At 66.2% G+C, this 114,626-nt stretch carries 99 protein-coding genes, 1 pseudogene and 2 riboswitches (1 of these 102 running past the window's edge); of the genes and pseudogenes, 48 read left to right on the top strand and 52 right to left on the bottom strand.

Annotation, left to right across the window (positions count from 1 at the left end; genetic code table 11):
* The first annotated feature begins 60 nt into the window (after window positions 1–60).
* From rpe to PCA_RS13390, 5 genes are all read left to right on the top strand, one after another.
* Window positions 61–729: a ribulose-phosphate 3-epimerase gene (gene rpe, locus PCA_RS13410; protein WP_181303111.1), complete on the top strand. Its 669-nt coding sequence runs from the start codon at window positions 61–63 to the stop codon at window positions 727–729.
* Between the two features lie 90 nt (window positions 730–819).
* The gene (locus tag PCA_RS13405) at window positions 820–1,617 is read left to right on the top strand and encodes an SEL1-like repeat protein (RefSeq protein ID WP_181303110.1); all 798 of its coding nucleotides are present in this window, start codon (window positions 820–822) and stop codon (window positions 1,615–1,617) included.
* Between the two features lie 735 nt (window positions 1,618–2,352).
* Window positions 2,353–3,042 carry a proteobacterial dedicated sortase system response regulator gene (gene pdsR, locus PCA_RS13400; protein WP_181303109.1) on the top strand — a complete coding sequence of 230 codons (690 nt, stop codon included), beginning with the start codon at window positions 2,353–2,355 and terminating at the stop codon, window positions 3,040–3,042.
* Entirely contained in the window at window positions 3,039–3,635 is a 597-nt protein-coding gene (locus PCA_RS13395; RefSeq protein WP_343204455.1) for a hypothetical protein, read from the top strand. Before pdsR ends, PCA_RS13395 begins: the two co-directional genes overlap by 4 nt.
* A gap of 7 nt (window positions 3,636–3,642) precedes the next feature.
* A complete protein-coding gene (locus PCA_RS13390; RefSeq protein ID WP_181303108.1) occupies window positions 3,643–5,655 on the top strand; it encodes an ATP-binding protein in 2,013 nt (670 codons plus the stop codon).
* 120 nt (window positions 5,656–5,775) lie between these two features.
* Here PCA_RS13390 and PCA_RS13385 read toward each other — a convergent pair whose 3' ends face one another.
* On the bottom strand, window positions 5,776–8,685 hold the full coding sequence (locus PCA_RS13385; protein WP_181303107.1) for a TonB-dependent receptor: 2,910 nt from the start codon (window positions 8,683–8,685) through the stop codon (window positions 5,776–5,778).
* Window positions 8,686–9,340: 655 nt separating this feature from the next.
* Window positions 9,341–11,368: an alpha/beta fold hydrolase gene (locus tag PCA_RS13380; RefSeq protein ID WP_255436854.1), complete on the bottom strand. Its 2,028-nt coding sequence runs from the start codon at window positions 11,366–11,368 to the stop codon at window positions 9,341–9,343.
* A gap of 366 nt (window positions 11,369–11,734) precedes the next feature.
* Between PCA_RS13380 and trpE the strand changes: the two genes are divergently transcribed.
* The 5 genes from trpE to PCA_RS13355 all read left to right on the top strand — a co-directional run bounded on the left by trpE (window position 11,735) and on the right by PCA_RS13355 (window position 19,282).
* Window positions 11,735–13,210: an anthranilate synthase component I gene (trpE, locus tag PCA_RS13375; RefSeq protein ID WP_181303106.1), complete on the top strand. Its 1,476-nt coding sequence runs from the start codon at window positions 11,735–11,737 to the stop codon at window positions 13,208–13,210.
* Between the two features lie 315 nt (window positions 13,211–13,525).
* Window positions 13,526–14,761, top strand: a complete 1,236-nt coding sequence (locus PCA_RS13370) for an integrase arm-type DNA-binding domain-containing protein (RefSeq protein ID WP_181303105.1) — start codon at window positions 13,526–13,528, stop codon at window positions 14,759–14,761.
* 307 nt (window positions 14,762–15,068) lie between these two features.
* A complete protein-coding gene (locus PCA_RS13365; RefSeq protein WP_181303104.1) occupies window positions 15,069–15,560 on the top strand; it encodes a hypothetical protein in 492 nt (163 codons plus the stop codon).
* Window positions 15,541–18,537 (top strand): N-6 DNA methylase, encoded by a 2,997-nt coding sequence (locus PCA_RS13360; protein WP_181303103.1) that lies wholly within the window; start codon window positions 15,541–15,543, stop codon window positions 18,535–18,537. Before PCA_RS13365 ends, PCA_RS13360 begins: the two co-directional genes overlap by 20 nt.
* A gap of 13 nt (window positions 18,538–18,550) precedes the next feature.
* Entirely contained in the window at window positions 18,551–19,282 is a 732-nt protein-coding gene (locus tag PCA_RS13355; protein ID WP_181303102.1) for a hypothetical protein, read from the top strand.
* A gap of 426 nt (window positions 19,283–19,708) precedes the next feature.
* On the opposite strand, the gene PCA_RS13350 is transcribed toward PCA_RS13355, so the two are convergent.
* The 10 genes from PCA_RS13350 to PCA_RS13305 all read right to left on the bottom strand — a co-directional run bounded on the left by PCA_RS13350 (window position 19,709) and on the right by PCA_RS13305 (window position 29,388).
* Window positions 19,709–20,635, bottom strand: coding sequence for a cation diffusion facilitator family transporter (locus PCA_RS13350; RefSeq protein WP_181303101.1), 927 nt, complete (start codon window positions 20,633–20,635; stop codon window positions 19,709–19,711).
* 294 nt (window positions 20,636–20,929) lie between these two features.
* Window positions 20,930–21,253: a P-II family nitrogen regulator gene (locus PCA_RS13345; protein WP_181303100.1), complete on the bottom strand. Its 324-nt coding sequence runs from the start codon at window positions 21,251–21,253 to the stop codon at window positions 20,930–20,932.
* Window positions 21,250–24,384: a CusA/CzcA family heavy metal efflux RND transporter gene (locus PCA_RS13340; protein WP_181303099.1), complete on the bottom strand. Its 3,135-nt coding sequence runs from the start codon at window positions 24,382–24,384 to the stop codon at window positions 21,250–21,252. The genes PCA_RS13345 and PCA_RS13340 overlap by 4 nt, the downstream gene beginning before the upstream one ends.
* Window positions 24,384–25,481, bottom strand: coding sequence for an efflux RND transporter periplasmic adaptor subunit (locus PCA_RS13335; protein WP_126536253.1), 1,098 nt, complete (start codon window positions 25,479–25,481; stop codon window positions 24,384–24,386). The genes PCA_RS13340 and PCA_RS13335 overlap by 1 nt, the downstream gene beginning before the upstream one ends.
* Window positions 25,478–26,791 carry a TolC family protein gene (locus PCA_RS13330; protein WP_255436853.1) on the bottom strand — a complete coding sequence of 438 codons (1,314 nt, stop codon included), beginning with the start codon at window positions 26,789–26,791 and terminating at the stop codon, window positions 25,478–25,480. The genes PCA_RS13335 and PCA_RS13330 overlap by 4 nt, the downstream gene beginning before the upstream one ends.
* Window positions 26,792–26,862: 71 nt before the next feature.
* Complete coding sequence (locus PCA_RS13325; RefSeq protein WP_343204454.1) at window positions 26,863–27,177, bottom strand: hypothetical protein; 315 nt, start codon at window positions 27,175–27,177, stop codon at window positions 26,863–26,865.
* A 281-nt stretch (window positions 27,178–27,458) separates the two neighbouring features.
* Window positions 27,459–28,172: a ZIP family metal transporter gene (locus PCA_RS13320; protein WP_181303097.1), complete on the bottom strand. Its 714-nt coding sequence runs from the start codon at window positions 28,170–28,172 to the stop codon at window positions 27,459–27,461.
* Between the two features lie 188 nt (window positions 28,173–28,360).
* On the bottom strand, window positions 28,361–28,735 hold the full coding sequence (locus PCA_RS13315; RefSeq protein WP_181303096.1) for a carboxymuconolactone decarboxylase family protein: 375 nt from the start codon (window positions 28,733–28,735) through the stop codon (window positions 28,361–28,363).
* A 13-nt stretch (window positions 28,736–28,748) separates the two neighbouring features.
* Window positions 28,749–29,027 (bottom strand): mercury resistance system periplasmic binding protein MerP, encoded by a 279-nt coding sequence (merP, locus tag PCA_RS13310; RefSeq protein WP_181303095.1) that lies wholly within the window; start codon window positions 29,025–29,027, stop codon window positions 28,749–28,751.
* Between the two features lie 10 nt (window positions 29,028–29,037).
* Complete coding sequence (locus PCA_RS13305) at window positions 29,038–29,388, bottom strand: mercuric ion transporter MerT (protein ID WP_181303094.1); 351 nt, start codon at window positions 29,386–29,388, stop codon at window positions 29,038–29,040.
* A 67-nt stretch (window positions 29,389–29,455) separates the two neighbouring features.
* Between PCA_RS13305 and PCA_RS13300 the strand changes: the two genes are divergently transcribed.
* Window positions 29,456–29,887: a MerR family transcriptional regulator gene (locus PCA_RS13300; protein ID WP_181303093.1), complete on the top strand. Its 432-nt coding sequence runs from the start codon at window positions 29,456–29,458 to the stop codon at window positions 29,885–29,887.
* 16 nt (window positions 29,888–29,903) lie between these two features.
* Here PCA_RS13300 and PCA_RS13295 read toward each other — a convergent pair whose 3' ends face one another.
* Genes PCA_RS13295 through PCA_RS13280 form a run of 4 tightly spaced genes read right to left on the bottom strand, consistent with a single transcriptional unit; the run spans window position 29,904 to window position 36,025 of the window.
* Entirely contained in the window at window positions 29,904–30,248 is a 345-nt protein-coding gene (locus PCA_RS13295) for a copper-binding protein (protein ID WP_181303092.1), read from the bottom strand.
* 4 nt (window positions 30,249–30,252) lie between these two features.
* Window positions 30,253–33,426: a CusA/CzcA family heavy metal efflux RND transporter gene (locus tag PCA_RS13290; protein WP_181303091.1), complete on the bottom strand. Its 3,174-nt coding sequence runs from the start codon at window positions 33,424–33,426 to the stop codon at window positions 30,253–30,255.
* Window positions 33,423–34,751, bottom strand: coding sequence for an efflux RND transporter periplasmic adaptor subunit (locus PCA_RS13285; protein WP_255436851.1), 1,329 nt, complete (start codon window positions 34,749–34,751; stop codon window positions 33,423–33,425). Before PCA_RS13285 ends, PCA_RS13290 begins: the two co-directional genes overlap by 4 nt.
* A complete protein-coding gene (locus PCA_RS13280) occupies window positions 34,748–36,025 on the bottom strand; it encodes a TolC family protein (protein WP_181303090.1) in 1,278 nt (425 codons plus the stop codon). Before PCA_RS13280 ends, PCA_RS13285 begins: the two co-directional genes overlap by 4 nt.
* Before the next feature lie 546 nt (window positions 36,026–36,571).
* Between PCA_RS13280 and PCA_RS17640 the strand changes: the two are divergent.
* Window positions 36,572–36,944 (top strand): annotated as a pseudogene (locus PCA_RS17640) (hypothetical protein); the annotation flags it as partial.
* 83 nt (window positions 36,945–37,027) lie between these two features.
* Here PCA_RS17640 and PCA_RS13270 read toward each other — a convergent pair.
* The 14 genes from PCA_RS13270 to PCA_RS13205 all read right to left on the bottom strand — a co-directional run bounded on the left by PCA_RS13270 (window position 37,028) and on the right by PCA_RS13205 (window position 54,158).
* Window positions 37,028–37,645: a cation transporter gene (locus PCA_RS13270; RefSeq protein WP_181303088.1), complete on the bottom strand. Its 618-nt coding sequence runs from the start codon at window positions 37,643–37,645 to the stop codon at window positions 37,028–37,030.
* Window positions 37,642–39,501 carry a cytochrome c/FTR1 family iron permease gene (locus PCA_RS13265; protein WP_181303087.1) on the bottom strand — a complete coding sequence of 620 codons (1,860 nt, stop codon included), beginning with the start codon at window positions 39,499–39,501 and terminating at the stop codon, window positions 37,642–37,644. The genes PCA_RS13270 and PCA_RS13265 overlap by 4 nt, the downstream gene beginning before the upstream one ends.
* A gap of 358 nt (window positions 39,502–39,859) precedes the next feature.
* Window positions 39,860–41,269 carry an NADH-quinone oxidoreductase subunit N gene (locus PCA_RS13260; RefSeq protein WP_181303086.1) on the bottom strand — a complete coding sequence of 470 codons (1,410 nt, stop codon included), beginning with the start codon at window positions 41,267–41,269 and terminating at the stop codon, window positions 39,860–39,862.
* Window positions 41,270–41,271: 2 nt separating this feature from the next.
* On the bottom strand, window positions 41,272–42,759 hold the full coding sequence (locus tag PCA_RS13255) for an NADH-quinone oxidoreductase subunit M (protein WP_181303085.1): 1,488 nt from the start codon (window positions 42,757–42,759) through the stop codon (window positions 41,272–41,274).
* A 1-nt stretch (window position 42,760) separates the two neighbouring features.
* A complete protein-coding gene (locus PCA_RS13250; RefSeq protein WP_181303084.1) occupies window positions 42,761–44,665 on the bottom strand; it encodes a proton-conducting transporter membrane subunit in 1,905 nt (634 codons plus the stop codon).
* Complete coding sequence (gene nuoK / locus PCA_RS13245) at window positions 44,665–44,970, bottom strand: NADH-quinone oxidoreductase subunit NuoK (protein WP_181303083.1); 306 nt, start codon at window positions 44,968–44,970, stop codon at window positions 44,665–44,667. Before nuoK ends, PCA_RS13250 begins: the two co-directional genes overlap by 1 nt.
* Entirely contained in the window at window positions 44,967–45,662 is a 696-nt protein-coding gene (locus PCA_RS13240; RefSeq protein ID WP_181303082.1) for an NADH-quinone oxidoreductase subunit J, read from the bottom strand. The genes nuoK and PCA_RS13240 overlap by 4 nt, the downstream gene beginning before the upstream one ends.
* A complete protein-coding gene (locus PCA_RS13235) occupies window positions 45,659–46,588 on the bottom strand; it encodes an NADH-quinone oxidoreductase subunit H (protein WP_219918795.1) in 930 nt (309 codons plus the stop codon). Before PCA_RS13235 ends, PCA_RS13240 begins: the two co-directional genes overlap by 4 nt.
* The gene (locus PCA_RS13230; RefSeq protein ID WP_181303081.1) at window positions 46,585–48,066 is read right to left on the bottom strand and encodes a hypothetical protein; all 1,482 of its coding nucleotides are present in this window, start codon (window positions 48,064–48,066) and stop codon (window positions 46,585–46,587) included. Before PCA_RS13230 ends, PCA_RS13235 begins: the two co-directional genes overlap by 4 nt.
* Window positions 48,063–48,407, bottom strand: coding sequence for an NADH-quinone oxidoreductase subunit A (locus PCA_RS13225; RefSeq protein ID WP_181303080.1), 345 nt, complete (start codon window positions 48,405–48,407; stop codon window positions 48,063–48,065). The genes PCA_RS13230 and PCA_RS13225 overlap by 4 nt, the downstream gene beginning before the upstream one ends.
* 63 nt (window positions 48,408–48,470) lie before the next feature.
* Window positions 48,471–49,760, bottom strand: a complete 1,290-nt coding sequence (locus tag PCA_RS13220; RefSeq protein WP_181303079.1) for an acyltransferase — start codon at window positions 49,758–49,760, stop codon at window positions 48,471–48,473.
* Between the two features lie 153 nt (window positions 49,761–49,913).
* A complete protein-coding gene (locus PCA_RS13215) occupies window positions 49,914–50,942 on the bottom strand; it encodes a c-type cytochrome (protein ID WP_181303078.1) in 1,029 nt (342 codons plus the stop codon).
* Window positions 50,943–50,955: 13 nt separating this feature from the next.
* Window positions 50,956–52,383 carry a copper resistance protein B gene (locus tag PCA_RS13210; protein WP_181303077.1) on the bottom strand — a complete coding sequence of 476 codons (1,428 nt, stop codon included), beginning with the start codon at window positions 52,381–52,383 and terminating at the stop codon, window positions 50,956–50,958.
* The gene (locus tag PCA_RS13205; protein ID WP_181303076.1) at window positions 52,380–54,158 is read right to left on the bottom strand and encodes a copper resistance system multicopper oxidase; all 1,779 of its coding nucleotides are present in this window, start codon (window positions 54,156–54,158) and stop codon (window positions 52,380–52,382) included. The genes PCA_RS13210 and PCA_RS13205 overlap by 4 nt, the downstream gene beginning before the upstream one ends.
* A 621-nt stretch (window positions 54,159–54,779) precedes the next feature.
* On the opposite strand from PCA_RS13205, the gene PCA_RS13200 reads away from it, so the two are divergent.
* Entirely contained in the window at window positions 54,780–55,319 is a 540-nt protein-coding gene (locus PCA_RS13200; RefSeq protein ID WP_255436847.1) for a hypothetical protein, read from the top strand.
* Window positions 55,320–55,512: 193 nt separating this feature from the next.
* On the opposite strand, the gene PCA_RS13195 is transcribed toward PCA_RS13200, so the two are convergent.
* Entirely contained in the window at window positions 55,513–56,952 is a 1,440-nt protein-coding gene (locus PCA_RS13195; RefSeq protein WP_181303166.1) for a DUF6035 family protein, read from the bottom strand.
* Between the two features lie 456 nt (window positions 56,953–57,408).
* On the opposite strand from PCA_RS13195, the gene PCA_RS13190 reads away from it, so the two are divergent.
* The 3 genes from PCA_RS13190 (at window position 57,409) to PCA_RS13180 (ending at window position 59,934) form a co-directional block, all read left to right on the top strand.
* Complete coding sequence (locus tag PCA_RS13190) at window positions 57,409–58,365, top strand: DUF932 domain-containing protein (protein ID WP_181303075.1); 957 nt, start codon at window positions 57,409–57,411, stop codon at window positions 58,363–58,365.
* 29 nt (window positions 58,366–58,394) lie between these two features.
* On the top strand, window positions 58,395–58,868 hold the full coding sequence (locus tag PCA_RS13185) for a JAB domain-containing protein (RefSeq protein WP_343204453.1): 474 nt from the start codon (window positions 58,395–58,397) through the stop codon (window positions 58,866–58,868).
* 88 nt (window positions 58,869–58,956) lie between these two features.
* On the top strand, window positions 58,957–59,934 hold the full coding sequence (locus tag PCA_RS13180) for a lambda-exonuclease family protein (RefSeq protein WP_181303074.1): 978 nt from the start codon (window positions 58,957–58,959) through the stop codon (window positions 59,932–59,934).
* A gap of 78 nt (window positions 59,935–60,012) precedes the next feature.
* Here PCA_RS13180 and PCA_RS13175 read toward each other — a convergent pair whose 3' ends face one another.
* Window positions 60,013–60,360 carry a helix-turn-helix transcriptional regulator gene (locus tag PCA_RS13175; protein ID WP_255436846.1) on the bottom strand — a complete coding sequence of 116 codons (348 nt, stop codon included), beginning with the start codon at window positions 60,358–60,360 and terminating at the stop codon, window positions 60,013–60,015.
* Window positions 60,361–60,655: 295 nt separating this feature from the next.
* Here PCA_RS13175 and PCA_RS13170 point away from each other — a divergent pair, with 295 nt between their 5' ends.
* The 6 genes from PCA_RS13170 to PCA_RS13145 all read left to right on the top strand — a co-directional run bounded on the left by PCA_RS13170 (window position 60,656) and on the right by PCA_RS13145 (window position 65,335).
* Window positions 60,656–61,213 carry a DUF4339 domain-containing protein gene (locus tag PCA_RS13170; RefSeq protein ID WP_181303073.1) on the top strand — a complete coding sequence of 186 codons (558 nt, stop codon included), beginning with the start codon at window positions 60,656–60,658 and terminating at the stop codon, window positions 61,211–61,213.
* 120 nt (window positions 61,214–61,333) lie between these two features.
* Entirely contained in the window at window positions 61,334–61,756 is a 423-nt protein-coding gene (locus PCA_RS13165; RefSeq protein ID WP_181303072.1) for a hypothetical protein, read from the top strand.
* A 213-nt stretch (window positions 61,757–61,969) separates the two neighbouring features.
* A complete protein-coding gene (locus tag PCA_RS13160) occupies window positions 61,970–62,869 on the top strand; it encodes a hydrolase or metal-binding protein (RefSeq protein WP_181303071.1) in 900 nt (299 codons plus the stop codon).
* Window positions 62,870–63,208: 339 nt separating this feature from the next.
* The gene (locus PCA_RS13155; RefSeq protein ID WP_181303070.1) at window positions 63,209–63,556 is read left to right on the top strand and encodes a hypothetical protein; all 348 of its coding nucleotides are present in this window, start codon (window positions 63,209–63,211) and stop codon (window positions 63,554–63,556) included.
* Window positions 63,549–63,890, top strand: a complete 342-nt coding sequence (locus PCA_RS13150; RefSeq protein ID WP_181303069.1) for a hypothetical protein — start codon at window positions 63,549–63,551, stop codon at window positions 63,888–63,890. The genes PCA_RS13155 and PCA_RS13150 overlap by 8 nt, the downstream gene beginning before the upstream one ends.
* Window positions 63,887–65,335 carry a YfjI family protein gene (locus PCA_RS13145; RefSeq protein WP_181303068.1) on the top strand — a complete coding sequence of 483 codons (1,449 nt, stop codon included), beginning with the start codon at window positions 63,887–63,889 and terminating at the stop codon, window positions 65,333–65,335. Before PCA_RS13150 ends, PCA_RS13145 begins: the two co-directional genes overlap by 4 nt.
* Before the next feature lie 99 nt (window positions 65,336–65,434).
* Here PCA_RS13145 and PCA_RS13140 read toward each other — a convergent pair whose 3' ends face one another.
* From PCA_RS13140 to PCA_RS17440, 3 genes are all read right to left on the bottom strand, one after another.
* Window positions 65,435–66,184 (bottom strand): MobA/MobL family protein, encoded by a 750-nt coding sequence (locus PCA_RS13140; protein ID WP_181303067.1) that lies wholly within the window; start codon window positions 66,182–66,184, stop codon window positions 65,435–65,437.
* Window positions 66,185–66,407: 223 nt separating this feature from the next.
* Window positions 66,408–67,850 (bottom strand): hypothetical protein, encoded by a 1,443-nt coding sequence (locus PCA_RS13135; protein ID WP_181303066.1) that lies wholly within the window; start codon window positions 67,848–67,850, stop codon window positions 66,408–66,410.
* Window positions 67,847–68,017 (bottom strand): hypothetical protein, encoded by a 171-nt coding sequence (locus tag PCA_RS17440; RefSeq protein WP_255436859.1) that lies wholly within the window; start codon window positions 68,015–68,017, stop codon window positions 67,847–67,849. Before PCA_RS17440 ends, PCA_RS13135 begins: the two co-directional genes overlap by 4 nt.
* A 309-nt stretch (window positions 68,018–68,326) precedes the next feature.
* Here PCA_RS17440 and PCA_RS13130 point away from each other — a divergent pair, with 309 nt between their 5' ends.
* The 4 genes from PCA_RS13130 (at window position 68,327) to PCA_RS13115 (ending at window position 71,542) form a co-directional block, all read left to right on the top strand.
* Window positions 68,327–68,926: an aminodeoxychorismate/anthranilate synthase component II gene (locus tag PCA_RS13130; RefSeq protein WP_181303065.1), complete on the top strand. Its 600-nt coding sequence runs from the start codon at window positions 68,327–68,329 to the stop codon at window positions 68,924–68,926.
* Window positions 68,923–69,978: an anthranilate phosphoribosyltransferase gene (trpD, locus tag PCA_RS13125; protein ID WP_181303064.1), complete on the top strand. Its 1,056-nt coding sequence runs from the start codon at window positions 68,923–68,925 to the stop codon at window positions 69,976–69,978. Before PCA_RS13130 ends, trpD begins: the two co-directional genes overlap by 4 nt.
* Before the next feature lie 65 nt (window positions 69,979–70,043).
* The gene (gene trpC, locus PCA_RS13120) at window positions 70,044–70,838 is read left to right on the top strand and encodes an indole-3-glycerol phosphate synthase TrpC (protein WP_181303063.1); all 795 of its coding nucleotides are present in this window, start codon (window positions 70,044–70,046) and stop codon (window positions 70,836–70,838) included.
* 20 nt (window positions 70,839–70,858) lie between these two features.
* On the top strand, window positions 70,859–71,542 hold the full coding sequence (locus tag PCA_RS13115) for an HAD family hydrolase (protein WP_255436842.1): 684 nt from the start codon (window positions 70,859–70,861) through the stop codon (window positions 71,540–71,542).
* Between the two features lie 147 nt (window positions 71,543–71,689).
* Here PCA_RS13115 and PCA_RS13110 read toward each other — a convergent pair whose 3' ends face one another.
* From PCA_RS13110 to folE, 5 genes are all read right to left on the bottom strand, one after another.
* Entirely contained in the window at window positions 71,690–73,327 is a 1,638-nt protein-coding gene (locus PCA_RS13110; protein ID WP_181303061.1) for an NAD(P)/FAD-dependent oxidoreductase, read from the bottom strand.
* Between the two features lie 954 nt (window positions 73,328–74,281).
* Window positions 74,282–74,797 (bottom strand): DUF1993 domain-containing protein, encoded by a 516-nt coding sequence (locus PCA_RS13105; protein WP_181303060.1) that lies wholly within the window; start codon window positions 74,795–74,797, stop codon window positions 74,282–74,284.
* Window positions 74,794–76,110 carry a TCR/Tet family MFS transporter gene (locus PCA_RS13100; RefSeq protein ID WP_181303059.1) on the bottom strand — a complete coding sequence of 439 codons (1,317 nt, stop codon included), beginning with the start codon at window positions 76,108–76,110 and terminating at the stop codon, window positions 74,794–74,796. The genes PCA_RS13105 and PCA_RS13100 overlap by 4 nt, the downstream gene beginning before the upstream one ends.
* Before the next feature lie 72 nt (window positions 76,111–76,182).
* Window positions 76,183–76,512 carry a hypothetical protein gene (locus tag PCA_RS13095; RefSeq protein ID WP_181303058.1) on the bottom strand — a complete coding sequence of 110 codons (330 nt, stop codon included), beginning with the start codon at window positions 76,510–76,512 and terminating at the stop codon, window positions 76,183–76,185.
* Entirely contained in the window at window positions 76,509–77,114 is a 606-nt protein-coding gene (gene folE, locus PCA_RS13090; protein ID WP_181303057.1) for a GTP cyclohydrolase I FolE, read from the bottom strand. The genes PCA_RS13095 and folE overlap by 4 nt, the downstream gene beginning before the upstream one ends.
* Window positions 77,115–77,323: 209 nt before the next feature.
* On the opposite strand from folE, the gene PCA_RS13085 reads away from it, so the two are divergent.
* Window positions 77,324–77,968: a DUF2178 domain-containing protein gene (locus PCA_RS13085; RefSeq protein ID WP_181303056.1), complete on the top strand. Its 645-nt coding sequence runs from the start codon at window positions 77,324–77,326 to the stop codon at window positions 77,966–77,968.
* Window positions 77,965–78,174: a helix-turn-helix transcriptional regulator gene (locus PCA_RS13080; protein ID WP_181303055.1), complete on the top strand. Its 210-nt coding sequence runs from the start codon at window positions 77,965–77,967 to the stop codon at window positions 78,172–78,174. The genes PCA_RS13085 and PCA_RS13080 overlap by 4 nt, the downstream gene beginning before the upstream one ends.
* A 10-nt stretch (window positions 78,175–78,184) precedes the next feature.
* Here PCA_RS13080 and rmuC read toward each other — a convergent pair whose 3' ends face one another.
* Window positions 78,185–79,759, bottom strand: a complete 1,575-nt coding sequence (rmuC, locus tag PCA_RS13075; protein WP_181303054.1) for a DNA recombination protein RmuC — start codon at window positions 79,757–79,759, stop codon at window positions 78,185–78,187.
* A 124-nt stretch (window positions 79,760–79,883) separates the two neighbouring features.
* Between rmuC and PCA_RS13070 the strand changes: the two genes are divergently transcribed.
* Window positions 79,884–81,077: an FAD-dependent oxidoreductase gene (locus PCA_RS13070; protein ID WP_181303053.1), complete on the top strand. Its 1,194-nt coding sequence runs from the start codon at window positions 79,884–79,886 to the stop codon at window positions 81,075–81,077.
* A gap of 10 nt (window positions 81,078–81,087) precedes the next feature.
* On the opposite strand, the gene PCA_RS13065 is transcribed toward PCA_RS13070, so the two are convergent.
* From PCA_RS13065 to metF, 4 genes are all read right to left on the bottom strand, one after another.
* Window positions 81,088–82,263: a class I SAM-dependent rRNA methyltransferase gene (locus PCA_RS13065; protein WP_181303052.1), complete on the bottom strand. Its 1,176-nt coding sequence runs from the start codon at window positions 82,261–82,263 to the stop codon at window positions 81,088–81,090.
* A gap of 137 nt (window positions 82,264–82,400) precedes the next feature.
* On the bottom strand, window positions 82,401–83,318 hold the full coding sequence (locus PCA_RS13060; protein ID WP_181303051.1) for a branched-chain amino acid transaminase: 918 nt from the start codon (window positions 83,316–83,318) through the stop codon (window positions 82,401–82,403).
* 90 nt (window positions 83,319–83,408) lie between these two features.
* Complete coding sequence (locus PCA_RS13055) at window positions 83,409–83,975, bottom strand: DUF4124 domain-containing protein (RefSeq protein WP_181303050.1); 567 nt, start codon at window positions 83,973–83,975, stop codon at window positions 83,409–83,411.
* An 85-nt stretch (window positions 83,976–84,060) separates the two neighbouring features.
* Complete coding sequence (metF, locus tag PCA_RS13050) at window positions 84,061–84,885, bottom strand: methylenetetrahydrofolate reductase [NAD(P)H] (RefSeq protein ID WP_181303049.1); 825 nt, start codon at window positions 84,883–84,885, stop codon at window positions 84,061–84,063.
* A gap of 197 nt (window positions 84,886–85,082) precedes the next feature.
* On the opposite strand from metF, the gene PCA_RS13045 reads away from it, so the two are divergent.
* The 11 genes from PCA_RS13045 to PCA_RS12995 all read left to right on the top strand — a co-directional run bounded on the left by PCA_RS13045 (window position 85,083) and on the right by PCA_RS12995 (window position 94,851).
* Window positions 85,083–85,640, top strand: a complete 558-nt coding sequence (locus PCA_RS13045; RefSeq protein ID WP_181303048.1) for a DUF3228 family protein — start codon at window positions 85,083–85,085, stop codon at window positions 85,638–85,640.
* Window positions 85,641–86,043: 403 nt separating this feature from the next.
* Entirely contained in the window at window positions 86,044–87,489 is a 1,446-nt protein-coding gene (gene ccoN, locus PCA_RS13040; RefSeq protein ID WP_181303047.1) for a cytochrome-c oxidase, cbb3-type subunit I, read from the top strand.
* A gap of 9 nt (window positions 87,490–87,498) precedes the next feature.
* Window positions 87,499–88,143, top strand: a complete 645-nt coding sequence (gene ccoO / locus PCA_RS13035; RefSeq protein WP_181303046.1) for a cytochrome-c oxidase, cbb3-type subunit II — start codon at window positions 87,499–87,501, stop codon at window positions 88,141–88,143.
* Window positions 88,140–88,280, top strand: a complete 141-nt coding sequence (locus tag PCA_RS13030; RefSeq protein WP_181303045.1) for a cbb3-type cytochrome c oxidase subunit 3 — start codon at window positions 88,140–88,142, stop codon at window positions 88,278–88,280. The genes ccoO and PCA_RS13030 overlap by 4 nt, the downstream gene beginning before the upstream one ends.
* On the top strand, window positions 88,277–89,209 hold the full coding sequence (ccoP, locus tag PCA_RS13025; protein ID WP_181303044.1) for a cytochrome-c oxidase, cbb3-type subunit III: 933 nt from the start codon (window positions 88,277–88,279) through the stop codon (window positions 89,207–89,209). The genes PCA_RS13030 and ccoP overlap by 4 nt, the downstream gene beginning before the upstream one ends.
* Window positions 89,209–89,514 carry a hypothetical protein gene (locus PCA_RS13020; protein WP_181303043.1) on the top strand — a complete coding sequence of 102 codons (306 nt, stop codon included), beginning with the start codon at window positions 89,209–89,211 and terminating at the stop codon, window positions 89,512–89,514. The genes ccoP and PCA_RS13020 overlap by 1 nt, the downstream gene beginning before the upstream one ends.
* A complete protein-coding gene (locus tag PCA_RS13015; RefSeq protein ID WP_181303042.1) occupies window positions 89,511–91,064 on the top strand; it encodes a 4Fe-4S dicluster domain-containing protein in 1,554 nt (517 codons plus the stop codon). Before PCA_RS13020 ends, PCA_RS13015 begins: the two co-directional genes overlap by 4 nt.
* Window positions 91,061–91,540, top strand: a complete 480-nt coding sequence (locus PCA_RS13010) for a hypothetical protein (protein WP_181303041.1) — start codon at window positions 91,061–91,063, stop codon at window positions 91,538–91,540. Before PCA_RS13015 ends, PCA_RS13010 begins: the two co-directional genes overlap by 4 nt.
* 2 nt (window positions 91,541–91,542) lie before the next feature.
* Window positions 91,543–93,951 (top strand): heavy metal translocating P-type ATPase, encoded by a 2,409-nt coding sequence (locus tag PCA_RS13005; protein ID WP_343204452.1) that lies wholly within the window; start codon window positions 91,543–91,545, stop codon window positions 93,949–93,951.
* The gene (gene ccoS, locus PCA_RS13000; RefSeq protein WP_181303040.1) at window positions 93,948–94,136 is read left to right on the top strand and encodes a cbb3-type cytochrome oxidase assembly protein CcoS; all 189 of its coding nucleotides are present in this window, start codon (window positions 93,948–93,950) and stop codon (window positions 94,134–94,136) included. The genes PCA_RS13005 and ccoS overlap by 4 nt, the downstream gene beginning before the upstream one ends.
* Complete coding sequence (locus PCA_RS12995) at window positions 94,129–94,851, top strand: sulfite exporter TauE/SafE family protein (protein ID WP_181303039.1); 723 nt, start codon at window positions 94,129–94,131, stop codon at window positions 94,849–94,851. Before ccoS ends, PCA_RS12995 begins: the two co-directional genes overlap by 8 nt.
* 307 nt (window positions 94,852–95,158) lie before the next feature.
* Here the strand turns inward: PCA_RS12995 and PCA_RS12990 are convergent, their stop codons facing one another.
* The 4 genes from PCA_RS12990 to ahcY form a co-directional block, all read right to left on the bottom strand.
* On the bottom strand, window positions 95,159–95,764 hold the full coding sequence (locus PCA_RS12990) for a DNA-3-methyladenine glycosylase I (RefSeq protein ID WP_181303038.1): 606 nt from the start codon (window positions 95,762–95,764) through the stop codon (window positions 95,159–95,161).
* Between the two features lie 20 nt (window positions 95,765–95,784).
* Entirely contained in the window at window positions 95,785–96,072 is a 288-nt protein-coding gene (locus PCA_RS12985; protein WP_181303037.1) for a YciI family protein, read from the bottom strand.
* A 17-nt stretch (window positions 96,073–96,089) separates the two neighbouring features.
* Window positions 96,090–96,671, bottom strand: a complete 582-nt coding sequence (locus tag PCA_RS12980; protein ID WP_181303036.1) for a TetR/AcrR family transcriptional regulator — start codon at window positions 96,669–96,671, stop codon at window positions 96,090–96,092.
* 153 nt (window positions 96,672–96,824) lie between these two features.
* Entirely contained in the window at window positions 96,825–98,264 is a 1,440-nt protein-coding gene (gene ahcY, locus PCA_RS12975) for an adenosylhomocysteinase (protein ID WP_181303035.1), read from the bottom strand.
* 23 nt (window positions 98,265–98,287) lie between these two features.
* Window positions 98,288–98,365: riboswitch (S-adenosyl-L-homocysteine riboswitch) on the bottom strand.
* Between the two features lie 145 nt (window positions 98,366–98,510).
* Here ahcY and PCA_RS17635 point away from each other — a divergent pair.
* The 3 genes from PCA_RS17635 (at window position 98,511) to PCA_RS17630 (ending at window position 102,519) form a co-directional block, all read left to right on the top strand.
* Window positions 98,511–101,555 carry a phosphoenolpyruvate carboxylase gene (locus PCA_RS17635; protein ID WP_255436840.1) on the top strand — a complete coding sequence of 1,015 codons (3,045 nt, stop codon included), beginning with the start codon at window positions 98,511–98,513 and terminating at the stop codon, window positions 101,553–101,555.
* A 60-nt stretch (window positions 101,556–101,615) separates the two neighbouring features.
* Window positions 101,616–102,239, top strand: coding sequence for a TIGR00645 family protein (locus PCA_RS12960; RefSeq protein ID WP_181303034.1), 624 nt, complete (start codon window positions 101,616–101,618; stop codon window positions 102,237–102,239).
* Between the two features lie 148 nt (window positions 102,240–102,387).
* A complete protein-coding gene (locus PCA_RS17630) occupies window positions 102,388–102,519 on the top strand; it encodes a hypothetical protein (protein ID WP_255436838.1) in 132 nt (43 codons plus the stop codon).
* Window positions 102,520–102,537: 18 nt separating this feature from the next.
* Here PCA_RS17630 and PCA_RS12955 read toward each other — a convergent pair whose 3' ends face one another.
* Window positions 102,538–104,421 (bottom strand): ATP-binding cassette domain-containing protein, encoded by a 1,884-nt coding sequence (locus PCA_RS12955; RefSeq protein ID WP_181303033.1) that lies wholly within the window; start codon window positions 104,419–104,421, stop codon window positions 102,538–102,540.
* Between the two features lie 185 nt (window positions 104,422–104,606).
* On the opposite strand from PCA_RS12955, the gene PCA_RS12950 reads away from it, so the two are divergent.
* A complete protein-coding gene (locus PCA_RS12950; protein WP_343204451.1) occupies window positions 104,607–105,743 on the top strand; it encodes a D-alanyl-D-alanine carboxypeptidase family protein in 1,137 nt (378 codons plus the stop codon).
* Between the two features lie 131 nt (window positions 105,744–105,874).
* Here the strand turns inward: PCA_RS12950 and metK are convergent, their stop codons facing one another.
* Both metK and metE read right to left on the bottom strand, forming a co-directional pair.
* Window positions 105,875–107,068, bottom strand: coding sequence for a methionine adenosyltransferase (gene metK / locus PCA_RS12945; protein WP_181303032.1), 1,194 nt, complete (start codon window positions 107,066–107,068; stop codon window positions 105,875–105,877).
* A 165-nt stretch (window positions 107,069–107,233) separates the two neighbouring features.
* A complete protein-coding gene (gene metE, locus PCA_RS12940) occupies window positions 107,234–109,531 on the bottom strand; it encodes a 5-methyltetrahydropteroyltriglutamate--homocysteine S-methyltransferase (protein ID WP_181303031.1) in 2,298 nt (765 codons plus the stop codon).
* Between the two features lie 198 nt (window positions 109,532–109,729).
* Window positions 109,730–109,951, bottom strand: a riboswitch (cobalamin riboswitch).
* Between the two features lie 182 nt (window positions 109,952–110,133).
* On the opposite strand from metE, the gene PCA_RS12935 reads away from it, so the two are divergent.
* The 4 genes from PCA_RS12935 to PCA_RS12920 all read left to right on the top strand — a co-directional run.
* Window positions 110,134–111,843, top strand: coding sequence for a GNAT family N-acyltransferase (locus PCA_RS12935; protein ID WP_181303030.1), 1,710 nt, complete (start codon window positions 110,134–110,136; stop codon window positions 111,841–111,843).
* A complete protein-coding gene (locus PCA_RS12930) occupies window positions 111,840–112,670 on the top strand; it encodes a UDP-2,3-diacylglucosamine diphosphatase (RefSeq protein WP_181303029.1) in 831 nt (276 codons plus the stop codon). The genes PCA_RS12935 and PCA_RS12930 overlap by 4 nt, the downstream gene beginning before the upstream one ends.
* 234 nt (window positions 112,671–112,904) lie before the next feature.
* A complete protein-coding gene (gene dusB / locus PCA_RS12925; RefSeq protein WP_181303028.1) occupies window positions 112,905–113,903 on the top strand; it encodes a tRNA dihydrouridine synthase DusB in 999 nt (332 codons plus the stop codon).
* Between the two features lie 211 nt (window positions 113,904–114,114).
* On the top strand, window positions 114,115–114,626 hold the 5' end (the start) of the coding sequence (locus PCA_RS12920; RefSeq protein ID WP_181303027.1) for a GGDEF domain-containing protein. The gene runs 1,267 nt beyond the window's last position; only the first 512 of its 1,779 coding nucleotides appear in the window; it begins with the start codon at window positions 114,115–114,117; the stop codon falls past the right edge of the window.

Genomic DNA, 114,626 nt, shown 5'->3' with positions numbered 1-114,626 from the left:
TTTCGTTCCGTCGAAAAGCGTCGCACTGCATAATCCCACCCAAATCCGGAGCCGAATCCCATGAGCAAGCAGAGCGCCGTCATCGCCCCCTCCATCCTTGCCGCCGACTTCGCGCGGCTGGGCGAGGACACCGCCGCGGCACTGGCAGCCGGCGCCGACTGGGTGCATTTCGACGTGATGGACAACCATTACGTGCCCAACCTCACGATGGGCCCGATGGTGCTGTCCGCACTGCGCAAGTACGGCATCGCCGCGCCGATCGACGTGCACCTGATGGTGAAGCCGGTGGACCGCATCGTGCCCGACTTCGCCAAGGCCGGCGCCACGCTGATCAGCTTCCATCCCGAGGCCAGCGAGCACGTGGACCGCACCATCGGCCTGATCAGGGATTCCGGCTGCCAGGCCGGGCTGGTGTTCAACCCCGCCACGTCGCTGGACTGCCTCGACTACGTGCTGGACAAGCTGGACCTGGTGCTGATCATGTCGGTGAACCCCGGCTTCGGCGGCCAGAAGTTCATTCCCATGGCGCTGGAGAAACTGCGCCGGGTGCGCCGCATGATCGACGAGCGCGGCCTGCCGGTGCGGCTGGAAGTGGACGGCGGCGTCACCGCCGAAAACATCGCCGCGATCGCCGCCGCGGGTGCCGACACCTTCGTGGCCGGTTCCGCGATCTTCCACGCCAAGGACTACCGCGCCGAGATCGCGGCGATGCGCGCGGCGATAGGCTGACCAGCGGGGCTGGCTCCCGTCTCCAGACAGCCGGCTACCGCAAGGTGGCGCGTGGTCGTAAGATTCTGCGAGGATGCCAAGGAGGCAACGATGACCGCGACCGATCGGTTGTTTTGGCGCAAGGCCCGCATGTGGTTTGCGGTGGGAGGGCTTGCCGCCGCTGTTCCGTTGTCGGCCGAGCCCCTCCCCGTGGCTGCACCGGTTCATGCCTCCACGGAAGCCCCCGTCGAGTGCAACGACAGCCTCTACCGCTTCTTGCCGGGCGAGGTGAATTTCTGTCTGGCCGTGCGCGAGCGGCAACGAAACAACGTGGCAGGCACGCTCGAGATGCTCAAGCTGGCGGCGGGATGGGGCAACAAGAAGGCCCAGTACGCGCTCGGCCTCATGTACTTCAACGGTGAACAGGTCGCCCCCAATCGCCCGCTGGGGCTGGCGTGGCTGGGATTGGCAGCCGAGCGTGGCGACGCCACCTACGCCGCGGTGCTGGCATCCGCCTACGGCAAGGCCACGCCGCTGGAACGGCAGCAGGCCCAGGCACGATATGCCGCCTTGCTTCCCACCTACGCGGACGCCATCGCGGCGCGCCGGGCCCAGCGGCGTTTCGACCGCGAGATGCATGAACTCACGCGACAAGAGCCTTATCCCAGTCAGGTCTGCATTGCGGGTCTTACCGGGGGGTATACGGGTCAGGTACCCGTTTGTCCAAGCGCCTCTGCAGCCGTCGCACTGTTGAATCGGTTCGGCGACGCGTACTTCGAAGGTTGGACCGGGCACGTGACGGTAGGTGCGCCGCAACCGGTGCGGGCCGACGATCGCGATCCGTCGAAACAATCGCCGGACGCGGCCCGTCAGGGCCAATCGGCAGAACCGGACTCCACGCGACCTTGAGCGCCGGGTGGTCTCGCAAAAAGCCCCGGCATGATGACGGTCACGCCGGGGCAAACGTCATTGCATGACGTGCGAGGAGACACCATCGACTGGCGCCTTGGCGCGGATGCGACCGTCACGGAGGGAGGTCGACGACCGTATCGGCGCCATCCACGGCAATGGCGAGGCGCCAGTCACGAATTCTGACCGGGCTGCGAAGGAATGGTTCCCCCAAAGTTGCGGAGGCGTCGTCGCAGGGGCGATTGAGCCTGCAAAAAAATCCCCTCGCGCGGAGGGGATGAAGGAACCACCATGCTGGAGGATGGGTGGAGGGTGCCGGCAGTCGCGACCGCCTTGTTCAGCCTAGTACCGCGGATGCGTCGGGCCCCGCGGCCGGGGCGCTTCCCTGCACGCCGGCCGCCCGCTGCCTTCCACGGCTGATTGGATGTGACGGGGCGCCGGTTCAGTGCAGGCCCAGCAGCAGGCCCAGCAGCAGCGCGCCCAGCGCCAGCGTCACGCGCAGCGGCTCGAAGCCGCGCAGTTCGGCATTGGGGTCGCGTTCGGCAGCATCGTTGCGGGTCATGGGGAGATTCCTCGGGCGTTGGGTGCATCTCACCTCCCGCCGCGGCCACGCGGGCGGCAGTGTGCGGGCCACATGCCGCTGGTTTGTGGCAAAACGCGGGCAACGGCGGCGCGCGGCTTGCGCCGATGGCGCGCGCATAGCACGCTGCGCCCCATCGCTACAGGGAGCCGCCCATGGGCCGCAGCATTGCCATCGTCGAAGACGAACCGTTGATCCGCGCCAACTACGTCGAGGCGCTCAACCGCTTCGGCTACGACACCCGGGGCTACGGCTCGCGGCAGGAGGCGTCGAACGCGTTCGCGATCAAGCTGCCCGAGCTGGTGATCATCGACATCGGCCTCGGCGACGAGCCGGAAGGCGGCTTCGACCTGTGCCGCGAGCTGCGCGCAAAGTCGGCCACGCTGCCGATCATCTTCCTCACCGCGCGCGATTCGGATTTCGACGTGATCTCCGGCCTGCGCCTGGGCGCCGACGATTACCTCAGCAAGGACACCAGCCTGCACCAGCTCGCCGCGCGCATCGCCGCGCTGTTCCGCCGCATCGAGTCGCTGAAGGCGCCGGCGGCCAGCGAGACGGTGATCGAGCACGGCCCGCTGAAGATGGAATCCGAGCGCATGCGCATCACCTGGAACGGGGCCGAGGTGCCGCTCACCGTGACCGAGTTCTGGATGGTGCACACGCTGATCCGCTTCCCTGGCCACGTGAAGAACCGCGACCAGCTGATGCGCGAGGCGGAACTGGTGGTGGACGACGCCACCATCACCTCGCACATCAAGCGCATCCGCAAGAAGTTCATCGCGGTGGCGCCGGAATTCGACGCCATCGAGACGGTGCACGGCGTGGGTTACCGGTGGAAGCCGTGAGGCTGGGCGCGGCGGCGCGGGCGCTGCCGGCGTTGCTCCTGCTGCTGTCCTGCGCGGCGATCGCGCTGGCTGCCGCCAGGAACGACGACGTGCTGGCCCACGGCGTGCGCGACGGCAGCGCGCCGGCCTGGGCGGTCGCGGTGGCGAGCCCGGTGGGCTGGACGCGCGACTGCTGCATGTACGCGAAGGCCATCGGCGTCGATGCCGTGCTGTACCAGGGCGAATGGACCGGCAAGCCGGAGCGCGTGATGGTGCTCAACGTGTGGCCGCGCAAGCTCGCCACGCTGGACGACGAAGTGGCCGCGGACCGCAAGCGCTACCTCGAACGCGACGCGGCCGCGAAAGCCACCGACATCGCGATCCGCAATCCGCACATGCCGTGCCGTGGCATCGTGTACGAAGGCGGCGACCGCATCGACGATGCCGTGGTCTTCTGCGATCCGGGCGAAGCGAGCGGCATCCGCCTGAGCTGGTCGATGAGTTTCGCCGACGCCGACGCCACGCGGCGTCCGTTGCTCGATGCCTTCATGCAGGTGGCAACGGGCGCGCGCTACCTGCACTACGTCGCGCCGCCCGTCCCCAAGAAACCCTGACGACGCGATGACCCTGCGCCACAAGCTGCTGCTGGTCGCGCTGTGCACGCTGGCGCTGCCGGTGGCCGGCTGGCTGTACGTGCGGCAGATGGAGGCGCTGCTGCGCGAAGGGCAGGCGCAGGCGCTGATCGCCTCGGCGCGCGCGGTCGCACGCAGCCTGGTGGTGACGCACGCCGCGTTGCCGCAGGGCGATGCGGCCTGGTACGTCGAGCGGGCCATCAATCCGATCACCGTGGACGGCTATGGCGACGACTGGGCGCCGCTGACGCCGTGGAGCCAGCCGTTCGGCGCGCGCGGCAAGCTGCTGCTCGCTGGCGACGCAAACGGGCTGTACCTGTATGCCGAGGTGCGCGATACCCGGCGCACGCGCGCCGACGGGATGGATGGCGTCAACGCGCTGGCGGCCGACCACCTCAACCTCGTGCTCGGCAACGCGGCCGGCCAGCAGCGCTACCTGCTGGAAAGCGACGCACCCGGCGCGGTAGTCGCCAAGGCGCTGGGGCCGCCGGTGGCCGGCCTGCCCGCGGAATTGCCCGCGCAATGGCAGGAGGACGGCAGCGGTTTTCGCGTCGAGCTGCGCCTGTCGCCCAGCCTGCAGCTGCAGACGCTGGGGATTGGCGCCTACGTCGCCGAGGCTGGGGGCGACCGCATGGAGGCGGAAACGCGGCCGTTGCTGGACTATTCACCCGCGCTTTCCGCCGAGCTGGCCAGCCTCGCGCCGGACCGCGTGCAGGCGCGCGTGCTGTCCCCGCAAGGCTGGCTGCTGGCCCGCAGCGGCAGGCTGGACAGCGCGCCTGGCACGCACGGCCAGCCCGGCTGGTTCGCTTCGCTGGTCTACCGTTCGCTGCTGGCCACGCGGCTGGAGGATGCGAACCTGTGGGCGCAGGACGTGCCGCGGCTCGACACGCCCGAGGTATTGCGCGCCCGTGGCGGCCAGCCGGTGAGCGTGTGGCGCAGCGGCGAGGAGCGCGGCAGCGTGGTGCTCTCGGCCGCGGTGCCGATCGAGCGCGAGGGCAAGGCGGCCGGTGTGTTGCTGCTGGAGCAGGCCAGCCGTGCGGTGCCGTTGCTGGCCAACCGCGCCCTGCTCGGCCTGCTGCTCACCAGTTTCGGCGTGCTGCTGGTGGCCGGCGCGATCCTGCTGCTGTTCGCCACGCGCCTGAGCCTGCGTCTCGGCCGTCTGCGCAACGCGGCCGAGCGCGCGCAGCTGTCGGACGGACGTCTGGACGGCCTGTTCGAGCGCGGCCGCTTCCCGATGACCGACGCGCCGGACGAGATCGGCGACCTCGCGCGCAGCTTCGAGCGCCTGTTCGAGGCGGTGGGCGGTTACACCGACTACCTGCGCACGCTGGCGTCCAAGCTCTCGCACGAGCTGAACACGCCGCTGGCGATCGTGAAGTCCTCGCTGGACAACCTCGAACACGCCGAGCTGTCGCCGGACGCCCAGCCCTACCTGGACCGTGCCCGCGACGGCGTGGCGCGGCTGGGCGCGCTGGTGCGCGCGATGAGCGAGGCCAGCCGCATGGAGCGCGCCATCGCCGCCGCCGAACCGGAGGACGTGGACCTGCGCGAAGTGGTGCGCGGTTGCGCCGAGGCCTATCGCCCGCTGGCCGGTGCGCGGCGGCTGGATTGCGTGCTGCCCGACACGCCGCTGCACCTGCACTGCGCGCCCGAACCGATCGCGCAGGCGCTGGACAAGCTGTTCGACAACGCGCTTTCGTTCACGCCACACGACGGCTGGCTGCGGCTCAGCCTGCGCGCCGTCGACGGCGACGCCGAGATCGAGCTGGCCAACCAGGGGCCACCGCTGCCCGCGGCGATGCAGGGCCGGCTGTTCGACTCGCTGGTGAGCCTGCGCGACAAGGCCACGCCCGGCGATGCGCCACACCTGGGCCTGGGCCTGTACGTGGTGCGGCTGGTGGCCGAGCGCCATGGCGGCATCGCCAGCGCGCGCAACCTGGACGACGGCAGCGGCGTGGCGTTCAGCCTGAGCCTGCACGGCATGCCGCGGCAACGGCTCTGAGTTGTCCTTTGCTCCCGAAAGCACAGTTCTTGGGATGAGGCTTGCCGCGATTGATGAAAGCCAAAAAAGAAAAGGGGCGACGTGGTGTCGCCCCTTCGGGTTTCGCAATCTCTCTTGTCGTCAGAACTTGTAGTTCATGCGACCGAAGAATGTGCGGCCATACCAGTCGTACTGCGAGGCATACAGTGGGGTATTGCCAACCCTGGTGCCTGCACTGGACGAGATCAAATCCGGTGCCTTGTCGAACAGGTTGCGAATACCGAACATCAAACTCCAACTGCCGCGCTCCCAAGTGGCAGAGACGCTGTGGCGGAGCTGCCAACCTGCCTTGATGTCTCGCACCGCCCCCGCGTAGCCAAGATAGGTGTAGACGGGGTTCAGATCGCGGTTCTTGGTGGTGCTGACGTACTGACCTTGCCAGTTGTAGGTCCAGTCGCCACGCTTGAAGCCCAGGTTCGCGATACCTACCGTCCTGGGACGACCGATGTAGCCCACTTGATTCGACGTGCTAAAGCCGCTGGCTTCAGCGGAGTCGAACAGCTGATAGGTATCCTCAAGCGTGTAGGTCACCTGCAGGTCGGCGGACAACTTGCCGATGGACAGGTCCTTGTCGTAGTTCACTTGGAGGTCGTAGCCGCGGGTACGCTGCCGGTTGATGTTCGTGTAGACGCTATACACGTCGACGATGTTGAACGCGTTGGCGGGCGCATTGCCGGGGTTGCGCGTGAACATGTCGCAGAACCTGTTCGGGTATACCGTCGACGCGTAGCATCCGGCAAGGATGTCGGCTGCGCTCAGGTCGGTGATTTCGCCCTTGACCAAGTAGTCGAAGTAATCGACTGCGACATTGAGGTTGGCAAAGGTGGGCGTCCAGACGAAACCCAGGGTCTTGGCGCGCGACGTCTCAGGCTTCAGATAGCCCTTGCCGCCACCGGAGTGGATCGTGGCTGACGCACCACCGGGGGCAACGTAATTGTCCGGGATGCCGGCTGCGGCGCAGTTCTTGCGAATGCGATCGTTGGTGCTATCGCCCCAGTTGTAGCAAGGATCCACCGAAGCTTGGTCGTTGAAGCCTGTCTGATCGCCCAGATACAGTTCGTACAGACCCGGAGCACGGAAGGATGTGCCCAGGGTGCTGCGCATGCGGAAGGTGGGGGTGATCTGCCAGTTCAGACCGGCCTTCCACACGTTGTCCCTGCCCTTGACCGAGCCATATTCGAACAAGCGACCTGAGACATTGGCTGTGAGGGACTCGATACCGGTGATGCCTTTCAGCAGCGGCACATCGATCTCGCTAAAGATCTCCTTGACGTTATCCGTGCCCTTGGTGACATTGGCCGAGCTTTGACCCCACAAGCCGCCACTCTTGGAGAGTTCGTCGGGTTGGTCGTTGATCGCGTAGTGGCGGTATTCCGCGCCGAACGCGGCGGCGACATCGCCTGCCGGCAACGTGAACAGGTTGCCGGTGGCTACGGCCGAGACGGTGGCCTGGGTGTAAACCGTGTTGCCCTTGGTGTTGGCACCTACGGCATTGATCAGGTCTCCCATTTTCTGGCCGCTGAGGATGCTTGGGTCAAAATAGCTGACCGAGTCCGGTGGCGGCGTGTCCACATAGAGCAGGTCGCCTGTCTTGTCCAGCACAATCACGTTGCTGCGGTAATCGCCGCTTGAGCGGCTGTAGCCCGCATTGATCTGCCACGACCAACTGTCGGTGGAGGCAAACAGGCCTTCCAGGCTGGTGTTGCCATACAGGTAGCGGACCGTTTGCTTGCTGTCGCTGAGATACGGCATCACCGGGCGATAGATTTTGCCGTCGCCTGGATTGAACACGTACGGGAAAAACTGGCGATAGCCATGAGTCTTGGTTTCGCGTTGGTTGTACAGGAACTGGTTTTTCCAGTTCACGCTGCCAAAGCTGAAATTGCTGGCAGCGTACAAGCTGGCACGGTCACGCTTGTTGATGGCGTAGCTGCTGTTGTTGAACGAAAAGTTGTTGACGTCCTCATAGTATGCTTGGGGCGAATTGGCGTAGTTCTTGGACGGGTAGGGGCGGGGGTGATAGCCCGGGAACGGCCCGATGGTGCTGCCATCTTTCGACGGCACATAGCGAATGTTGGGGTTGCTGTACGACATGATGGTGTTGGCGTACAAATTGTTGCATCCGGCAAGGCTGGTACCTTCCAGAATTGAGCGATCCGCACTGTCGATACGTTCGCCGTTTTTGCCCCACACGCGATCCTGAGGGCAGGCCAGGAAGTCGCGGTCACCCACCTTCAGAGGTTCCAGTCGGTCGACCTGGGCGGCGACGATCACGCTTCCCTTGTTGAGGTTCCAACCATCGCCAAAGGAAAGTGAATATTGGTTGCCACCACCGTGCTCGGTGATGCTGGTGGCAAAGTTGATCTGGGGTCGATCGATGTTCTTTTTGGTGATCAGATTGACCACGCCGGAAACTGCATCGGAGCCGTAGATGGAGGAAGAGCCGTCCTTCACGATCTCGATACGCGAGAGCACTACCTGCGGTATCACGTTGAGGTCAAAGGCGCCGACTTGGCCGCGCGTTCCGGCCGGGCCAGGCCGTTGGCCGTCTAGGAGGACCAAAGTGCGGTTGGCGCCCAAGCCGCGCAGGTCGACGGTCTGCACGCCCGTGCCTCCTTCGATCACGTAACCGCCAAACTGGCCATTGATCTGGGTAGTGGCCGCGGCCGCGGAGGATGTCTGCAGGAAGTCGGCGGTGTCGAACTGACCTGCGGCGATGCTGTTTTTTACCTCGATGACCTGTACCGGTGAGGTAGTTTCATATTCTGGCCGCTTCAGCAGGGAGCCGGTAACGGTGACTGCTTCCAGGCTCTTGGCCTTCTCGGCACTCTTGTCCGTCGATTTGTCTGCCTCGGCGGCTTGAGTGGTTTGGCCGGTGGGCGCGACATTGGACGATTGGTCCTGGGCGAGAGCAGGCGTGACCTGCAGGGCGGCAACAACGGCCATGGCAAGAGGTAGGTGCCTGATCCCCTTATGGGCAAACTTGGACATGCTGGATTCACTCCCCTATGAGTGCAAAGCTCAAAGAAATGCTGCAACCGCATTATGTTGCGGTTAAGCAAATGTAACCGTGCGTGATAACTTGCGCAATCGGCGTGATCGAATTCGTAAGATATTGTTAACTGCAGACGGTCAAGCTTTCGGCAGCGGATGAAACACGCTGAGCTGCATCCCGGTTCGACGCCCCGTTGAGTGAGGACCACTTCGGGCTCGTTCAGAACCTCCTCAAAATGAGGAAGCTGCTCTCAGGGGCAAGCCGCGTGCAGGTGATATCAGCCGGAAGCGGCTTGATGAGTAACGCAGTTGCCGGAAACGCAGACCCACGCATTCGGTCGGATGTGTCGAGTGGGTAGCCTTGTATGCGCTGCTGCGCCAGGTACGTACCGAGCTGTCGGTGGCAGGCATCATCAAGGGGGCTGACTACTCCCTATGGCGTACACACGCACCGCCAGAAAGGCTGGGCGGGCAAGACGATCTCGGGGATTTGCGGGGTATCGCAGTAGATGCCAAGGGCGCCGCATGACATTGCCGTGGTCGTAGCAGAGGTCGTCGATCACGGGAGTGCCCTGCAGAGGTTCGGATGCAGTCCACGCCCTCCCCTTCGTGCCCAGAGGACTTTGACCAAGTCCCCTGGGCTTGCTGGGAGTCAGTGCTTGGCAATACCGCAATCCTTGTCGAGATAGTTTGCGATCAGCGTTAGCGTTTCCCGTTGCTGGCGGGGGTACCACGGCATGCTGTGCGGCATGTCCGCAATCACGTGGTACTGCGCGGGGACTCGATCCTTCACGGCGTTGTAGTAGTCGCGCGGATGGAACGGCGGCACGCGCACGTCGCGATCACCGCCGAACAGCATGATGGGCAGATGGGCCTTTGCAGTGTTTTGCATGGGGTCCATGCCTTTTACCGTCCGCCCCTGCAAGATGCGCTGCAGGCGGTTGTCACTCCAGGATGTGCCCAGCCGCCCCAGGTTGGCCACCGGGGCGCCGGCGATCGCGCATTTGAACGGAGAAGGCGAACGGACGTCGGCAGCGATCGCCGCGAAACCGCCGTAGGAGTAGCCGAAGATAGCGATGCGATCCTTGGCCGCGATGCCTTGTGCGACCAACCAGGCGGCACCGTCGTCGTTGTCGTCGGACATTTTCAGGCCCCACTCCTTGTCGCCGGCAAGCCACAAGTTGCGCCCAAGCCCTGCAGAGCCCCGGTACTGAGGGCGAAGCACCGCGTAGCCGCGTGAGATGAGCAGCGGTACCCAGCCCGCACTATCCCAGCCCGTGTAGTCGCGTGCCCAAGGGCCGCCATGGGGGAGGACAATCGCCGGTGCCGGCGCATCCCCCTGCTTCCAACCGATCGGTAGATCCAGGATCGCAGGAATCTCGAGCCCGTCGCGCGCCTTGTAGGTTATCCAGCTTTCGGTGATGGCGAGATTCTTGTCGATCTCAGGGAGGGCGCTGCCCAGATTCACCATCTGCTTCTTGTCCAGCAGCAGGTGGTAAGCCGGCGGCGTGCTGGCGTTCTCGGTGACGAACAAGACCTTGGACAAGTCGTCGGTATAGCTTGTCAGACTTACATGTCGGCCGGGAAAGGCGTGTTTGATGGCATCCTGGATGGACTTGAGCGCCGGATCGACATAGACCGCCTCGCGGCTAGGACCATCGACGATGAAACCCACCACTTGGTTGAAATTGCTGCGCTTGGTGCTGAACAGTAACGCGCCAATCGAGTAGTTTTTGTCGGTGACAGCGGGTTCCGGGTCATAACGGTGCTGTGCCGGGTCGTACAGGCGTGCTTCGACCTTGTCTGCGAACTGGTCCGTCAGTACGTAATACTTGCCGGTGGCATCGTCGATGCCGGCAACGTGTACCGAGTAGCGGGCGGAAAGCTTGGTAGTCAACGGAGCCTGCGGTTCAAATTGCCCGGTCTTGTCGTTCAACAGCAGCACCCGTTGTTCGTAGTCGTCGCCAGTCGGGACGATTTCCTCCTTGGCCAGCACCTTGCCCGTGCGCGAGTCGAAAAGGGCAGGTGTGGCGCGTGCACCACCGTGGAACAGCAGTTCCGTGTCCTTGGTCTTCAGGTTGTAGAGGAAGTAGTCGGACGCGAAGCTGAGTTCGTCCAACTGTCGAATGATCACCTTGTCTGGATCCAGAGGCAGCATATCGACCAGCGAGGCCGTACCAAGCCGCTCGAAGCAGGTTTGGGTCTGCTTGCTGATGCCCAGTTTGCGGGTGTTGCTGGCGAAGGCCTCGTCGAAGTTCTTCAGGTCGTCTTCTGTCAGATAGACCTTGGTCATGAAGGTCCGGGTTGCCCCCAGGGTATTGCCTTCGCCGCAACCGGCGAGTTCGCCGGTGAATTCCTGGCGGCCGACAGCAAGAACCTTGCCTGCTTTCAGAGCCGAAGCGGCGATGAACTTCATGTAGTCGCCGGAAGGCGTGATCACCTTGGGCCCGGAAGACAAGGCATTCGTATCCCACAGGGCCAAGGCCGTTTCGTCGGGGTTCTTGGGTGAAGGGATGAGAGCAACGAGATGCTTGCCATCCGGGCTCATGGATACCGATTGCAGCGCCGGCAGGCGCGCCAGATTTTCGACAGAAATGGCTTCGGATGCGCTGGCCGGGTTGTGAACCAGCGCCACCGTCAACGCACCGACCAGGAAAGGTCGGTAGAGCATGCTCCACATGTCTTGATCTCCTATGTCCCCATGATCTTTCACCCCGCGCGAAACATGCGAATGAGGTGATGCAGGAATTTACGAAGGTAGCAGAATCCGCGAGACAGGCAAGATTTGGCGAAGCGCTTCGGTCCTCGTAGCGGTAACCGAATGGGTACGGCGATTGCTGGTTCCGCTACCCTGAACCTGGGTGTCAGGGGTAGCGCGGAGGTATGCCGGGCTGAAGATTTCCGGCGAACTGCTACGGTACGATGCCGTACATGCGGTGTGGCGGCGTGGCCGAGTACATAGGCAAACTGCGGATACCGATTTCCGGTTCTCGCTGCTGCTGCCTCTACAATGGCCTCTCCAGTTTGGCCATCCGGACACCCATACGTGATTTCCCGCGACGACTTCGCTGCGCTGGCTGCGCAGGGCCACACCCGCATCCCGCTGGTGCGCGAGGTGTTCTCCGACCTCGACACCCCGCTGTCGGTGTACCTGAAGCTGGCCGACGGCCCGTACACCTTCCTGTTCGAGTCGGTCGAGGGCGGCGCCACCTGGGGGCGTTACTCCATCATCGGCCTGCCGGCGAAGCGCGTGTACCGGCTGCGCGGGCACGAGCTGGAGGTGGAGGATTCTGGCGAAGTGGTCGAGCGCCGCCATCTCGACGATCCGCTGGGCGAGATCGAGAAGTTGCGCCAGCAGTACGACGTGCCGCGCCTGCCGCAGCTGCCGGCGTTCAGCGGTGGCCTGGTCGGCTACTTCGGTTTCGAGACCATCGGCTACATCGAACCGCGACTGGCGCGCTGGGACCGCGCCGACGAGCTGGGCACGCCCGACGTGCTGCTGATGCTGGCCGAGGAAGTCGCGGTGTTCGACAACCTCAAGGGCCGCCTGTACCTGATCGTGCACGCCGACCCGTCGCAGCCCCAGGCGTACGCGCGCGCGCAGCGCCGGCTGGACGCGCTGGTGCACCGCCTGCGCCAGGGCGGCGCGGCGTATCCGCAGCTCACGCAGTCGGTCGCGCTGGACGAGGGCGACTTCAAGTCCTCCTTCACCCGCCCCGAGTTCGAGGCGATGGTGGAGAAGGCGAAGGAATACATCCGCGCCGGCGACATCTTCCAGGTGGTGCCTTCGCAGCGGCTCAGCGTGCGCTTCAACGCGCGGCCGGTGGACGTGTACCGCGCACTGCGTGCGCTGAACCCGTCGCCCTACATGTACTTCGTCGATCTCGGCGGCACGCAGATCGTCGGCTCCTCGCCGGAAATCCTGGCGCGGCTCAAGGACGGCAAGGTGCTGGTGCGTCCGCTGGCCGGCACGCGCAAGCGCGGCGCCACCGAGGAAGAGGACCGGGCGCTGGAGGCCGAGTTGCTGGCCGATCCGAAGGAACGCGCCGAGCACGTGATGCTGATCGACCTCGGCCGCAACGACATCGGCCGCATCAGCGAGACCGGCACGGTGGAGGTGAGCGAATCCTTCGCGATCGAGCGCTACTCGCACGTGATGCACATCGTCTCGCAGGTGCAGGGCACAGCGAAGCCGGGGCTCAGCTACATGGACGTGCTCAAGGCCACCTTCCCGGCCGGTACGCTCAGCGGCGCGCCGAAGATCCGCGCGCTGGAGATCATCCAGGAGCTGGAGCCGTACAAGCGCAACATCTACGCCGGCGCGATCGGCTGGATCGGCTGGTGGGGCGACGCGGACACCGCCATCGCCATTCGCACCGCGGTGATCCAGGACGGCCGCCTGCACGTGCAGGCCGGCGCCGGCATCGTCTACGACTCCGACCCCGCCGCCGAGTGGGAGGAGACGATGAACAAGGGCCGCGCGCTGTTCCGCGCGGTGGCGCAGGCGGCCGAGGGGCTGTAGTTGCGCTTGCCGGTTTCGGTTTGAGGTGTCGGGGTACTTGCCGTCACGCCGCCTCCGCGCAGCCAACGTACTTCGTTTGGGCGGCTATACTGCGGCAATCCCGGCAGCGTTCGTGCTGCCCTGCCTGCGGGTCCGCCATGCTGCTGATGATCGACAACTAGCATCGGCGTCCATGGGGATCCACGGCAGTCCGCGGTTTGCTTCCAATGTGGCTACAGGACTAGTTTTGAAGTCTCTTGGTGTCCACGGGAGTCCGTTGTAAGCCAGAGAAAGTGCGGGTACCTTTGCGGGTACCGAAGACCCGATACCCGCACCATGCCACTCACAGACGCGAAGATCCGCAACACGAAGCCCGGCCCAAAACCGGCGAAGCTGGCTGATGGCGGCGGTCTCTATCTTGAAGTGCGTCCTACGGGGGCGAAGCTGTGGCGCTACCGCTATCGAATCGCGGGCAAGGAGAACCTGTTCGCCATTGGTGAGTACCCCAGCATCGCCCTCGCAGAAGCGCGTGCTGAGCACGGCAAGGCGCGGGCGTTGGTGAGACAGGGAGTCCATCCTTCTCACAATCGGCAGGCCGAACGCCTTTCGAATCAGGCGGCAAGTGCGAACACCTTCGAGGCTGTCGCGAAGGAGTGGATCTCGAAAAAGTCTCCGAGGTGGACCGCGTACTACTCGCGACAAGTGACGCGGTTCATGGAGTCCGACGTGTTTCCTTACGTCGGGAAGCTACCGATCCGTAGCGTGACATCAGCACATTTGCTGGAAATAGTTCGTCGCATCGAGGGACGCGGAGCCGAGACGGTCGCCTTGTTGGTTCGCCAATGGTCTTCGGCCATCTTTAGATATGCGGTCGCAACGCTGCGCGCTGACGGCGATCCTGCTGCTGCGTTGAAGGGAGCTATTCATCGCCCCAAGGTTGAGCACCACAAGCCGCTTTCTCGCTCCGAGATCGTCAACTTCCTGGAAGCAGTGGACAAGTACGGCGGCTATCGCACGACAGTAATCGCACTGCGGTTGATGCTGCTGACGTTCGTTCGCACTGTCGAGCTTCGAAAGGGCGAATGGTCCGAATTCAACCTGCAGGACGCTGAATGGCGGATACCGGCAGAGCGTATGAAGATGCGAGAGCCGCACATAGTGCCGCTATCCGAACAGGCCGTGGTGTTACTGCGAGAGCTGCAAACCTATACGGGCGGCCGTGGGCTTCTATTTCCGAACTATAGAAATCCGAAGGAATGCATGACCGCGACCACCTTGAATCGCGCGCTTGAGCGCATGGGGTTCAACGGAAAGGGCAGTATCGGCTTCTCGGCGCACGGATTTCGCGCGACGGCCTCCACACTCCTCAATGAGATGGGCTATCGATCGGATGTGATTGAGCGTCAGTTGGCACACTCCGAACGTAACAAGGTCCGCGCCAGCTACAACCACGCCGAGTACATGGAAGAGCGGAGGTCCATGATGCAGGATTGGGCCGATTTCCTAGAAGACCCGATGCGTAAAAAGGGTAAGGGTACCGGCGTTACCACGCGGGCACGCCGACCTGGTTAGAGAGGCGGAGTGTCCTGGGCCGCTAGTCGACGGACGGAAGCAAACTTATCGAGCGCGTGGCTTGATGCTCAGCCTGACCCGTGTCCTGGGCGGTGCGCTCTGTTGCTGGCTCCGAACTATCGCCATGGGTGCGTCCAAGCGCATGAGACCAGGGCGGAACACCCTTCGTGCGTGCACCGGCAAGTGCGGCTAAGAGCAAGCCGCTGAAGAGTGCCATTGGAGGGACGTTGTGGATTTTAGACTACGTCTCGACCTCAGCCCAGATCTGCTTCAAATTTGAAGCAGATCTGCCATACTTGGTTCCACGATGGCCGGAATTCACTACACCGCAGTGCATGTGCGTGAGCTGCTCGGGCTCAGTCGCACCGATCTGCAACGGTGGCTGTCTGCCCTACCTCCATTTAATCAAGTCAAAGCCAAACCCCGGACCGCGCGCCAGTTCACGATCGCCGATCTGGCCTTTTTTCGTGCCGTTGCGGAACTGCATCAGCGCTTGGGCCTGTCCCTGCATTCGATTGCCGCATTCTCCGCGCCACTCCGCGCTCGCCTCGACATGCGGGCTGCGCTGACCGGCGGCACCGTCCGCCTGTACATCAACCAAGTTGGCGATGATGCGTGGGCCGTTGGCAGCGAGGCGCAGGGAGCTCTGTCGGTAGCATTGGACCTGGAGCCGATCTGGCTCGCTGTCTATGCGTTCGTTGGTGTGGCCATGCCGGCTCAGCGTGAACTCGCGCTTGGCTTGGTATCCCTGTCGGGGTCTTCACATCAGGAGGGCCGTCGTGGTCGCCAAGCCCGCTGAGATCGCTGACCGGCTTGGCGTGCCGCGTGATGCCTACGTCGACCTGCGCGGAACTCCGACGGCGCGCCATTTGCGCTACATGGACTTGATGGCCCCCGCGCGTCGGCCTGGCGCGGACACGCAGGAACTGCCCGATGGTGTGATCCAGGTGGCGGGCAAGGCCGCCCTTTATGTGCTCCAGGCACCGGCAATTGCAGGCTCTCCGCCTAAGGAGCAGTTGATCCAGCTGATACGCACGCTGGCATGCCGCGCTGATGCGGCCTATCTGGCAGTGTCTAGCCCGGCGTCGACGAGCATCTATCCGATCGGGTTCTACCGGGCCGATGAACTTCCCGCCATCGACAGGGAGATTCTTTCCGACAACGCTGTCGGGCTTCGCACTCTGCTTAATGGGAATACGGAAGGATCCACGCAGAAGCGTGCCGATCAACTTTGGCTAGACGATCTGCTGTTCAAGCTCTTGACGGATGCCGCCGACGGATTGCGAGCGGCGTTTCCGTCGGAGCTGCTCTCTGACGGCGATGTGGTCTCGCTGATCGGTCGGGCGCTCTTCACCCGGTTTTTGGTGGACCGAAACATCGTGGCGGGAGACGACATCACGGCTCTCTTCCCGGGTATCGAGCGGCCCGAGGAACTGTTTGCCACTCCGGCTGCGCTGATAGCGACGTTCCAATGGTTGGATCTCACCTTCAACGGCGATCTGCTCGAGCTGGGAACTAAAGACTATGTCGACTTCATGGCGCGACTGGGTTCCTCAGTGGACCTGCTGTGCACTGTGTTGTCCAACGTCATGTCGCGAGCGCCGGGTGGCCAACTGTCGTTGGACTGGAATGGGTTGCGCTTTCAACACATCCCGGTGGATGTACTAAGCCAGGTCTACGAGCACTTTGCGCACCGCTTCATGCCCGACACGGCGCGCCAGACCAGCATCCATTTCACTCCCCGAAACATCGCCGAATTGCTCGTCGACGGTGCCTTTGGCGCCGTGCCGGCGGAACAGCGTCACTGTGCACGGGTGCTTGATCCAGCCGTAGGGGCCGGGGTTTTCCTGGTTTTAGCCTATCGCCGGCTGGCGGCCGAATACTGGCTGCATCATGGCAAGCGCCCACGTCGGTTGGCCTTGCGTCGCATTCTCACGCAGCAGCTGTGCGGCCTGGACATCAATCCAACATCGATAAAAATGGCCGCCCTGAGCTTGTATCTAGCGGCACTGGAGCTCGATCCACAGCCGCAGCCGCTCAGCGATCTTCGCTTTGAGCGGTTGTTCGATGGAACGCTGCGTTGTGTCGATCAGGCTCATTTGGGAACAAGCGAGGACGCGGCACTCGGAAGTCTGAGCTCGTCATTGCGTAAGTTAGGGCCCTTCGACATCGTGCTGGCCAACCCGCCATGGACGCGCCTGCCGGGACGCTTCAAAAAGCTCCTGGACCAAGTTCCTTGGGATGCGGATGGCGCCTCACCGGTTCGCGCCAAGAGCCTGGTTCCCAATCAGTGGCCGGATCTGGCTTTTCTTTGGCGCGCTCAGCAATGGTGCAAGCCCTCAGGGGTGATTGGCCTGTTAGTGCATGCGCGCTTGCTCTTCAGCGAAGAGGCCGCCGCCGCCCGGACCCATTGGTTCGAGCGCACTCGGGTCACGGGCATCCTCAACGGCGTGTTCCTGCGAAAGGATCGCCGGATATGGCCGTCCAACACACAGCCATTTTGCGCGCTGGTGTCCATAAACGAGCCTCCCGGACCGGAGGACTCGTTTTACTTCCTTGTGCCGCGCCACGAACCGGCACTGGCCCGTCGGCGCGAGTTTCGTCTTGACCCACGGTCGGCGATCCCGGTCCCCGTCGCCATGGCGGCAAGCGTGCCGCACGTATTCAAGACGCTAGCGCGAGGCTCGGCGCTGGATCTGGAATTGATCTCGCGCTTGGGTGCAGAACCGCGCATCTCGATGCGACAGTACTTTTCGCAAGAAAGGCTGGAAATTGCTCAGGGCTTTATTGCTGGGACGCAGAACGCCCTAGATGCCACAACGCTGCGTGGCCTTCCGGTGCTAGAAGGTACCGATAAACCGCTGTTCACCGTCAAGACGCGTGCTCTCAGCCCTATCGAGCACCGTTATCCCGCACTAGCCTTGCAGTGGCCTCGCAACCCTAGCATTTACAAGGGGCCCCATCTCCTGTTTCGCGAAGCGCCCAAACAGGACATCGCGCACCGTGGTGCACTTTGGACGGACGGTGACGTGGCTTTTAGCCGCTCGTTCTATGGCGTGCACATCCCTGAGGGCAGGTCCGCCATCGGTGACTATCTCTACGTACTGTCCTACGCAGACTTGCTGATGTACTGGGTGCTCATGACGAGCTCTAAATTCGGCGTGGAGCGCGACATCTTCAACAAGGATGACTACGGCAACTTCCCCCTTGTTCCTTGGACATCGCTTTCGACATCCATAAAGCGGAACGTGGCAGAGCTGGCAGTGGCGATCCGTGGCGGGAAATCTCCCTGGCGTGACATCAACGCATTAGTGGCCAAGATCTATGGCTTGACCGTTCATGATCAAGCCTTAGTCGCCGACGCGCTGCGTTATGAAAGCCCGTTTCCCAAGAGCCAGTCGCTGAGCGTCGCCGAAATTTCGCGGGACGATCCGCGGATTCCCGCATTCGCATCTTCCTTGGGGGCGCTGCTTTCAGAAGCCGAGGGCGTCGATGTCAAGGTTATGCCCATTACGCTTTCAAAGGACGATGGCCTGTGGCAGTTCTTGCGCATCACGTCTGGAGCGTCATTGGTATTCGATGCTGAGGGCATCCGCGACGTACTCAGGCGCGTAGGCGATCCTTTGATGACTTCGGAGATCCGCCTACAACTGGCGGAAGGCGATTGGTTGATCGGACGTCTCAGGCATGCACGCTATTGGAGCAAGAGCCAAGCGCATCTGTTAGCGCTCGACGTTTTGGAGCGCGGCATGTGCTCTGGTTTGGCCTCGTACTGAGGCCGCGCCGCCCATGTTCCTGCATCTCGGTTCTCCTCCTAAAGGCCCGCCACCGCCCTTTGAGGCCTGGTCCGTCAGGCAGCTAAAGATACTGGACAAGGCAATTGTGCTCGCCTGGGGGCGCTCGATGGCGGCACCGCTCGGACGAGCGTTGCTAGCCAGTGGCACAGAGGTCCAGATCACGGCGATGCTTCAGGATGCCCTCACAGCGTTGCTTAACAGCGGGGCTTTGCCGGGCTTTTCGACATCACTGTACGGCCCACCAATACGGGGCCAAGAGATGGAGGACTATTCGGGCGCTCGGCTGGAGAAGCGCCCAGATTTGACGATCACGCGTCTTTCAGCACGTCCCGTGATGAACCACAACGCCATGTTCTACGAGTGCAAGATTCTGGGAAGGGGGCGCACGATAGATCACTACATCGCCCAAGGCGTTGCGCGTTTCGAAAAAGGACACTACGCATGGGCAATGCCGCATGCAGGCATGATCGGCTATTTGGTAACCGATAGTAACCAGAATGCCAAGTCCACCTTGGTCGAACGCTGGATGCATCCGACGTCTCCAGCCTCCTGCGCTCCTATAGCTAAAGTGCAGGAGGACGGATCCGCTCCAACAATAGCGATCAGCACGCATGCTCGTAATTTCATGCTACGGAACGGGGAGTTGCCGGGCCCAATCGCGTTGCGACATCTGTGGTTGAGCGAGCGCTCGACAATGGCCATTCCGAAGAAAAGATCGGTCTGACACCCGCGTGCTATTCGTGCCATGCCACACGTGGCGTTGTGAATACGACCCTTTTCCAGCTTTGTCCAACATTGCTGCCGATCGCCCGACAGCATGCAGTTGCTGCCTAATTCCTCCCCAGGGTGTGTGAAAACTCTGCCGATACGCAGCACCACCTGATCGTCGACCATCAGGTCGCCAACATCGGCACGATCGCAGCCAACTGGTGACCATGGCGAAGCGTGCGCCCACCGCCATGCAGGCCGAACACTTTGAGGTTGCCGCTGATCGTGGTTACGCGTCAGGCGGCGCATTGGGTCGGCAATGCAGCGCCAATTCGTGTGTGGTCTCAAAGTGGGGGGCAAGGGGTCGATCCATCTCCTTCTGCTGCTTGATCACAGTGCCTTTGTCCGAATGAAGCGTCCTCGTTGATTCGAGCCAGTGTTTCTAAACGGTCGAGACAGGGGCCTGCCCACAAGGGTGTGCCTTATCGCCGAGCTCCAATTGAACGGTGGTGTGGTCGATGCCGAACTGTGCATGCAGGTCGTGCTTGATCTGTGCGAGCAAGGCATCCTCGATCTGCGCATCGGGCTTGACCAGATGAACTGTCAGGGCCACTTCGGTCGTGCTCATGCCCCAGATGTGCAGGTCGTGCACGGCGGAAATACCCGGTAACCCTGCCAGGTAACTCTCGACATTCTGCGGGTCTATGTGCGGAGGCACCGCGTCCATGGCCAAGTCCAGCGAGTGCTTGAGCAGGCCCCAAGTGCCCACCGCAATGACGACAACGATGACCAGGCTGACCGTGGGATCCAGCCAGAGCCAGCCGGTCGTGCGCATGGCCAGGGCGGCCACGACTACGCCGAGCGAGACCGCTGCATCCGCCGCCATGTGAAGGAAGGCCCCCCGAATGTTTACGTCGTTCTTGGAGCCAGCCATGAACAGCCATGCGGTGATGCCGTTGATTACGACACCGATACCGGCCACCGCCATCACGATGCCGCTTGCGACGGGCTGAGGACTACTGAAGCGCCCAATCGCCTCCCAGGCGATGGCCCCGATTGCCACAAGCAGCAGGACTGCATTGAGCAGTGACGCCAGGATCGAGGATCGGCGCAGGCCGTAAGTGCGCCGCCGGGTTGGCTGGCGTTTGACCAGGACTGTCGCACCCCATGCCAGTGCGAGGCCCAACACGTCGCTCAGGTTGTGACCAGCGTCGGCAAGCAAGGCCAGCGAGTGCGCGATGTAGCCGTAGACCGCCTCGGTGGCGACAAAGGCCAGATTGAGCCCGATGCCGACCGCGAAAGCGGTCCCGAAATCCTTCGGGGCGTGGTCATGAGCATGTGCTGAGCCATGGGCGTGGTCGTGTGCCATTGGGTTTCCGTTGAATGAGAAGTTCGCCCATCCGGGCAGCGGCGAGACGCGACGACCGCGTGGCAGAACGCGTTGTGCGCAGGGATGCCGTGCAGGTCTCACTGTCGGCAGCAGCCTTCGGCGGAGGCACCGCCAGTGAAAAGATCATTGCTGGTTAGAGCATGCGCAGGGCGACCCTACGGTATTGGGTGGGTGCTACAAAATCGCACACGTGCAGCACGCACCTAGGTATTGGCCACACGCATATGGTGCGGGCACCCGGCTATGCGCCCGAGCGCCCGCACCATCGTCGACTCAGTCGGTGTGACCGTCGATCGGCCACGCCCGATCCACCGTGCTCTGGTAGACCCATCCGGCCACGCTCTGGCCGGTGCGTCCGTGCAGGCGAATCAGTTGTACAGCTCGATCCACCTGGTCGTCTTCGCAGAACACCTCCAGCTTGATCTGCCGGGTCACGCGTTCGCCCAGTTCCATCGAATAGACCTGTTCTTGCGCACTGAGCGCCGTCAACAAGCCCTTGACGTCACTGACAGACAGGTAGCCGAATCCACCGTCCTCCAGGGCGTGAATGACATCGACGACGCGGCCGCGGTGGATGAATGCCTTCACTTCTTTCATGGGGTGGTCTCCTTGGCCAAGCGCCGTGCGGCGCGTTCTTCGATCCAGTCGTAGAGCACCGGCAGCAGTACCAGGGTCAGCAGGGTCGAGGTGATCAAGCCGCCAACCACCACGGTGGCGAGCGGCCGCTGGGTTTCCGCGCCCACACCGCTGGAGAGCAGCATCGGTACCAGGCCCAGGATCGCCACGCTGGCGGTCATCATCACCGGGCGCATGCGCAACGCCGTGCCGCGAACTACGGCCTCCCGAACCGGAAGCCCTTTCTCGCGTTGCTCGTTCAAGAAGCTCACCAGCACGATGCCGTTCAACATCGCCACGCCGAACACGGCGATAAAGCCGATCGCCGAGGGCACCGATAGGTATTGCCCGGTGATGGCCAGTCCGACGATGCCGCCGATGGTGGCGAACGGTACGTTGGCCAGGATCAGCGCGGCGTACTTCACCGAGTTGAACGCGGTGTAGAGCAGCACGAAGATGAAGAAGATCGTCGCCGGCACGATCAGCGACAACCGCTTCAAGGCCCGCTGCTGGTTTTCGAACGCGCCACCCCATTCGGTGTAGTAGCCGGTGGGCAGATGCACTTTTTTGAAGATCGCGGCATTCGCCTCCTTGACGAAGCCGTCGATGTCGCGACCACGCACGTCCATCTGGATCACGGCATAGCGTTGCAACTGCTCGCGACGGATGAACGAGTAGCCCTCGGCGTCACTGACCTCGGCTACCTGCGACAGCTGCACCAGGGCACCACTGGCTGTGCGGATCGGGATGCGCTCGATCGCCGGCAGGGACGCTTTGTCGGCATCGTCCAGGCGGACTGTGATGTCGAAGCGTTTCACGCCATCCAGCTGCGTGGTCACGGGCTCGCCGCCGATGCCGTTCTTCACCACGGTCAGCACGTCGTCGGCGTTAAGGCCGTAGCGAGCCAGCGCGTCGCGATCCACCTTGATGCGGATCTGCGGCTTGCCGATGTTTGCCTCCAACGCCAGGTCGGCCACACCGGGCACCCCGGCCAGCACGTCCTTCATGCGGGCGCTGAGCCGGTCCAGCTCGCCCAGGTCCTCGCCGTAGATCTTCAAGGCCAGGGTGGCACGCACGCCGGAGATCAGTTCCTCGATACGCATCTGGATCGGTTGGGTATAGCTCACCACGGCGGTGGGCAGGGCAGCGGTCAATGCTTTCTGCATCGCCTCCTCGATGCTTTCCAGCGTCTCGCCCTTGCGCCACTGATCCTTCGGCTTCAGCGGCGTGTAGACCTCCATGTAGTTCACGTCGGCGGTCTCGCCTTTTTCCGCGCGGCCGATCATCGCCAGCGTGGTGTCCACCTCCGGGAATTTCTGCTTGATCAGTGCCGACACCTGCTTGGAGATATTGATCGACTCATCCAGCGAGGCCGAGGGAATCGAGGTGATACGCCACATGATGGCGCCCTCTTTCAGGTTGGGCATGAACTCCTTGCCCAGGAACGGGAACAGCGCGAGGCTGCCGATCAAGGCGCCGGCGGCGATGCCCAGCACCAGCTTGCGCCGTTCCAGTGCCCACGCCAGCACGGTGGCGTAGTGCCGTTTCAGGAACGCGACCAAGCGCGTGTCCTTCTCTTCCTTGGGCTTTAATACCAACGCCGCCAGCACCGGAATCAGCGTCAGGGCCAGGATCAGCGAGCCGGCCATGGCGAAGCTGATGTTGAACGCCATCGGCTTGAACATCTTGCCTTCCAGCCCCTGCAGGCTGAACAGCGGCAGGAACACCACGATGATGATCAGAATCGCGAAGGCCATCGGATTGGCGACCTCGCGGGCAGCGGCCAGCACGGCCGAGGTGCGGTCCACCGGACCGCCATGGGCTTTGCGCTCAGCCATGATGCGGTAGGCGTTCTCCACCATCACCACCGCGCCATCGACCATCATGCCGATGCCGATCGCCAAGCCTGCCAACGACATCAGGTTGGCTGACAGACCGGCCTGGTTCATGCAGATGAAAGCGATCAGCATCGCCAACGGCAACGCCACGACCACCACCAGCGCACTGCGAAATTCGCCCAGAAACAGGAACAGGATAATCGCCACCAGGATCGAGCCTTCGATCAGCGCCCGCACCGCGGTTTCTACGGCCGCGTTGACGAGCTCGGTACGCTCGTACACCGGCTTGACCACCACGCCCGGCGGCAGCGCCTGCTTCACCGTGTCGAGCTTGGCCTTGACCGCATCGACCACGCTCTTGGCGTTCTCACCGATCCGGGCCAGGGCCTGGCCCATGACGACTTCCTTGCCATCCCGGGTTACGGCTCCCGTACGGGGGGCGCCCGCTTCGGTGATCGTGGCTACGTCACGTACGTAGACCGGCGTGCCATCTTCGGTCTTGAGGACGATGTTGCCCAGATCCTTTGCGTTCTGGACCAGCCCCAGGCCGCGCACCAGATACTGCTCGCGTCCCACGTCGACGAAGTTGCCGCCGACCTGCGCATTGTTCGCCTGCAAGGCTTCGATCACCTCTTTGAAGCCGAGCTTGTGTGCGATCAGTTTCATCGGATCGATGCGCACCTGGAACTGCTTTTCCTGGCCGCCCCACGACGTGACATCGTCGACGCCGGGGGCGGTGCGCAGGATCAGGCGGATGGTCCAGTCCTGCAGTGTGCGCAGATCCATGTCGTTCGGGGCAGTGCCCGCCGCGGCCCCCTTCAGTTTGTCGTCGGCGCGTTCGACCGTGTACCAGAACACCTGACCCAGACCCGACGTGTTCGGGCCCATCTCCGGCTTGCCGTAGCCGGCCGGCAGGCGATCGCCCACCTGTTGCAGCCGTTCGTTGACCAGCTGGCGGGCGAAGTAGATGTCCATGCTGTCGTCGAAATACACCGACACATAGGACAAACCGAACAGACTCACCGAGCGGATCTGTTCCACCTTGGGCAGGCCGGCCAGCGCCGATTCCACCGGCGTGGTGAGCAGCTGTTCCACATCTTCGGCGGCCAGTCCCGACGCCTCGGTGTAGACGTTGACCTGCACCGGTGTGACATCAGGGAACGCGTCGATGGGCAACTGGCGTACGGCCTGAAAACCGAGGAAGCCGATCACCACGAAGGCGATCAGCACCAGCACCTTGTAGCGTAGGGAGAATGCAACCAGACGTTCCAGCATCATTCTTCTCCCAACTGCGAGCGCAGCAACCGCGCCTTCAGCGCGAAGGCACCCTTGCGCACGTAAGGGTCGCCGGCCTTGAGACCTTGCGTGATGACTGTCCAGCCGTCGCGCGTGTCGCCGACCATCACCGGTGCCGGCTCGAACGCCCCGTTACCCTTGGCAAGGAATACGGTTGGCTGGTTCTGCAGCAGCACGATCGCGTCGGCCGGTACCGCAAGCGCTTTCACGGCGCTGCCGGCAGCAATACGCGCTTCGACCAGCTCACCGGGATGCAGAAGATCCTTGCGGTTGTCGACCTCGATGCGCACCGGCACGGTGCGGGTGCGCTCATCGGTCTGGTGCGAGCGCTGTACCACTTTGCCGGGTATGGCGGTGTCGTGGACGAGGATGCGGGCGTCCGCGTCGGGTTTGACCCGTTCGGCATCGGCCGGGGACATCTGCGCAACGACCCACACCGAATCTTCCTTGACCAGGGTGAACAGTGTGCGGCCGGGCTCCACCCGCTCACCGACCAGAAATTCATCGGTGGTGACGCGGCCGGCCGCGGGCGCGAGCAGTTCGAAACTGCCATCGGCCGCGGCCGATCCCTTGCGCAGCAGACCCCCGATCTGGCCATCGGACAAGCCGTAGGCACGCAGCTTGGCGCGAGCCTGGTCGCGCTGCACTTTCGCCTCGTTGTAGCGGCGCGCCGACACCGCCTGTGGCCCAAGCGATGCGATCCGTTGCCAATCCTGTTCGGCGACGATCAATGCACCTTGCGTCTCGGCGACCTGCACGCTGGAGAGCACGACCAGCGGCGCACCGGCTTTCACGACATCGCCCAGCCGGGCCTTGCGAGCCAGCACCTGCGATTCCACGCGCGGCGACACCAGCACGGTGGAATACGCATCGGCCTTCACTTCGCCGGGAGCCTTCAATTCATCAGTCAGGTCGCGCGGGGTCACCTTGTCGAGCACGATGCCGGCAGTTTTGATCGCCTTGGCGTCCAGTGCGAGCGGGTTGGCGGGCGGAGCGTCTTGTGCCATCGCCGGTCCGGCCAGGGCGGCCAACAACGCCATGCCCAGCAGGCCGCGCTTCAATAGAGATTCATTCATCGGGAAATGTCCTGATTGGGGCCGTCCTGAGTGCGGCCATCGAGCCAGTCGTTCAGACGGCCAGCGGCGGTGAGGTAATCGAACCAGGCCTGCCAGGCTTGGCTTTCCAGCTCCTGGCCCGACAGCGCGGTATCGAGGCTTTGCTTGAGCTGTACGAGGTAATCGGACGTGCTGATCTCACCGGCACGCCAGAGCTTTTCCAGCAGCGCGGTGCGGTCCTCGAACGCGGCGGCGCGGCCGGTGCGAAACGCCTCGGCGGCACCGCGTAAGGCGGCATAGCGGGCTTGCGCTTCCTGCAGCCCCGCACGCAGGACAAACTGGCGCGAGCGCACGCCTGCGGCGGCCGCATCGGCTTCTGCCCGGGCGGCATCCACTTCGGCACGCCCTGTATTGAGCACGGGCAAGGGAATGGACACGCTTACGCCGATCACCTGATCGGTACGCGGCCCGCTGCGTACCTGTCCACCGGTCAGGCTGAGTGTGGGGTCAGGAATGCGCGCACGACGCGCGACCTGCACGCCAGCGTCGGCGCTTGCCTGCTGAGCGCGGGCCTGACGAAGTTCGGGTAACTCGTCGATGGCCAATGGCGTCACACGGTCAGCCGCGGGTGATAGCCCTTCGGGTAACGGTGGCAAGGTCGTGAGCTGGTCGCCGCTGATGGCCATCAAAGCGGCACGCGCCGCCGCCTCATTGCCGGCGAGCGTGGCCTGCTGCACCTGCGCCTCGCCCAGCGCCAAACCCGCCAAGTCGCGTTCGGGGCTACTGATGTCGCCGACCTTGAGCCGCTGTGCAGCCAAGTCGTCAAAGCGTTGCATGAGGGCGAGTCGACGACGACCCAGTTCACTTTGCCGAGCCGCGAGAGTCGCCGTCGACCACGCCTTCAACCAGCGGGCGGCGACGTCGCGACGCAGGAGGTCATAGGTCGCCTCGGCGGCGAGCACCTCTGCATCACCTTGGCTGGCCCGGGCGCGACGCTTGCCGGATAGATCCAGCGCCAGGCTGAGGCCGGCCGTACGCCGATTGACGTCGGCGTTCTCCGCATCGAGCGACAGCGAGGGGTTGTATAGCGGTTGCGCGGCAGCCCGCGCACGGGCGCGAGCGGCGTCGAGGTCAGCCCGCGCTGCCTGGACTTCGGGGCTGGCTTGCCAGACGCGGCGTACCGCGTCCTGCAATGGAGACGAGAGCAACGAGGGTGCTCGGGTCCCTGCCGCTGGGGGAGGATCGGATAATGGGGGTACGGGGGCAGCACTGAGCAGCGCCGCATACAACAGGCACGCGGCGCCGATAGGCACCGAACGGAACACAGACATGAAGCCATCTCCTGAAATCGATCACGAAGCGATGCATCGCCTAGGCGAATGCGTCGCGAAACGGAGCGGTTTCAGGCGATCGGAGGGCGCAACAGCGAGCCAGTCGTCGCCGGTGTGAATCCGGAACGGATGGTGAAGTTGTCGAAACGAGGCGCCACCCTGGCGACAGCAAGCGGGGCGGTCGTCGGCAAGGTCACCGTGTGCGCACATGCGCAATGGCAATCCGCTTCACCAAGCACGCAGGCGCCCGAATCATCAACCGAGACAGTGGCGATCACTGTATCCGCCGGCATGCTGACGGCGGAGACCGTAGTGGTCGAAACCAATCGCTTCTCTGGCGCATCGGCCAGACAGGCCGTGCCGGCGACTAGCTTGATCAGCAGCACCGCTACTGCCAACAGCCACAGGCCGCGGTGGCGGCGCAGGCGGGTCAGCAGAGGCGGTCGGGGGCGAGTCATCCGAACATGGTAAGCAGTGAGCAATGGGTTAGACAATTACATCGCGGCAAATTTGTTGCCCGCGTAAGGCCAGAAGTGCGAAATGGCAGGGATCGGAATGCTCCGGACACCGGCAGACGCTGGTCGTGAGGGCTTGGTGCGGGCCGAGCCCGCCATGCAACTTTTGCGGTCCCGTTCGTGGCATCCGTTGGTCGCGCACAGTGGACGTTCTAGCCAGCTGGGGCGACCATGTCCAGCAGGAGCAAGCCAATAAAGCCTGCGAAGAACAGCGCCGTCATCCATGGCGCCTCGCGCACTTCGTGGGCCTCCTTCAGCAACTCTTCAGTGACCAGATAGAGGAAGGTCGCCGCGGCGAACGCGAGCACCGCCTCCATCCAGCCGCCTTTCAGTCCACCGAGCAACAGGCTGCCTGCCAGTGCCCCGGCGAAGGGCAGGATGGCAAGGACGAGGATGCTGACGATGATGCGGGTGCGGGATGCGTCCGCACGGGCCAGCGAGGCTGCCGTTGCCAGCCCAAGCGAGAGCATTTCCACGGCCAATGCAATCGTGACAAACAAACCCTCGCGCGTGCCAGCACCGAACGCGACACCGATCAACACGCCGTCGATCAGGACATCCGCACCCACGATGAGTGTCATGCCCCATGGCCGGCTGCTTGTCTTCTCGATGCGGCATCCCGCCTGGCGCAGGCCAAGCATCAGCAACACGCCTGCCGTAAAGCCGGCCAGGGCCGCAAGCGGCGCATCCTGATGCAGGATGTCCGGCAGTATTTCCACCGCAAGGGCCGAGAACACCACGCCTGCCGCAAAGTGCTGCACTGCACTTCCCAACTTGGGCGAAGGAGGCTTGAAGGCGGCAATCAACCCCCCGGTGCCCATGGCAAGCAGGGGTGCCAACGCATACAGCAACACGGTACCTAACATGAGCCCCTCCTTCCCAGTGAGGCTCACAGAGTGGCCGTCTGCGTAACGTCAGCGGCGCGAAAAACAATCTTTCGCCGTAGCGCGCCGGATCCAGGGCGAAGTCGCAAGCAGAGCGAATGTCGCCACGGTTCAAGCGGCGCCTCCAGGTTTCAAGCGAATGCGTTGGTATGGCTGCGCCTCGGCTCGAGTTACGAGCAGCAGCTTGGCTGAGCCTGCGGCATCGACAGGCCGCTGCTGAACTCCTTGTAAGCCTTGTAAGCCTTCAAAGACCACATCTCGCCCACGCACCCACCCATCGTCGTGGCCACCGCAAGTATTTCGCCAAGCTCGCTTTCGGTGGCCCCCAGGGTCGCAGCCTGTTGCACGTAGTAGACGATGCATGGTTCACATCGGGCGGAGATGGACCACAGCATCGCGCCCAGCGCCTTGTGCCGCGCTGGCAACTCTCCTTCGGTAAAGATGGTGGCCTGCCGCATCTGCTGGATATGGCGGGAAACACCGTGCGTGACCTTGGCGAAGTCATCAAGCAAACCAAGCGCGGGGTCGATTGCTTCAAGCGACATGGTTAACCCGCCCTTAGTGGTGAACGGTGGCCGGATAGCCGGCGTCGGCGCTGGCGCGGGCCAGTTGGGCAGGCTCGGTCTTGCTGTCGTCGTACTTCACGGTGACCGTCTTCTGCTTCACATCCCAAGCGACGGCATTGACGCCCGGCACTTTCTCAAGAGACTTCCGGATGGTGATCGGGCAGGTGGGGCAAGTCATGCCGGGCACGTCGAGTGTCGCCGTGCGCGTGGCAGCCATGGAGGCCACCGGCATGGCTGCCAGCAGCAGGGCAAAGGCAAGGTTGGTTTTCATTGGCGAGTCCTCAGTAGAACAACGGGGCCGCGTAAGGGAAGGCGAAGGCGACCGCTATCAGGGCCACCACAAGCAAGAACAGCGCCTTGTACACGCGGCGGATGGCAGGGGAGGCGCACATCTCGCCGGGTAGGCACGCAGGAGGGCGGCGATAGATCCGCCAGTAGGCAGAACCCAGCGCGATAAGCGAGACCAGGAGGAACCATGGTCGCAGCGGTTCAAGACGCGTCAACTGGCCGATCCAGGCGCCGCTCAATCCAATGCTGACCAGGATGAGTGGCCCTAGGCAGCAGGCCGACGCCAGCATGGCCGCCAGACCACCGATGGCCAGGGTGCTCTTCTCGGCGCTGGGTTTCTGCATCGGTCTGATTCCCGACAGAGTGAAGAAGATCTACCTTACGTCCGTAGTCAACTACGGAGTCAACGGCATGGGGTACACGATCGGTAGCCTGTCCAAAGTCACCGGCGTGCATATCGAAACCATCCGCTACTACCAGCGACGTGGCCTGATCGGCGAACCGACCAGGCCCCCGGGTGGCATCCGGCGATACGACGAGGCGCACGCGCGTCGCTTGCGCTTCATCAAGCATGCCCAGGCGCTCGGCTTCAGTCTGGACGAGGTGGCGGAACTGCTCGCCCTGGAGGACGGGCAGCACTGCCGGGAAGCGGCGCGACTGGGCGCAGACAAGCTGGCGTCGGTACGTGCACGCATCACCCGGTTGCGTCAGGTCGAACTGGCGCTTGCGAGCCTGGTCAAGCAGTGCGGATCCCATCGCGGACAGGTGCGTTGTCCGCTGATCGCTTCCCTGGAGCTGGGTAGTGACCTGCCGATCCAGGGCATGGGAGAAGACGCCTCCTAGCGTGGAGGCACCTCTGTTACTGCACTGGCTTCAGTGCAGTCACTTCACTACGCATGCCGTCCGGGTGCAGTGTGAAGTGAACCTTCTGGCCGATCTTGACCTGCTTGAGGATTTTGGAAGAGACGTGGAAGGGCATGGTCATCGCCGGCCAGCCGATCGCCGGAATCGCCTCGTGCTGGAGCGTGATGGTGCTTGCGCGGGCATCGATGGCTTTGACCACGCCAACCGCCTGCGCCTCGGCCGGTTTGCCTGCGTCGTGCTGCATACCGGGCATGTTGGGGTTCATCTGCAATGGACCGGCGAAGGCCGGCGCGATAGCGAACGTGCCCACCAGGCACAGGGTCGTCAGGGTGGTTTTCATGTGTTCAATCTCCTTGCGGGTTGGGTGAAGAGGAGGGCGCGCCTGCCTTCCGGCGCAAGCGGTGCTGGACGAGCAGACGAAAGGCGGCCGGCAGCGCCACCATCGATAGCAGGGGTGCGGTGAGCATGCCGCCGATCATCGGCGCGGCGATGCGTTGCATGACTTCGGATCCCGCGCCGTGGCCGAGCAGGATGGGAAACAGGCCGGCGAGGATCACGGCAACCGTCATGGCCTTGGGCCGCACCCGCTGCACGGCGCCTTCGCGGATGGCGTCGTCCAGGGCCGCGGGGCCTGCCTGTGGATCGAGCGCGAGCTGGCGATCCCATGCCTGGCGCAGGTACAGCAGCATCACTACCCCGAACTCGGCCGCCACGCCGGCCAGCGCGATGAAGCCGATGATGGTCGCCACCGACACGGCATGGCCCAGCAGCCAGATCAGCCACAGGCCGCCGACCAGCGCCAGCGGCACGCTCAGCATGATGAGCGCTGCCTCGCTGGCGCGCCGGAACACCATGTAGATCAGCCCGAAGATGATCGCCAGTGCGATCGGCACCACCAGCTTGAGCCGTTGCAGGGCGCTGGCAAGAAATTCGAACTGGCCCGACCAGGCCACAGTGACGCCCGGCGGCAGCGCGATCTTCTGCGCGACCGCCTGCTGCAGGCGGTCCACCACGGTGCCCAGGTCTGTGCCGTCGGTGTCGACGTAGACGTAGGTTGCCAGCTGGCCATCCTCGCTCTTGAGCATCGAGGGGCCGGGCGTGAGCGTGACATCAGCCACCTGGCCGAGCGTGAGCTGCGCGCCATTGGCCGCCACGATCGGCAGCTGGCGAAGTGCGGCCACTGAATCGCGCTCAGCCCGCGGATAGCGCACGACGATGGGGTAGCGCTCGCGTCCCTCGATCGTCTGGCCGACCGGATCGCCACCGACCACCGTGGCCACCAACTGCTGCACGCGTGCCTGGGTCAGGCCGTAGCGTGCCGCGTCGACGGGTCGCACGTGCACGTTCACATAGCGGCCGCTGGTGGGCCGCTCGGCGATGGCCGAGCTGACGCCTGGCACATCTCCGGCCAGCGTTTCGATCTGGTCGGCCACCTGCTGCAAGGTCGCCAGGTCGGTGCCCAGCACCTTGATGCCGATTGGGCTCTTGATGCCCGTGGAGAGCATGTCGATCCGATTACGGATTGGCGGCACGAACAGGTTGGTCAGGCCGGGCACGCGCACGGCCTTGTTCAGCTCGTCCTTGATCTTCGCCATGGTCATCCCCTGGCGCCATTGGTCCTTCGGTTTGAAGGTGATGGTGGTCTCGAACATTTCCAGTGGCGCCGGGTCGGTGGCCGTCTCGGCGCGGCCGGCCTTACCGAAGACATGCGCCACTTCCGGGACGGTCTTGATCATGCGATCGGTCAGCTGCAGCAACTGCGCCGCCTTGCCCGCCGACAGGCCGGGCAGGGCGGTGGGCATGTAGAGGAGGGTGCCCTCGTCCATCGCCGGCATGAACTCGCTGCCGAGCTGCGTGAGCGGCACGAGCGCACTGATGAGCAGCACCCCCGCCAACGCAAGCGTGGTTTTGGGCCAGCGCAGCACCGCTTCGAGCACCGGCCGGTAGCCGCGGGCGAGCAGACGATTGAGTGGGTTCTCATGCTCCGCGCGGATGCGCCCGCGTACCAGGTAGCCCATCAGCACCGGCACCAGCGTCACCGCCAGGCCGGCGGCGGCTGCCATCGCATAGGTCTTGGTGAAGGCCAGCGGAGAGAACAGCTTGCCTTCCTGGCCCTGCAGGGCGAATACCGGCACGAACGAGAGCGCGATGATCAGCAGGCTCACGAACAGCGCCGGCCCGACCTCGGCGCTGGCCGCGGCGACCAGCGTCCAACGCTCGCCACCCCGCGGTTCGCTCCCTTCATTCGTGGCGCGCCACTGCTCCAGGTGCTTGTGGACGTTCTCGATCATCACGATCGCCGCATCGACCATGGCGCCAATGGCGATGGCAATGCCGCCCAGCGACATGAGGTTGGCCGACACGCCCTGCAGGTCCATCACGATGAACGCGGCCAGCACCCCCAGCGGCAGGGTCACCACCGCCACCAGCGCCGAACGCAGGTGCCCCAGGAACAAGGCGCAGACCAGCGCGACCACCAGGAACTCTTCCAGCAGCTTGCCCCACACGTTTTCCACCGCCGCATCGATCAGCTGCGAACGGTCGTAGGTAGGCACGATTTCCACGCCCGCCGGTAGGCTGCGTTTCAACGTGGCGAGCTTGGCCTTCACGGCCGCGATGGCGGCCTTGGCGTTCTTGCCCGAACGGAGCACGACAACTCCGCCGGCCACCTCGCCCTGGCCGTCCAGCTCGGCGATACCGCGACGGAACGTCGGTCCCCTACGCACGGTGGCCACCTCGCGCAGCAGTACCGGGACGCCGTTGGCGTTGGCGGTAATCGGCACGTTCTCGAACGCTTCCCGGCTCGTGAGGTAGCCCTCGCTGCGGACCATCAGCTCGGCTTCGCCCTGTTCAATCACCGAACCGCCATTGGCGCCATTGGCCGCGGAGATCGCATCGACCAGTTGCTGCACGGTGATGCCGCGTGCCGCCAATGCCTGCGGGTCGGGCACGATCTGCCAGGCGCGCTCCATGCCGCCCAGGCTCGCGACTTCGGCCACGTCCGGCACCGTCTTCAGCTGGTAGCGCAGGAACCAGTCCTGCAAGGCACGCAACTGGCCCAGGTCGTGCCGCCCGGTGCGATCGACCAACGCGTACTCGTAGATCCAGCCCAGGCCGGTGGCATCCGGGCCGAGCGCTGGATTGACGTCCGCCGGCAGACTGGCGCGCACCTGGCTCAGGTATTCGAGCACGCGCGAGCGCGCCCAATACAGGTCCGTCTTGTCGTCGAACAGCACGTAGACGTAGGAGTCGCCGAAGAACGAGTAGCCGCGAACCGTCCGGGCACCGGGCACCGAGAGCATGGTGGTCGCCAATGGGTAGGTAACCTGGTCCTCCACCACTTGTGGGGATTGCCCGGCCCACGGTGTGCGGATGATCACCTGCGTGTCGGACAGGTCCGGCAGCGCGTCGATTGGCGTGTGCAGGGCAGCGAACACGCCGGCCAGCGCCAGCGCCACCGCAGCAAGCAGGACGAACAGGCGATGCCTGATCGCTGCGCGGATCAACGCGCCGATCATGGATGGTCTCCCATCGGCATGCCGGGCATCGCGGCAGTGGTGGCGGGTGCCGGCTTCGCTTCGCCATCCAGCCGCTCGAGCGCACCGGACAGGCTCGCTTCGGAATCGATCAGGAATTGCCCCGAGACCACCACCTGCTCGCCGCCGTGCAGGCCGGCGACGATCTCGGTGAGACCGCCTGCCGAACGCCCGGTACGCACGGGCATGGCGCGGAAACGCCCATTCCCTTCGGCCAGGATGACCCGGTTGTCGATGCCGGCGGCGATCAAGGCCTCGTCCGGCACCACCGGGTGTGCTTCACCCTCGGCGGGCTTGAGGTGCACCGTGGCGAACATGCCGGGGCTCAATGCGCCATCGGGGTTGTCGATCACGATGCGTGCCCGCTGCGTGCGGGTGGCGTTGTCCACGTCCGGCAGCAGCGTTTCCACTTCGCCATCGAAGCTGCGTCCGGGCAGCGCATCCAGGGTGACGGTGACTGGCGTGCCGGCTCGCACGGTGCCGGCCACGCCTTGCGGCAGGGCCGCCTCGATCCAGACGGTGGCCAGGCCATTGAGGGTCATCAGCGTCTGGCCGGCGCCCACACGCTGGCCCTCGCGCACCTCCAGGGTGGCGACAACGCCATCCTGCGGCGCGTGTAGCGTGATCGTCCCATCGTTGCCATGCAGGGCCGAACGCACGTCCGCATCGCTCAAGCCCAGCACGCGCAGCCGGGCGCGTGCCGCGTCCCGGAGCGCCCTGGCGTCGGCCGATGTCCCCTGTTGCAAAGCGCGGTACTCGGCAAGGGCGCTGTTCCACTGAGGCGCGAGCAGCTTGGCCAGTGGCTCACCCTTGGTCACGTGCGTGTAGGGGGCCTTGATGTCGAGCTTCTCCACGACGGCATCGACACGGGCGCTCAGCGTTGTGGCCTGGCGCAGGTCCCAACTGACCGTGCCGGGTACCTCTATGGCATCGGCCAGCGTGCGCCGTTCTACATTGGTGGTACGCACCCCGAGGTTTTGCGTGGTGGCCGGATCGATGTGCACCACGCCGTTGTCGGCGCTTCCCTCATCGGCGTACTTGGGCACCATCTGCATGCCCATCGGTGAGAGGCCCGGGTGGTCGAAATGCTGCTGCGGCACCATCGTGTCGTACCAGTACAGGACCTTGCGGTCCTCCGCGGCCGGCTTGTCCGTCAATGCCTTCGCCATTGCCCGGGGTGTCGTCTGCGAACGACCGCTAACGTAGCCGATCGCAACCAATGCCACGCCGGCTGCGACCAATGCCACGACAAGCAGGAGCGGCTTCGCGCGCGACCGCGGCACGGGATTCGTATTCATGGGCGTCATGGGGAAACCTCCTGGCGGGGCAACAGGTAGGCAAGCGATGCCCACAGCTGGGCCCGTTGGGCCAATGCCCGGACGTAGGTAAGCCGCAACTCGATTTCGTCGCGACGCGCGTCCAGCCACGGCTGCAAAGCGCCGCCACCGCGGTAGGAAGCCAACGCCGTGCGCGCACGGTCGCGCGCCAACGGGAGCAGGCTTTCGTCATCGCGGACGATCTGCCGGCTCCATCCCTGCCAAGCAGCGAGTGTCCGTGCCAGGGTCTCGCGCTGCACCCGCCGCGCATCCTCATGCTGGAACTGCACGGCGTCTGATTGCGCCTGTTTGGCGCTGATGCCGCGATCTTGCCGGTTGCGGGTGAACAGCGGCAGGCTCACGCCAACCTGCAGCGACACCATGTCCGAGAGGTACGGCGCGCGCTTGCCGTACATCAGGCTCACACTCCAGTCCGGGTGTTTCGCTGCGCGCGCCTGCTCCAGGTCGGCCTGGGCGACCTGTTCGCGGGTCGCCCATTGCTGCATGGGCGCCTGCCGGTCGATGGTCTGGTACAGCAGCCGTTGATCGAACGGCAATGTACCGAAGTCGGGCGCATCGGCGAGCGTGACCTCACCGGCATCCGGTAGCCACCGAAGCAGCCCGGCCTGGGCGGAAGCAAGATCGGCGGATGCCTGTTCAAGCTGGTTGTCGAGCGTGTCGACCGCCGCGCGCGCTGCCAGCGCATCGGCGGCGCTGCCTTCGCCGCCGCGCAAGCGGGCCTGCGTCAGCTGTACGGCCAAATCGCCTTCTTGGCGCAGATCGCGTAACAGTGCCAGTTCTCGTTCGGCCGCCCATAGACCGATCCACGCGTCGGCGACGCCTTCCTGCACGCTCTGCACCGTCGCAGCGTGTTCGGCCATCGCGTCGCTCTCGCGCGCCTGGGCCAGCGCGCGTTCGGCATCGCGTGCGGCATGCGAGGGAATGGCTTGGTTGATGCCAATCGTGCGCATGGTCATCGTGTCCGAGCGGAGGCTGAAGGCGCCCGGATCGGTGACCGGATAGTTCGATAGCCCAACGCTCAGCGTCGGATCAGGCAAGCGCCCGGCGCGCGCCAGTTCCTCCTGCGTGGCCGTGATGTGTGCATGGTGGGCATCGAGCAGCGGTGCTTGTTGGACGCCGCGAGCAATCGCTTCTTCCAGTGAAAGGGGACGTTCGGCAGCATACGCAGCCGAGGCCGTCGCCCACGTCAGGGCAACGGCCAGACCCGACGCAACCGTGCGTCGGGCAAGGGATAGGGGCAGCATGGAACAGCACTCCTTGGGATCGAGGATGTCTCGCGCACAAGGCACGAGCGCGCAGCAGGGGTCAGCTGCGGCCTAGATCAGGAGCGAACAGAACAGGAGGGAAACCGGTGGTGGCGGCGCTCGCAAGCGTACGAGTCGCTCAGGCGCTCTGGTAGTGATTTGCAACATGCGCAGTGAGGGCGGGACTGCGGGCAAGGCTGCAAAAAGGCTTGGCGGGACCGTGCCTGCTCGCGCATCCGGCTGGGTGGTGCGGTCAGGCTGGCAATGCGCCTGGCAGAGGGGGGACTTGGCTGATGGCGCTTGCACCATCCCCTGCGCACAGGTGTCGTCCATGCCCACGCCCACGCTCTTGGCGACGGACACGGCAGTCGCCGCATGCTCCGGCGGTGCGATCCCGCATGCATACGCGGCCAGTGCTACCTGTTGCCACAGGAGTGCCAGCATCACCAGCCAGGTAAGGCGGCGACGAAGACGGGGGTGGAAGGTATGCATGCGGCGCATGCCTAAAATGCTATCACGTAGACATCGAATCTATTCGCGCGGCCAGGCTGCACGAAGGCCGTGATGCAGGACTGTGGCGGCTTGCAGTCGCTCAATGTGGTTAACACGCTGCGCCTGCTCGCCCGCTGGATGCGCATGGTGGCCATGCCAACCAGTCCTCCGTGCCCAATGTGCGGCAGTCGATGTGATGGAGGAGCTGTTCAAGTTCACCCTGATGGCGCGAGTCCGTTCCGATTACCTCGTCAGCCAGTACAGCGAGCGCAAGGGCGCCGCCCAGACCAAGGCACTGGCCGCGGCCGCAGCGGTCGTCGAGGCGCCATTAGTTGGCGTCGTTGTATCCACCAAACGGGGCACCCGAGCAAGCCGTGGCATGCGGCGGTTCCGCAGGGTGCTGCGCATGATCACCAGTGGACGGTAATTTTGCCCGTTCTGGGCGGATTTCATGGGACCTGCCTGGCCGGGTATGCGAGAAGAGGCACACGTCAGCCCTACACGGAGGCGTCATTTTGAAAACACATCGGCATGTGAAGCGGCGTCACGAGCCTCTCGCAGAATGCCGACCGCTTCCTTGAGAATAAACAGCGCGATGCCAGCGCCGATCAGCAAGTCGGGAATTGCGCTGTGCAGGATCAGGACGAGCAGGCCCGACACGATAACCGCCAGGTTGGCAATCACGTCCACCCGTGTGAACAACCATGTGGCCCGAAGGTGGACCTCGCCGTGGCGAAACCGTCCCAGCAGCCGCAGGACCGTGGTGTTGACCACCAGCGCCAGGAAGGCGATCGCCATCATCCAAAGGCCTTGCGGCGCGCTGCCCTCCATGAAGCGCCATGCGGTACCCGCCAAGACGCCCAGCCCCAAAAGAAAGAGCAGCATGCCGCTCGATCGCGCGGCAACGGCCTTGAAGCGGGCGTCACGGGTCCAGGCGAGCAGTCCTATCGCATACGCACAGGCATCGGCCAGCATGTCCAGCGAGTCAGCAATCAATCCCATCGACTGGGCAACCAGACCGGCGGCCAGCCCGACGACAAACATGGTGGCATTGAGCGCTAGTGCGACACGCAGAATGCGGCGCTCTGCTTCATTGGTTGCCTCAGAGTGGCATCCGCAATCACTCATTGACCGACCTCGGGCTTTTCGGCGAGCACCCTGCTGGCTTGCATCGTAGAAATGCGACCACGCCACACGTTGATTGCAAAACCCAAACCCAGAATCAGGACGATGGCGACCTGAGCCAGCACCGACTGCCACGTTGGAAAAATACCCAGGAGCTCCACATGCGGTACCGGCGCCGGGCTCACCGCCAGCCAGCCCGCTTCCTGCAATGCAGCAACCCCTTTGCCCGTGAGTACGATGGCCAGTATCGCGATCAATGCGGAACTCGCGGTAAAAAAGTGCGCCAGTGGCAGGCGCCGACTGGTGCGGAGCAAAACCCAGGCGATCACAACTAGAACGCCAGCGCCGGCAGCTATGCCGCCGAGCAGCCAGGCTTCCTGGCCTTCACTCCATAGAGCGGCATAAAACAGGATCGTCTCAAAGACCTCCCGATACACCGAGATGAACGCCAAGCCGAACAGGAACCACGCCGATCGCTGGTTGAGCGCGGCAGCCATTTTCTCCTTGAGGTAGCTCTGCCATCGTCCGCCGATACTCTTCTGGTGCATCCAGAGGCCGACACTGAGCAGGACGACGGCAGCGAACAAGGACGACAGACCCTCGGTCAACTCACGGCCCGCGCCGCTGATCGAGATCGCATAGCTCGCCAGCGCCCATGTGATGCCGCCAGCCACCAGGGCCAGTGCCCAACCTGCATGTACGTACCGGACTGCCTGAAGCCGCTCGGCCTTGCGCAGAAAGGCCAGCAAGGCCACCACGACCAGCATCGCCTCCAGTCCCTCGCGGACCAGAATCGTGAAGGCGCCGAGGAAGGTGGCTACGGGGTCGTCTGCCGTGGTGCTGATGGCTGCTTGAGCTCTGACCAGCAATGCGTCGATCTGATCGGCCTGCTGAGCTATCTCGGTCTGAGGCTTGCCGCTGGTCAAGGCGGCCCGGTAGGCCCCCATCGCCGTTTCAAGCGTTGCCCGCAGCGCGTTGTCACGTGCATTGAGCTGCGGCTCGACCGGTTCCACGCCATCGAGGTAGGCCGAGAGCGCCAGTTTGGCGGCCTCTGCGCGCTCTCCCGAGCTATAGGCCGTGACGCTTGTCGCCAGCCGCCCACGCGCCAGTGCGAGGCCTTGCGGCGCCTCCTCGATGCCTGCCGGGTGGGAGCGCAGGTAACCGAGGATGGCGCGAGCACGCTCGGTTCCAAGGGCCGGCGTCAGCGCGGCAACCCGCGCCTGCGTCAGATCCTGCAGGCTCGCGATCTGCATGCGTGCTGCAGCGTCCTGCTGCCAGGCATGCGCACCGGTCGTAGCTTCAGCGCCGTAGGCAAGGGAGCCTACGTAGTAGGCCAACGCCCATCGATCAGCCAGGGATAGTTGCTTCGCATAGCTGGCCATGGGTGTGCCGGCCACCCCTTGGCTGATGACCTCGTATAGCGACAGCGCACTTCGTTGATCGGCCCGGGCCTGGTTGGTGAAGTCCACCGGGCGTGGATCAAGCGAAAGCCCTGCCGGGCCGTCTCCTCGTCCCGTTGAGCCATGGCAAGCCGCGCAGTTTTGTTGGTACAGCGCCGCGCCGCGCGCCAGGTTCGGAGCCTGTGTCGGCGCTGTGGGGATGGGATAAGCCTGCAACAATCCGTCGGCAAGAGCATGAGCTTGCTGGGCGACGGTAGTCGGCGTGGCTTTCGCGTCGATGGCGGCCACCAGGTGGTTCGCCTGCTCGGCCAGCGATGACGAGGTGACGGTGGGTGGGAGTGCTTGAATGCGCTTACGCGCCGTGGCCGCGAACTCACGCATCTCGGCGTACTCGGAGGCGCTTATCACTGCGCCATCGCGTACCGCACCGGCGTAATCCGTCGCGAGGTAGTCGAGCATCTGCCACGTCTGGGGCACACTCGCTGGCGCGTCTTGGGCGAAGGAGGAGAAGCCCCAGAGTAGAGCAACCGCAAGGCCCGCATTGCGCAAGAAATTGTAAATGCGACTTGTTATCATTTGTTCAGTATAGCCATTTCTGCTCTCACAGTAAGCCAACCGAGGTGCGGGCAACGACAAGGCTCGTCGACTTGCTGGGGCAAGGGCATCCGATGTGGGGTGCGTCAACGGTGGTGCCAGCCAGCGCTAAACGCGTCGTGACTGTTGAGCGCTGAGTAAATCAGCGCCGAGGTTAGTCTTCGCAAAACAACGTCCCGTGCGATCAGCGCGACTCATGCGTGATCAGGTAGGTCTGGCCACTTCACCATGGCAGCGCCATAGGCTCCCAGTGTCCTAGTAGCGCCTGCGCGAGCAGCCCCAGGACCAGCACCGCCACAACACCAGCGATGACCCCGCTGCCTGCCCAGTTGCCAAGAAGCTGGGGCGCGGCTTTCCTTTCATGGAAGTAAACCGGTGCAATCGCGCGAAGGTAGTAGAACAACGACACCACCGTGTTGAGGATCGCCACGACGGCCAGCCAGGCATAGCCCGCATCGATGGTGGCAAGAAACAGCGTGAGCTTGCCGACGAAGCCGGCCAGCGGCGGGATGCCGACGAGCGAGAGCAGGCTCAAGGTCAATCCTGCCGCCAGCAGCGGGCGATGATGCGCAAGCCCACTGTAGTCCGCCAGCTCCGTGCGCCCGCGCAACTGCACCACTACGGCGAAAGCGGTCAGGTTCGCGGCGGCGTAGCCGGCCAGGAAGAAAAGCAAGGCGGGCATCGCTTGCCCGCTTGCACCGATCACGGTGACCGCCATCAGTGCATAGCCGGCCTGCGACACCGACGACCAGCCGAGCAGCCGGCGCAAATCGGTTTGCCACAGCGCAGCCAGGTTGCCCAGCGTCATCGTCGCCACTGCAATCGCCGCCAGCAGCGGGCGCCAGCCGATGGCATCGGTCGGAAACACATGCAGCAGCCGCGCCAGCGCCAGTGCGGCGCCGATCTTCGGCACCACGGTGAGAAACGCCGCTGCCGGTGCCGGCGCGCCTTCGGCCACGTCGGGCAGCCAGGTATGCACCGGCACCGCGCCCAGTTCGAACGCCACGCCGATCACCGCCAGTGCCAGCGCCAGCAGCAACAACGGCGATACCGACGCGTGCGTCAGCGCGGCCGCCATGTCGGCATAGCCAGTGCAGCCGAGCAGCCCGAACAGCAGCGCGACACCGAGCATCAGCAGCGTGTTGGCGAACGCGCCTATCAGGAAATACTTCATGCCGGCCTCCACCGACAACGCCCAGTCGCGATGCCAGGCGGCCAGCGTGTAGCCGGTCACCGACGACAGCAGCACGCTCATCACGAGTTGCAGCGTATCGGCGGCGCCGGCCATCGCCATCGCGCCCAGCGCGGACAGCAGCAGCATCGAGTAGTACTCGCCGTGCCGGCGTTCGTGGCGGAACCATTCCGGAGCAAGCAATACGGCGATGGCGGTCGCCGCCAGAATGATCAGGCGCGCCGCGATGCTGGCGCCGTCCAGCGCCCAGGTGCCAGAAAAGGTCAGCCGTGGCTGGCCGCTCCATTGCATCGCACACAGCGAGCCGGCCAGCGCCAGTCCAATCAGGGCCAGCGGCGCGCCCAGCCACTGCCGCCGCATCGGCGCGAAAGAGGCCAGAAGCAGGCCGATCACCGCCGTCACCAGCACGGCGATTTCGGGCAGGACGTCGCCGAGCGGCATCGTCAGCGACTCCGCACCAGCGTCGCCGACGCACTGTCGATGACCGCCAGCAGCGCATGCGGATAGACGCCGATCGCCACCACCAGCAGCAGCAATACTCCCAGCAGCAGGGTTTCGCGCATGCACAGGTCGGCGAAGCTAGCCCGGCGCGACTGCATCTCGCCGAAGAACAATCGCTGCAGCAGCTGCAGGAACAGCGCCGCCGTGATCAGGATGCCCAGCAAGCCGATCCCGGCCAGCCACGGGTAGGTGGCAAAGGTGCCGGCAAAGATCTGGAACTCGGCCACAAAGCCCGCCAACCCGGGCAGGCCGAGGCTGGCGAACGCCGCTACCGTCGCCGCGGCGGTCAATCGCGGCGCGACCTGCGCCAGCCCGCCGTAGGCCTGCATGTCGTACTCGCGTGCGCGTTGCCAGAAGACCGCGGTGATCAGAAACAGGGCGCCGGTGGTCAGCCCGTGCGCGACCATTTCCACCACCGCGCCGGTCAGTGCGAGCTGGCGCCCCGATTCGCTGGCGACCATCGCACCCGCCGCGGCTACGCCGAGCACGGCGTAGCCCATGTGATTGACCGAGGTGTAGGCAATGCGCCGTTTCAGGTCTTGCTGGCCCAGCGCCACCAGCGATCCCCACAGGATCGAAATCACCGCCAGGATGCCCAGCGGCAGCGCGTAGCGGGCGAACGTGGCGCTCATCATCGAGAACGGAATGCGGATCAGACCGTACACGCCCATCTTCAGCAGCACGCCGGCCAGGATCGCCGACACCGGCCCGGGCGCATTGACGTGCGCGGGCGGCAGCCAGGTGTGCAGCGGAAACAGCGGCGTCTTGATGCCGAAGCCGAACACGAAGCCGAGCAGCACCAGTGCGCTGCGCACATCCATACCGGCCAGCGGCTGCCGCGCGATCAGCTCGCGCATGTCGAAGGTCAGCGATCCGCTGCCGAGGGACAGGCCCAGGATCGCCAGCAGGATCGCCAGCGATCCGGCGAACGTGTAGACGAAGAACTTGAGCGCCGCGCGCGGGGCGTCGTCATGGCCCCAGCGGCCAATCAGGAAATACATGCCGACCAGGCTCAGGTCAAAAAATACGTAGAACAGAAGCAGGTCCAGCGCCATAAACACCCCCAGCGAGACCGCCTCGAGAAACAGGAACCACGCGTAATAGGCGCGCGCCCGCTGCTTGGTTTCGGCCGGCCAGGCAATCGCCGCCAGAAACAGCACGGCGCTCATCGCCGAAATCGCCAGTGCGATGCCGTCAACACCGACCCGCCACGCCACGCCCAGCGACGGAATCCACGGCACCGTGGCGACCTGCTGGAACGCCGCTGCGCCGGCGCCGGTGTCGAAGCGGGCCCACACGATCAGCAACAGCACCAGCGGCACCGCGGCCACGCCGATGGCAATCCGCCGCGTCGTTTGCTCGCAGGCGTTCGGCAGGAACAGCAGCGCGAAAGCGCCTAGCAGCGGAACGAGGATGGCCAAAGTCAGCATGTCAGCTCCCCAGCAGAAGGATCACGGTCAACAGCGCGCCGCCGATCGCGAGCATCGCCACGTAGTGCTGCGACAACCCGGTTTGCAACCGCCGCGCGTCGAGGCCGCCGAGGCTCACCAGCGCGGCGGCACCCTCCGGCAGGCCGTCGGCAATGCGCTCGCCAAGGCGACGACCGAACACCGCCAGCGCCGTCGTGAATGTTTCGGTCGCGCGCACGCCACGATCGACGACGGCATCGTCGTCACGCGCGATACGTGTCGCCGTGCGGCGCCCGAGCCAGGCGACAGCACGCGGTGCGGCGTCGATCAGCGCGTCGTCCGCGCGCGCGGCGGCGCTGGCCAGCAGCAGCACCGGCATGGATACGCTCATGCGCAGCAGCGTCGGCAGGCCCCACCAGTCAGCCACGGCAGCCGGCGCTCCAGCCTGGCCTAGCATCGGATGACGCCGGACCAGCAGGTACCCGGTCGCCAGACCCAGCGCCGCCAGCAGCAGCGATGCGGCCAGCGCCAGCGCATCCGATGCCGGCCACACCACACCCAGCAGCTCGCCCAGCGCGGCCCGTATGCGCGGTAGCCACAGCAGCGACAGCACGAGCGTGACCAGCGCAAGGAGGCCGATCGCCATGCGCTCGATGCGATGCGGTGGCTCTGCCTGCACCGGCGGATCGCCGAAACCGAAGGCCAAGCCCTGGAAGCGCGCCGCGTACACCGCGCTCAAGCCGCCGGCCAGCAATACTGCAGCCGCCAGCCACGGGCTGATCTGTCCGCCGGCCGCGGCAATCGCCTCCTTGGTCCAGGCCGCGCCCAGCGGCGGCACGCCGGCCAGCGCCAGCGCGGCCACGCCGCTCATCGTCGCCACCCACGGCAACGCGTGACCCAGCCGCATGCGCGCCAGCGTATAGCCGTCTATCCGTTGGCCGGCGATGCCGGCGGCGAGAAACAGCGGCGCCTTGAAGCAGGCATGCGCGACCAGATGCGCCACGGCAACCGCGGGGTAGCCTGCGCCCACCGCGATGAACATCAGGCCGAAGTGGGCCGAGGTGGAAGCAGCCAGCAATTTCTTGGCGTGGCTCTGCACGATGGCTACCACACCGCCGGCGAGCGCGGTGGTCAGGCCGATCGCGATCGTTGCCGGGGCAAACCACGCCACACGGCTCAACTCCGGTTGCAGCCGCGCGAGGAGGTAGGCGCCAGCGGCGACCATGGTGGCCGCATGCAGCAGGGCCGAGACCGAGGTAGGCCCAGCCATGGCGCGAAACAGCCACGGCGAGAACGGCAGTTGGCCGGATTTCGACGCCGCCGACAGCAGCAGCCCGAACGTCAGCAGCGCCAGCGGCAAACCGTGCAGCTGCGCCAGGTCGGCGTAGGCGAACGATCCGCTGCCGGCAAACGCGGCCATTGCCGCCAGGAACATCCCCAGATCGCCCAAGCGCGTCATCACGGACGCGTACAGGCCCGAAGCGGGGCGGCTGGCATCACGCCATTGATGCGCGATCAGCGCCCACGAGCAGGCGCCGACCAGTTCCCAGCCGATCAGCAGGGTCAGCAGATCGGCGGCGATCACCAGCAACTCCATCGCGCCGACGAACAACAGCAGCAGCGCCAGCAGCCGGCGCAAACCAGGACGCTCTTCGTGGAACGCCGCGTACGCCAGTACCGGCAGGGCGACGGCCGGCACCAGCAGCGCCACCGCCGCCGACAACGGCGTCAGCGCGACATGCAGAACGAGCATCGGGCTCCACAACAGCTCGCCGTGCCAGCTTCCGGCCGCGGCAAACGTGGCCAGCAACACCATCGCCGCCATGGTGGCGCCGGCCACCAGCGCCAGCCAGGCGCGCCGTTCCGAGCCGGCTGCGAACAGCGCGGCCCCCGCGAGCATCGGGAGCAGAACCAGCATCCAAAGCATCAGTGTTTCATCGTCGTCAGGCCCTCGATCACGTCGACCTGACGCTTGCGGTAGACCGCCGTCACCAGCGCGAAACCGATCGCCATGTCGACTGCCATCACCGCCATCACGATGATCGCCAGCAACTGGCCCTTGGGGTCGCCGTCGGTACTGCGCGACCAGCAGCCGACCACGATCAACAGCACGCCGTTGAGCATCAGCTCCAGCCCCATCAGCAGCATGACGAAGGATTTTTGCGACAGCGCGCCGTACAGGCCCAGGCCGATCAGCGCAGCGGCGACCAGGAGGATCGCTTGGAGGCTCATGCGTGATGCTCCGGTGGTTGGTGCGGGTGGTCGTTTGCATGCCCGTGCGCCGGCTCGCCGGCCGTTGGAGACGCCGCCGAAGGCGCGTGGCCGCCATGGCCGCCATGGCCGCCGCTGCGTTTCTTCGGTATGCGCCCCGCCGGCATCCCGCCCGGCGTCATTGTCGGCGGCAGCGAGCCAGCGTCGGCCGGGCCGAAACGGCCGCTGCGGCTGGACAGCACTACGGTGCCGATCATCGTCGCCAGCAGCGTCACCCCGGCGGTCTCGAAGATCAGCATCGAGCGGCCGAGCAGTTCCATCCCCAGCTCGCGGATCACCGGGCGGCCGGCAACCAGCGGATGGTGCGGCAGATCGGTCAGCCACACCGCTGCTGCCAGCCCGGCAAACGCAAGCACCCCGGCGACGATCGCGAAGCGTTCCTGATGCACCATGTTCATGGGGTTGAGCCCGGCCGGGTTCATCATGAACATCACCATGAACAGCGCCATCACCATCATCTCCACGCCCATCATGAAGATCGTGGCCACGCCCAGATACGGCGCGCGCAGCAGCAGCATGATCAGCCCGACGGCAATGAAGGAGAGGAGCAGCAGGAACGCCGAACGCACCATCGAGTCCGTGCGGAAAACGCGCCAGCCGCTGACGATGGCGATCGCCGCCAGCGTCCAGAACGCCAGGTCGGTGCCGCTCACCACAACGCCACCACGCCGGCCTGCGCCAGGTCCAGGAAAGCCAACGGCAGCAGCACCGTCCACAGCACGGTGAGCATGCGCGACGGTGGCAGCCGCGCGAGGCTGTGGCCGGCACCGACCAGCAGCGTGATCAGCACCAGCATCTTCAGCGCCAGCCACCACGGGCCGGCACGTACGGGACCCAGATAGCCGCCCAGAAACGCCGAGCTCGCCATCGCCGCGAACGCCACCAGCATCGCGTGGCGCGCCAGCTGCCAGGTCAGCCGCGCGGCGCCGGAAACTTCGCCGGCGGTACCGCCGGCCAGGTCCGCCGAGTCGGCGTAGTCGAATGGTCCGCGCAGGCTCAGCGACAGCCCGAGCAAGAGAAACAGAAACAACCCCAGCGGCTGGCGCAACACGTTCCACACGTCGTGCTGGGACGCCACGATATCTACCACCGATAGCGACTGCGCCGGCAGCGCGGTGCCAATCAGCACGAACATTGACAGCAGCATGATCGGCAGGCCCATCGCGGCATAGCGATACGCGCCGATCAGCGGCAGCGGCGCGTTGGCCGACCAGCCGTGCAGGAACACCGCGATCACCGTCAGCGTCTCCACCGCGCCCCACAGCACCACGGTGGTAGGCGCATCGATCACCGCGACGCCCGGCGCCAGCGGCACCACCGCCAGCCCGATACCGGCCAGCGCCAGGTACAACGCCGGCGCGAGCGCCCAGTTGAGGCGATCCGGATGCTCGGTGCGGTTTTGCTGGCGCACGAGGCTCACGGCGACGGCGCGCCATGGTGCCAGCAGCGCGTCGCGCATGAGGTTGACCGGCGGTCGCTGCGCGATGAGCGCGAATGCCAGCGAATCGATCACGGCAACAAAAACGACGCTGCCACCCAGCAGCACCAGCGTGCCGAGCCAGGGCATCAGCGCGCTCACATTGCGTGCCCGTGATGGGTGGCGCCGGCTTCCTCTGGCGGATCCTTGGGCGGGCGATACATGCGGCGCAGCACGGCCACCTCGAAACTGTTGATCACCAGCATCGCCTCGTTCCACTCCAGGCCGCGCAGCAGGGTGGCGAAAGCGTCATGGTTGGGTGCCGGCATGTTTGCCGCGTCATCGGCCGGCAGCGGATCATGCCCAACATCCCGTTCATCCGCGTGCGACGCCGCGGCGGGTGCAAGATCGCCGGCGCGGCTCGCCAAGTGCATGGATTGTTCGGCCTCGTCCAGCCATTGATGCAAACGCGCGCGGACGTCGCCATCGCGTTGTGTGAGCACACGAAAGTTCAGTTCGCGGTAAGCCCGATCGTAAAGCCGCTCATCCACGGCGTGGCCGGCCGCACGCAGCGCAGCGCCGCCCAAGGCCCGCGCCATTGGTGGATCGAGCTGGCCCAGCCCCGCGGGAATCGCGGCGAACGCCCCGCTTCGTACCAGCGCCCTACGCAGTGGCGCGATCGGAACGCTATCGCCGTGCTGGATGGCGCACGCCATTCGCCGGCAGCGCTCGGCTAGCGGGGCCAGCTCAAGCACCGCCAGCATTCTCGCCACGCCGCGCAAATGCTGCGCGGCGCGTTGGTGTTCGCGGTGAGCAAGCGTCCGCGCAATGCCGGGTGTATAGCGGCTGTCATCCTGGCCACGCTGCCCGGCCGAGGAGCCGGTCGCGTCGGAATCACCGAGCTTGGAGCCTTTGGAGGCTGCGGCACTGGATCCCTGTTTGTGCAGGATTGACGAGTCATCGAGTGGTTCGACCTCTCTGACAGCGGCAGCGTGCGCAGCGTGCGGTGACGAAGGCGGTGCCGGCCACAGCGGCGGGCTTTCCATGCGCGCGTGCTGAATCACATCACCCTGCAGAGTGAGCGTCAGCACCAAGCCCGCCGGCAGCGTTGGCATGAACGGACCCAGCCGCAGCGTGTAGGCATCGAGCGCGAGGCCGTCGCGCAGGTCGTCGTCGGTCATCGGCATGGGCCGGCCGTACGGCGTGCCACCCATCATGCCCTTGCCGCCTTGGCCGTATTCGCCGATACCGCGCCATGGCGCGGGGGGTTCATCCGGCAGCAGGTCCGATTCGGACGGGTGCTCACCGGTCAACAGTTGCCGATACAACTCGCGCAACGCCGGCACGGGAGCGGCGTCCGGCGGCAGCGTGCGTGGCGTGCCGAAGTGGGCGGGAATGTCGCTGGCCCAGCACAACGTGGCACGCGGGTGCGGCAACTGATCGTGCAGGCGGCGCAGGGATGCAACGTCTCGCTCTCGTACTCCACCGGCCACCAGCAGCACGCTGGCGTGACGTGGGCTCGCCACGCGCTCGATTTCCGCGCGCAGGCACAGATCGTCGACGCGATCGCTGGTGCCTTCCCCCACGGCGACGAACACCGCCACCGGTGCGGCCGCAGCGAGTGCGCGCAGTGCGCTCATTGCCACCGGAAAATCCCTTCGCGCCAGCCGTACACGAGGCCGACGGCGAGAATGACCAAAAACATGCCCATTTCCATGAGCGCCTTGCCGCCCTCGGCCACGAACACCACCGCCCACGGGTACATGAACATCATCTCCATCTCGAAGGCGATGAACAGCAGCAGCATTGGATAGCAGCGCAGGTGATAACGCTGCCATGCATGTGTCTTCGCCTCCCCGCCGCCCATGTACGGCGCCTGTTGCGAGTACGAGACGGCGCGGTCGTACCCCAGGTATCGCAGTGCCGCTGCAATACCTGCCGACCACGCTAGAACCAAAATCAGGGAAACGACATTGTTCACATCGATAGTCCACTTCAAACGCAGTGAAAGGGAGATGTAATGCACAGCGATTGGCTGTGCCGCCTACGAGTTGGACGCATCCTCCGCCGAGGGTGGCTGCGCCGTCGCCGTGTCGATGGCCCGGCCAGTCGCCGGTGCTGTATGCGCCTGCTTGGTTGGCGCCAGCTTCTTTTGCGCGCCCTGCGGGCCGGTTCCCGGCCGACCGCCGTTCATCAGCGCGAACACCGGTGGCAGCCGGCGTGCCAGCACCAGTCCCACGGACATGCCGATGGCCACGGTAATCGCCACGCTTGCCACGTAATGCGCGATCAGCCAGCCGTCTGCATGTGAGGCCAGCAGTGGCCACAGCAGAATCTTGACCTCGGCGATCAGCGGGTAGTGCGCCGAATGCAGAAAAAACGCCAGGCCGCCAAACCGCGCGATGGCCGCGCCCGTACGGGTTTGTGCCCACTGCTGAAAGCAGCCCCAGCAGGCGAGCACGCCCAGCAGCCGCATCGAGCGGGTAGCGGCGGTGAGCAGCTCGGGGCGATGCGCGCTGAGATCGATGAATAGCGGCGCCACGGTGCGCAGCGTGACCACTACCAGATAAGCCACCAGCAACCACCAGCTCGTCGTACGTCCGATGTGCAGTGGAACGCGGCGGATGCGCAAAAATCCGCCCAGATAGAAGAAGAACACTACGTCGGTACGGAAGAAAATCAGCAGATCGCTGCCGATGATCCACGCCACCCCGAGAAACGCCATGCCCAGATACGGCGTGTGCTTGAGCGAAAGCCAGAGCAGCGGGCTCACCAGCGCGGTCACGAACAGATCGCGCACGAACCAGAACTGGAAGCCGACCGGATGGGCGGTGATGCCGAAGATCGCGTTGACGAAATCCATCGCGCTGGCGTGGCCGAGCCGGATGTTCATCTGGCCCAGCAACGGGTAGGCCCGATTCCACACAAACAGCAGGGCCAGCACGGCCAGGTACAGCACGTTCCAAGACACCATCGGCAAGTAAACCGAGGTGAACCGCCGACCGATACGCTGACGCAGGCTGGCCGAAGCGTTGCCTGCGTCGAACGAAAAGAACAACCACCCCGACACCATGCTAAGCAGCGGCACCACGCTGAAAAAAAAGAACAGCGTGAAGCTGTTGACGAAGGTGGCCAGCCGATGCCCCGACGCCTCCATGCCCGAGAACGGATCGGCGCTTACGTCGGGATACTGCTCGTAATGCAGAAACACCAGCCCGACGATCAGCACAATCCGCGCGAAGCTGATGGTTTGGGAGATCGCTTGCGACGTCAGCGCCGGCGCATCTCCCCGCAGCCTACGGCTCGTGATCTGGAGATACTGCTCGAAGGCCATGTCCCATGCCTGTGGTCGAAAGAGGTATTGCCGGGCGCGATGGCCTCGCACAGCGCTCATCGAGGTGACGATGAGGCCGAACCCTTCATCCGCATGACGGGTCAGGGCCCTCGCTATCCTGCCCCGAGTTTTGCCATCTCTAGACGACCTAAATCAATGCGAGGCGTTTTGCTCCTCCGACTGCCACTGCACGGAGCTGATTTTCCATTGACTGCCGCGCTTCTTCAGGGTCAGTAATTCCCGGCTGCTCACCGCACTCGGCTGGGTGCGGGCGTGGATGGCGATCATGCTTTCGCTGCCGACCATGGCGGTGCCGCCCATCGGCATCGAGACCATCGATAGCGGCGTGACGGAGCTCGACTTCAGAAAGGCGATGTCGCCACTCAGATGATCGGCGGCGTACGCCTCGCGCGACTGCGTCTGGCCGCTTTCGCTGATGGTCGCCTCCGGTGACAGCAGGGCTAGCACCGCATCGCGATCGCCACGCTGCAGCGCCTGTTGGAACGACTTCGCCACGGCCTCGGCCTCCGGCGCCGCGCCGGGCTTCATGCCATCGAACGAAAGCGGTGCAGCGGCGGCATGATGGTCATCCGCGCCAGCGGCGGCGCCATCGCCATGATCGTGGCTGTGGCCGCCGTCGCCCATCTCCATGTCCATGTCCTCATCCGGCGGTGCCCGGGCGACGATGTCCTTGTATTGCGCCGCCGTCATGTCCGGCAGCTTCTGCAGGAACGCGACCATGCTCCAGATCGCCGGGTCTTCATGGCTGAAACCCCAGGCCGGCATCGCACTCATCTTGACGCCGTGCTTGATTACCCAGAAGGCATCTTTTGGATCGACCCGTTCCTGCGCCAGGTTGGGCGGCTGCGGGTACAGCCCGGGGCGGATCTCCGAATCGGTTTGGCCGGGTGTGAGATGGCATTGGGTGCACATGGCCGCGTACTGGCCGGCACCTTTGAGGATCAGTTGCGGGTCCTCCAGGTCGGGCACCTTGATGTCTTGCGAGCGCATATGGATCGAGCGATCGCGCAAGGTCTGCAACGCCGAATGGACGAGCTTGGTGTGGTGATCGTCTGCGCCAATGTTGTAAAGGCCCGAGTAGACGAACGCGCCGGCGCCCAGTGCGAGAACCGCCAGAACCACGACGACTGTGATGCCGTGATGCTTGATATGTTTTTTCATGATGAATTCCCCTTCAGAACCAGATGCGCACGCCCGCCACGAACTGCGGGTCGAATACGGGTTGATGGTCCCGCCGTGCGTAACCGGCGGTAGCGCCGAAACGGCGCACCCAGTTCACGCCGACATACGGCGCGAACTCGCGGCGGATCTCATAGCGCAGGCGCAGCCCCAGCGAAGCGTCGGAGACGCCGGCGCCGATCCGGCGCACCGGATCGGCCTTGCCATAGGCGTTGAGCTCGAACTCCGGTGTGAGGATCAGCCGCTGGGTGAACAGCACGTCATAGGTGGCCCGAAAGCGGGCTGCGGTTCGACCCGACTGACCAACGTAAGCCGTGGCCTCCACGTCGAAAAAGTACGGTGCCAGACCCTCCACTCCGACGGCCGCCCAGGTGCGCCCGGGGCCCACGCCGATGTCCCGTCGAATGCCCAGCTGGGTCGACCAGTAGGTCGCCACCAGATGGTTCCACAGCACTTCAGCATTGCCGTCTTCGAGGCGTCCAGCGCTGCGCTCGCCCTCGCTGCGCAGCCACAGCTTGTCGGTGTCGCCGCCGTACCAGGCCTGCAGCTCCCAGGCCTGGCCGTTGGCGTTCCGCCCGTGCACCGCTTCGAGGTTGTCCAGCAGCAGTCGCCCCACCTTGGGCGGCACCATGTCCATGCCCGACATGTCGCCGTAGCCGACGCCGTCGGAATAATCGGGACTGCGCGCATCCGCCGGGGCCTTGCCGCCCTGCATGGCACCCATCGCCATGCCGGACATGCCGTCGCCGGAAGCATTGCCCGACATCCCGGACATCCCGGACATCGACGACGATGCCGACGGACTCGCGCCTTTGGCATGGTCTGCATGGTCCATCCCGGGCATTGCCCCCTGCTGCATGCCGCCCATGTCCATCGAGCGCATGTCCATCGTCCCTGTCGAGGGTGTCTTGGCGGCAGGGGCGGGATCGGGCATTTGGCCGTGCTTCATCCCGGCCATGTCGCCATCTTTTGCGGCAGGGCTGGACCCGGCTGCTGCCGGGGTGCTGGACGCGCTGGCCGGCATCGGCATGTTGCCCATGTCCATGCCATCCATGTCCATCGAGCTCATGGATGAAGGCGGGCTGCTGGATGAGGTCGCCGGTGCGGATCCGGAGTGTTGCATGCCGGACATGGCCCCATGGTCCATGCTGGCCATGCGATCGCCTTGCTCGGAGCGAGTAGTCCCGGATGCTGCCGGAGCCTTCGTGCTGGACGTGCTGGCGGGCATCGCCATGCCGCCCATGTCCATGGAGCCCATGTCCATCGAACTCATATCCATCGAGTCCTTCGCCTGGGCAGTGCTGGCGGACGATGCGGGCGCCGACTGCGCGGCGACCGGCAGTGCCAGGGCGCTACCGGCAGCGAGCGCAATGCCGAGCGCCACGCGAAGCGGGTTTTGCAACGTGCTGATGACCTGGCTCATGACACCACCACTTCGCGAAACATGCCCGCTTCCATGTGGTAGAGCATGTGGCAGTGGTAGGCCCAGCGCCCCGCGGCATCGGCGCTCACGGCATAACTGACCCGCTGCGCGGGCTGCACGCTGATCGTGTGCTTGCGTACCTGGAACGCGCCGTCGGGATTCTCCAGCTCGCTCCACATACCGTGCAGGTGGATCGGGTGAGGCATCATGGTGTCGTTTACCAGCACCACGCGCAGCCGCTCGCCGGCGCGGAAATGCACTGGCTTGGCATCCGTGAACGGCACGCCGTCGAAAGACCACATGTAGCGTTCCATGTTGCCGGTGAGGTGCAGCTCGATCTCGCGGCCGGGCTCGCGCCGGTCGATCGGTCCGCCGAGGGTGTGCAAGTCGGCGTAAGTGAGCACGCGGCGACCGTTGTCGCGAAGGCCCACGCCCGGGTCGTCCAAGTTCGTGCGCGGCATATCCACGTGCATGTCCACGCTGGGGCCGTACTCGGTGCGGGCGTGATGCACCGTGGGCCTCTTGTTCCCACCCATGTCCATCCCGGACATGCCGGCCATCCCGCCCATGTCCATGCCCTGCATGCCACCACCGCTGTGATCGCCATTCCCCATCGCCATGACGCCCATCATGTCCACCATCGCCAGTCTCGTACGCGGGTCCATCGCCGGCACCTCGGCCTGCATGCCCAGACGCGGCGCCAGCGTGCCGCGGGCATAGCCGGTACGGTCGATCGACTGGGCAAACACGGTGTAGGCGCGGTCTTCCTGCGGCTCCACCAGCACGTCGTAGATCTCGGCCACGCCGATGCGGAACTCGTCCACCGGTACCGGCTCCACGTCCTGGCCATCGGCGGCGATCACGGTCATCTTCAGGCCGGGAATACGTACGTCGAAATACGTCATCGACGAGCCGTTGATGAAGCGCAGGCGCACCTTCTCGCCAGGGCGGAACAGGCCACTCCAGTTGCCGTTGGGCGTCGTGCCATTCATCAGGTAGGTATAGGTGTAGCCCGACACATCGCTGAGATCGCTCGGGCTCATGCGCATGGTGTTCCACATCTTGCGCTTGGCCAGCGCAGCCTGCAGGCCCATGCTGCGTACGTCACTGAAGAATTCCGGCGCGGTCGGTTCGGCGAAGTTGTAGTAGTCGCTTTGGCGCTTGAGCGTGGCGAAGATGTGTTCGGGCGAGCTGTCGCTCCAGTCGTTGAGCATCACCACGTAGTCGCGGTCGGGGCGGTACCGCTCGCCGCCCGACGGCTCCACCACGATCGCGCCATACAGACCGGTCTGCTCTTGGAAGCGCGAGTGTGAGTGGTACCAGTAGGTGCCGCTCTGGCGCACCGGGAAGCGGTAGGTGAAGGTTTCTCCCGGCGCGATGCCGGGGTAGCTAATGCCGGGCACGCCGTCCATCTGGAACGGCAGCAGGATGCCGTGCCAGTGGATCGAGGTCGGCACCGCCAGCCGGTTGGTCACGCGCAGCGTCACGGTGTCGCCCTCGCGCCAGCGCAACACCGGGCCGGGAAGGCTGCCATTGATGGTGGTGGCGATACGCCGCGCACCGGTGAAGTCGACGGGCGTTTCGCCGATGGTCAGGTCGAAGGTGTCACCGCGCAACTGCGGTATCGCTGAGGCGGGCATTGCCGGGCCGGCGGCGCTCCACGCACGGCCGGGCGCCAGCAGCCCGAGGCCGGCCGCGGTACCGCCGGCTGCCAGGCCGAGCACGAAGTGACGGCGTGAACGATCCACCCCGTCGGGAGGAAGGAAAGGATTCATAGGGGGACTCCATCTGCGCATCCACGGGCATGGACCATGCTTCGTGAATCGTAAAGAACGCGGGCGTGGAGCCTGAGGCTCAACGCACCACAGAGGTCGTGCAGGGCAGAGTCAGACGGACGGCGGTCGCAGCGGCGGCGTCATCGCCATGGCCGGCGCATGGGGCACGCGAAGGTGAGCGAAACGCGGGAGCATCGGCAATGCAGCAGGCAGGCCGATGCGTGAAAGAGGCAGCGCGCTCGCACACATGGATGCGCACGTGCAGTGATTCGTGCCGGTGTGGTCAGCGCAACATCCGTCTTGTGAGGCCGGAGCCATCGCATGCTGGGCGTGCGTCTGGGAGCGGCTGGCCATCGACATCGCGGTCGCGGTCGCGGTCATCGCCGGAAAAGTTGGCGGCTGGGCCATGGCTGCAAAACTTTGAAGGACCAGTGCAAACCACGCCAGCAACCCGATCACCCGAAGGCGACGAGAGCGCTGAATTTGGTGGAGGGCAGGCATCATGGCCCTACTACCATAAGCCGGCGAGGCAACGGACTCAACCATGGAGTAGGGTTCATGCGCCTCGCCGGGTAGCCAGCGATAGGCTGTTAGAGCTTTATGCCGTAGCGAGGAGACGGAATGTCCGCACTTTCATTCGACACCGTCCACGCGCTTCTACAGCGCTGGCGCGCCGATCCTGGCGGCACGTATCAGAGCTGGTTCCTGTGGGAAAGGCGTTTGAAGCATTTCCGCTCCATCCGTCGCGGCCTGCAAGCGGTGGTAGAAGAAATCGATACAGGGACCTTTGGCACGGCGTACCGCGGATTATCGCTGGAGACCGTTGTGCACTCGATCGCCGAGCAGCGTCAGATTTTCAAGGGGGCCGATCACGCGTTCATGTGGAAACCGAAGCTGCGGATGTCCGGACATCTACGAAAATTCAGCGCATCAACGGGCGTTCGGACGATTCTTGCAGACGTGTCTGTGCTGCGATGGCGAACAGGCGCTGGTGGAGGCGGTCCACACGCTGGATGGGCATGCCATCGCGGGCTTGGGGCCGGCGGCAGCCAATCTCCTCTATTTCATGCACCCCACTCTCGCCATGCCGTTCAATACAGCCATCCTCAACGGCTACAACGCGCTGATGGGGGCGAAAGCTCGTCTCGGTCGCTGGGATAGCTATCTCACGATGCGCCGCCAGGTGATGACGCTCAACGAGTCACATCGCAACTTCTTGTCGAACGATCTGGGTGCCGTGGTGGGCTTTCTGTTCGACATAGGCAGCGGCCGCTATCCGCTGCCCGTCGAAAATTCGCCGGGGGCGTGGTCAGCCTGGCAACTTGAACCGCTGGTCAAGCAGGCAGGCGGGGGTTCACCCATTGCCCGGCGCGCGGTGGGGGGGCAAGACGTCGCGAGGTGCTTTCACCAGCGTGTCCGCCACTTCCGGAAACAGGAAGGCCAGCAGTGCGTCGAACTTCCGGTTAGGCAGGTAGGCGGGGTCCCCTTGGCGCATCCGCTCCCGGTATTTCGCGGCTTTTCTCGCCCACTTTCCCTGTGGGTCGTGGCGCCGGATGTGTTCGTGCCGGCCATAGGCCTCGAGCATGAGCCGGTAGATCCAGAGGGTCTCCTTCCGTTGCTCAAAGACGTGGTGGCTCAGCTCCACCAGGTTGGAGTGGCCGCTCCACACGGACCGGCCGTTCTTGGCCGAGTATGCAGCCTGCAGGTAGATGTGCGGCCCTCCATCCGCCCGTGGCGTTGCTGGCAGAGTCAGACCATGCCGGGCGAATTGCGCCACGAGGGGTTGCCACCGGTCCTGAACGGCTTCTAGGGAAGGCAGCTTGTGGCCCCAGAGGTCCAGATAGAACGCTTCCAGCGCATCACGGAGCGGTTGCTCACGGGCCAGCTTCTGCTGGTGCGTCAACGCTTGTGCGACCTTGGCCTTCTCGGCGTCGTAGTCGAAGAAGAACGAGCGAGGAACGCCATGGGCGCTAACGTCGTGCTTCAGCTCATCGAAGAACACCGTCTGCGCTTTTAGCCGGTTCTCAATCGTCTCACCCACAAGCGTCGGCACAGCCCACACGCATTCCAAGGCGAACCGTCCACTGGCTTTGGAGAGGGCAACCGTTTCCTCGGTCACCCGGAAGCCGTTGCGGTTGTTCGAGTAGAAGATGTCGTCTTCGGTGAGCCGGAAGTGGCCGGGGTCGAGGTCCTGGAAAAGCCACAGCAGGCGCACGCCCTCGTGCGCGTAGAACGACATCCGCTGCGTGATGACATGCAGGAAGGTGGTCGACAGCTGTGCCTCGAACACCACCTGTTCGCCGTTCCAGGTGCTCTGCACGTCGGGCTGGCGCCAGCGCGAACCATCGGCACTGACGAACCGGGTTTCCGGCTGGCTGTCCGAGAACGCCGGGTCGGCGTCGAGGCTTTCCAGCACGCGCGCCTTGAAGCGCTTGTGCGCCTCGCTTTCCTTCGCCCCGTTGAACCGTTGGGCGCAGATCGCCCGGTCGCCTTTGCCCACGATGCCCGAGCAGGCGGTGTTCTCGAATAAGTGCTTGAAGTAGAAACGTTCGCTGACCTTGTCTTGCATACGCAGCGAAGCGAGGAACATGCCGTGGGCGCACCAAGGGCACACGTATTGCGGGCGGCCCTCCTTGATCAGCGCCATCTTCTGCGCCACGCGTTTGCGTTCGACCACGTCGCCGTAGTCCCCGTCGCCAAGGAAGGATTCGAGCGATACCCACAGGCCCGACTGCCGGTCCAGCACGTGGGGATGGGTCTGATCTTTGGCGGCAAGCGCAGCGAGGCGGGTCATCGCGGTTCCTCCTTACACCACCCTGCCAGGGGCAGGTCTCACAGCGCGAGACAGGCGATGCCTTCCTCCTCCGGGAAGAGGGCCGCTGAAAGGGCAGGCAACTCCGCGTGCATGAAAACCTGCATCGCCGAGCCCTCAACTGCTGGTCTGAGACAGGCCTTTCCTAAACAAAGATATTTCAGATCTATATCACCCACATGAGGCGGGGAGCTTCTCGCCTTGCGTAGGGGACATCCGCTCTGATGCTCCCGCTTCACCGAGTAATTCCATGATTCCTGAAAAACCCGACCCGCTGACGTGCGTCCTGGTGGTGACCGCCGCACTGCTGCTGGGCTTCGTTCGCTGCTCGGGGAACCTCAACAAGGTTCCTTGAGCCCATTTAACCAAGCAGGACTCGCCGAAGGCCCGGGAAACCGGGCCTTCGGCGTTTATGCCGTCTGAAACGAGGAATTGAACATGCATCTGGTCGAATCGATCGCCTATCGAGGCGAGAAACCGTGGCACGGCTTGGGCAGTCGGCTCGAAGCCGGTGAGCCCATTGAGGTCTGGAGGGAGCGCGCCGGGATGAACTGGTCCATCGAAGATGCCGACGTGCGCTACGTGGTGGGGAACCAGGGGCTGGGTGTCATCCAGTCCTTCCCTAGCAACAAGGTGCTGTACCGCTCGGATACCAAGGCGCCGCTGGCGGTGGTCTCCAAGCGCTTCCAGGTCGTCCAGCCGGGCGAGATTCTGGAGTTCTACCGTGACCTGACCGAGGTAGGCGGGTTCGAGCTGGAAACCGCCGGCGTGCTGCGCGAGGGCCGCAAGTTCTGGGCATTGGCTCGCACTGGCCAGAGCGTCACGCTGCGCGGCAAGGACAAGGTCGAGGGCTACCTGCTGCTTGCTACGGCCTGCGATGGCACGCTGGCCACCACGGCGCAGTTCACCAGCGTGCGGGTGGTATGCAACAACACGTTGCAGATCGCGCTGGGTCACGGGCAAGGCGCCATCAAGGTGCCGCACCGCAGTCAGTTCGATCCGGAGGCGGTCAAGCGCCAGCTCGGCATTACGGTGTCATCCTGGGACGGGTTCGTCGCACGCATGAAGGCCTTGGTCGACAAGCCGGTGGATCCGGACTCGGCCGAGGGCCTGCTCCGTCGGGTCTTGACCTATCCGGGGCAGGACAGCCGGACTGCCGTGGTGAACGAACAGGCCGTGGCCACCGTGCGGGCGCTGTATGAAGGCGGTGGCCGGGGCGCCCAGATGGCCTCCAGTCGAGCGACAGCCTGGGGCCTGCTCAACAGCGTCACCGAGTTCGTCGACCACCACCGGCGAGCTCGCACCGAGGACCACCGCCGGGATGCGGCATGGTTTGGCCAGGGTGCGCAGATCAAGCAGCGGGCTTGGGACGAACTGGTCAAGGGGGTAGCCTGATGCGTGCCATGGCGGCAAGGAAACCCCTCGTGCACGTGACCTCCCACGAGGCCATCTCCCGTGACCAGGAGGATGCCGTCATCGCTCAGGCCCTGGGCATCCTGTCGGCAAGGGCGCTGACCCCGGGGCAGTTCATGAAGGATCCGCCAACCGCCGGACAGTTCTTTCGCCTGCGACTGGGCGAGGAGAGCCGGGAGCACTTCGAGGTGGCCTTTCTCGACAACCGCCACCGCCTCATCGCCGTGGAACGCCTGTTCTCCGGTTCCGTGGACGGGGCCGAGGTGCATCCACGCGTGGTGGTCCAGCGTGCGCTGTCCTTGAACGCCGTGGCGGTCATGCTGGCGCATAACCATCCGAGCGGAAATCCCGAGCCGTCCCCGGCGGATCGGATGCTGACCTCACGCTTGAGGGAGGCTCTGTGCCTGGTGGATATCCGCGTGCTCGATCACTTCGTGGTGACCGCTACGGACGTGGTCTCGCTGGCCACGCGCGGCCTGATGTAACCCGCACTGCACGTCGTCCCGCTCCTTCAGAGGAAGCGGCATACCGCCCGGCCCCATGGCCGGGCGTTTCTTTTTCAGGAGAGGAACCATGAAGAGACAGACAGCGTTGCGGCTAGTCGACACGCGCACGCTCGACCGGCAGCAGTGGTTGGAGGTGCGCCGAGGTGGCATCGGGAGCTCGGATGCGGCGGCCGCCGTCGGCCTGAATCCCTACAAGAGCCCGCTAGCCCTGTGGATGGACAAGACCGGGCGCGCGGTTGAACAGGAGGACGCAGCCGAGGACATGGACGATCCGCGCTACTGGGGCACCTTGCTGGAGCCCTACGTCGCAGCAGCTTACCAGCGCAAGACCGGTCGCAAGGTGCGCAAGGTCAATGCAGTCCTGCAGCACCCCACGTTTCCTTTCTTGCTCGCCAACCTCGATCGGGAGATCGTCGGAGACCCCGACGTCCAGATTCTCGAGTGCAAGACCGCCGGCGAGTTTGGCGCACGACTCTGGAAGGACGGCGTGCCGGACTATGTGCAGCTTCAGGTCCAGCACCAGTTAGCGGTAACGGGCAAGCAAGCTGCTGATGTAGCCGTGCTGTTGTGTGGCCAGCAGCTGGAAGTGCACCGCATCGAGCGCGACGACGAGCTGATCGGCCGACTGATTCTGCTGGAGACGCGCTTCTGGGAGCACGTGGAAACGGACACGCCGCCACCGGCCGATGGCAGTGAATCCTCCGCGAAGGCCTTGCGTCAGCTCTATCGTGACCAGGGCACGGTGCTCGACTTTACGGGCAACAGGGACCTCGATGGCGCCTTCAGTGCTCTGGTGTCGCTGAGGGAAGAACTGGATGCCAAGGAGCAGGAAGCCGAACGGCTCAAACAGGTCATCCAGCAAGCCATGGGGGAAGCCAGTAAAGCCTGCTTCAGCCGCGGCGAGGTCACCTACAAAGGCGCGAAGGAGAGCGCATCGTGGGACGTCAAGCGCCTAGCATCGGACCACCCTGATCTCGCGGCCCAATACGTCATCACCCGGCCAGGCGCACGGCGGTTTGTCGTGACTGCGAACAGTGCAGCGTGACCGAGCCGAACAGGGCAAGCAGAGCCTCGTGCCACGAGGTCTCCCGAAGACAGGGGCGCACATGCGCTCCTGCTTCCTTCAGGGGGATTTGGTGCCCTTGCGATCGCGCTTTTCGGCCATCTGCTTGGCCAGTGCCAGCAGCTTGGCGCGGTCTCCGCTAGGAAGCTTGGCGAAGGTGAGGAGCAACTCGGCCTGATCGTCCTTCTCAGCGAAGAGATAGGCGAGCGGCACACCGAGCGCCTCGGCGAGTGCGGCCGCCGTGTCCATGTCCGCGCGATTGACGCCCTGCTCGTACCGGTTGATGCGGACGCTTCCGTTGCTCTTGCTCTCCGACACCAGGCCTCCAAGCGCACGCTGTGACAGGCCGCGCAGTTCGCGTGCGGCCTTCAGGCGTGTCGCAAAGATGGATGCAATGGGCTTGGACAAGAGGCGGCAGGGCTCGGTCTAACAGCCCTCAGCATTGCGCAAGCCTGTACCGTGCGACAGACTATACTGCAGCAGTATATATCACACGACGAACAGGCCCCTCGCGGCCTGAAGCAGCCAGGGGGCACGCCTTGCGTCGCACGCACGAACGGCATGTCGCCGTGGCAGCTGATTGTCTGCCGCTGACACTTTCATCCCTTTCCGAGGGCCATGGCCACGCCATGGCTCCTTCTCTCGTGCGTCCGACAGCGGGCGCTTCTCAGTGTCACCCATACCCCACGCCAAAGGAGTGCAGATGGACGCATCAAATACCGAGTCGGTGAGCTGGTTCTATGAAACAGATGGGCAACGCAAGGGACCGATTACCGAAGAAGGCATGTTCGCCTTGATCAAGCAGGGCACCGTCACCTACGGCACGCTCGTATGGAAAGCAGGCTTCCCTGAGTGGCTGAAGGCTGAAGACAGTGAACTTCGAAGTCACCTGGAGCGCGTCGCGCCACCGCCGATCACGGGCAAGCACATCGGCAATGGCGTCGTGTGGACACTCGCGTTCGCGCCCCTTATCGGCTACATCCTCGAAAGCGCCTTCGCCTACGCGATCAACAACAGCGACAGCGCGGCGGATGCCGCCATGAGCGATTCGAAGTACTGGTTCATCACGCTCGCCCTGAATGTCGGTCTCTCCTATTTCGATGAGGGACGACTCAATCGCGCCGGCTACGACACAGGCAAATTCAAGGCCATGGCCTGGCTCGTGCCGGTGTACCTGTACAAGCGCGCCAAGGCGCTAAATCAGAGCCTCGGCTACTTCATCGTCTGGATGGTCTGCTTCGTCCTCACGATGATCGCCTGACGGTCTCCTCGCGATGCGCGGCCCGCGCATCCGCTTCTCTTCGTTCCCGATGCCGGACCAAACACCACCCCATGACGCCTGCGCGCACGGGTCTAAACCACTGTGACATGGAGCATGACAATGGCTGAATTTTTCACCGGACTGAGCACGATCCTGACGATCGTTGGCTGGTTCTTTTTCGGGTTCGGCATCGCCAACCGGATCCGCTTGCGCAAGAAGAAGATCACCCCCACCAAGCGCCAGCTATGGCAATGGTGGTTCCTGATGGTGGGGGCTTGGGTACTGGGCGGGATCTGCCTGCTGATTGGCAACCACATGGCCACCAGCCAAGCCCAAGCCGCGAACCCGGCCGTTGCCGAGCAGAGTTTGGCGGACTTCGAAGCCGCCCTAAGCAACCCCTCCACCACCGATACGGACCAGTGCGTCGACCAATGGGTCGATGCCTATCGCAAGGACGCCGGCGAGGATGCCGTGGTCACACAAGACCAGCTCGACGAATGGACGGGTTGGTGCAAGGAAGGCAAGCAAGCTCCGGCCTTCTGAAGCCCGGCAGCCGCCAGGCTGCCACGCGAGTCCATCCAACCAAGAGCCCGGCATGCCGGGCTCTTGGCGTTTCAGCTTCCGGAAAAACCGACAGAAACGAGGTGCAGATCGGACCGCCTATGCCGAGCCTCCCCAGAAAGCGGGGATGGAACGACCGTGTGCGTCCGCGCGTTGCTCCTCTCTCATTTCCCGAAACCCACGAGGAGAACAACCATGCTCAAGGGCCTGGCCATTACCCCACCCGCCATCGGGCGCATATCCATCGGCCGCGTGATCGAACGCAACGGCAAGCGGCTGCCCGAGAAGGACGACCAGTTCACTCTCACCACCCAGGTGCAGACCCGCGACGGCTGGGTGCTACATCCGCTGGACGACGAGTTACGCAAGGCCGCTGGCGGGAAATTGCGGTCGATTCCCGTGCAGATGCTGTTCAATGACCCCGCCCTCAACCTGCGCGCGGACTACTCACTCTTCGATCGCACCAAAGGCCGGCCGATGTGCGTCGGCAACGGAGAGACCTGCCGGCGACGCGGCAAGGATGGCGTCGAGCAACTGCCTTGCTCCGGAGCGGATGCGTGCGGATTCGCCCAAGGAGAGTGCAAGCCCTATGCCCGCCTGCATGCGCTGGTAGACGGCGGAGCGAGCGATGAGCTCGACAGCTTCGTCCTGCGGACGACCTCCTACAACACAATCCGCACGCTCGCAGCCCGGCTGGAGTACTTCCACGCGGTGTCAGATGGGAACCTTGCCTGCCTGCCGCTGGAGCTCAAGCTGCGGGGCAAGTCCACCGCCATGAGCTTTGGAACACCGATCTACTACGTGGATTTAGTACTTCGCGCAGGGCTGTCGATGGAGCAGGCTGTCGCGGATGCGAAGCAGCTTGCCAAGCGCCGCCGCGAGGCGGGTGTCGACCAAAAAGCGTTGGACCAAGCAGCACACCGCGGCTTCGCCAACGGCGCCTTTGAAGAGCTCGAAGAAGATGGGTCAGCGGTAGTGGAGGAGTTCTTCTCCACAGGGGCTGCTGATCGAGCCTCTGACGTCGGCGCATGCGTCGAATCCGGGTTGAAAAGTCGCCTGGACGCTCGCGTAGCCGCTGCGACGAAACGTGCATAGCGGAGGAGGTGGTGGCGATGTTTTCTACCATAGGCGGTGCAGTGGTGTATGGCTTGGCCTCGTACGGGTTGGTCAAGCTCCTGCAGCAAAACGCAACTGGTGCGGCGGGGAGGTCGGAGCGGTGATGACACGATAACGAAGAGGGGAGGAGGGACGCCTGAGCGTCCCTCCTGATGCTAAGTCACTGTTTTTTTTGCTGCATAGCTGGTGAGAGAGCAACGCGATACGGGCTGCAAGAATCTTGAATTTTTCTCCGGCGAGGTATTTCACGGAAATGGATGGAATAGCCCCCGACCGCTCTTCGGAGCCGGTCGATCATCCATAACCAAGGAGAAGAACGTGAGTCAAAAGCAGCATGCCGATCGCACCACGCGCGCGCCGCGGGAGCGACAGTCGGCTCAAGTCCCGGTCACCTACTTGACCGATTTCCAGCATACGCCGTGGAAGCCCGATGGTCCCACCGTGCGCTTCCATGAGTTGCTCAAAGTGGTGCGTTTCGGGCGCAGCACTGCCTACAAAGTGTTCAAAAGCGACCCGACGTTTCCGAAAGGAACGCCGCTCTTCGACACGCCTCGCTCGCCCCGCTTTTGGTGGTACGACCAGGTGATCGCCTGGCTGCGTACTCGCGAAGCTTTGGCCAGCAATTCTGCGAACAATCGCCGCTGCAAGGAGATCAAGCATGTCTGAGCTGCAGGAATTCGAGCGCTTCATGAGCGAGTTGCAGGCCATCCAACCCAGCAGTCGGCGCCGGAACAGCGAAGCGTTCGCCGAGGCCTATGCCGAGGTCGAGCAGCGTTTGGCTGCGAAGGTGCCGCAGAAGGCGATTCTGACGGCCTTTAACAAAGCCTATGACTTGAAGCTGAGTCCGGTTGGGTTCCGCCAGCTGCTGGATTCGGAGCGGGAGCGTCGGCAGGCGAATGGGGATATGCCGCTGTGCCGCTCTTGCGGCCACCCGCTTGGTGAGGTTGGTCACCAGGCGATCTTGACCGACGAAGGCGTCTCGGAAGGAGGTGAAGCATGAACGGTAGCGATTTTTTCCCTCAGCGTTATCCCTTGGATGCCTTTCTCATGCTGGTGCGAATGACGGCATGGGAACTGCAGCAGAAGGTTCAGGCCCCTGACGCGTTGATCGGTATGGGACTGATCGCTGGGATGGCTACGGCGTGCCAGGGCCTGTTCGATGTGAAGCTGCCGACCGGGCAGTGTCGGCCGACGTCTCTGAACCTGATCGCCATTGCAGAGTCTGGCGAGCGCAAGAGTACGGTGGATGCATTGGTCTTCGCGCCGCTGTATGAGCACGACTGTCGCAAGGCGAAGGCATTTCAGGCCGCGCTGGATAGCTACCAGACGCAGCGCGAACTCTGGGAGGCACGAGGCCAAGGCCTGCGAAACCGGCTCGCTAAGGCGGTCAGCAAAGGTGAGGCGACCGAGGCGATTCAAGCAGAGATGGCGCAACACGCCACGCTGAAGCCGACCAAGCCCCGCCTGCGACGGTTCATGCGTCAGAACATTACGCCGCGGGCAATCATGGATACGCTCCGTGGCGATGGAGAGTCGATCGCGATCACGACCGATGAAGGTCAGGTGATGTTCAAGAGCGAGACGATGGCGCAGCTTGGGCTCTTGAACAAGGCGTGGGATGGTGCAGTGATGTTGACACTGGACCGTGCCGATTTCGACCACGTCCTGGTGATGAACCCTCGCGTGACGATCAGCATCATGACCCAGAAGCAGGTGCTTCAGGCTTATCTGGCGAAGCATGGCGATATTGCCAAGGGATCGGGTCACTGGGCCCGGTATCTCTTCGGCTGGCCCGAGTCGATGAAGGGGTTTCGTTCGGTCAATACGGACGAACATGTCTGGGAGTCCCTGCCGCTGTTTCAGGCGCGGATGCAGGAGTTGCTTGAAAAGTACGACGCCGTCAGCGAGTCGGGTGAAGTCAAGCGCGAGGTTGTCGAGTTTTCTGACGATGCGAAGGCCCGCTGGTTCGAACTGTCGCAGCAGACGGAGTGGATGCTTCGACCCGGGGACTACCTGCACGACATCCACGACTTTGCATCAAAGATCATGGAGCTGCTCGGGCGACTTGCTGCGGTGTTCCACTGTTACAGCGGCGAGGAAGGTAAGGTGACGCTTGATACGTTGGAGCGCGCATTCACGGTCGTGCAGTGGCATTTGGAGGAATACAAGCGGATGTTTTCGCCACAGTTCGCGCTGTCGCAGGAACAGGTCGATGCGCAAGCGGTGTTCAAGTACCTCCGCGACAGCGTTTGGCAGGGCCCCCGCTCCGATACGCATGTTCCGAAGAACCATGTGCGCCAGTACGGCCCCGTCCGGGATCGTGATCGTCTCAACGCGGCGCTTCGCATCCTGGAGGCCCAGCGGGCTTTGTGGATCGTGGTTGCCCCCCGTGGCAAGCAGCGCTTCGTTCGGCTGAGCGATTGGTATTTCGGTGGCGGTCTGTAGCTTCCGATGACATCATGCTGCCCCGGCCGGCAACGGCCGGGGCCTTTTGTCTGACGCCAGTGCTAGGGCAGGCACTCCGGCTAAAGCCGTGCCATTCTGCTACGAAGTAGCAAGAGTGGCAGAGCGTGGCGGTCCCCCGGCACTGCCAGTCGCCCTCAGAGTGGCGAATAAGGCCTTCTCGCTATCCGACATGCCCTTGATTCGGGCCGGCCCGAGATGACGCTCCGGCCGGCGCTGCAGCCCCTGCTCACGCAGGCTACGGTGGTCGACTCTCGCGTTGAGGCCGTGTTCTTCAAGGGCCTGGTTCTGGATATCGGCGATCTTCTTCCTCGTGGAGATCACTTGGTCGCGAAGCACCATCGGCGACCTGCCGCCGCTGTCCTTGCGACACCCACCATCCTCCGGTCGTTCCGAGTTGTATCTCGCAAACATCCGTTCCGGTGGTCGACCGATCCCGTCTGGTACCCTGTCCGAATACATCAGGTGCATGTGCAGGTTGGTGATGCCGCCCAGTGAGCCCTCAGGTGCATGGACCGCGAGCTGGAAGGGTTTGTTGCCCACCAGTTCACGGGCCAGTCGCATCGCGAGCGCACAGTTTTGCTCCAGGCTGAGCTCGTTTGGCAGAGCGATGACGTGCTCCCGGTAAGCGGCACCATTGGCGCGCTCGTAGGTATCCGCGGCTTTCCAGAACGTGGCTGGGTTGCCCTCTGTCCAGTCAGGCATGTTCCCGTTGCCCGCGTAAACCAGATCCTCCCGATCTGAATACCTACCCAGCCGCTCGATGTAAGCGGCGTGCTCCTTGGCAGAACCTTTCCTGCCACTTTTGATTCGATGATGGAAGCTGGCCATGTACGTACTACCCTTTCTCGTTGGTCAATAAAAAAGCCGACGAGATAGTTCTCGTCGGCTGCTATGAGACCGCTCCATGTAGTCCTGACGACGGCTCGGGGGGAAACGGTATGTGCGCGTCCGTTATCCCCCCTCCTATATCCAGTGATCAGGATTGGATGTTCTTGTCGTCGTTGCTGGATTTGGAGTTTGTCTCACTACATAGGGAAGGGTGAGTAGGAATTTACACCTGTGCAGTAAGCTCGGCTGCCCTAACTGCCTCCAGCGAGCAGTAGTCGTAGAGATCCTGAACCGCAGCGTCGCAAACGGCAACGTCATTGGACAGGTAGCAATCGGCATACTTGTTCAGCCGGGCTAGCTGGTACGCCATCCATGCCTCGTAACGATTGGGTATGCCGGTGATTGCCATGTAGAACTGGTTGAAGCGGCTGAACAATAACTGGTTGATACCGTGTGGGATGTAGTCATGTTCGAACAGTTCTTGGGCGCTTCTTTCGTCATCCATCTGACGGAGCACGCCAGTGCCTTTTTCAGCTTGCGTCTGCCCTAACCAGTAGGCCGAATAATTGGTTTTTACCTTCTGCTGATGGCGAATGGCGCAGAGTGCAGCAATACAATCGGCTGCCGAGATATTTTTCGTGTCTAGCGAAATGACGCCCCACTCATGGTGTACGTAGGAGCAGAGCACTTTGCTAGCCGCGTTAACGATCTTCAGCAGATCCCTGCGTTCACTGGCGATGCCGGTCGCATCTTCAATCAACTTGGCCAACGCTAAGGCGTTGGTGTCAACAAACTTGGGAAATGCTTCTACGGATGCCACCGGGGTCAGGGGGTGAACGATCGAGCCCAAAGTGCCAGAGAGCTCACGGCAGAACTCCTCGATCCTGTCCTTGATCGTATTGACCTGACCATCTACCTGCGACAGCTCGATGACCTTTTGGTACTCGCCGACGAAGTTTAGGAACGGAAGGATGCGCACATAGGTGTATATCGCTTCATGCAAGGGGCGGCTGGGCGCGTCGTTGGATTTGTGTGTGTACCGCTCAACTGCCTCGGCGAGATAGGTCAGCGCTTCGGCTATCGAGTTGGAGCGCCCGCTATGCCTAATGTAGATAGGCTCCAAAATCTCGATGTTCTCGCGCGCGATGCATTCAAGTAATTTTGGATACGTCAAAAAGGAGGTATCTATCCGTCGCAGCACGAACGGATCCACTTCTTTGCTCAACGTCGAAAGAAGGTGGTCTACTATAGCTATGCCTTTCTGATTCCTCGACGCGGTTTCCGTCGTGTAAAACTCCAGCGTCGGCTTCCCGCCGCGCGTCGGGGACTTCAGCAGTCTGAACAGTTGCGTGTCGTTGGTGTCGTTCGTGACATAAAGAAGCTTGATGGTTTTTAGCGTCGAGAGAGGGACGTCCTCAGCGAGTTTGGGCTTGCGCACATCAGCCACCTCGCCGAGGAACGCGAATACGCCGTCTAGCGAATCGTACGTGATAGATGTGCCGTTCGAATCACTTTTTTTTGCATCGGTACCGGTGATTGTCTTGAACTTTTCGTAGTTGAGCTCTTCGAGCAGCTCTTTAACAGTGCCTGTTTGCTTTCCGCTCGGATCAAGGTTGCTGCCAAAATCAAAACGGGGTGTATACACGGTGCGTTCCTTGGTGGTCACTTCACGATCTCCATTAACTTGCTAAAACTGTCTACCACGTCGTACTTGACGTTCTTGGGAGCAAATCGACGGTTCATGTCATCGAAGAACTTGCGAGCGCACCTGATCTTGGTCTTCTCGATCTCGCGCAGCTCCATGGGTGACATGGAGCCCTTGGGCTCTCCCAGCCAAGGCGTTCCAAGTGATTGCTTCTCCCCGTGTCACCCCCTGGCGCAAAGTCCTCGTGATTCTCGCATGGCGGCTTACGTCGCGCTCCCACGGCTCACTGGCCCGGCAGCGCGGCCGGGGCTCGATTTGAGCATCCATTCGTGGCCTGCGAGGTCGAGTTCAGCGAGGACTGCATACGTGCAAAAATGCGGACCCGGCGCGGTTCAATGCATCCAATTGGGTATCGGCGAAGTGTGCGGGTATTTAAGCGGGTATCGCAGCTTGACGGTTCGATCGTACTCCATTTGAATCAAAGAGATACATCGCATATGTTGCTGATGATCGACAACTACGACAGCTTCACCTTCAACCTCGTGCAGTACCTGGGCGAGCTGGGGCAGGAGGTGAAGGTGGTGCGCAACGATGCGCTGGACGTGGCGGGTATTCGCGCGCTGCGGCCGTCGCACATCATGATCTCGCCGGGGCCGGGCACGCCGGACGATGCGGGCGTGTCGCTGGACGTGTTGCGCGAGCTGTCGAGTGAAATTCCGGTATTCGGCGTGTGTCTCGGCCACCAGGCGATCGGCCAGGCTTTCGGCGGCAAGGTGATCCGCGCGAAGCAGATCATGCACGGCAAGACCTCGCCGGTGCGCCATCGCGGGCAGGGCGTGTTCGCCGGGCTGCCCGACCCGTTCGAGGCCACGCGCTACCACTCGCTGGTGGTGGAGCAGGGTTCGCTGCCGGATTGTCTGGAAGTGACGGCGTGGACGGAGAACCCGGACGGCTCCCTCGACGAGATCATGGGCCTGCGCCACAAGACCCTGTCGGTGGAAGGCGTGCAGTTCCATCCCGAGTCCATCCTCACCCAGCACGGCCACGCCATGCTGGCGAATTTCCTCGGCCTGCCGCGGCGGAAGCTGGCGGCATGAGCGGGCGCGAGATCACCATCACGCCGCAGGAGGCGCTGCAGCGCACGATCGAGCACCGCGAGATCTTCCACGACGAGATGACGGCGCTGATGCGCCAGATCATGCGCGGCGAGGTGAGTCCGCTGATGACCGCGGCGATCATCACCGGCCTGCGCGTGAAGAAGGAGACGGTGGGCGAGATCACCGGCGCGGCGCGCGTGATGCGCGAGCTGGCGCAGAAGGTGCCGGTGCCGGGCGACGACGCGCACCTGCTCGACATCGTCGGCACCGGCGGCGACGGCGCTTCCAGCTTCAACATCTCCACCGCCTCGATGTTCGTGGCGGCGGCGGCGGGTGCGCGCATCGCCAAGCACGGCGGGCGCAGCGTGTCGTCCAAGTCCGGCAGCGCCGACGTGCTGGAGGCGCTGGGCGCGCGCATCGACCTTGCACCGGCGCAGGTGGCCGCCTGTCTCGCCGAGAGCGGCATCGGCTTCATGTTCGCGCCGAACCATCATCCGGCCATGAAGGTGGTGGCGCCGGTGCGCAAGGAGATGGGCGTGCGCACCCTGTTCAACATCCTCGGGCCGCTGACCAACCCGGCGGATGCGCCGAACATCCTGATGGGCGTGTTCCACCCCGACCTGGTCGGCATCCAGGTGCGCGTGCTGCAGCAGCTCGGCGCGCGACGCGCGCTGGTGGTGTGGGGGCGCGACGGCATGGACGAGATCTCGCTGGGCGCGGCCACCCTGGTGGGCGAGCTGAAGGACGGCATCGTGCGCGAGTACGAGATCGAGCCGGAGGATTTCGGGCTCGCGATGGCCTCCAGCCGCAACCTGCGCGTGGCCGGCGTGGCGGAGTCGAAGGCCATGCTGGAACAGGCGCTGGCCGGCGAGCGCGGCGTGCCGCACGACATCGTCTGCCTCAACGCGGGCGCGGCGCTGTACGCGGCCGGCGTGGCCGCGTCGATCGGCGAGGGCATCGCGCTGGCGCGCGCCACCATTGCCAGCGGCGCGGCTCGTGCGAAAATGCAGGCATTCGTGGACGCAACGCAACGACTGGCCGCCATGGCATGATCGCCTGACGCCACGCGACGTTTGCGCCACCATGATGTTCCCGGCCCCCGCGTCCCTCGAATGCCATGACCGACATCCTCAACCGCATCCTCGCCCGCAAGACCGAAGAAGTGGCCGAACGCCGCTCGCGCTTGCCGCTGGCCGAACTGGCGGCGCGCATCCCGGACCTGCCTGAGACGCGCGGCTTCGCCGCCGCGGTCGAGGCGAAGATCGCCGCCGGCCAGCCCGCGGTGATCGCCGAGGTGAAGAAGGCCAGCCCCAGCAAGGGCGTGATCCGGCCCGACTTCGATCCGGCGGCCATCGCGAAAAGCTACGAGAAAGGCGGCGCGGCCTGCCTTTCGGTGCTCACCGACAGCGATTTTTTCCAGGGCAGCGAGGCCTTCCTGCAGCAGGCGCGCGACGCCTGCACGCTGCCGGTGCTGCGCAAGGACTTCATCATCGATCCGTACCAGGTGCACGAGGCGCGCGCGATCGGCGCCGACTGCGTGCTGCTGATCGTGGCCGCGCTGGACGACGACGTGCTGCTGCAGCTCTCGCTGCAGGCGGCGGAGCTGGACCTGGACGTGCTGTGCGAGGTGCACGACGAGGACGAGCTGGAACGAGCGCTCGCGCTGCCGGTGCCGCTGATCGGCGTGAACAACCGCAACCTGCGCAACTTCGAGACCTCGCTGGAAACCTCGCTGGCGCTGCAGGAGCGCATGGAATACGACCGCGTCCTGGTCGCCGAATCCGGCATCCGCACGCCCGAGGACGTGGCGCGGCTGCGCGAGGGCGGCATCCACGCGTTCCTGGTCGGCGAGGCGTTCATGCGCGCCGAAGACCCGGGCAGCGAACTGAGGCGCCTGTTCGGCACGAAGTGATGCACATGGAGACCGGGGACATGGAGCCGCCCGCAGCGGTGAGCGACGACGTGCCGGCGGCGCGCGTGGTGCTGTTCGATTTCGACGGCGTGCTGCTGCATGGCGACGCGTTCACGCTCTTCGTCCGCAGCCGCTACGCACGCTCGTGGCTGCGCATGCTGCTGGTGCTGCCCTGCCTGCCGTGGATGCTGCTGCAGCTGCCGTTCTCGCGCAGGAGCGCGGTGCGGACCCTGGTGCACGCGGCGTTGCTCGGCACGGGCGAGCAGCGCTATCGGGCGCACGCGCAGGCGTTTGCGGTGGAACTGGTGCAGCACTCGCGCCGCTGCAACCGCGATGCGCTGCGCCAGCTGCGTCGCCACCAGCAGGCGGGCGACCGCGTGATCGTGGTCACCGGCTGCGAGCAGGCGCTGGTAGGCGGCATTCTCGAACAACTGGGGCTGGGCGACATCGAGCTGCTCGCTTCGCGCCTGCGCCCCACCTGGGCCGGCATGCGCGCAGACTTCCACAACGTCGGCGCAAACAAGCTCAAGGCCCTGGCCCGGCACGGCGTGAGCGCGTGGAAGCTTGCCTACAGCGACTCCCTGATGGACGTGCCTATGCTCAAGCCGGCGGACGAGCCGGTGCTGGTCAACGGCACGCCGAAGCTGTGCAAGAAGATGGACGCCGCGCTGGGCCGGGTGGTCGGCCGCGTGGAGTGGTACTGACGCAAGCGTGGGCCGTTCGCCCTGAGCGTAGCGCCGCAGGCGCGAAGTCGAAGGGTCGGGTGATGCTGGCGCTTCGGCTTCCCTGCTCTCCAAAGCCAGCGTCATGCATGGCACTTCTCCAATGTGCGGCCGCCGTGCGGGCTACGCTCAGTGCGAACCGCCGGGTGCGATCGACAACGCCACCGCTTCCGCCACGCGGATCCCGTCCACCGCGGCGGAGAGGATGCCGCCCGCGTAGCCCGCGCCTTCGCCGGCCGGATACAGGCCGTGCGTGTTGAGGCTTTGCAGGTCGTCGTCGTTGCGGCGGATGCGCACTGGCGACGAGGTGCGCGTTTCCACGCCGGTGAGCATCGCGTCCGGCAGCGCGTAGCCGCGGAGCTGGCGGTCGAACGCGGGGATCGCGGCGCGGATCGCCGCCACCGCGTAGTCGGGCAGCGCGGTGGAGAGCTCGGTGAGCAGCACGCCCGGCTGGTACGAGGGCTGCACCTCGCCGAGGGCGCGCGTGGCCTTCCCGGCCAGGAAGTCGCCCACGCGCTGGGCCGGCGCGCTGTAGTCGCCGCCGCCCATGTCGAAGGCATGCGTTTCCCAGTGACGTTGCAGCGCGATGCCGGCCAGCGGGCCTTCGCCGTAAGGTGCGTAGTCGGCGGGGCGGATGTCGCAGACCAGTGCGGCGTTCGCGTTGCGCTCGTTGCGCGAATACTGGCTCATGCCGTTGGTCACCACGCGGCCCGGCTCGCTGGTGGCGGCCACCACGGTGCCGCCGGGGCACATGCAGAAGCTGTACACCGAGCGGCCGTCCCTGCCGTGATGCACCAGCTTGTAGTCCGCCGCGCCCAGGATGGGGTGGCCGGCCTGCGGGCCGAAGCGCGCCTGGTCGATCAGCGATTGCGGATGCTCGACGCGGAAGCCGATCGAGAACGGCTTCGCCTCCACGTACACGCCGCGCGCGTGCAGCATCTCGAAGGTGTCGCGTGCGCTGTGGCCCAGCGCCAGCACCACGTGGTCGCTGCGCAGCTCGCCGCCGTCGGCGAGCCGCACGCCGCGCACATGGCGTTCGCCGTGCGCGTCGGTCTCGACCAGCAGGTCGTCCACGCGTTGATTGAAACGGATCTCGCCGCCCAGCGCCTCGATGCTCGCGCGCAGGTTTTCCACCATCGTCACCAGCCGGAACGTGCCGATGTGCGGCTTGCTGACGTAGAGGATCTCCTCCGGTGCGCCGGCCTGTACGAACTCGGCCAGCACCTTGCGGCCGTGGTGCTGCGGGTCGCGGATCTGGCTGTGCAGCTTGCCGTCCGAAAACGTGCCAGCGCCGCCCTCGCCGAACTGCACGTTGGAATCGGGATGCAGGCTGCGCTTGCGCCACAGGTCCCAGGTGTCCTTCGTGCGCTCGCGCACCGCCTTGCCGCGCTCCAGCACGATGGGCCGGAAGCCGGACTGTGCGAGGATCAGCGCCGCGAAGATCCCGCAGGGGCCGAAGCCGATCACGATGGGCCGGTGTTCCAGCTTCGCCGGGGCCCGCGCCACGTAGCGGTAACTCGTGTCCGGCGTGGGCTGCACGTGGCGGTCGTCGGCATGGCGCGCCAGCAGCGTGGCCTCGTCGGCCACGTCCACGTCCAGCGTGTAGATCAGTGCGATCGCCCCGCGCTTGCGCGCGTCGTAGCCGCGGCGGAACACGGTGAAGCCGCGCAACTCATCGGGCAGGATGCCGAGCTTCGCGCGGATCGCCTTGGGCAGCGCTTCCGCAGGGTGGTCCAGCGGAAGCTTGATGTCGGTGAGGCGCAGCATCGGGGGTGGGGGTGTTTCGCTGGGGCGAGGAGGGCGGATTTTCGCAGATATAGTGGGGAGGTGTGGCGCCTTGCTCCCTCTCCCCTTGGGGGAGAGGGTTGGGGTGAGGGGCCGCGCTTGCCATGGGGCGCTGCTGTCGTTGGTGTTGGTTTCAGAGCGGTTTCGTCCATCTGCCGATGGCCGAGTTACTTTCTCTTTGCGTGGCCAAAGAGAAAGTAACCAAAGAGAAAGGCCACCCCGGTTGGCGCTTTCCGGGCGTCCATGTCCGGCAAGTGCGTGAGGCGGGGCCGGGCTTTTCGAGCGGGCATCCTGTCCGCGCGAAAAGGCGTTGCCGTCCTGGCAACGCCCGTTGCGCGGCCTGATCACCCCCACCTCACCGCCGCCCAGGGGCCCCAAGAGCAGGCGCGCGTCGTGCGCGCCAGAAGCAACGGCAAAAGCGAAGCACTGCGAGTTCGCGGCGCTTCGCTTTGGGGAAGGTCTGATTTTGCTCGTCATCCCAGCGAAAGCTGGACAAGCGCAAAGCGCGCAGAACGCCCGCAGGGCGGCCCCGAAGGGGCGAACGCAGCGAGTCATCCAGTGCCTGCAAGCCGCGGAACACAACGGCACTGGATGACCAGCTTCGCTGTTGTGAAGCGCCTCCTGCCTTCGCAGGAATGACGAGCAGGCAGTCGATTGATCAGGCCATCCGCGGCTCTGGCTCCGGCTGTGCCCTGCTGTTGCTTCTGCGTGCTGGGAGCGCGCTGCTCTACCGGGGCCCCCATGGTGCGGCGGGCGGGTGGAGGAAAGTCCGCAGGATGGCCCGCGGGGCACGCCATCGGGGTGCCTCTCTCTTTGGTTACTTTCTCTCGGGCAAGCGAGAGAAAGTGGCTCGGGCGCCCCAAGGGCGCTCGAAACCGCTCTAGGACTTCATATCACCAGCAGCTTCGGGCTCAAGCGGCGAGCCCTCGCCGCCCCTCAGAATTCTCCGAGAAAATCTCTCTTGCCCAACACGGCGCCGGCCTCGCGCAGGATCGCGTAGGCGGTGGTGCAGTGGAAGAACAGGTTGGGCAGCACGTACTCGAACAGGTAGGCGCGACCTTCGAAACGCAGCTCGCCGGTGGGGCTGTTGCGGGTGGGGAAGACCACGGCGCGGGTCTCGCTGCCGTCGATCTGCGCGGGCTGGAAGCCCTGCACGTAGGCGACGGCGTTGTCGATGCGCACGTACAGCTCCGCCAGCGTGGCCTCGCTGTCCTCGAAGGATTTCGGTTCGGCGCCGGCGAGGCGGGCGCTGCCGCGGCAGGCCATGTCGCAGGCGATCTGCACCTGCTTCACGAGCGGCAGCATGTCGGGGATCAGGCGGGTCTGCAGCAGCACGGCGTCGCTGACGTTTTTCGCCTTGGCGTGCGCTTCGCCCTGTTGCAGCACGTGACGGAGATTGCCCAGCGCGCGGACGAAGACGGGAACGCTGGCCTGGTGCATGGAGAGGCTCATCGGATTTGCTCCACGGAGTCGGGGGAAGTCATTTCGGGTGCGGGCACGTCGCCCAGGGTGGGCTGGGCGGCAGACGCCGGAACGGGATGGCGGGTGGCGCGGACCGCCACCAGGGTCGCGACCAGCAGCAGCGCCGCGGCCAGCACGAACGCGGCGCCCGGCAGATGCTGCACCGGCGCGTGGTCGCTGATGAACAGCGCGAACAGGTTCGCGAACATCGCCGGGCCGAAGATGCCGGCGAGGCTGGCGAGGCTGGTCAGCGCGCCCTGCAGGCGGCCCTGCTCATGCGGATCGACCTGGTGGGTCATCATCGACTGCGCCGGCGGCCCGGCGAGGCCGCCCAGGCAGAACACGGGAATCGCCAGCAGGAACAGCCACGGCGTGGGCGCGAGGCCGAACATGAGGTAGCCCAGCACGCACAGCGACAGGCCGATCAGGATCATCCGCCCCTCGCCGAGTTTCGGCATCAGCCGGCGCACCAGCACGGCCTGCACCAGGCCGCTGCACAGGCCCACCAGGCCCAGCGTGTAGCCCGCGGCCTGCGGGCCCCAGCCGAAGCGGTAGTCGATGAACAGCACGTAGGTGGAGTTCAGCGAGAACTGCGCGAAGTTGATCAGGAAGAACACCGCGGCCAGCGCGAACACCTGCGGATAGCGGCGCAGCAGCACCACCGCGCCGAACGGGTTGGCGTGGCGCCAGTCGAAGCGCGCGGCGCGGCGTTCCTTCGGCAGCGATTCCGGCAGCACGAAATAGCCGTAGCAGAAATTCACCAGCGAGAGTCCCGCGGCCACCCAGAACGGCAGGCGCAGGTGCCAGTGGCCGAGGAAGCCGCCCAGCGCCGGGCCGACGATGAAGCCGATGCCGAACGCCGCGCCCAGCATGCCGAATGCGGCGGCGCGCTTCTCCTTCGGCACGATGTCGGCGATGTAGGCGTTCGCGGTGGAGAAGCTGGCGGCGCAGGCACCCGAGAACAGGCGCCCCACGAACAGCAGCCACAGCGTGGGCGCCAGCGCCATCACGATGAAATCCACGCCCAGGCCGAAGCTGGAGATCAGGATCACCGAGCGCCGGCCGAAGCGGTCCGACAGCGCGCCCTGCACCGGCGAGAACACGAACTGCATGGTCATGAACAAGGCGGCGAACCAGCCCACCCAAGAGGCGGCCTTGGCGATGTCGCCGCCGATCAGGCCTTCGATCAAATGCGGCAGCACCGGGATGATGATGCCGAACGCCAGCATGTCCAGCATCACGGTGACGAAGATGAAGGCGAGCGCGGCGCGGCGGCGCGGGGCGTGTTCGGCGGGAAGATTCATGGCGGAAGCGGCGAAGGCGGACGCGGAACGATAGCGCATCGTGCCGCGCTGCGGCTGGCCGGCGGCGAAACCTCAGCCCGGCGGCGCCGTGAGTTCCTGCGAATCCAGGCAGCCGGTATGGCGGCGGTCCAGCTTGTGGAACTGGCGGCGCAGGTTCGCCTGCCATTCCTTGAGCGTCACCGGCCGGCCGTGGCCGCCAGGCAGCTCGCCGGGTTCCAGCACGCCGTCGTGGTTCGCGTCCATGCGCTCGAAGCCGCGGCTCATGTAGGCCAGGTATTCGGCTTCGCTGACGCAGCCGTTGCCGTCGCTGTCGAATTGCCGCAGGTAGGCGTTGCGTGCATCCTGCGCCGCCGCCGCGAGCGGCAGCAGCAAGGCGGCGGCCACGGCGAGGCGCCGGATCAACGGCGCATGCTGCCGTGCAGGCCGATGAATTCGAGAAACTCGGCGCGGGTGCGCGCGTCGTCGCGGAACGCGCCCAGCATCTGGCTGGTGACCATGGACACCCCGCGCTTGTGCACGCCGCGCGTGGTCATGCATTCGTGGCTGGCGTCGACCACCACCGCCACGCCGGCCGGGTGCAGGTTTTCCTGGATGCAGTGCGCGATCTGCGCGGTGAGCTTCTCCTGCACCTGGAAGCGGCGTGCATAGCCTTCCACCACGCGCGCCAGCTTGCTGATGCCGACCACGCGGTTGGTCGGCAGGTAGCCCACGTGGGCGCGGCCGACGATGGGCGCCATGTGGTGCTCGCAATGGCTCTCGAACTCGATGTCGCGCAGCACCACCATCTCGTCGTAGCCCTCGACTTCCTTGAAGGTGCGCTTGAGGTAGTCGGCCGGGTCTTCGCCGTAGCCGGAGAACCAGTCGCGGTAGGCCTTCACCACGCGCTTGGGCGTGTCGAGCAGGCCTTCGCGGGAGGGATCCTCGCCGGCCCAGCGCAGCAGGATGCGCACGGCGTCCTCGGCCTGTTCCTGGCTGACGTCGGGGGGATTGCGCTGATCGCTCATGGGGGTCTCCAAGGGGCAGACTTCCCAGTCTAGCGCCCGCGCCGGGTCGCGTCTGCGATGCGGGTCGCCGGTGCGTGGGGTGCGCCCGCGCGGGGCTTTGGCGGCCTGGGCCGGATGCCGCGGCTACGCGTACCTCCACGTAGGAATAGTCGTGTTGACAGGACAAAATGTAATATATAGATTACATATTGTCCGACGGAGCAGACACCATGCCGATGTTCCTGCGCTACGCCATCCTCGTTCCACTGGCCATCCTCGCGTTCTACGTCCTGTTCGTGCTGCCCGACATCGACCTTGGCTGGCTGGGCGGGCTGGCCTTGCTCGCCGGTGCGTGGGTGGTCTGGTACCTGCTGTGGGCGACGTTGCAGAAATCGGTAGCCGCCGCCGGCGCCGACAACGCGGCGGTGCCGGTGTCGCCCGGCGAGCAACGCGCATGGATAGGCCTGGCGTTCACCGCCGCCATCCTCGTGTACTACGCGCTGCGCGCCCCGTTGATGGTGGCTGCCGACGGCAGCATGGCGCCGGAAGCTTCCGCCATCGGCAAGCACATAGGCATGCTCGTGGCGGGCTGGCTGGTGGTGATGCAGGTGCTGCGCAGGCGCTGGCTCGACAAGGTGGAGGAGGACGAACGCGACCGCGGCATCCAGGCGCGGGCCTGCAACTGGGCGCGCATCGGCCTGTCGGTGTTCGTGCTGGGCATCGCGATGATGTTCGCGTTCTCTCCGCTGGATCGCCTGCAATGGGCGCGGCCGATGACGGTGTCCAACCTGCTGATGATGGGCCTGATCGCGTCGAGCATGCTGGAGTACGCGGTGACCGGCGTGGCGTACTGGCGGGACCGGCGCAGCGCATGAGCGGTACGCCGATCGACAATTGCATCCGCAGGCTGCGCTTCGAGCACGGCGAGATGACCCAGCAGGCCCTGGCCGACGCCTGCGGCATCACGCGGCAGACGGTGATCGCGCTGGAAGCGGGCAAGTACGCGCCGTCGCTGGAACTGGCGTTCCGCATCGCCCGCGCGTTCGGCGTGGGCGTGGAGGACGCGTTCCAGTGGAAGTAGCGGGGCGGGCCTAGCCGGCGCCCGGTTCGTCGCTTTCCTCGCTCTCGGCCGGTGTTTCCAGCAGTTGCTGGCTCAACTCGCCCGGCAGCGTCTCGACGCCGCGCAGCTTGCGCTCGATCTGGCGCGTGCGCACGCCGGTCGCGTCGATCTGGTTGCTGGCCTGGTCGAGATTCTTCTTGACCTTGTCCAGCACCATGCCGAACTTCCCGAACTCGGTCTTCACGGCGCCCAGCAGCCGCCACACCTCGCTGCTGCGCTTCTCGATCGCCAGCGTGCGGAAGCCGGCCTTGAGGCTGGTGAGGATCGCCGCCAGCGTGGTGGGCCCGGCCACCGTGATGTGGTGTTCGCGCTGCAGCGCCTCGAACAGGCCGGGGCGGCGCAGCACCTCGGCGAACAGGCCTTCGGTGGGCAGGAACAGGATGGCGAAGTCCACCGTGTGCGGCGGCACGATGTACTTGCTGCGTATGCGCTTGGCCTCCTCGCGCACGCGCCGCTCCAGGGCGTTCGCGGCCTCCATCGCGGCGGGGGCGTTCGCGTCCTCCTGCGCCTGCTGCAGGCGCTGGTAGTCCTCGAGCGGGAACTTCGCGTCGATGGACAGCCACAGCGGCGCGTTGTCCACGCCGTTCGGCATGTGCACGGCGTATTCCACGCGCGCATCGCTGTTGGGCACCACCGCCACGTTGGCGGCGTACTGGTCGGGCGTGAGCAGTTGCTCCAGCAGCGCGCCCAGCTGCACCTCGCCCAGGATGCCGCGGGTCTTCACGTTGCCCAGCACGCGCTTGAGGTCGCCCACGCCGGTGGCGAGGCTCTGCATCTCGCCCAGTCCGCGCTGCACCTGTTCCAGCCTTTCGGAAACCAGCTGGAACGACTGGCCCAGCCGCGTCTCCAGCGTGGACTGCAGCTTCTCGTCCACGGTGGCGCGCATCTTTTCCAGTTGCGCGGCATTGTCCTCGCGCAGCGTCTTGAGCTGGCCGTCCAGCGTGCCGCGCACCTCGCCCATGCGTTGTTCGTGCTGGGCGCCCAGCGTGGTGAAGCGCTGCTGCTGCTGTTCGCCGAAGCGGGCCAGCGTCTGCGTCAGTTCCTCGCGGCTGCGGTGCGCGTTCTCGGCCAGCCGCTGCGCCAACGCCTTCAGGCCCTCGTCGGTGCGTTCCGTGAGCGTCACCAGCCGCTGCTGCTGTTGCTGGCCGAAGCGCTCCAGGGTCTGCGCCAGTTCGTCGCGGCTCGTGTGGGCGTCGTCGGCGAGGCGCTGGCCCAGCGCCTTCAGGCCATCGTCGGTGCGGGCGGTGAGCGCGTCCAGGCGCTGGCCGAAGCCGTCGATGCGCTCGGCCTGCTGGCGCGACATGCCGCCCAGCTGTTCGGTGACGTGGCCGCGGAAGCGCTCGAAACCCTGCTGCAGTTCCTCGCGGCCGCTGCGCTGCTCCTCGCGCAACGCGCGCTGCAGGCGCTCGTTGTCGTCCTTCAGCGCATCCAGCCGCGCATGCAGGCCGGCATCGCCGCGGCCGCGCAGCAGCAGCGCCAGCTGCAGGCCCAGCAGCAGCAGCGCGAGCACGACGAGGACGATGAGCAGGGTTTCGCTGGAGGGCATGGGCAGGGTTCGCGGCCGACGGTACGCATCAGTGTACGTCCTGCCGTCGCAGGCCTTGCGACTTCACACCTTGTTTCCCACGGGCGCGCATGATGGGCGGGTCATTTCACGCAGGAGCGGGGTCATGGAACACGTGCACGATTACCTGATCGTCGGCGCCGGCATGGCCGCGGACGCGGCGGCGAAGGCGATCCGCGAGCTGGACGCCACGGCGGACATCGGCATGGTCGGTGAGGAGGCGGTGCCGCCGTACCAGCGGCCGCCGCTGTCCAAGGCGCTGTGGAAGGGCGACAAGCACGTGGCCGACATCGACCTCGGCACCGCGGCCGCGGGCGTGAAGCTGCACGCGGAGCGGCGCATCGTGGCGCTGGATCCCGCCGCGCACGTCGCGCGCGACGGGCAGGGCGACAGCTACCGCTACCGCCGCCTGCTGCTGGCGACCGGCGCGACGCCGCGGCGGCTGCCGTTCGACGGCGGCGACCGCGTCATCCACTACCGCACGGAGCACGATTACGAGACGCTGCGCGGCTTCGCCCAGCCCGGCGCGATCATCGCGGTGATCGGCGGCGGCTTCATCGGCGCCGAACTGGCCGCCTCGCTGTCCAGCGTGGGCTGCAAGGTGTGCATGCTGTTCCCCGGCGCGCACATCGGCGCGGGCCGCTACCCCGACGACCTCGCGCGCTTTCTCGACGGCTACTACCGCCAGCACGGCGTGGAGGTGCGCAGCGGCGTGCGGGTGACCGTCGGCGGGCCCACCGACGGTGGCGTGGAGCTGAGCCTCTCCGACGGCAGCGTGCTGCGGGTGGAGGCCGCCGTGGCCGGGCTGGGCGTGACGCCGAACAGCGCGCTGGCCGAGCAGGCGGGCATCAAGGTGGACGACGGCATCGTGGTCGACGCGCAACTGCGCACCAGCGTTCCCGACATCTGGGCCGCCGGCGATGTCGCGAACTTCCACAACCCCGCGCTGGACCGGCGCCTGCGCGTGGAGCACGAAGACGCGGCGATCGGCATGGGCCGGCACGCCGGCCGGGCGATGGCCGGCGTCGCCGACGCCTACGACACGCTGCCGTTCTTCTACTCCGACCTGTTCGACCTGGGCTACGAAGCCGTGGGCCTGCTCGATGCCCGCCTGCAGGTGGTGGAGGACTGGCGCGAGCCGTATCGCGAAGGCGTGGTGTACTACCTGGAGCGCGACCGCGTGCGCGGCGTGCTGCTGTGGAACACCTGGGACCAGGTGGATGCGGCGCGCGCCCTGGTCGCCGCTCCCGGCCCGTTCGATGCGGCGTCGTTGAAGGGGCGGCTGCCGAAGAGCAAATGAGTCGGCGCGGTCACTCCACCCGGCAGAACACGGCCTTGAGGTAGCGGCTTTCGGGCACGTCGGCGCGCACCGGGTGGTCGGCGCCGGCGCCGCGCACGTCCAGGATCTGGATCTCGCGGCCGGCGTTCAGCGCCACGCGGCGCAGCATCTCCAGGAAATCCGCCTCGCCGACGAGACCGGTGCAGGAGCAGGTGAGCAGCAGGCCGCCGGGCGGGATCACGTCGAGCGCGAGGCGGTTCATCGCGAAGTATTTCTTCAGCGCGTCGAACACCTTGCTGCGGTCGCGGGTGAGCTTGGCGGGGTCCAGGATCACCGCATCGTATTTCTCGCCGCGCGTCACCGCGGCGCGCAGCCAGTCGAAGATGTCGGCCTGCTGGAAATCCACCGCCACCTTGTTCGCGGCGGCGTTGGCGCGGGCGATATCGAGGATGCCGGCGTCCATGTCCACGCCCACGGCTTCGCGCGCGCCTGCGGCCATCGCGTGCACGGCGAAGCCGCCGGCGTTGCAGCACAGGTCGAGCACGCGGCGGCCGCGCGCCAGCTCGGCGAAGCGGCGACGGTTGTCGCGCTGGTCGGCGAAGAAGCCGGTCTTGTGGCCTGCGCCGGGCGCGGCGTGGAAGGCGAGGCCGTGTTCGTGCACCGCGACCGGCGCGGGCGGTTCGCTGGCGCGGCAGTCGAAGGATTCCTGCTTCTGCACGTGCGTTTCGGCGAAGCCGTAGATGCGCGCGCCGGGGAAATGGGCGAGCAGCGCGTCGCGGATCGCGTCGCGGAACTTCCACATGCCGGCGGCGAAGTATTCGATCACCAGGATGTCGGCGTAGCGGTCCACGATCAGACCGGAGAGCCCGTCGCCCTCGCTGTGCACCACGCGCCAGGCGTCGGTGGCGCGGTCCAGCTGCAGCAGCTCGCGGCGCAGTTGCACGGCGCGGGCGATGCGCGCGGCGATCCAGTTCGCGTCGATGGTTTCGGCGGGATCGGCGGCGAGCAGGCGCAGCGCGATGCGCGCGTGGCCGTTCCAGAAACCGCGGCCGACGAAGCGGCCCTTCGCATCCACCACATCCACCACGCTGCCCGGCGGAATGCGTTCCTCGGGCTTGTGCACCTGCGCGGACCAGACCCAGGGGTGGCCGGGCGCGCGGTCGGTCTTCAGGCGGATGGCGGGGAGGGCGGATGCGGTGTCGGTCATCCGCCCATGATAGCGGGCAGGGCTTTGCTTTCCCCGGGATCGATTCCCGCGCGTCGGCTGGGCGTCGATGGCGGAACGGGCGGCCAAGCGTGGCCGCCCGTCCGGTTGGCGCGGTCTGGACCCTCGCGGGTCTGCGATCAGACCGGTTCCAGCCAGCCCCACTGGTCGTTGGTCTTGCCGTTGAACAGGCCGAAGAACAGGTCCTGGATGCGGCGGGTGACGCGGCCGGCCTTGCCGGCGCCGACCTGCTTGCCGTCGATGGCGCGGATCGGGGTGACTTCGGCGGCGGTGCCGCACATGAACACTTCGTCGGCGAGGTAGAGGTATTCGCGCGGCAGGTCGCGCTCGATCACCTCCATGCCGTCCTCGCGCGCCAGCGTGATCAGCGAGTGGCGCGTGATGCCGGTGAGGATGGAGGCGCTGGCCGGCGTGGTGTGCAGCGCGCCGTCGAACACCAGGAAGATGTTCTCGCCCGCGCCTTCGCTGAGCAGGCCGGTGGAGGCCAGCGCGATGCCTTCGCCGAAGCCCAGGCGGCGCGCTTCGCGCGCGATCAGCTGGCCGGAAAGGTAATTGCCGCCGGCCTTGGCGCCGGCCGGGATGGTGTTGGGCGCGAAGCGTTGCCAGCTCGACACGCAGGCGGTGATGCCGTTCTCCAGCGCTTCCGGCCCGAGGTAGGGGCCCATCGGCCAGGCGGCCACGGCCACGTCGATCGGCGTTTCGGCGGAGAGCCCGAAACCGCCCAGGCCGCGCCAGGCCACCGGGCGCAGGTAGGCGGCGGACAGGCCGTTCTTCTTCACCACCTCGCGGCAGGCCGCGGCGATCTCGTCGCGGGTGTACGGCAACGCCATGTCGTAGATTTTCGCGGAGTGGTACAGGCGGGTGAGGTGGTCGGTGAGGCGGAAGATCGCCGCGCCCTCGGGCGTGGCGTAGCTGCGGATGCCCTCGAACACCGAGGAACCGTAGTGCAGCGCGTGCGACATCACGTGGGTGGTCGCCTCGGCCCACGGCTTGGTCTTGCCGTTCTGCCAGATCCATTCGGGGTATTGCTGCGCCATGACCGTTCTCCGTGGGGGACTGCCCATGATAGCGGCGGCGCGGCCCGGGGGTGTCAATGGCGGGTTGCGGAGGGCTGCCCGGGGCGGCGGTCAGCCGCGGTAGCGCAGCCACAGGCAGCCGGCCTGGCGGGTGATCGCGAAGCGCGTGCTGCGCTCGTCGATCCCGCCGCCGGTGCGCAGCTGCAGCCCATCCTCTGCCGGCGCCGCTGGCGGGCCGGCCGCGTCCGCCGCGTCGGGGTCGTCGTCGTCGGTTTCGTTGCCGAAGTGGATCTCCAGCAGCGGTTGCCGCACCAGCTGGCCCAGCGAGCGGATGTCGCCGATCACCGCCGCGCGGCCGTAGCCGCGCCACAGCATCAACCCGGCCAGCCGGTTCGGGTCGCGCAGGGCGAACGCGTCGATCACGCGCTGGCGCAGTTCCGCGGCCGTGCCGGCGCAGCTTTGCATGGGCATCGGCAGGTCGGGCAGCGCGGGGCTGGCGCTCGCCCCCGCGGTCGTCGATGGCGCCTGCACCGACGTGGCCTGCAGGGAGGCGCAGGGCTGGTCGGTGAACACGGGGTTGCCGCGGGCGTCCACGCAGCGGTGGATCGCATCCTGCGCCTGTCCGGGCAGGGCGACAGCCAACAGCGAGAGCAGCAGTAGCAGGGCGGACGCGCGCATCGGCGCAGCATAGCGACCACGCCGGCTGCCAACCGTGAAGAAGATCGGGTTGCCGCCGTCGCGGGACAGCGGTCCGGCGGCGTGGCTAGTCCAGTTGCTCCAGCACCGCGCGCGTGGCCTTGGCGCGGTTCAGCGTGTAGAAGTGCAGGCCCGGCGCGCCGCCGTCCAGCAGCCGGCGGCACATCTGCGCCACCACTTCCGCGCCAAGCGCGCGCACCGCGGCGGCATCGTCGCCGTGCGCCAGCATGCGCTTGGCGATCCAGCGCGGGATCTCCGCGCCGCAGGCGTCGGAGAAGCGCTTCAGCTGGGTGTAGTTCGCGATCGGCATGATGCCGGGCACGATGGGCACGCGCACGCCCAGCTTGTGCGCGTCCTCCACGAAGCGGAAATACGCGTCCGGGTTGAAGAAGTACTGGGTGATCGCGCCGTTCGCGCCGGCGTCCACCTTGGCCTTGAAGTGGAGCAGGTCGGCGTGAGCGTCGTCGGCCTGCGGGTGGATCTCCGGATACGCCGCCACCTCGACGTGGAAATGCTCGCCGCTGTGTTCGCGGATGAAGCGCACCAGCTCCGCCGCGTAGCGGAAGTCGCCCGCGCTGGCCATGCCTGAGGGCAGGTCGCCGCGCAGCGCCACGATGCGGCGGTAGCCGGCCGCTTTGTAGCCGTCGAGCAGGGCGCGGATCTCGGCGCGCGTGCCGCCCATGCAGGAAAGGTGCGGCGCCACCGCGAGCCCGTGCACCGCATGCAGGTGCGCCACGGTGTCGCCGGTGTAGCTCAGCGTGGAGCCGCCGGCGCCGAACGTCACCGAGGCGTATTCCGGCCGCCACGCCTTCAGCACCTGCGCAGCCTGGTCCAGCTGGGCGCGCTGCTCGTCCGTCTTGGGCGGGAAGAATTCTAGGCTGATGGCAGGCATGGGCATCCTTGGGCAGTGCTCCGGGTAATTTTATACGTCCATCGCGATGAAAAGATAGATGGCCAAATGGCCGACTGATGCAGGGGCGGGATATCCGCTCGCCGCTGCTGCAGCGGCGCCGGCGCGGAGTCGGGGGCGTTTCGACTCCGCCGGCCGTGCAGGCTACGCTCGGCGCGAACGAAAACTCCGGTTGCCCCATGTCCATCGTCCTTACCCCTTTCGCGCGAGCCCGCCTGTTCCCGCGCGAGCCGCGCGGCAACACCATCCAGGACTGCACGCCCGAGGCGTTCCAGCGCCGCCTCAACGACGAGGCGCCGTTCAAGGTGCTGGATGGCTACGCGCCGTTCTGCAAGCTGCACGTGCACCGCAACTGGACCTCCACGCGCTGCCTCACCGTGCCGGTCACCGACGCCAACCGGCACCGGCTGCGCAGCGCCTACGAGGCGCGCACCAGGGCCGAGCTGCCGGTGCTGGTGCGCTGGTTCGAGGGCGTGGAGTCGCCGGTGGCGAACTGGCTGCTGGTCATCCTCTACAGCCGCGGGCAGCTCGCGAAGGAAGGCGAACCCATCGACGCCGACTGGGGCATCGTCGGCTGTCTCTACACCCTGGAGCCGGAGGAAATCCCGATGGCCCCGATCACCATGATGCGCAATGCGCTGGGCGTGGAAGAAGGCGGCTCGGGCGTGCCGCTGGACCGCGAGGCCTACCGGCGCAGCGTGGCGTTCTGGGAGGCCAACGCGAACTGGCGGCCGTAGCGACCCAGCTCCCGCCCGCTACCGCTGGGCTGCGCGAAACAGGCGCCGCCGCCTTCAGCCCGTGGGTGGGGTGCGACCGGGCCATCGCTTCGCCGGGGCGGTCCGGCGCCGGCGGATACCCATGCGTGCTGGGGCAATCGCGGCATGAGCAAGGGAGGCCTGGTCCAACCGGGTGCGTTGCTCGTCGGTCCCGGGCGGAAAAACCCGAAGCCGATCATGGACATCGTGAGGTCCGGCCGGCCGCCTGTCGCTTTCCCGGAACGGGGAGACATGACGCGCCCAGGAATGCTGCCTGCGGCAAATCGCAACAGCTTTTCGGCCCGGGGTGTTTGACGGCGGTCAACTGCGACGCAAGGGCTTTCGGCAAGAATTTGCCGTCTTCCAGTCACGCAGGGGCGGCCTCATGGCGAGTATCGAGGCGAGTTACAGCGACAAGGTAGTGCGGCAGTTTGCGGTGATGACCGTGGTGTGGGGCGTGGTCGGCATGCTGGTCGGCGTGATCATCGCCGCGCAGCTGTACTGGCCCGCGCTTGGCTTCAACCTGCCGTGGCTCAGTTACGGCCGCCTGCGCCCGCTGCATACCAATGCGGTGATTTTCGCGTTCGGCGGTTCGGCCCTGTTCGCCACCAGCCTGTACACGGTGCAGCGCACCTGCCATGCCCGGTTGATCTCGGACAAGCTCGCCGCGTTCGTGTTCTGGGGCTGGCAGTTGGTGATCGTGGCCGCCGCGGTCAGCTTGCCGCTGGGCTACACCCAGGGCAAGGAATACGCCGAGCTGGAATGGCCGATCGACGTGCTCATCACCATCGTCTGGGTGGCGTACGGCGTGCTGTTCTTCGGCACCATCGCCAAGCGCAAGGTGAAGCACATCTACGTCGCCAACTGGTTCTACGGCGCGTACATCATCACCATCGCGTTGCTGCACATCGTCAACAACCTCTCGATTCCCGGCGGCTGGTTCAAGTCGTACTCGGTCTACTCCGGCTCGGTCGACGCGATGGTGCAATGGTGGTACGGCCACAATGCCGTGGGTTTCTTCCTGACCACCGCGTTCCTGGGCATGATGTACTACTTCGTGCCCAAGCAGGCCGGCCGTCCCATCTACTCGTACCGGCTGTCGATCGTGCACTTCTGGGCGCTGATCGCGATATACATGTGGGCCGGCCCGCACCACCTGCAGTACACGGCGCTGCCCGACTGGGCGCAGTCGCTGGGCATGGTGTTCTCGCTGGTGCTGCTGGCGCCGTCGTGGGGCGGCGCGATCAACGGCATCCTCACGCTCTCGGGGGTGTGGCACAAGCTGCGCACCGACCCGATCCTGAAGTTCCTCATCGTCTCGCTCTCGTTCTACATGATGAGCACGTTCGAGGGGCCGATGATGTCGATCAAGACGGTCAACTCGCTCAGCCACTACACCGACTGGACCATCGGCCACGTGCACTCGGGCGCCATCGGCTGGGTCGCGATGATCTCGATCGGCTCCATCTACGCGATGCTGCCGCGCCTGCTCGGCCTGCAGAAGATGTACTCGACCAAGCTGATCGACCTGCACTTCTGGATGCACACGATAGGCCTGGTCGTCTACATCGCCTCGATGTGGATCGCCGGCGTGACGCAGGGCCTGATGTGGCGCGCCACCGACCCGGAGAACGGCACGCTCGTGTACTCCTTCGTCGAGTCGCTCAACGCGACCAAGCCGTACTACCTGTTCCGCCTCGGCGGCGGCCTGATCGTGCTGAGCGGCATGCTGGTGATGGCCTGGAACGTGCTGCGGACCTTCCGCCAGGCCGCCGCGACCACCGCGCCGCAGCCGGTGCTGTCGCCCGCCGCCGCCGATGCGCGTGCCTGAGGAACAGACATGAGCCATATGCACGCAAAGATCGAGAAGAACGTCGGCCTGATGGCCATCCTGATCGCCGTCGCGGTGTCCTTCGGCGGCCTCGCGGAAATCGTCCCGCTGATGTTCCAGGCCGAGACCATCAAGCCGCTGCCGGGCATCAAGCCCTACCCGGCGCTGGAGCTGGCCGGGCGCGACGTCTACGTCCGCGAGGGTTGCTACAACTGCCATTCGCAGATGGTGCGCACGCTGCGCTTCGAGACGGAGCGCTACGGCCATTACTCGCTGGCCGGCGAGTCGGTGTACGACCATCCGTTCCAGTGGGGTAGCAAGCGCACGGGTCCCGACCTGGCGCGCGTGGGCCTGCGCGGCTATTCCGACGACTGGCATCGCGCCCACCTCGACAACCCGCGCGACGTGGTGCCCGAATCGAACATGCCCGCCTATCCGTGGCTGGCCAAGGCCAAGCTGGACGGCGAGCAGGTCGCGCGGCACATGCGTGCGCTGAAGCGCATCGGCGATCCCTATACCGACGCCGAGATCGCCGCCGCGCCGGCCGCCGTCGAGGGCAAGACCGAGCAGGACGCGGTCGTGGCCTACCTGCAGGGCCTCGGTACGCACGTGTCGCAGGCGGACATGCAGGTTGCGGAAGGAGCCGACCGATGATCCCCGGCCTGATCACCGCCTTCCTGCTGGTGCTGTTCGTCGTGGGCTGCATCCTGCTGTGGAGGCCGGGCGTGAAACCCGTGCTGGACGAGGCTGCCCGCATGCCCCTGGATGACGACAAGGAGGAGCAGGCATGACGCCCGCATGGACATGGTACGTGGTGGCCGTCACGGTGCTGAACCTGCTGGGCTGCGTGTGGCTGCTCAGGAGCAACACCAAGCGCCGCCCCGACGACCCCAGGCCGGACGAAACCGGCCACGTGTGGGACGGCGACCTCACCGAGTACAACAAGCCGCTGCCGCGGTGGTGGATCAACCTGTTCTACATCACGCTGGTGTTCTCCGTCGGCTACCTGGTCTGGTACGGCGTGGGTTCGCTGAAGGGCTGGGGCCACTGGAGCTCGGGGTCGGAATGGGCGACGGAGACCGCGGCGGAGAACGCGCGCCTGGACGACACGCTGAAGCTGTACGCGGGCCAGTCCATCGATGAGCTGGCGAAGGACCCGCGTGCGGTGGCGATCGGTCGCGCAGTCTTCATCAACCGTTGCGCGGCCTGCCATGGCTCCAGCGGCCAGGGCGCGACCGGCTACCCCGACCTCTCGGACGACATCTGGCACTGGGGCGGAACGCCTGCGCGCATCCTGGACACCATCGCGAACGGCCGCCATGCCGTGATGCCCGCCTGGGCCGACACGCTCAAGGCGCAGGGCGGCGACACGGCGGTGGACGACACGATCGCCTACGTGCTGTCGCTGTCGCGCCCCGGCCAGCCCAAGGAGGCGGCGGTGCGCGGCGAGAAGCTGTTCGCCGGCACCTGCAGCGCATGCCACGGCCCGCAGGGCAAGGGCAATCAGGCGCTGGGCGCGCCCGACCTCACCGACCGCTACTGGCTGTACGGCAGCAGCACGGCGTCGCTGCACAAGACCCTGGAAGCAGGGCGCCAGGGCGTGATGCCGGCCTGGAAGGAGCAACTGGGCGACACCCGCACGCGGCTGGTCGGCGCCTACGTGTGGACGCTGTCGCCGCACAAGGAACCGCCGCCCGCCGGCGCCGTGGTTGCCGAGTGATGGGCACGGGCGCCGACAGGCCGCGGGAGCAGGAAGCCACGCCCGCTTCGCAACGCATCGGCGCCATCCTCTGGCCCAGCTTCTTCGTCGCCGGGGTCGTCGCGACGGTGTTGTTCGCCGTCGTGGATCCCGAGCAGCTGCGGGACATCACGTTCCCGTCGCTGCAGCTCGGCCGCAAGCTGGGCTACACGCTGGGTTTCTTCCTCATCTGGCTGGCCACGTTCTCGTCCAGCCTGTTCACCTGGATCCTGCTGCAGCCGTCCCGGCGGGTGAGGTCAGGGTCCCGTTCCGGTAACGTCCCATGAGCCGCCGCATACCGCTGCACGTCGTCGAAGACGAGGGCAGCTCCTACTACGTCAGCGAGCGCAAGGTCTATCCGCGCGAGGTGTCGGGAACGTTCGACCGCCTGCGCGTCGCCGCGGTGATCTGGCTGCTCGGCATGTACTACGTGTTCCCCTGGCTGCACTGGAACGGCCGGCAGGCCGTGCTGCTGGATCTCCCGGCGCGCCAGTTCCACGTGTTCGGCTGGATGTTCCTGCCGCAGGACTTCCTGTTCCTGTCCACGCTGCTGATCATCGCCGCGCTGGCGCTGTTCTTCTTCACGGCGTTGGCGGGGCGTCTGTTCTGCGGCTACGCCTGCCCGCAGACGGTCTGGACCGAGGTGTCCCTGTGGATAGAGCGCTTGTGCGAAGGCGATCGCAACAGGCGCATGAGGCTGGACGCCGGTCCGTGGACGCGGGAGAAGATCCTGCGCAAGACGGCCAGGCACGGCCTGTGGGCGCTGTTCTCGCTGTGGACCGGCTTCACCTTCGTCGGCTACTTCAGCCCCATCGCGGACCTGGCCCGGCGCACGCCGTTCGGCTGGGGCGGCTGGGAGGCGTTCTGGATACTGTTCTACGGCTTCGCCACCTGGGGCAACGCGGGCTTCCTGCGCCAGCAGGTGTGCAAGTACATGTGCCCGTATGCGCGCTTCCAGAGCGCGATGTTCGACCGCAACACGCTGATCATCGCCTACGACCCGATGCGCGGCGAGCCGCGCGGTTCGCGCAAGCGCGGCCTCGCCAGCGTGCTCGAACGCGCGCGCGGGTTGCTCGACAAGGTGACGGCCTACGATTACGTGTTCCGCGCCAGCCGGCATCCGTCGGCGGCGGACAATCGCGCGCAGGCCGGCGGCACCATCGCGCTGGCGGACAGCGGCATGGTGGCCGAGCCGCTGCCGAAGTTCGCGTCCGAACAGCTGGGCGACTGCATCGATTGCACGATCTGCGTGCAGGTCTGCCCGGTCGGCATCGACATCCGCAACGGCCTGCAGTACGAGTGCATCGCCTGCGGCGCCTGCATCGACGCCTGCGACGACGTCATGGGCAAGCTGGACTACCCGCGCGGCCTGATCCGCTACACCACGCAGAACCAGATCGACGGCAAGCCCGCGCATGTCCTGCGCCCGCGCATCATCGTCTACGCCGGCCTGCTGCTGGCCTTGCTCGGCGGCTGGATGTACGGCGTGACCCATCGCAGCGTGCTGCTCGCCGAGGCGCTGCGCGACCGCAACGTGATGTACCGGCAGGCCGACGACGGCCGCATCGAGAACAGCTACACGATCAAGCTGGTCAACAAGGAACAGCAGCCGCGCCGCTTCGTCATCGACGTCGCCCCCACCGACATGCCCGGCGCCGCCCTGCGCGGCGGTCCGCGGACGGTGCAGGCCGGGAGCGGCGAGGTGCTGTCCGTCCCCGTCACGGTCAGCGCTTCGCCGGAGGTGACCGGTCGGCACGAAGTGCATTTCGTGGTGCGCGGCGCGGATGCGGATGCCGGCACCACCGTCAAGAGCAGCTTCTTCGGGCCTGCGCCATGAACACCACCCGTAGCGCGTGGCGCGAACCCATGGTGTGGATGCTGGTGGGCTTGCCGCTGGCCGCGGTCGCGATCGGTTTCGCCCTGTTGTTCGCCGCCGTCCAGCCGGGACGCGAGGACATGGAGACGGTGGCGAAGGTGACCAGGGTCGGCAAGCTGCTGGTGTCCGCCGAGCCCGCGCGATCGCCGACCGAGGTATCCACGGGAGGCGTGGTGCTGCGCACCCGGGGCAGCATGGTCGAAGTGGTGCCGACGGACGGGAGTTTCCCGCGCGGCGGCAAGCTCACGCTGACCTTGTCCGACGCATCGGGCGAGCAGCGCGCGGTGCACCTCTCGCCCAGCGAACTCGGCTGGCGCGGCGTCGGCTCGCTGGGCGGCGGCAGGGACTGGACGGTACGGCTGGCGCCCGACAACGGTGCGTGGCTGCTGCATGGACGCTGGATGCCGCAGGCCCGCTTCATCCGACTGATGCCGTAAACGTGGACGTCGCGGTCGACGCCATCGGGCAGGTCGGCACCGGCACCTGCTACCACTGCGGCGAACCCCTGCCGGCGGCCCCCGTGCGGCTGGACGTCGATGGCCGCGTCAATCGCTTCTGCTGCCAGGGCTGTCTTGCCGCCGCGCAGTGGATACGCGCGGCCGACCTCGACGACTACTACCGCCTGCGCAGCGCCGCCGGCGCCCGCGTGGGCGAGGCGCGGCCCGATTTCGCCGCATGGGATCGCGACGACGTGCTGGCCGACCATGCGTTCGCGGTGACCGGCGGCCTGGAGATCACCGTGCTCACGGACGGCATGCGCTGCGCCGCCTGCGCCTGGCTGATCGATCGCGCGCTGCAACGCGTGGACGGGGTGCTGGACGTCCGCGCCAACGCGGTGACGGGGCGCATCCGCATCGCCTGGGACCCGGCCCGCGTGGCGTTGTCGGCGGTGCTGGAACGGCTCGCGTTGCTTGGCTACCGGCCCGGCCTCGCGAACGGCGCGGCGCAGGAACGCGAGAAGCTGGCCGAGCGCAGGCGCTGGCTGATGCGGCTGGGCGTCGCGGGCCTGGGCGCGATGCAGACCATGATGCTGTCCGAGGCGCTGTACCTGGACTTCGATCACCAGATGTCGCTGTACACCCGCGACTTCTTCCGCTGGGTGACGTTCCTGGTGTGCACGCCGGTGGTGTTCTACGCCGGCTGGCCGTTCCTGCGCGGCGCCTGGCGCGAATGGCGCGGGCGGCGCCCGGGCATGGATACGCTGGTGGCCGGCTCGACCCTGCTGGCCTATCTGGCGAGCCTCGTGGAAACGGTGCGCGGCGGCGCGCACGTGTGGTACGACGCGGCGGCGATGTTCGTGTTCCTGCTGCTGTGCGCGCGCATGCTGGAGCAGCGCGCCCGGCGCATCGCGAGTTCGCAGGTGGATGCGCTGGCGCGGGCGCGCCCCGCGCTGGCGGTGCGCGAGCGTGCCGACGGCACCCGCGAGTCCGTGCCGGTGGCCGCGCTTCGGGTCGGCGACGTCGCCTGCATGGCGGCGGGCGAAGCGGTGCCGGCGGACGGCGTGCTGCGGGATGCGCTGGCGATGTTCGAGGAGGCCTTGCTGACCGGCGAATCCCGCCCCGTCGCCAAGCACCGGGGCGACCCGGTGTTTGCCGGCACGGTGTGCCGGGAGACGCCGGCGCGCATCGAGATCACCCGGGTCGGCAGCGCCACGCGGCTGTCCCAGCTCACCCGCCTGGTGGAACAGGCGCAGGCCCACCGGCCGCCGCTGGCGCGCGCGGCGGATCGCATCGGCAGCTGGTTCGTGATCGTGCTGCTGGTCGCGGCGGTGGCGGTCTACGCCGGCTGGCGCATCCACGATCCCGCGCGCGCGTTCGAGGTGACCTTGTCGCTGCTGGTCATCAGCTGCCCATGCGCGCTGTCGCTGGCCGTGCCGGCCGCCCTGGCGGCGGCCCACGGCGCGCTCGCGCGGCTGGGCGTGCTTTCGCTGCGCGCGGACGGCCTGGATACTTTGGCCCGCGCGACCGACGTGGTGTTCGACAAGACCGGCACGCTCACGCGCATCGATCCCGCCATCGGCGAGCTGCGCACGTTCGGCGGCATGACCGCGGACGAGGCCATGGCCATCGCTGCCGCGCTGGAGCGCGACAGCGGGCATCCGATCGCGGCGGCATTCGCGTCCGTCGCGCCGCCGCATCCGGCGAGCGGCGTGAAGGTCCACGCGGGGCAGGGATTGGGCGGGCGGGTGAACGGGGTGGAGTGGCGCCTGGGCCGCGGCCCATTCGCGGCGGGGCGGGACGACGATGGCTGCGTGTGGCTGGGCGACGGCGCCGATGCAGCCGCCTGCTTCGTGCTGGAAGAGCGTCTGCGCCCGGACGCCCGGGCCGCGGTCGACGCGCTGCGCAGCCTGGGCCTGCGCATGCACCTGGCGAGCGGAGACGCCGCGGGCGCGGTCGACCGGCTGGCGCGCCAGCTCGATGTCGACGCTGCGCAGGCACGACAAAGCTCCGAGGACAAGCTTGCGCTGGTGCGCAGGCTGCAGGCGCAAGGGCGCGTGGTCGCGATGGTGGGCGACGGCTTGAACGATGCGCCGGTGCTGGCGGGCGCGGATGTTTCGCTCGCGATGGGCGAGGGCGCGCCGCTGGCCCAGCGCGCGGCCGACATGGTGCTGACCGCGCCGTCGCTGCTGCGCATTCCCGGGGCGATCGAGCTGGCGCGGCGCACGCGGCGCATCATTCGCCAGAACTTTGCCTGGGCCGTCGGTTACAACCTGCTGGCGCTGCCGCTGGCGGTGACCGGGCAGGTGACGCCGTCGCTGGCCGCGCTGGGCATGGCCTTGTCGTCGCTGATGGTCACCGCCAACGCGCTGCGCCTGATGCGCGTGTCCGTGCCGGAGTCGTCCCCATGATCATTCTCCTGATGCTGATACCGCTGAGCGTGATGCTGCTGGCGGTCGCCATCGGCGCCTTCGTGTGGGCGGTGCGCAAGGGACAGTTCGACGACATGGACACGCCGGCGATCGACATCCTGCACGACGATGGCCCCCCGCCGGCGGAGACCGGGGATACCGTGGAAAGACGCGGCGATGACTAACGGCGTGGCATTGTCGGCGGTGCTGCTGACCGGCCTGCTCGGCGGCGTGCATTGCGCGGCGATGTGCGGCGGCATCGCGACGGGCTTCTCCGTGTGGTCGCCGCGCATGGGCTGGGGCAGCGCGTTGCAGCTCAACCTCGGGCGCGTGGCCGGTTACGTGCTGGCTGGCGCCGTGGTGGGCGGCATCGGCGACGGCGTATTGCGCCTGTTCGAGCTGGACGCGCTGACGCTGGCGATGCGCGCCGCCGTGGGCCTGGTGCTGATCGTGATGGGCTTGCGTCTGCTGGACCGGCAGGGGCGGCTGGGTTTCCTCGCCCGTCCCGGCGCGCGCGTGTGGAAGTGGTTGCAGCCCCTGCAGCGACGGTTGCTGCCGGCCAATACGCCGGCGCGCCGGCTGTCGGCGGGCATGCTGTGGGGATGGCTGCCCTGCGGCTTGAGCACCACCGTGCTGGCCGCGGCGTGGCTGTCGGCGAGCGCGCGCGACGGCGCGCTGATCATGGCGGCGTTCGGGCTGGGCACCTTGCCGGTGATGCTGCCGCTGACGTGGTCGGGCGCGCGCGTGGGGCGCTGGTTGCAGCGGCCGGCAATGCGGCGCGGCGTTGCCCTGCTTGTGATGTGCGCAGGCGTGCTGACGCTATCGGCGCCGTGGTTGATGCACGTGCCCGCGTTGCACGGCGTGCTGGGGATGCTGGGCTGCGCTCCGGCAAGCGGTTAGGGAAGGTTTGACGAATCGACTGCTTGCTCGTCATTCCTGCGCAAGCAGGAGGCGTTTCACAACAGCGAAGCTGGTCATCCAGTACTTTTGTGTTCTGTGGCTTGCGGACACTGGATCCCAGCTTTCGCTGGGATGACGAGCAAAATCGGACCGTCCTATAGGGGAACGATGGCGCACTCGGTGCGCTCGATGGGTATGCGCCATGGCGCGACTCGTCCAGGCATGAGAAGGGTTGCCTCGGAACGGCCCTTTCGCATCCGGTAAATGACCGGCCTCGATCGATTCAGGCGGCTGCATCCATGAATTTTCAAGCGGGCTTGTGGAATGCCTTGCGCGCGCGGTCCACTTGTTTGCGCATGGCACAGCCGACGACATGGTCGTTGATCAGTCCCATGGCCTGCATGAAGGCATAGACCGTCGTGGGGCCGACGAACTTCCAGCCGCGCTTCTTGAGTTCCTTCGACAGGGCAACGGATTCCGGGGAAGTCGAAGCGGTTTGTGGTGGGGCGGTCGATCGAACGGGTTCGTAGCGCCAGACGAAGGCCGCGAGGAAGCCTTCCGATTCGACCAGTTCGCGCATGCGTCGCGCATTGTTGACGACGGCTTCGATCTTGCCGCGGTGACGGATGATGCCCGGGTCCTGGAGCAGGCGTTCCACGTCGCGGGCGTTGAAGCGGGCGATCCGTTCGAAGTCGAAATCGTGGAACTGGCGTCGGAAATTTTCGCGCTTGGCGAGGATCGTGCGCCAGCTGAGCCCGGACTGGAATCCTTCCAGGCTCAGTTTCTCGAACAGGCGCCGGTCGTCGGCGACGGGGAAACCCCATTCGATGTCGTGGTAGTCGAGGAACTCGGGCGCCGCAGCACACCAGCGGCAGCGCGGTTTCCCATCCGGGCCAATGATCGTCGTATCCATGATGGAGGTGTCCCGATGGGTCAGCCCAGAAGGAAGGAGAGCCGGAGGTCGGCCTTGGCGGGCGAAATGGCGATGATCTCCGCTTTGACGACGCCTTCGGCAACGAATGGATCGGCATCCACCCGCTGCTGCAGATCGGCGAAAGAAACATCGTGCGCGAGGATGGCGCCGCCGGCGGCCGGCTGGATGCTGCCGGCCAGCAAGAATACGCCGTCCTTGAAGCCATGGCGCAACCACTCGCTGTGGGCCGCCATGAGATGCGCGGCCTGATCGCGTTGGCTGGAGAACTTGAGCAATACGACGAACATGGCGCTACTCCGCTGTGTCAGGTGGTGGGTGTGGCGGCGATGTCCGCGAGCCATCGCGCCATGCGTTCGACCTCGCGCTGGACGAAAGCCTTGTCGCGGAAGGCGTTGTCCATCACGGCCACGCCCTGGCTGAAGGCGAGCACATGCATCGCCAGCACATCGGCATCCTTCGCCCGCCCGAGTGCCGCGAACTGGGCGGCCAGCCAGTCGCGGAACACCTGGAAGATGGCGCTCGCGTCGGGACGCAGGGGGTGGTCCAGCTTGGCCAGTTCGACGCTCAGGCTGCCGACCGGGCAGCCGTGGTGCATGATCTTGCCGCGGTTGGTCAGCACGATGCGGATGTAGCAGAGGATGCGTTCGGCGGGACCGGCGCTGCGTGCTTCCCAGCGAGCGAGCATGTCGCGCGTGTTGCGGCTGCGTACCGCGATCACCGCATCGAGGATCTCGTCCTTGCTCTTGAAGTGGTAGTAGAAATTCCCGCGAGATATGCCGACGGCGTCGGCGATGTCCGAGAACGAGGTGCGCTCGAAACCCCGTTCGTAGAACAGCGTGTCGGCGATTCCGACGATCGCGTCGCGGGTCGTGCCGGTTTCCTTCATGGGCGGTTCTGCCGATGGCGGGTGGTAGGACGATTGTCCTAGTCTTGTCGGCATCGTAGGACAATTGTCCTAGTCGTTCAAGTTTCGCGCGGCCCACGAAAAACGGGCGCCTCGCGGCGCCCGTTTCGTTTCGACCGTACCGGAATCTTCCGATCAGTAGCGGTAGTGGTCCGGCTTGTACGGGCCTTCCACCGGCACGCCGAGGTAGGCGGCCTGCTCGGCGCTGAGCGTGGTGAGCTTCACGCCGATCTTTTCCAGATGCAGGCGCGCGACTTCCTCGTCGAGCTTCTTCGGCAGGATGTAGACCTTGGCGGTGTAGCTGTCCTTGTGCGCCCACAGGTCGATCTGCGCCAGCGTCTGGTTGGAGAACGAGTTCGACATCACGAAGCTGGGGTGGCCGGTGGCGCAGCCCAGGTTCACCAGGCGGCCTTCGGCGAGCAGGAAGATGCTGTTGCCGTTCTTGAAGGTGTACTTGTCCACCTGCGGCTTGATGTTGAGGCGCTCGGCGCCGCTGGTGTTCAGCGCGTCGACCTGGATCTCGTTGTCGAAGTGGCCGATGTTGCAGACGATGGCCTGGTCCTTCATCGCCTGCATGTGCGCAAGCGTGAGCACGTCCTTGTTGCCGGTGGTGGTGACGTAGATGTCGCCGCGGCCGAGCGTGCTCTCGACGGTGTTGACCTCGAAGCCTTCCATCGCCGCCTGCAGCGCGTTGATCGGGTCGATCTCGGTGACCACCACGCGCGCGCCGTAGGCACGCAGCGAGTGCGCGCAGCCCTTGCCCACGTCGCCGTAGCCGCAGACCACGGCCAGCTTGCCGGCCAGCATCACGTCCATCGCGCGCTTCAGGCCGTCGGCCAGCGACTCGCGGCAGCCGTACAGGTTGTCGAACTTGCTCTTGGTCACCGAGTCGTTGACGTTGATCGCGGGCACCAGCAGCTTGCCGGCTTCGGCGAGCTGGTACAGGCGATGCACGCCGGTGGTGGTTTCCTCGGACACGCCCTTCCAGTCGGCGACGACGCGGGTCCAGTAGCCCGGGCGCTCCCTGGCGACGCGCTTCAGCAGGTTCTTGATGACCTGCTCCTCGTGGCTGCCCGAGGCGCTGTCGACCCAGCTCTCGTCGCCCTTTTCCAGCTCGTAGCCCTTGTGGATCAGCAGCGTCACGTCGCCGCCGTCGTCGACCACCAGCTGCGGGCCGAGGAAGCCGCCCTTGCCGTCGGGGAAGGACAGCGCGTCCAGCGTGCAGTCCCAGTATTCCTCCAGCGTCTCGCCCTTCCACGCGAACACCGGCGTGCCGGTCTTCGCGATGGCGGCGGCGGCGTGGTCCTGCGTGCTGAAGATGTTGCACGAGGCCCAGCGCACGTCGGCGCCGATGTCCTTCAGCGTCTCGATCAGCACCGCAGTCTGGATCGTCATGTGCAGCGAGCCGGTGACGCGCACGCCCTTGAGCGGCGTGGAGGCGGCGTACTTGCGGCGGATCGACATCAGGCCCGGCATCTCGTGCTCGGCGATGTCCAGTTCCTTGCGACCGAAATCGGCGAGGCCGATGTCGCGGACCTTGTAGTCCTGGCTGTTTTCCTTCAGTGCGGCGTTCATGTACTGCTCCGGTTTCGTTGGGGAAAAACCGGGCGCCGTTTCGGAAGGATGCCGTCGAGCCTGGCCGTGAACTGGTCGCGGTCGCAGCGCCCCTCGACGGGGAAGGGCGATTATAGCGGGGCGGGCAGGGGCGTGTTTCCGGCAGGGCGCGCAGCGTCGGGCGAAGGGTTTTGCGGCATTGCAGCAAACGAGGCGCGCATGCGCTAGTCTTGGGGGTTCCGCCCCCTGCGAGCCGATGCCGTCGTGATGAACGCCACCCGCAGTCCCGAGCCCGCCCTGCCCGATGCCCCGCTGCGCGACGACGTGCGCAAACTGGGCGCCCTGGTCGGCCGCATGCTGGCCGAGCAGGTGGCGCCGGGCTTTCTGGACGAGGTGGAGCGCGTGCGCGTCGCCGCCATCGCGCGGCGGCAGGAGGGCGCGCCGCTGGCCGGGCTGGCCGATCCGCTGGGCGGCCTGGACACCGCGCACGCCGAAGCGCTGGCGCGCGCCTTCGCCACCTATTTCAACGCGGTGAACATCGCCGAGCGCGTGCACCGCATCCGCCGCCGCCGCGACTACCAGCGCGAGGGCGGCGCCCCGCAGCCGGAATCCCTGCGCGACGTGCTGGCGCGGTTGAAGGCGCAAGGCGTCACCGCGGACGAACTGCTGGAATGGCTGCTGCGGCTGGAGGTGGAGCCGGTGTTCACCGCGCATCCCACCGAAGCGGTGCGCGCCTCGCTGCTGGAGAAGGAGCAGGCGATCGTGCGCGCCTTGATCGACGGCTTCGACGCCGGGCGCACGCCGCAGGAGCGCGGCGAGGACGAGGAACGCATCCACATGGCGCTCACCGTCGGCTGGCAGACCGCCGAGGCCTCGCCGGTGCGGCCCAGCGTGCAGGACGAACGCGACCACGTGGGCTTCTATCTCGCCGATCCGATCTACCGCATCGTGCCGGCGCTGTACGAGGCGCTGGCCGATGCGCTGCAGGCGGTCTACGGCGTGGCCGTACCGCTGCCGCGCCTGCTCTCCTTCGCCACCTGGGTGGGCGGCGACATGGACGGCAACCCCAACGTGGGCGCCGACACCATCGCCGCCAGCCTGGCCAGCCAGCGCACGCAGGTGCTGGGACGCTACATCTCCGACGTCTCCGCACTGGCGCGCCTGCTCAGCCAGACCGACGGTCGCGTGCAGGTCGAGCCGCGCCTGCAGCAGCGGCTGGACGACTACCGCGCGCGTTTCCCGCAGGCCGCAGCGCGTATCCGCCCGCGCCACGCGGACATGCCTTACCGCTGTCTGCTCACCCTGATCGGCGCGCGCCTCGAAGCCACCCACGAGGACGGCCATCCGGAAGCCTACGCATCCGCCGACGAGCTGCGCGACGACCTCGAACTGATCGCCGCCAGCCTCGTCGACCATCGCGGCCTGCATGCAGGCGCCTATGCGGTGCAGCGGCTGATCTGGCGCGTGCGCAGCTTCGGCTTCCACCTTGCGCGGCTCGATGCGCGTCAGGATTCGCGCGTGCACGACGACGCGCTGGCCGCGCTGTTCGGCGACGCCGACTGGGTTGGGCGCAACGTCGATGAACGCGTGACTGCACTGCATGCTTGTTTGCGTGGCGAGCGCGATTTCGCCGCCAGCGAGGACAGCGTGGCGGCCTCGCTGCGCGCCGTGTTCGCGGCCCTGCACGATGCCCGCCGCCGCTACGGCCCGGCGGCCACCGGCCTGTACATCATCAGCATGGCCCGCTCCGCCGCCGACGTGCTGGCGGTGCTGGCGCTGGCGAGGCATGGCGGCCTGGTCGAAGTGGCGGGATCTTCCCCCTCTCCCCTGCGGGGAGAGGGCCGGGGTGAGGGGACGAGCTTGCGTGGGGCTGTCGGCGCTGCGGGCAGCAATAGCGATGTCCACGCAAGCCCCGACCCCTCACCTCAGCCTTCGACGGAGCTACCCGCAAGCCCCGACCCCTCACCTCAATCCCCGAGGGAGTTACCCGCAAGCCCTGTCCCCTCACCTCAATCCTCTCCCCGGAGGGGAGAGGAGGCGAACGCAAGAAGCGCGTCGTTTAATAAGAGCGGGGAGGCGAACGCAAGAAGCGCGCTGTTTGATAAGAGCTTGGGGACGAACGCAGAAGGCGCGTCATCTGCAACAAGCGATGTCCCCCTGGACATCGCCCCGCTGTTCGAAACCATCGACGATCTCCGCAACGCGCCGGCCACGTTGCGCGCGCTGCTGGCCGACCCGCTGTATCGCGCGCACCTCGCCGCGCGCGGCGACCGCCAGTGGGTGATGCTGGGTTATTCCGACAGCGGCAAGGACGGCGGCACGCTGGCGTCGCGCTGGAGCCTGCAGCGCGCCCAGGTGGAACTGCTGGAGGTGGCGCGCGAACACGGCATCGCGCTGGCGTTCTTCCACGGCCGCGGCGGTTCGGCCAGCCGCGGCGGCGCGCGCATCACGCCGGCGCTGATGTCCTCGCCGCGTGGCGCGGTGGCCGGCGTGCTGCGCGTCACCGAGCAGGGCGAGGTGATCCACCGCAAGTACGGCATCCGCGCGCTGGCCCTGCGCAACATGGAGCAGACCGTGGGCGCCGTGCTGCGAGCCAGCCTGCGTCCGCGCGAGGAGGACGCGCGCGAGGCGCAGTGGCGCGAGCGCATGCACGCGCTGTCCGCGCGCAGCCGGCAGGCCTACCGCGCGCTGGTCGAGCGCGAGGGCTTCGTCGACTACTTCCGCAGCGCCACGCCGATCGACGTGATCGAACGCATGGCGCTGGGTTCGCGCCCCTCGCGCCGGCGCAGCATGCGCGGCGTGGAGGACCTGCGCGCGATCCCCTGGGTGTTCGCCTGGACCCAATGCCGCTCCATCATCACCGGCTGGTACGGACTGGGCAGCGCGCTGGAATGGGGCGCCGCCGAATACGGCGAACCGGCCATGGTCGAGATGGCGCGCGACTGGCCGTTCTTCGCGAACGCGCTGGACGACGTGGAGATGCTGCTGGCCAAGTGCGACCTCGCCATCGCCGAGGCGTTCTCGCGGCTGGCCGGCGAACTGCACCAGCCGTTCTTCGCCCTGATCCGCGCCGAGTTCGAGCGTAGCCGCGCCTGGGTGCTCAGGCTCAAGGGGGCAAAGGAACTGCTGCAGGGCGATCCGCGCCTCGCCGCCTCGATCCGCCTGCGCAACCCCTACATCGACCCCATGAGCCTGCTGCAGGTGGACCTGTTGAAGCGCTGGCGCGCCGGCGACCGCCAGGACGACGCCTTGCTGCAGGCGCTGGTGGCCTGCGTCAACGGCGTGGCGCAGGGCCTGCAGAACACCGGTTGAGCGGGGCTTGGCAGCACCGCCCCGGGGCCGTTACGCTGGGGCGCCGTTCGGAAGTTTTTCATGCAAGAACATGCGAAGCCCCGGCTCAGCCCGCTTCCCCTGCTGATCTTCAGCGCCCGCTGGCTGCAGCTCCCGCTCTACCTCGGCCTGATTGTGGCGCAATGCGTCTACGTGTTCCTGTTCGGCAAGGAGCTGTGGCACCTGATCCACGAGGCGCCCAAGCTGGGCGAGCAGGAGATCATGCTGATCGTGCTCGGCCTGATCGACGTGGTGATGATCTCCAACCTGCTGATCATGGTGATCGTGGGCGGCTACGAGACCTTCGTCTCGCGCCTGCGCCTGGAACAGCATCCCGACCAGCCGGAATGGCTCAGCCACGTCAACGCCTCGGTGCTGAAGGTGAAGCTGGCGATGGCGATCATCGGCATCTCCTCGATCCACCTGCTGAAGACCTTCATCGCCGCCGGCGCGCTGCAAGGCCTGCCGTTCTGCTCGCCGGAGGTGCTGGCCAGCATCGCCGACACCGGCACCAACGGCTTCGGGCTGAAGTGCTCCACGCTCACCCCGGTGGGAGTGATGTGGCAGACCATCATCCACGTGGTCTTCATCCTTTCCGCGATCGGCATCGCCTGGACCGACCGCCTGATGCAGAACGGCACGCACCGGTCGCGCGAGGCGCACTGACTCTGATCGGGGCGTCCGCATGCGGACGCCCCGATCCGCATGCGGACGGAGCGTCGCATCGTTCCCGCCACGGCATCCGCGCCAGGGCTTGATCCGCAAGGCGATTTCCGCGGCCAGCGGTTGGCATGCGACTTGCCATGCATGCGGCATGGATATCGCGCGCCGTCGCCTGTTCGATCAGGGCGCCCCGGGACCCGGCATGGCCTCGCAGCTGACGGTCAGCGAGGCGGCTCGTGCATGGCGCGAAGGTTTCCGCGGTGCGTCGGGAGTGATCGCCTGAGCCTGCGGGCGGCCGGGTTCAGCCGTCCAGTTCCGCCCAGCGCGCGTAGGCGTTTTCCAGTTCCAGTTGCAGCTTCGCCAGCGCTTCGTTCGCCTTGACGATGGCGCCGCTGTCCTGCTGGAAGAACGCGGGGTCGTTCATCGCTTCGCCGCGGGCGGCGATGTCGGTTTCGAGCTGCTCGATGCGTGCGGGCAGTTGTTCGAGTTCGCGCTGGTCCTTGTAGCTCAGCTTGCGCTTCTGGCCGTCGTTCCGGCGCAGGCCGGAATCCGGCGGCGGTCCGGCCTGGGCTGGCGTTGACGCAACCGGATCCTGGCCTTCGCGGGCAGGGGCGGGGCGCTGCCGCAGCCAGTCGCTGTAGCCGCCCACGTATTCGCCGACCTTGCCGCCGCCTTCCAGCACGATGGTGCTGGCGACCACGTTGTCGAGGAAGGCACGGTCGTGCGAGACCAGCAGCAGGGTGCCCTGGTAGTCGGTGAGCAGTTCTTCCAGCAGTTCCAGCGTCTCGACGTCGAGGTCGTTGGTGGGTTCGTCCATCACCAGCAGGTTCGAGGGCTGCGCGAACAGCTTGGCCAGCAGCAGGCGGTTGCGTTCGCCGCCGGAAAGCCGGGTGATCGGCGCGCGGGCGCGCTCGGGCGAGAACAGGAAGTCCTGCAGGTAGCCGATGATGTGCTTGCGCTGGCCGTTGAGCTCGATGGACTCGCGGCCTTCGGCCACGTTGTCCAGCGCGTTCTGCGTGTCGTCGAGTTGCAGGCGGTGCTGGTCGAAGTAGGCGACCTGGATGCCGGTGCCCAGCGTGGCGTTGCCGCGCTCGGGCTGCAGCTCGCCGAGCATGATCTTGAGCAGGGTGCTCTTGCCGGCGCCGTTGGGGCCGATGATGCCCACGCGGTCGCCGCGCAGGATGGTGGTGTCGAGGTCGTCGAGCAGCACGCGGCCGCCGTAGCTCTGGTGCACGTGTTCCAGCTCGATCACCTTCTTGCCGGAAGCCTGCGCGTTCGCTGCGGTCATCCTCACCTTGCCGCTCAGCTCGCGGCGATCGGCGCGCTCCACGCGCAGCGCCTTCAGCGCGCGCACGCGGCCCTCGTTGCGGGTGCGCCGCGCCTTGATGCCCTGGCGTATCCACACTTCTTCCTGCGCCAGCTTTTTGTCGAACAGCGCGTTCGCCTGTGCCTCGGCGTGCAGGCGCTCCTCGCGGCGGCGCAGGTAGTTGTCGTAGTCGCCCGGCCAGTCGGTGAGCTGGCCGCGGTCGATCTCCACGATGCGCGTGGCCAGCGCCTGCAGGAAGCTGCGGTCGTGGGTGATGAAGACCAGGCTGCCGTCGAAGGATTTCAGGAAGCCTTCCAGCCAGCCGATGGCCTCGATGTCGAGATGGTTGGTGGGCTCGTCGAGCAGCAGCACGTCGGGCTTGCGCACCAGCGCCTGCGCCAGCAGCACGCGGCGCTTCATGCCGCCGGAGAGCGCGGCGAAATCGGTGTCGGCGGGCAGTTCCAGCCGGGTCAGCACTTCGGTGACGCGGCGGTCCAGGTCCCAGCCGTGGCGCGCCTCGATCTGTGCCTGCACCTCGCCCAGCGCATCGAGGTCGCCCTCGTGCAGCAGGTGGTGATAGCGCGCCAGCAAGTGACCGAGATCGCCCAACCCCTGCGCCACCACGTCGAACACGCTGCCGGCGGTGCCCTGCGGCACCTCCTGCGCCATGCGCGCGACCACGATGCCGCCCTGCACGCGCACCTCGCCGTCGTCGGGTTGCAACTCGCCGGCGATCAGCTTCATCAGGGTGGATTTGCCTTCGCCGTTGCGGCCGACGATGCACACGCGCTCGTTGCGGTCGATCGACAGATCGACGTGTTCGAGCAGGAGGGGGCCGCCGATGCTGAAGTCGACGCGCTGCAATTGGATCAGGGACATCCGCCCATTCTAGCGGGCGGCCGTGGGAACGGTCCGCTGAGGGCCGGGTTTGGCTCCGGATAATTCATTGTGGAACATCGGTTTAACGAATTTAATTCAAGTATTGCCTATGGAATTTCACGTTCCCTTGCGCTAAGGTCGCGGGCACGCTGGGTATTGCTGCAATCCGTTTGCGAGGAGTTCGGGTGGCCATCGAGTCCATGAGGCTGGGGGGGGCGCTGGGTCGTCTGCGTGCGATCCTGCTGCTGATGCTGCTGTGCGGCCTCGGCGGCGTCGCCAGTTCGGCGCATGCCGGTTACGCGGCCATCGTGGTCGACGGCACCAGCGGCCAGGTGGTGCAGCAGGTCAATGCCGACCAGCGCGACTACCCCGCGTCGCTGACCAAGATGATGACGCTGTACCTCACCTTCCAGGGCTTGAAGACCGGCAGGCTGCGCCTCGACCAGGCCATGCCGGTGTCCGCCTGGGCCGCCGGCAAGTCGCCCACCAAGCTGGGCCTGCGCGCCGGCCAGACCGTTTCCGTGCAGGACTGCATCCTCGGCATGATCACCAAGTCGGCGAACGATGCCGCCACCGTGATGGCCGAAGGCATCGGCGGCAGCGAGAGCCATTTCGCCGACATGATGAACGCGCAGGCCGGCCTGCTGGGCATGAGCGACACGCATTTCGCGAACGCCTCCGGCCTGCCCGATCCGAACAACCTCTCCACCGCGCACGACCTGGTGAAGCTGGCGATGGCGCTGTACCGCGACTTCCCGCAGTACGCGCACTTCTTCGCCACCCAGGAGTTCGTGTTCCGCGGGCACATCGTGCGCGGCCACAACCACCTGATGTACCGCTACCCCGGCATGGACGGCCTGAAGACCGGCTTCACCGACGCCTCCGGCTTCAACCTCGCCTCCACCGCCGTGCGCGACGGCCACCGCCTGTTCGCCGTGGTGCTGGGCAGCCGCACCGCGGCCGTGCGCGACAACCTGATGGCGCGCCTGCTCGACGACGGTTTCGACGGCCAGCAGACCCCGCCGGTACTGGTGGCGCAGGCCGCCGGCAGCCGCGCTTCGCGCATCCTGGAAGCGATCTCGCCGATCCAGACGGCGCAGGCCGACACCGCGCCGGTTTCGCAGCGTCGCGGGCATGTGCGCCAGCCGCGCCACGGCAAGCGCGTGGCCGTGGCCAGCCGCAGTTGCGGCGCCAGCCGCAGCACCGCCTGCCGCACCACGCCCAAGCACCGCGTGCGGCATGCCTCGACCCGCCTGGCGGCCCACCATCCGCGCGGCAAGAAAGCCGTGGTGGTCGCCTCGCGCCGCGACCGGGACGGCTAGGCAAAGCCTCCGGGGCCGCCACCGATTCCGCGACGGCAAGGGCAAACGAATACGGGCCGCTTGCGCGGCCCGTTTCGATGTTGCCCGCCGGATGGGCGCCAGCGGCGCCGCACCGGGGATGATGAAGCGGCTTACTTCAGCCTGGCGTCGGCGCGCAGCGCCTCGGCCTTGTCGGTCTTCTCCCACGAGAACGCGGTGTAGACCTTGCCGTTCTTGTCCTTGACCTCGTACGGGCTGCGGCCGAAGTGGCCGTAGCTGGCGGTCTGCTGGTACATCGGGTGGATGAGGTCCAGCATCTTGAGGATGCCGTACGGGCGCAGGTCGAAGTGCTTGCGCACCAGCTTCTCGATCTTGTCGTCGCTGATCTTGCCGGTGCCGAAGGTGGTCACCGAGATCGAGGTGGGCTCGGCCACGCCGATGGCGTAGCTCACCTGCACCTCGCAGCGGTCGGCGATGCCGGCGGCCACGAGGTTCTTCGCCACGTAGCGCGCGGCGTAGGCGGCCGAACGGTCCACCTTGGACGGATCCTTGCCGGAGAACGCGCCGCCGCCGTGGCGGGCCCAGCCGCCGTAGGTGTCGACGATGATCTTGCGGCCGGTCAGGCCGCAGTCGCCCACCGGGCCGCCGATCACGAACTTGCCGGTCGGGTTGATGTGGAACTTGGTGCCCTTGTGCAGCAGCTTGGCCGGCAGCACGGGCTTGAGGATGTGCTCGCGCACGGCCTCGATCAGGTCCTTCTGCTTGACGTCCGGATCGTGCTGGGTCGACAGCACCACGGCATCGATGGCGGTCGCCGTGCCGTTGTCGTAGCGCAGGGTGACCTGGCTCTTGGCGTCCGGGCGCAGCCACTTGAGCTTGCCCTTCTTGCGCACCTTGGCCTGCTGCTCGACGAGGCGATGCGAGTAGTAGATCGCCGCCGGCATGCCGTCCTTGGTTTCGTTGGTGGCGTAGCCGAACATCAGGCCCTGGTCGCCGGCGCCCTGTTCCTCGGGCTTCTTGCGGTCCACGCCCTGGTTGATGTCGGGCGACTGCTTGCCGATCAGGTTCAGCACGCCGCAGGTGGCGCCGTCGAAGCCGACGTCGCTGGAGTCGTAGCCGATGTCGAGGATCACCTTGCGGGTGATCGCCTCGAGGTCGATCCACGCGCTGGTGGTGATTTCGCCGGCGACGATCGCCACGCCGGTCTTGACCATGGTTTCGCAGGCCACGCGGGCGCGCGGATCCTGCTCGAGGATCGCGTCGAGCACGGCGTCGGAGATCTGGTCGGCGACCTTGTCCGGATGGCCCTCGGAGACGGACTCGGAGGTGAACAGGTGACTGGACATCGCGTTTATATCCTCGTGTACGGATAAAGAGATAAAAGGGTGCGGCATCATACCTTGCCGTTCGGCCTTTTGCAGCCCGCGGGGATTCTGGGGGCGGGCTGGTTAGTTCCCTGTTCAGACGTCTGGATGGCCGGCGGCCCGTGCAGGGGGCCGCCGGCCGCCGGGTCAGCCGGCCCCGGCCGTCGCCAGTTCCTCGCGCAGCTGGCGGGCGCAGGCCAGCATGGCGCGCAACGCCGCCTCCACCTCGGGCCAGCCGCGGGTCTTCAGCCCGCAATCGGGATTGATCCAAAGCTGGCCCGGCTGCAGCACCCGCAGCGCCTTGCGCAGCAGGGCCAGCATTTCCTGCTGCGTGGGCACGCGCGGCGAGTGGATGTCGTACACGCCGGGGCCGATGCCGTTGGGGTAGCGGAAGCGCACGAAGGCGTCCAGCAGCTCCATCCGCGAACGGCTGGTCTCGATCGAGATCACGTCGGCGTCCATCGCGGCCACCGCCTCGATGATGTCGTTGAACTCGGAGTAGCACATGTGGGTGTGGATCTGGGTGGCGTCGCGCACGCCGCCGGCCGCGATGCGGAAGCATTCCACCGCCCAGGCGAGGTAGCCGGGCCAGTCGGTGCGGCGCAGCGGCAGGCCTTCGCGCAGCGCGGGCTCGTCGATCTGGATCACCTTGATGCCGGCGGCCTCCAGGTCGTGCACCTCGTCGCGCAGCGCCAGCGCGATCTGGCGGCACACGGTTTCGCGCGGCAGGTCGTCGCGCACGAACGACCACTGCAGCATGGTCACCGGGCCGGTGAGCATGCCCTTCATCGGCCGCCCGGTGAGCGACTGTGCGAGGCGCGCCCAGCGCACCGTCATCGGCGCGGGGCGCGCCACGTCGCCCCAGATCACCGGCGGTTTCACGCAGCGCGAGCCGTAGCTCTGCACCCAGCCGAGCCTGGTGAACAGATAGCCGTCGAGCTGCTCGCCGAAGTACTCCACCATGTCGTTGCGCTCGGGCTCGCCGTGTACGAGCACGTCCAGGCCGATCTCCTCCTGGAAGCGCACCACGCGCGCCACCTCGGCTTCCAGCAGGGCCTCGTAGGCGGCGTCGCCCAGCTTGCCGCCGCGGTGCGCGGCGCGCGCCTTGCGCAGTTCGTCGGTCTGCGGGAACGAGCCGATCGTGGTGGTGGGCAGGGGCGGCAGCGGCAGCGCCTCGGCCTGCGCTGCGCGGCGCGTGGCATACGCCGAGCGGCGCAGCGCCATCTGCGGGCCCAGTTCGTGCAGGCGGGCGCGCACGGCGGGATTGCGCACGCCGGGCTGTTGCGCCTGGCGGTCGAGCAGGGCCTGTTGCGCCTGCAGCGCGGCCTCGGCTTCCGCGTGGCCGGCCAGCGCGTCGGCGTAGACGCGCAGTTCCTCGATCTTTTGCCGCGCGAACGCCATGCCGGCGCGGCGCGCGGCGTCCAGTGCGGTCTCCGCCTCCAGATCGATGGGCACGTGCAGCAGCGAGCACGAGGGCGCCAACCACACGCGATCTGTACCCAGGCGCTCGTGCGCGGTGCGCAGCAGCGGCAGCACACGGTCGGGGCGGCTGCGCCACACGTTGCGGCCGTCGACCACGCCGGCGCTGAGCACGCGCCCGGCCGGCAACGCGTCCAGCACCGCGTCTAGCTGCTGCGGCGCGCGCACGAGGTCGACGTGCAGGCCGGCCACCGGCAACCCGGCGGCGAGCGCGAGGTTGTCGCCCAGCGCGCCGAAGTAGCTGGCGAGCAGGATCTTCGGTCCACCCGCCGTGGCAAGCGCCGCGTAGGCGCGGCGGTAGGCGGCGTGGTCTTCCGCGTCCTGGTCCAGCACCAGGCAGGGTTCGTCCAGTTGCACCCAGTCCGCGCCGGCCGCGGCCAGTTGCTGTAGCAGTTCGGCATACGCGGGCAGCAGGGCGTCGAGCAGGGCCAGCCGGTCGCTGCCGTCCACGGTCTTGGACAGCAGCAGGAAGGACACCGGCCCCAGCAGCACCGGCCGCGCCCGGAGGCCCAGCGCCTGCGCCTCGCGGAACTCCGCCAGCGGCTTGTCGCCCACGAGGGCGAAGCGCTGGCCGGCGTGCAGCTCGGGCACCAGGTAGTGGTAGTTGGTGTCGAACCACTTGGTCATTTCCAGCGCGTGCAGGTCGTGCCCGCCGCGCTTGTGGCCGCGCGCCATCGCGAAATAGCCGTCCAGACGGCTTTCGGCGTACACCGGCCGGTAGCGCTCCGGGATCGCGTCGAACAGCACGGCGGTGTCGAGCACGTGGTCGTACAGGCTGAAGTCGTTGCAGGGCACGACGTCGGCGCCGGCCTCGCGCGCCAGCCGCCAGTGCCGCGCGCGCAGCGTGCGGGCGGTTTCGAGCAGGGCTTCGGCCGGCGCGTCGCCGTGCCAATGGGATTCCAGCGCGCGCTTCAGCTCGCGCTTGAGGCCGATGCGCGGAAAGCCGGGATAAGTGACGAGTGACATGGATGATTCCTCTTGCATGGATGGGCAAAGAGGAACGAAGGATCGCCAGCACGCATGGCTGGACCGGTGACCTTCGCCCCCGCGGGCGATCCGGCTCGCGCGGGGTGCAACACGCCCGCCGCGGTGCGCGCGGCGGGCGCGGCGCTCCCCGCGGAGAGCCAGGCCGATCGGCGCCCGTGCGCGCCGCATTTCGCGGCGCGTCCGGACTCCGGCCGAGGCAGGTCTTCGGGCTCGTGGACGTGGCCGGCGAGGGCCGGCCGCCTACTGTCCGCCGCTTCCCGGGCAGCTGTGCCCAGTGCGTCTGGCGAAGGTCGTTTCCACATACCGCTGCGGGGCAGCGCCGGATTTGCACCGGCTTCCCTCTTCGTTCCATCTTTTCATTCGGATGAAAAGATGGAAACCTCGGCGGGCGCAAGTTACGCCTCGGCAGGACGTCCGTCAACGTACGGCGGCGACCGGGGCGATCCGTAACCTGATTCGACGAAGTGAAGCCCTGCCTCCGTCGCTGCTCCGCGAGCTGTCATGTTCCTGTCGCGGCGTGGCAACGCGGCCGTCCCGTCAGCCGCGCAATCTTGCGCTGGGCCAGACAGAGGGTGGTCGCCATGCAAGCCATCGAGCAACGTCTGCAACAGCGTTACCCGCAGTGGTTCCGCGGTCGCCGCGGACATCTGGCCGTTCCCTTGCTGCACGGGTTGGCCCGCTGGTCGGGATTCGACGGCATCGACGTGTTCTGCGCAGAACACGCCCACCTGCGCGGCTTCGCCTTCGTCGAGGCGGCGCTGCAATGGCTGGAGCTGCATTACGACGCCGACCCGGCCGAGCTGGCGCGCATACCCGCAAAGGGGCCGCTGCTGATCGTCGCCAACCATCCCTGCGGCGCGCTCGACGCGCTGGCGCTGCTGGACGCGGTGGGCCGGGTGCGGCCCGACGCGCGCGTGGTCGCGAACGAGGTGCTGGCCCTGGTCGAGCCGCTGGCGGAGTTGCTGCTGCCGGTGCGCGTGTTCGGCGGCAAGGCCGGTGCGACCAGCCTGCGCCGGGTGGAACGCGCGCTGCGCGACGGCGAGTGCGTGATCGTGTTCCCGGCCGGCGAGGTCTCGCGGCTGGGCCTGCGCGGCGTGCGCGACCCGCGCTGGAACCCGGGTTTCCTGCGCTTCGCGCGCCGCCTGTCCGTGCCGGTGCTGCCGGTGCGCATCGAGGCGCGCAACTCGGCCTTGTTCTACGGGATTTCGGCGCTGTGCCGGCCGGCCTCGACCGCACTGCTGGTGCGCGAGATGCTTTCCCAGCGGCGGCGTCCGGTGCGCCTGCATGTGGGCGAGCCGATGCAGGTCGCCGCGGACGAAAGCGAGCCCGAGGCGCTGCGCCGCGTTCGTGGCGCGCTGTACGCCATCAACCGTGATGCGGCCACGGCCCCGGTCGGCCCCACGCCGGTGGCGCCGCCGATCGACAACGCCATTCTGGCCGCCGCGGTGGAGGCCTGCGAACTGCTGGGCACCACCAGCGACGGCAAGCAGATCCGCATGGCGCGCGGCCTCGGCGGTTCGCCGCTGCTGCAGGAGATCGGCCGCCTGCGCGAGCTGACCTTCCGCCAGGTCGGCGAGGGTACCGGCCGCAGCCGCGACCTCGACGCCTACGACGCGTATTACGACCACATCATGGTGTGGGACGCGCAGGCCGCGCGCATCGCGGGCGCCTACCGCGTGATGCGCGGCGCCGAGGCGCTGGCGCGCACCGGGCTGGCCGGCTTGTACACGTCCTCGCTGTTCCGCTACGCCGACGAGGCCGTGCCGCGGCTGGCGGCGGGGCTGGAACTGGGGCGCAGCTTCGTGGTGCCGGACTACTGGGGCAGCCGCAGCCTGGACTACCTGTGGCAAGGCATCGGCGCCTACCTGCTGCGCTACCCGGGCGTGCGCTACCTGTATGGCGCGGTGTCGATCAGCGCCGCGTTGCCGCGCGCGGCCAGCGAGCAGATCGTGGCGTACTACCAGCGCTACCACGGCAGTGCGCAGGCGCTGGCCAGCGCCCGCCGCCCGTTCGTGTTCGAGCACGGCGAGCCGTCGTTCGAGGGGCTGGACGGCGCGGCCGCGCACGACGCGCTGAAGGTCGCGCTGGACCGGCTCGGCGCCTCCGTGCCCATGCTCTACAAGCAGTACACCGAGCTGTGCGAGCCCGGCGGCGCGCGTTTCTTCGCATTCGGCGTGGACCCGGAGTTCAGCGGCTCCATCGACGGATTGATCGAGGTGGACATGGAGCTGCTGCGGCCACGCAAACGCCAGCGCTACCTGCAGCGCCAGCAGCAGGGAGCTGCCGCATGAAGCGCGTGATGCCCGCCGGCAGCGAACGGCGCCTGCGTGCCGTATTCATATCCGACGTGCACCTGGGCGCGAAGCATTGCCACGCGCGGGAACTGGCGGATTTCCTCGACGGCCTGCGCTGCGAGCGGCTGTACCTGGTGGGCGACATCGTCGATCTCTGGTGGATCGCGCGGCGCCGCACGCGCTGGGACGGCGCCTGCGCGCGCGTGGTCGAGGCGCTGCACGCCCTGCACCAGCGCGGCACCGCGCTGATCTACATTCCAGGCAACCACGACCGGCCGCTGCGCCGGCTGTGCGGCCTGCTGATGCCCGGCATGCGCGTGCACCGGCGCGTGGTGCACGTCACCGCGGACGGCCGCCGCCTGCTGGTCACGCACGGCGACGACTACGACAACGTCACCCAGTTCGGCGGCCTGCAGGAGCGCCTGGGCGACTGGATCTACTACCGCATCCTGACCTGCAACCGCTGGCTCAACCTGGCCCGGCGCCGGCTGGGCCTGCGCTACTGGTCGCTGTCCGCGTTCGTGAAACGGCAGAGCGGCGCGGCCGAGCGCTACATCGAGCGCTTCGTGCAGGCGGGGCTGGACGACGCCGCGCGGCGCCGCCTCGACGGCATCGTCTGCGGCCACATCCACCGTGCCGCGCTGATCCAGCGCGACGGCGTGGTCTACGCCAACGACGGCGACTGGGTGGAAAGCCTCACCGTGCTGACCGAGGATGCCGATGGCGCACTGCGCCTGCTGGGCCACCGCGGCGAAGTGCTGTCCGAGTTGCCGCCGCGCACGCGGCCGACGGTGGCCGTGCCGCAGGTGCTGGCAGCGGCCTGAGCGGTTCGCACGCCGGTTCCGCGCGACAGGCCACGTCGCCGAAAGCGACGCATCCGGATGCCGGAACGCCACGACGGGCCCAGGCCCGGGAGAACGGGACGCCTCATCCGTGATGGCGGTGGTCGCGGCAGGCGTCGACGCAGCCTTGGCAGCTTGCGCGGGCTCGCGCCGGCGTCCCTCGTTCGCAGCCGAACTGCCCTAGACTGTCGCGGTAGCGACAGCTTGTTCCGGCACATGCACATCGGCCCTTACCGCATTGATCCTCCCCTGGTGCTCGCCCCGATGGCCGGGGTGACCGACAAGCCGTTCCGCCTGCTCTGCAAGCGACTGGGTGCCGGCTACGCCGTTTCCGAGATGACGATCAGCGACCCGCGCTTCTGGACGACGAAGAAGAGCCGCTGGCGCATGGACCATGCCGGCGAGCCGGAACCGGTGGGCGTGCAGATCGCCGGGGCCGACCCCGCGTTCCTGGCCGAGGCGGCGCGCCACAACGTGGCGCTGGGCGCCGAGGTGGTGGACTTGAACATGGGCTGCCCCGCCAAGAAGGTCTGCAATGCCTGGGCGGGGTCGGCGCTGCTGCAGGACGAGGCGCTGGTCGGCCGCATCCTGGACGCGGTGGTGGCGGCGGTGGCCGTGCCGGTCACCCTCAAGATCCGCATCGGCTGGAACCGGGAAAACCGGAACGGCGTGGCGATCGCGCGCATCGCCGAAGCGGCGGGCATCCGGGCACTGGCGGTGCACGGGCGCACGCGGGACATGCACTACACCGGCGAGGCCGAGTACGACATCATCGCCGCGATCAAGCAGGCGGTGAAGATCCCGGTGATGGCGAACGGCGACATCGCCGGCCCGGAGAAGGCGAAACAGGTGCTGGACCTGACCGGCGCCGATGCGCTGATGATAGGCCGCGCCGCACAGGGGCGGCCGTGGATCTTCCGCGAGATCGCGCATTACCTGGAAACCGGCGAACTGCTGCCGCCGCCGCAGCCCGCCGAGGTGGGCGAAATCCTGCTCGCCCATCTGGAGCAGCTCTACGTCCACTACGGCGAACCGGATGGCGTGCGCATCGCCCGCAAGCATCTCGGGTGGTATGCGAAGGACCGGCCCGAGAACGCGGGATTCCGGGCAGTCGTCAACCGGGCCGAGACCGCCGCCGACCAGATGCGGCTGGCCCGGGAATACTTCGAGGCGCTGCAGGCGGGCGTGCCGCCCGCGGTCGCCAAGGCGGCCTGAGCGCCAGCGACGGCGCTGCCTGCGGCGCCGGCAGACGGGTGTCATCGCCCGGTCACGACCGGGCTTCGGTCCCTGCCTGCCACCCGGCCTGCAGGCGAACGGCTTCCCGCGCACGCCTGCGGCGGCCCGGAGCGGGCCACGGCTGAACATGGCCGCCGTCCGGAAAAGCTATCATCGCCCGATTGACACTCGACGTGGAAACGGGTTTCGGATGCGTCAGGGGGCGTGGTGGGGTTTGTTGCTGGCGCTGGCGGCGATGCCGGTCGCCGCGGCTTCGATGAACGCGTTCCGCGAACGCGCGGTCACCGATCCGCATGGCCTGATCGCCGATGTCCGCCAGCAACTGGACAGGGCCGGACCCGCGCTGGCGCCCGCGCGCGAGCGCGAATTGCTGTGGGGCATGGGCACGGCCGCGATCAACAGCAACGACGATGCCGCGCTGGCCGAGGCCACGCTGCGGCTGGACGGCCTGGTCACGGTGGCGCAGGACCCGGTGGCCGCCGCCGCGGCCGGTTTCCTGCGGGCGCGCCATGGCATCGCCAATGGCCTCGGCGACGGCCTGGGCGAGGCGCTGCGGGCCGCGAACAAGGTGCAGGGCGATGCCGACCCGGAGATCGACGCCTGGGCGCGCTTCCAGTTGTGCGACGCCTACGCGCTCGCCGAAAAGCCGGACAAGGCGCTGCCGCTGTGCCGCCAGGCGGTGGCGGCCTACAGCGCGCTGAA

Source organism: Rhodanobacter sp. PCA2, from assembly GCF_013620825.1.
Classification (GTDB): domain Bacteria; phylum Pseudomonadota; class Gammaproteobacteria; order Xanthomonadales; family Rhodanobacteraceae; genus Rhodanobacter_A.
The sequence above is the reverse complement of the archived record's forward strand: the minus strand, read 5'-3'. Positions and strand labels throughout refer to the sequence as shown.

Excerpts from the sequence above, each read along its gene's own strand:
- PCA_RS13385 (WP_181303107.1), bottom strand. The coding sequence starts at position 8,685 with ATGTCCAAGTTTGCCCATAAGGGGATCAGGCACCTACCTCTTGCCATG.
- PCA_RS13350 (WP_181303101.1), bottom strand. The coding sequence starts at position 20,635 with ATGGCACACGACCACGCCCATGGCTCAGCACATGCTCATGACCACGCC.
- PCA_RS13070 (WP_181303053.1), top strand. The coding sequence starts at position 79,884 with ATGGAACACGTGCACGATTACCTGATCGTCGGCGCCGGCATGGCCGCG.
- PCA_RS13370 (WP_181303105.1), top strand. The coding sequence starts at position 13,526 with ATGCCACTCACAGACGCGAAGATCCGCAACACGAAGCCCGGCCCAAAA.
- PCA_RS13030 (WP_181303045.1), top strand. The coding sequence starts at position 88,140 with ATGATCCCCGGCCTGATCACCGCCTTCCTGCTGGTGCTGTTCGTCGTG.
- PCA_RS13270 (WP_181303088.1), bottom strand. The coding sequence starts at position 37,645 with ATGAGTGATTGCGGATGCCACTCTGAGGCAACCAATGAAGCAGAGCGC.
- PCA_RS12995 (WP_181303039.1), top strand. The coding sequence starts at position 94,129 with ATGACTAACGGCGTGGCATTGTCGGCGGTGCTGCTGACCGGCCTGCTC.
- PCA_RS12990 (WP_181303038.1), bottom strand. The coding sequence starts at position 95,764 with ATGGATACGACGATCATTGGCCCGGATGGGAAACCGCGCTGCCGCTGG.
- PCA_RS13300 (WP_181303093.1), top strand. The coding sequence starts at position 29,456 with ATGGGGTACACGATCGGTAGCCTGTCCAAAGTCACCGGCGTGCATATC.
- ccoN (WP_181303047.1), top strand. The coding sequence starts at position 86,044 with ATGGCGAGTATCGAGGCGAGTTACAGCGACAAGGTAGTGCGGCAGTTT.
- PCA_RS12980 (WP_181303036.1), bottom strand. The coding sequence starts at position 96,671 with ATGAAGGAAACCGGCACGACCCGCGACGCGATCGTCGGAATCGCCGAC.
- PCA_RS13345 (WP_181303100.1), bottom strand. The coding sequence starts at position 21,253 with ATGAAAGAAGTGAAGGCATTCATCCACCGCGGCCGCGTCGTCGATGTC.
- folE (WP_181303057.1), bottom strand. The coding sequence starts at position 77,114 with ATGAGCGATCAGCGCAATCCCCCCGACGTCAGCCAGGAACAGGCCGAG.
- PCA_RS13180 (WP_181303074.1), top strand. The coding sequence starts at position 58,957 with ATGAAGAGACAGACAGCGTTGCGGCTAGTCGACACGCGCACGCTCGAC.
- PCA_RS13200 (WP_255436847.1), top strand. The coding sequence starts at position 54,780 with ATGTCCGCACTTTCATTCGACACCGTCCACGCGCTTCTACAGCGCTGG.
- PCA_RS12955 (WP_181303033.1), bottom strand. The coding sequence starts at position 104,421 with ATGTCCCTGATCCAATTGCAGCGCGTCGACTTCAGCATCGGCGGCCCC.
- ahcY (WP_181303035.1), bottom strand. The coding sequence starts at position 98,264 with ATGAACGCCGCACTGAAGGAAAACAGCCAGGACTACAAGGTCCGCGAC.
- PCA_RS13320 (WP_181303097.1), bottom strand. The coding sequence starts at position 28,172 with ATGTTAGGTACCGTGTTGCTGTATGCGTTGGCACCCCTGCTTGCCATG.
- trpC (WP_181303063.1), top strand. The coding sequence starts at position 70,044 with ATGACCGACATCCTCAACCGCATCCTCGCCCGCAAGACCGAAGAAGTG.
- PCA_RS13165 (WP_181303072.1), top strand. The coding sequence starts at position 61,334 with ATGGCTGAATTTTTCACCGGACTGAGCACGATCCTGACGATCGTTGGC.
- PCA_RS13215 (WP_181303078.1), bottom strand. The coding sequence starts at position 50,942 with ATGAAAAAACATATCAAGCATCACGGCATCACAGTCGTCGTGGTTCTG.
- PCA_RS13060 (WP_181303051.1), bottom strand. The coding sequence starts at position 83,318 with ATGGCGCAGCAATACCCCGAATGGATCTGGCAGAACGGCAAGACCAAG.
- ccoS (WP_181303040.1), top strand. The coding sequence starts at position 93,948 with ATGATCATTCTCCTGATGCTGATACCGCTGAGCGTGATGCTGCTGGCG.
- metE (WP_181303031.1), bottom strand. The coding sequence starts at position 109,531 with ATGTCACTCGTCACTTATCCCGGCTTTCCGCGCATCGGCCTCAAGCGC.
- PCA_RS13190 (WP_181303075.1), top strand. The coding sequence starts at position 57,409 with ATGCATCTGGTCGAATCGATCGCCTATCGAGGCGAGAAACCGTGGCAC.
- PCA_RS13055 (WP_181303050.1), bottom strand. The coding sequence starts at position 83,975 with ATGCGCGCGTCCGCCCTGCTACTGCTGCTCTCGCTGTTGGCTGTCGCC.
- PCA_RS12930 (WP_181303029.1), top strand. The coding sequence starts at position 111,840 with ATGAAGCGCGTGATGCCCGCCGGCAGCGAACGGCGCCTGCGTGCCGTA.
- PCA_RS13280 (WP_181303090.1), bottom strand. The coding sequence starts at position 36,025 with ATGCTGCCCCTATCCCTTGCCCGACGCACGGTTGCGTCGGGTCTGGCC.
- PCA_RS13080 (WP_181303055.1), top strand. The coding sequence starts at position 77,965 with ATGAGCGGTACGCCGATCGACAATTGCATCCGCAGGCTGCGCTTCGAG.
- PCA_RS13285 (WP_255436851.1), bottom strand. The coding sequence starts at position 34,751 with ATGACGCCCATGAATACGAATCCCGTGCCGCGGTCGCGCGCGAAGCCG.
- PCA_RS13405 (WP_181303110.1), top strand. The coding sequence starts at position 820 with ATGACCGCGACCGATCGGTTGTTTTGGCGCAAGGCCCGCATGTGGTTT.
- PCA_RS13365 (WP_181303104.1), top strand. The coding sequence starts at position 15,069 with ATGGCCGGAATTCACTACACCGCAGTGCATGTGCGTGAGCTGCTCGGG.
- PCA_RS13390 (WP_181303108.1), top strand. The coding sequence starts at position 3,643 with ATGACCCTGCGCCACAAGCTGCTGCTGGTCGCGCTGTGCACGCTGGCG.
- PCA_RS13220 (WP_181303079.1), bottom strand. The coding sequence starts at position 49,760 with ATGGCCTTCGAGCAGTATCTCCAGATCACGAGCCGTAGGCTGCGGGGA.
- PCA_RS13045 (WP_181303048.1), top strand. The coding sequence starts at position 85,083 with ATGTCCATCGTCCTTACCCCTTTCGCGCGAGCCCGCCTGTTCCCGCGC.
- PCA_RS13195 (WP_181303166.1), bottom strand. The coding sequence starts at position 56,952 with ATGACCCGCCTCGCTGCGCTTGCCGCCAAAGATCAGACCCATCCCCAC.
- PCA_RS13295 (WP_181303092.1), bottom strand. The coding sequence starts at position 30,248 with ATGAAAACCACCCTGACGACCCTGTGCCTGGTGGGCACGTTCGCTATC.
- PCA_RS13335 (WP_126536253.1), bottom strand. The coding sequence starts at position 25,481 with ATGAATGAATCTCTATTGAAGCGCGGCCTGCTGGGCATGGCGTTGTTG.
- PCA_RS13010 (WP_181303041.1), top strand. The coding sequence starts at position 91,061 with ATGAACACCACCCGTAGCGCGTGGCGCGAACCCATGGTGTGGATGCTG.
- PCA_RS13205 (WP_181303076.1), bottom strand. The coding sequence starts at position 54,158 with ATGAATCCTTTCCTTCCTCCCGACGGGGTGGATCGTTCACGCCGTCAC.
- PCA_RS13085 (WP_181303056.1), top strand. The coding sequence starts at position 77,324 with ATGCCGATGTTCCTGCGCTACGCCATCCTCGTTCCACTGGCCATCCTC.
- PCA_RS12935 (WP_181303030.1), top strand. The coding sequence starts at position 110,134 with ATGCAAGCCATCGAGCAACGTCTGCAACAGCGTTACCCGCAGTGGTTC.
- PCA_RS13255 (WP_181303085.1), bottom strand. The coding sequence starts at position 42,759 with ATGCTGACTTTGGCCATCCTCGTTCCGCTGCTAGGCGCTTTCGCGCTG.
- PCA_RS13160 (WP_181303071.1), top strand. The coding sequence starts at position 61,970 with ATGCTCAAGGGCCTGGCCATTACCCCACCCGCCATCGGGCGCATATCC.
- PCA_RS13140 (WP_181303067.1), bottom strand. The coding sequence starts at position 66,184 with ATGGCCAGCTTCCATCATCGAATCAAAAGTGGCAGGAAAGGTTCTGCC.
- dusB (WP_181303028.1), top strand. The coding sequence starts at position 112,905 with ATGCACATCGGCCCTTACCGCATTGATCCTCCCCTGGTGCTCGCCCCG.
- PCA_RS17635 (WP_255436840.1), top strand. The coding sequence starts at position 98,511 with ATGAACGCCACCCGCAGTCCCGAGCCCGCCCTGCCCGATGCCCCGCTG.
- PCA_RS13145 (WP_181303068.1), top strand. The coding sequence starts at position 63,887 with ATGAACGGTAGCGATTTTTTCCCTCAGCGTTATCCCTTGGATGCCTTT.
- PCA_RS13100 (WP_181303059.1), bottom strand. The coding sequence starts at position 76,110 with ATGAATCTTCCCGCCGAACACGCCCCGCGCCGCCGCGCCGCGCTCGCC.
- PCA_RS13260 (WP_181303086.1), bottom strand. The coding sequence starts at position 41,269 with ATGCCGCTCGGCGACGTCCTGCCCGAAATCGCCGTGCTGGTGACGGCG.
- PCA_RS13015 (WP_181303042.1), top strand. The coding sequence starts at position 89,511 with ATGAGCCGCCGCATACCGCTGCACGTCGTCGAAGACGAGGGCAGCTCC.
- PCA_RS13340 (WP_181303099.1), bottom strand. The coding sequence starts at position 24,384 with ATGCTGGAACGTCTGGTTGCATTCTCCCTACGCTACAAGGTGCTGGTG.
- PCA_RS13355 (WP_181303102.1), top strand. The coding sequence starts at position 18,551 with ATGTTCCTGCATCTCGGTTCTCCTCCTAAAGGCCCGCCACCGCCCTTT.
- PCA_RS13250 (WP_181303084.1), bottom strand. The coding sequence starts at position 44,665 with ATGCTTTGGATGCTGGTTCTGCTCCCGATGCTCGCGGGGGCCGCGCTG.
- rmuC (WP_181303054.1), bottom strand. The coding sequence starts at position 79,759 with ATGCCCTCCAGCGAAACCCTGCTCATCGTCCTCGTCGTGCTCGCGCTG.
- PCA_RS17630 (WP_255436838.1), top strand. The coding sequence starts at position 102,388 with ATGGATATCGCGCGCCGTCGCCTGTTCGATCAGGGCGCCCCGGGACCC.
- rpe (WP_181303111.1), top strand. The coding sequence starts at position 61 with ATGAGCAAGCAGAGCGCCGTCATCGCCCCCTCCATCCTTGCCGCCGAC.
- nuoK (WP_181303083.1), bottom strand. The coding sequence starts at position 44,970 with ATGAGCCTCCAAGCGATCCTCCTGGTCGCCGCTGCGCTGATCGGCCTG.
- pdsR (WP_181303109.1), top strand. The coding sequence starts at position 2,353 with ATGGGCCGCAGCATTGCCATCGTCGAAGACGAACCGTTGATCCGCGCC.
- ccoO (WP_181303046.1), top strand. The coding sequence starts at position 87,499 with ATGAGCCATATGCACGCAAAGATCGAGAAGAACGTCGGCCTGATGGCC.
- PCA_RS13230 (WP_181303081.1), bottom strand. The coding sequence starts at position 48,066 with ATGAGCGCACTGCGCGCACTCGCTGCGGCCGCACCGGTGGCGGTGTTC.
- PCA_RS12960 (WP_181303034.1), top strand. The coding sequence starts at position 101,616 with ATGCAAGAACATGCGAAGCCCCGGCTCAGCCCGCTTCCCCTGCTGATC.
- PCA_RS13290 (WP_181303091.1), bottom strand. The coding sequence starts at position 33,426 with ATGATCGGCGCGTTGATCCGCGCAGCGATCAGGCATCGCCTGTTCGTC.
- PCA_RS13170 (WP_181303073.1), top strand. The coding sequence starts at position 60,656 with ATGGACGCATCAAATACCGAGTCGGTGAGCTGGTTCTATGAAACAGAT.
- PCA_RS13110 (WP_181303061.1), bottom strand. The coding sequence starts at position 73,327 with ATGCTGCGCCTCACCGACATCAAGCTTCCGCTGGACCACCCTGCGGAA.
- PCA_RS12985 (WP_181303037.1), bottom strand. The coding sequence starts at position 96,072 with ATGTTCGTCGTATTGCTCAAGTTCTCCAGCCAACGCGATCAGGCCGCG.
- PCA_RS13020 (WP_181303043.1), top strand. The coding sequence starts at position 89,209 with ATGGGCACGGGCGCCGACAGGCCGCGGGAGCAGGAAGCCACGCCCGCT.
- ccoP (WP_181303044.1), top strand. The coding sequence starts at position 88,277 with ATGACGCCCGCATGGACATGGTACGTGGTGGCCGTCACGGTGCTGAAC.
- PCA_RS13115 (WP_255436842.1), top strand. The coding sequence starts at position 70,859 with ATGGAGCCGCCCGCAGCGGTGAGCGACGACGTGCCGGCGGCGCGCGTG.
- merP (WP_181303095.1), bottom strand. The coding sequence starts at position 29,027 with ATGAAAACCAACCTTGCCTTTGCCCTGCTGCTGGCAGCCATGCCGGTG.
- metK (WP_181303032.1), bottom strand. The coding sequence starts at position 107,068 with ATGTCCAGTCACCTGTTCACCTCCGAGTCCGTCTCCGAGGGCCATCCG.
- PCA_RS13330 (WP_255436853.1), bottom strand. The coding sequence starts at position 26,791 with ATGTCTGTGTTCCGTTCGGTGCCTATCGGCGCCGCGTGCCTGTTGTAT.
- PCA_RS13305 (WP_181303094.1), bottom strand. The coding sequence starts at position 29,388 with ATGCAGAAACCCAGCGCCGAGAAGAGCACCCTGGCCATCGGTGGTCTG.
- PCA_RS13065 (WP_181303052.1), bottom strand. The coding sequence starts at position 82,263 with ATGACCGACACCGCATCCGCCCTCCCCGCCATCCGCCTGAAGACCGAC.
- PCA_RS13150 (WP_181303069.1), top strand. The coding sequence starts at position 63,549 with ATGTCTGAGCTGCAGGAATTCGAGCGCTTCATGAGCGAGTTGCAGGCC.
- PCA_RS13210 (WP_181303077.1), bottom strand. The coding sequence starts at position 52,383 with ATGAGCCAGGTCATCAGCACGTTGCAAAACCCGCTTCGCGTGGCGCTC.
- PCA_RS13105 (WP_181303060.1), bottom strand. The coding sequence starts at position 74,797 with ATGAGCCTCTCCATGCACCAGGCCAGCGTTCCCGTCTTCGTCCGCGCG.
- PCA_RS13130 (WP_181303065.1), top strand. The coding sequence starts at position 68,327 with ATGTTGCTGATGATCGACAACTACGACAGCTTCACCTTCAACCTCGTG.
- metF (WP_181303049.1), bottom strand. The coding sequence starts at position 84,885 with ATGCCTGCCATCAGCCTAGAATTCTTCCCGCCCAAGACGGACGAGCAG.
- PCA_RS13265 (WP_181303087.1), bottom strand. The coding sequence starts at position 39,501 with ATGCTCGACTACCTCGCGACGGATTACGCCGGTGCGGTACGCGATGGC.
- PCA_RS13380 (WP_255436854.1), bottom strand. The coding sequence starts at position 11,368 with ATGTGGAGCATGCTCTACCGACCTTTCCTGGTCGGTGCGTTGACGGTG.
- trpD (WP_181303064.1), top strand. The coding sequence starts at position 68,923 with ATGAGCGGGCGCGAGATCACCATCACGCCGCAGGAGGCGCTGCAGCGC.
- PCA_RS13315 (WP_181303096.1), bottom strand. The coding sequence starts at position 28,735 with ATGTCGCTTGAAGCAATCGACCCCGCGCTTGGTTTGCTTGATGACTTC.